The organism is Xanthomonas sp. F1 (genome assembly GCF_014199855.1).
In genome coordinates, this window is sequence record NZ_JACHOK010000001.1 from 1,033,033 (window position 1) to 1,141,707 (window position 108,675).

Sequence of the window (108,675 nt, forward strand, 5' to 3'; positions counted from 1 at the left end):
CCCACCGGGAGAAGGAAGAGCGTGGCCCCCTCTCCCGCCGGGAGAGGGGTTGGGGTGAGGGTCCGGGGCGCGCAGCGCCATGCAAGACCTCATGCGCAGTTGGCTAGCCAATCCCCGCCATCGCCCTTGAGAGATGCCTCCTTGGCGGCCGTACCCTCATCCGCCCCTGCGGGGCACCTTCTCCCGGCGGGAGAAGGAAGAGCGTGGCCCCTCTTCCACCGGGAAAGGGGTTGGGGTGAGGGCTGGCGGGCAGCAGGGCCTCTACCACTCGCGCGGGGCGATCAGCTCCTCGACGTCGGCGTCGGCGAAACCGTAGGCCTTGGCGATGTGCAGGAAGTCCACGCCGATGTTCTCGCGCGCGGAGGTCTCGATCTCGCTGTCGTGGGCCTCGAATTCCAGCGCCAGCTTGTTGAACTCCTCGGTGGCGGCGTGGGTCAGCCGGTACAGCGCCGGCAGATCCGCCGGTTCCTGCGCCTCGATCGCCTCGCACAACCGCAGCAGGATCTTCTGCCCCTTGCCGACCAGCGACGGGGGGAAGTAGTCGTCGTCCAGCATCTCCTGCAGGAACGGATAGTGGGCGGTCTGCTCGTTGCGGATGGTCGTGGTGGGCATGGTCCGGTGGTCTCCGCCCGCGGGGGGCGCGGGCATCGGCGCATAGCATCGCGTATCCGGGCGCCGCGGAAAACGCCCCGCCGGTGGCCCGGTTCAGGCCTCGCCTTCCGGCTCCAGCGCCTTCACCAGCACCGCTGCCTGGGTGCGGCTGTGGCATTCGAGCTTCTTCAGGATCGCGGTCACGTGAACCTTGACGGTGTTCTCGGCCAGGCCCAGTTCGTAGGCGATCTGTTTGTTGAGCAGGCCGTCGGCCAGGCACAGCAGCACCCGGAACTGCTGCGGGGTCAGTTGCGCCAGGCGCGCGGCCAGCTGCGCGTCGGCCTCCGAACGCGCCGCGGTCAGCGGCGGGAACCAGGTGCCGCCGTCGAGCACCGCGGCCACCGCGATGCCGATGGTCTCGGCGGGCGAGGACTTGGGAATGAAGCCGGCCGCGCCGAACTGCTGCGCGCGGCGGATCACCCGCGGGTGGTCGTTGGAGGAAATCACCACCACCGGCACGTCCGGGCGCTCGCCGCGTACGTGCAGCAGGGCCGAGAAACCGCGGGCGCCGGGCATGGCCAGGTCCAGCAGGATCAGGTCGGCATCGGCCTGGGCGGCCAGCGCGGCGTCCAGGGTGGCAGCGCTGGCCGCCTCCACCACCAGGGCGCGCGGCAAGGCCTGGCGCAGCGCGTGCAGCACGGCGGCGCGGAACAGCGGGTGGTCGTCGGCGACCAGGATCGTCGGGGCATCCATGGGCGTGAGGCAGCTGGCATGACGCCGCAACGCGGCATCGGGTGGGCGCGGACAGCGCAGGACATGCAGTGTACGTGTGGTGCGGATGGATGCCGAGCGTGCGCCCGCTCTGGCGGAGGGTGGCGCGCCAGCACAAGCCTGCCGGATCTTGTCGTCGGCGCGCGCCACGCGACACAGCCCTGCACGATCCGCACCAGACAATCGCCCAGCCCCCCACCCCACCCGCCACCACCCGCAGCAGGCACTGGCTGCCGCGCATTCAAGGCCAGCCCCACCATGGCCGATAACACGGCGTGACCGTCTCGCTCTCCAACCTGCTGGGCCGCCTGCCGCTGGCCGCGTCCTGCCTCACCCTGTGCCTGGCGCTGGCCCCGGCTGCGTCCGCGTCGGCGGCCGTGACCGTCAACGACGACGACCTCCCCAGCAGCCTGGAACACTTCGGCCTGGACGACGGTTTGTCGCAGCTGTCGATCAACGCCCTGCAGAGCGACGACCAGGGCTTCCTGTGGGTGGGCACGCAGGAAGGCCTGAACCGCTTCGATGGACACCTGTTCCGTACCTACCGGCGCGAACTCGGCAGCGATAGCCAACAGAGCCTGCTCAGCAGCAGCATCGACAGCATCGGCTTCGAGCCGCGCGGCACCCGCCTGTGGCTGGGCACCAACGATGCCGGCCTGGAAGTGATCGAACTGGCCACCTGGCAACACCACCGCCTCGACGCCAAGCAGGGGCTCTCGCACAACCGCGTCACCCAGATCCTGATCGATCCGCAGGGCGGCGCGTGGCTGGGCACCGAACGCGGCATGGACCGGGTCGAGTCCGACCTGCAACGGGCGCGGCTGCTGGGCGGCGATGCGCCGGTGGTGGGCCTGACCTGGATGCCGGACGGCAAACAGCCGGTAGCGCTGGACCGGCAATGCCGCCTGTGGCGGCTGGGCCGCGAGGCGCGCGAGGAGTTGCCGGCACCGCGTGGCATCGACGAATGCGTGGGCCTGCAATCCGGGCCGGAGGGGCTGTGGCTGGCCTCGGCGCGCGGCGGGCTGTTCCAGCTCGATGCGCGGGGCACGGTGCGGGCGCACTGGACGCCGGCGCAACTGCTCACCGGCGGCAGCGACCTCAGCGCGCTGATCCGGCTGCACGACGGCCGCGTGCTGGTCGGCACCACCAATGCCACGGTGACGCAACTGGACAGCGCGCGGCATGCGCCGCAGCGGTTGAGCTTCGACATACCGCCGAACAGCGCGATCATCCGTTTCTACCAGGCACCCGACGGCACCTGGTGGATCGGCACCTACACCGCCGGGCTGTACCGGGTACGGCCATTGTCGGCGGTGATCCGCAACGACGAAGAGCGCATCAGCGACATCCGCGACTGGCCCAGCAGCAGCGTGCGCAGCATCTGGCGCGACGGCGAGCGCATGCTGATCGGGACCGACCAGGGCCTGCTGCTGCGCGACGGCAGCCGCGCCGCCTCGCATCTGATACCGGGACTGGCCAGCCAGGCGATCCGCAGCATCGCCGCCGACCGCGACGGCTGGTGGCTGGGTACGCGCCAGGGGCTGTGGCGTCTGGACCGGGGCGGCGCGCTGCGGCGCCTGGGCGGCCTGGCCGACGAGCACATCAACGATCTGCTGCTGGAAGGCGACACGCTGTGGGTCGCCACCCGCCGCGGCCTGACCCGCGTGGTCGGCGGACGCGTGCACAACGATCCGCGCTGGGCGCCGCTGAACGGGCACACCCTGACCCGGATCTACCGCGGCAGCGACGACACCTTGTGGATCGGCTGCAACGATTGCGGCCTGTGGCGCATGCGCAGCGGCCGTCCCGCCGAACCGTACCGCCCGCGTGGCAGCACCTTGTACGCCTCGGTCTGGTCGCTGTACGAACGCGACGGCGTGCTGTGGGTGGGCACCTTCTCCGGCGGGCTGTACCGCATCGACCTCAAGCGCGACGTGGCACTGCGCTACAGCGACCGCGAAGGGCTCAGCAGCAACGTGATCTACACCATCCTGCCGGACCCGCAGGGGCGGCTCTGGCTGAGCACCAACAACGGCCTGAGCGTGCTCGATCCGCGCACCCGCATCGTGCAGAGCCTGGGCCGCCGCGACGGCCTGCAGAACCAGGAATACAACAGCGGCCGCGGCTACCGCGACGCGCACGGCCTGCTGTACTTCGGCGGCACCCAGGGCGTGGACGTGATCGACCCCACGCGCCTGCCGCTGCGCAGCCCGCAGGCGCGCGCGGTGCTCACCGACCTGCGCATCCTCAATGCCGGCGAGGACCGCAACGGCGGCCAGAACCAGGCCGAGAGCGACGTGGTCTATGCGCAGCGCATCGCCCTGGACCACCGCGACAACGTGTTCACCATCGGCATGACCGCGATCGACTTCGCTGCGCCGGGGACTGCACGCCTGCGCTATCGCGTCGACGGGCTGCAGAAGGGCTGGGTGTACCCGCAGACCGCGCACAGCGACTTCTCGGTCAGCCACCTGCCGCCGGATCGCTACACGCTGGTGGTGGAAGCGGCCGGCCGCGACGGCCAGTTCGGCGCCGCGCGACGGCTGCAGATCGAGGTGCTGCCGCCGCCCTGGCGGCATCCGCTGGCCTACGCCGCCTACGTGTTGCTGGGGCTGGCGCTGCTCGGTCTGGCATTGCATCGGGTTCGACGCACCGTCAACCGCGAACGCGACATGGTGGAGCTGCTGAACCTGACCGTGGCCGAGCGCACCCGCCAGCTCGAACGCGCCAATCAGCAACTTTTGCAGAGCAACGCGCGCTTGCAGGCGGCCACGCGGCTGGATCCGCTGACCCAGGTCGCCAACCGCCGCGAGCTGCAGGACTGGCTGGCCCGCGAATGCCCCGTCCTGCTGGCGGCGCTGGACGACGGCAGCAGCGCCGATGCGCTGTACTTCTTCATGATCGACGTGGACAACTTCAAGCGCATCAACGACGACTACGGCCACCAGGCCGGCGACGCCGCACTGGTGCACTGCGCCGATCGCCTGCGCGGGCTGTGCGGCGAGCGCGATTTGCTGGTGCGCTGGGGCGGCGAGGAGTTCCTGCTGGTCACGCGCCTGCCGCGCGAGGACGCCGCAAGTGCCTTGGCCGAACGCCTGCGCGCGGCGGTGGCCACGCAGCGCTTCGCCCTGGCCGAGCGCGACCTGACGCTGACCTGTTCGATCGGCTTCGCGCCCTGGCCGTTCGTCGCCGCATGGCCGGCGCTGGGCGACTGGGAACAAAGCGTGGGCCTGGCCGACCGCTGCCTCTACGCCGCCAAGGGCGCCGGCAAGGACGCCTGGGTCGGGCTGGCACCCGGCGCAGCACCGGACCGGCCGCGCCTGCACGCGCTGCTGGCCGGCGGCGCGCCGGAGGAACTGGGCGACAGCGTGCGCGTGCTGTGTTCGCCCGGGCGCCAGCCGCGCTTCGCGCGCTGAGCGCCGGCGCCCTAGGGCGTGTCACCCATTCCCGAGTATGCCGCGTTGGGTCTGGCAGGCGCGCTGCCGGCGTTGCGTGGCGCAGCGCCTGACTGGCCGTCAGGTCAAGCCGCGCGGCGCCGGTAGCGCGCCTGCCAGACCCAACCCGAAGGGCCGCGGTTGCGCGCGCCCGTGGTCGCGTCATCGCTCGGGCGTGGACGCACGTCCACGTCCTCGCTCTCCTTGCCACAGGCACGCGCAACCGCGGCGCGGCATGCTCGGGGAGGGGTGACACGACCTAGCTCAGCGCGGCGGCGCCTGCTGCATGCTGCTGCGCCAGGCGTCCAGGAACTGTCGCCGCTTCAGCGCATCCAGGTACACCAGCAGGCCGGGACCCAGCGCGATCGGGCGGAACGCCGCGGCCGCGGCCGGCCCACCCTGCACCGCCCTGCCCGGCTGCGACAGGATCGGCTGCAGCCGCGCCTCGCGCGACAGCACCTGTTGCCCGCGCGGCGACAGCAGGTAATCCAGGAAGCGGCGCGCCTCGGCCGCATGCGGGCTGTCGCGCGGGATCACCGCGGTGCGCAGCGCGACCAGGGTGTAATCCTCCGGCTGCACGATCGCCAGCGGCGCGCCGGCATCGATGCGCGCCTGCGCATACGAGCCCAGCACGTTGTAGGCCAGCAGCAGCTCGCCACGCGCGACCTTGTCCAACAGCACGCCGGTGCGCTCTTCCAGCACCACCTGGTTGTCGCCCATCGCCGCCAGCAGCGCGCCGGCCATGCTGCCGAGCTGACTGTCCTGGGTCGCGAACAGGTAGCCCACGCCGCTGCGTTCCACATCGTAGGTGCCGATGCGCCCGCGCAGCGGCATGCCCGGCGCGCGTAGCAGCTCCAGCAGCCGGCGGCGGGTGCGCGGCACCTGCGCGGCCGGCAGCCGCGCGGTGTTGTAGACGATCGCCACCGGCTCGTAGCTGATGCCGAACAGCTCGTGCCGCCATTGCGCCCAGGCCGGCAGCGCCTCGGTCTGCGGCGAGCGGTGGGCCAGCGCGTGGCCGTCGTTCACCAGCTTGGTCTGCAGGTCCATGCTGGCGCTGATCAGCAGATCGGCGCAGCGCGGGCCGGAGCCAGGATGCAGATAGCGTTGGTAGATGTCCCAGGCGATCGCGTCCTGGTACAGCACCTCGGTCTGCGGATGCAGGCGCTGGTAATCGCCGATCACCGCGGCGAACACCTCGATGTCGGTCGAGCCCTGGATGCACAGTTGCGCGGTGGCGGCGCCTTGTGCCGGGAAGCGACGCACGTCGCCGGGCGCGGCCAGCGCGCTGCCGGCGAGCAGCACGGTCAGCAGCAGCGGCAGACGGCGCAGCAGCATGGATAGGCTCATGGATGCAACCTCGGCAGATGCAGGCTGGCGATCAGGCCACCACCCACGCGGTTGGACAGATCGATGCGCCCGCCATGGGCTTCGACCACGCGCTTGACGATCGCCAGGCCCAGCCCGGCGCCGCCGGCGGCCGCGCCCTCGCCGCGCACGAAGCGCTCGAACACGCGCTCGGCCTCGGCCGCGGCGATGCCCGGGCCGTGGTCGGCCACGGTCACCACGCAATCGTGCGCGCTGCAGGTCAGCGCCACCTGCAGCGCGCCGTCGCCGCCGTACTTGCAGGCGTTGTCGATCAGGTTCTTGATCGCCTCGCGCAACAGCAGCGCATCGCCGCGCACCAGCGCCGGTTCGCTGGCGATGGCCAGTTGCACGCGCGGCCGCGGCGAAGCTTGCGGCACGGCCTCGTGCAGCGCCTGATGCAGCACTTCGGCCAGGTCGACGCTGGCGTAGCGCTGCAGGTTCGAACGATGGATCACGCTGGCGTCGCTGAGCAACTGGTTGAGCAGGCGGCTCATGTGCGTGGCGTTGCGCTCGATCGCCTCCAGGCTGCGGCGCATCTCGTGCGGATCGTCCTCGTCCAGCGCCAGTTGCGCCTGCGCGCGCAATGCCGCCAGCGGCGTGCGCATCTGGTGCGCGGCCTCGGCCATGAAGGCGCGCAAGGTCTCGTTGCTGCCGGCCAGGCGCGCCATGAAGCGGTTCAGCGCCGCCACCATCTGCTGCATCTCCTGCGGCGCGGTCGCGGCCACCGGCTTGAGCTCGGACGGTTCGCGCCGCGACAGTTCGCGCTCCAGCGTGCGCAGCGGCCGCAGCGCGCGCGACACGCCCAGCCACACCAGCGCCAGGGCCAGCAGCGACAACAGCGCGATGGCGACCAGTGCGTGCAGCACCACGTCCTGCGCCAGCGCCTCACGCGCGCGCCGGGTCTGCCCCACCTGCACCCACACCTGGTCCTGCGCCGCCGCCGAGGACACCCGCCGCGACACCACCGCAAAGCGCACCGGCTCGCCGCTGTAGATCGCGTCGAACAGGCGCGGCGGCGCGCTGGCGCGCGGCAGCGACGGCGCCGCCGGCAGGTCGTCGTAGCCAGTGATGGTGCGCCCGCGCGCGTCGAACACGCGGTAGAACACCCGGTCCTCCGGCGCCATCGCCAGCAGGTCCAGCGACGCATACGGCAGGTCCACCTGCCATTGGCCGCCGGCCAGCGCCACCGAATCGACGATGGACAGCGCCGAGGACACCAGCAGGTGGTCATAGGAGCGATTGGCGGCACGCTGGCCGTAGTCGCGCGCGACGAAGAACAGCGCCACCGCGCCGAGCAGCGACAGCGCGCCCAGGTAGCGCAGCAGCGTGCGCCGGATCGATGGCGCCGGCGGCGCGGCCTCAGCCATCGGCGTCCGCCGCCGGATCCGGCGGCGTCGCCGCCGCCTCCAGCTTGTAGCCGACGCCGCGCACGGTGACGATGCGCAGCGGCGCGTCGGCCAGTTTCTTGCGCAAGCGCCCGACGTACAGCTCGATCGCGTTCGGCCCGGCCTCGTCGTCGAAGCCGAACAGGCCGTTGCCGATCTCGTCCTTGCCCACCACTTGGCCGATCCGGCCGATCAGGATCTCCAGCAGGCGGTACTCGCGATTGGGCAACTCGATCGGCGTGCCGTCCAGGCTGACGCTGTGCGCGGCGTTGTCGAAGGCGAAACCGCCGAGCTGCACCACCTCGCTGGCCTGGCCGCGATTGCGCCGCAGCAACACCCGGCAGCGCGCCTCGAACTCGCGGAAATCGAACGGCTTGCCCAGGTAATCGTCTGCGCCCACGTCCAGCGCCTGCACGCGGTCCTCGATCCCGTCGCGCGCGGTCAGCATCAGCACCGGCGTGGTATCGCCGCGCTCGCGCAGGCCAGCCAGCACGCGCAACCCATCCAGCCCCGGCAGGCCGATGTCCAGCACCACCAGATCGAAACGCTGATAGCGCAACACCCCGGCCGCACTCAAGCCATCGCGCTGCCAATCCACCGCATGCCCGCTGCGGCGCATGCGCCGCACGATCGCATCGGCGAGATCGGCGTTGTCTTCTACCAGGAGCAGGCGCATGTGTCGGGATTCGGGAATGGGGATTGGGGATTCGCAAAAGCGGCCCCGCGCACGCCGGATGCTAACGCGCTTGTGGCAAAGCAGACAGACGCAGTGCGCTGTTGCCCATCCCGAATCCCCAATCCCCAATCCCGGCCCCACCGACAGGTCGATGACAGCTACGTCCGACTAGGCTGCGTCCATGCCGGTCCGCGGCCGTTGCGGGCGGACCGATCCAATCGCTGCGACACGCACCTGGGAGGGGACGTGGAACTGAAGACTCTGACATGGGGCAGCGCCTGCGCGCTGCTGTGCCTGGCCGGATCGGCGCGCGCCGCCGCGGATGAGGACGGCCCGGTGACCGCAGAATTCGGCGGACGCCTGCACTGGGATTTCGCCCACTTCGACAACGACCAGCGCGGCACGCCCAATCCCGACGATACCGAGATCCGCCGCCTGTGGCTGGACGTGTCCGGCAAGTTTTTCGGCTTCGGCTACAAGGTCGAGGGCGATTTCGCCGGGCTGCAGGACGATTTCAACGGCAAGGGCATCGAGGCCAAGGACGTGTACATCACCCGCACGTTCGGCGCCGGCATGCTGACCGTGGGCCAGTTCAAGCAGTACTTCACGCTCGACGACCGCACCGGCTCCAACTTCGGCCAGTTCCTGGAGCGCAGCGGCGCGGCCAGCACGCTGGCGCCGCTGTACCGCAAGGCGGTGTCGTGGCAGGCCGCGGGCACCGATACGACCTGGGCCGCCAGCGTCTACAGCCTGCAGAGCATCGACGTCTCCAACGTCCGTGGGCACGCGTTCGGCGGCCGAGGCACGTGGGCGCCGGGCGCGCGCGACGGCGACGTGCTGCACCTGGGCCTGTCGCTGGCGCACGAGCACTACGACCATCCCGGTGCCGGCGGCGCGCCGGCGCTGAGCATCCGTCCGCGCCCGGCCGGGCATCTGTCCGACGACAGCCGCGTCACCCTGGCACGCTTCGCCGACGGCCGCGACACCGACGTGGACAAGTGGTCGCTGGAGTACGCGCAGGTGCGCGGGCCGTTGTCGTGGCAGGGCGAGTTCAGCGGCGGTGCGTTCGACGACGGCGCGCAGCGCGCCGACGTGATGTCCGCCTACGGCTTCGTCAGTTGGTTCGCCACCGGCGAATCGCGCCGCTACGACCGCAAGACCGGGCGTTTCACCCGCATCAAGCAGGTCAATCACACGTACGGCGCGTTCGAACTGGCGCTGCGCTACGACCGCATGTGGGGCGAGCAGCACCGCGATGGGCAACCGGATCTGCTCGACGCCTCCACCGCCTCGTGGACGCTGGCCGGCAACTGGTACCTCAAGCCGAACCTGCGGCTGATGCTCAACCTGATCGACAGCCGCAATCGCGATCACCTGGCCGGGGTGACGCTGGACCACACGCGGGCGATTACGGGGCGGTTTCAGTATGACTTCTGAAAGCCGGGACCCGGGACCGGGGACCCGGAAAAGCGCGACTGCGCGATCTGAGGCTTTACCGACTTGCGTTCTCCGGGTCCCGGGTTCCCGGTCCCGGGTCCCGGCTTCTCCACCCTGCACCTTTTAGGAACCTCTCCCCATGCTGACCGCGCTCGGTTTCGGAATGGTCATTACCTTCATGTACCTGATCATGAGCAAGCGGCTGTCGCCGCTGGTCGCGCTGATCATCGTGCCGATCGTGTTCGCGCTGGCGGGTGGGTTCGGCACCGGCATCAACGAGATGATGCTCGAGGGGATCAAGAAGATCGCGCCCACCGGCGTCATGCTGATGTTCGCGATCCTGTACTTCGGGGTGATGATCGACGCCGGCCTGTTCGATCCGCTGGTGCGGCGCATCCTGCGCCTGGTCAAGGGCGACCCGATGAAGATCGTGGTCGGCACCGCGGTGCTGGCGCTGCTGATCTCGCTCGACGGCGACGGTTCCACCACCTACATGATCACCGTCTCGGCGATGCTGCCGCTGTACCGCCGCCTGGGCATGAACGCATTGAACATGACCTGCGTGACCATCCTCGCCGGCGGGGTGATGAACCTGACGCCGTGGGGCGGCCCGACCGCGCGCGCGGCCACCGCCCTGCACGTGGACCCGGCCGACGTGTTCGTGCCGCTGGTGCCGGCGATGGCGCTGGCGATCGCCGGCATCCTGGTGCTGGCCTGGTACCTGGGCATGAAGGAGCGGCGCCGGCTCGGCGTGGTGACGCTGCCCGGCGATGCCTGGATGGACGGCAGCGTCGCCGACGACGGCGAGGCGCTGCCCACCGTGGAAGACGCCGAGGACATCAAGCGGCCGCGGCTGCTGTGGGTGAACCTGGCGCTGACCCTGGCGCTGATGGCGGCGCTGGTGATCGGCGTGCTGCCGATGCCGGTGCTGTTCATGATCGGCTTCGCCCTGGCCCTGCTGATCAACTACCCGAACCTGGCCGAGCAGCGCCGCCGCCTGGTCAACCATGCCGGCAACGTGCTGTCGGTGGTGTCGCTGATCTTCGCCGCCGGCGTGTTCACCGGCATCCTCTCCAACACCGGCATGGTCGAGGCGATGTCGCGCAGTTTCCTGGCGGTGATCCCCGACGCCTGGGGCCCGTACCTGGCGGTGATCACTGCGCTGGCGAGCATGCCCTTCACCTTCTTCATGTCCAACGACGCCTTCTACTTCGGCGTGCTGCCGATCCTGTCAGAGGCCGCCAGCCACTACGGCATCACCCCGGTGGAAATGGCCCGCGCCTCGCTGGCCGGGCAGCCGGTACACCTGCTCAGCCCGCTGGTGCCGTCCACCTACCTGCTGGTCGGCCTGGCCAAGGTCGACTTCGCCGACCACCAGCGCTTCACCCTGAAGTGGGCGGTGTTGATTTCGCTGCTGCTGATGGCGGGCAGCCTGCTGTTCGCGCTGTATCCGTTGGCGCGATGAAGCCGGGACCCGGGACCCGGGACCCGGGACCCGGAAAAGCGTAACGCCACGATCTGAAGCTTTACCGACTTCCGTTCTCCGGGTCCCGGGTCCCGGGTCCCGGCTCCCCACCACCAAGGAACTCACACATGACCCTCCGCATCGCCTACGTCACCAGCGGCATGGGCAGCATCGGTACCGCGATCTGCCAGAAGTTGGCGCGCAACGGCCATACCGTGGTCGCCGGTTGCGGGCCGGACTCGCCGCGCAAGTCGGCGTGGCTGCGCGAGCAGCGCGAGCTCGGGTTCGACTTCATCGCCTCCGAAGGCAACGCCACCGACTGGGATTCCACCGTGGCCGCGTTCGCCAAGGTCAAGGCCGAGGTCGGCGAGATCGACGTGCTGGTCAACAACGCCGGCGGCAGCCGCGACATGCTGTTCCGGCAGATGGGCCGCGAGGATTGGCAGGCGGTGATCGCCAGCAATCTGCATGCGCTGTTCAACATCACCAAGCAGGTGGTGGACGGCATGACCACGCGCGGCTGGGGCCGCATCGTCAACATCGGCGCGGTCAGCGCGCAGAAGGGCCAGATCGGCCAGATCAACTACGCCACCGCCAAGGCGGCGATGCAGGGCTTCAGCCGCGCGCTGGCGCAGGAAGTGGCCTCGCGCGGGGTCACCGTCAACACCGTCTCGCCCGGCTACATCGCCAGCGCGGCGATCAGCGGCTTCCCGCCGGACGTGCTCGACCGCCTGGCCAGCTCGGTGCCGCTGCGGCGGCTCGGCAAGCCCGAGGAGGTGGCCGCGCTGTGCGCCTGGCTGGCTTCCGACGAGGCCGCCTACGTCACCGGCGCGGACTACGCGGTCAACGGCGGCCTGCACATGGCCTAGGGCACACCCTCGCCCTCCCACAGATGATGCGCCTCGGTTGCGCGTGCATACAGCGGGGAAGCACGAGGGCGGGACGTGCATCCAGGCCCGCGCAGTGACACGGCGACGCGTCCGCGCGCGCGCCCATTCTGATTGGATCTGGCCGGCACGCCGCGGCGTACGCGGGGAGGTACGGCGTACCCTGCTACTGTGGCAGCGATGCGGCCGCGGCACGCAAAGCGCCGCGACACCTGCCTGGCATACACTGCCGGTTCCGCTTCGTCCGTCGCGCCCGCTCCGCATGCCCGAAAAACCCGAACCCGGCGCGCCCGCCGCGCGCCTGCAGATGGCCGACATCGCGCGCATGGCCGGCGTCTCCGAATCCACGGTGTCGCGCGCGCTGGCCGACAATCCCGTGGTTGCCGAACGCACCCGCGCCTACATCAAGCAGCTCGCCCGCGATGCCGGCTACCGGGTCGATCCGGTGGCGCGCAGCCTGCGTTCGCGCCGCTCCAACATCGTCTGCGTGGCCGTGCCGCTGATGCACGCGCACGAACAGCCGCTGTCGGACCCGTTCATGATGACCATGCTGGCGCTGCTCGCCGACGCGCTGACCGCGCGCGGCTACAGCATGCTGCTGTCCAAGCTGGACCAGCACCAGGACCACTGGGTCGAGGACCTGGCGCACAACAGCCGCGCCGACGGCGTCATCATGCTCGGCCAGAGCCACGAGCACGCCTCGCTCGACGCCGCCGCACGCGGCGGCCTGCCGATGCTGGTGTGGGGCAGCCGCATCGACGGCCAGGCCTATGCCAGCGTCGGCAGCGACAACCTGCGCGGCGGCGAACTGGCCACTGCGCACCTGATCGAGCACGGCCGCCGGCGCATCGCCTTCCTCGGCGACGAACAGCTACCGGAAGTGGCGCCGCGCTTCGCCGGCTATCGGCGCATGCTCGAGACGCACGGCCTGGCGTTCGACCCGCGGCTGCACGCGCGCAGCCATTTCCTCAGCGAGGACGCCTACCGCCTGACTCGGGCGATGCTGAAGAAGACCGACCCGCCGGACGCGGTGTTCGCCGCCTCCGACGTGATCGCACTGGGCGCGATCCGCGCCCTGATCGAAGCCGGCCACCGCGTGCCGCAGGACATCGCCCTGGTCGGCTTCGACGACATCCCCCTGGCCGCCTACAGCCAGCCACCACTGACCACCGTGCGCCAGGACCTGGCGCACGCCGCCACCCTGCTGGTGGACGGCGTGCTGAACCTGATCGCCGGCGTGCCGGTGGACTCGGTGGAGCTGCCGGTGAGTCTGGTGGTGCGGGAATCTGCTTGAAGCCGGGACCCGGGACCGGGGACCCGGAAAAGCACGACACTCCGAACTGAGAACTTCCGTTCTCCAGACGCAGGAAAAGCCAAAGCACCGCGATCCGAAGCTTTACCGACTTCCGTTCTCCGGGTCCCCGGTCCCGGGCCCCGGGTCCCGGCTCCTCACCAACCCCATCGCCACCGCCGCCAACAGCATCAGCGCGCCGGCCAGGCGGATCACGTTGCGCGGGTCGCCCTGCAGCAGGCGGTCGTAGTACAGCGGCAAAGTCACGATCTGGATCAGCATCGGCAGCACGATGAACAGGTTGAACAGGCCCATGTACACGCCGGTGCGTTCGGGCGGGATGCTGTTGGCCAGCATCAGGTAGGGATTGCCCATCATGCTGGCCCAGGCCAGGCCGATACCGATCATCGGCAGCAGCAACAGCCAGCGGTCGTGGATCGACGGCAACACGCACATGCCGACGCCGGCGGCGACCAGGCAGGCGGCGTGCGTCGCCTTGGGGCCGAACTTACGCGCCACCGGCACCATCGCGAACGCGGCCAGGAAGGCGACGAAGTTGTAGAAGCCGCCGATCTGCCCGTTGACCAGGCCGGCCTCGCGGAAGCCGTGCGAATCGGCCACGGTTGTGCCGAACAGGGTGGTGGACAGCGACAGCACGATGTACTGCCAGTAGCAGAACATCGCATACCACTGGAACAGCATCACCGGCGCCATCTGCCGCATCGTCGGCGGCATCTGCCGCACGGCGTCGACGATCTCGCGCAGCGTCGCCAGCGGCCCGACCGCGGCGCTGCGCAAGCGTTGCAGCTGCGCCGGCGGCAGCACCGGCTCGCGCACGCTGCACGCGGTGAGCAGGATCGAGGCGGCGGAGAACCCCGCGCCGATCGCGAACGCGGCGATGGTGACGTAGGGAATGTGGTGGTCGTTGGCCGCGTCCTGGTTCATGCCCAGCCATACCAATAGCGGTGGGGTGACATAGGCCAGGGTCTGGCCGAGGCCGGTGAACGCGCTCTGGGTCAGGTAACCCAGGGGCCGCTGCGGCGGCGCCAGCACGTCGCTGACCAGCGCGCGGTACGGCTCCATCGCCACGTTGTTGGCCGCATCCAGCATCCACAGCAGCGCCACCGCCATCCACAGCGCCACGCTGAAGGGCATGGTCAGCAGGCACAGGCTGCAGACCAGCGCGCCCACCACCATGTACGGCATGCGCCGGCCCCAGCGGGTCACGGTGCGGTCGCTGAGCACGCCCACCACCGGTTGCAGCACCAGCCCGGTGATCGGGCCGGCGAGCCACAGATACGGCAGGTCTGCGTGGTCGGCGCCCAGGTAGTTGTAGATCGGGCTCATGTTGCTCTGCTGCAGCCCGAAGCTGTACTGCACGCCGAAGAAACCGGCGTTGAGCGCCAGCACGCGCGAGAGCGGAAGCAGGGGACGATCGGAGCGCATCAGCATCGGCATCGGCCTGGACGGAGCGGGCACACGGGAGGCGTGCCGTAGCGGCGGAGCGGAGTGTGGCCGCGCCTGCAATCGTTTGTAACGCTGCGTTGCACCATGCAGAATGCCTCGATTTCTCAACGTAAAGGTGAGCGCGAGCGCCACGGGCTGATTTGCTGCACTGCAAATTGCAATCGATTGTGGACAGCCTTATCTGTAGCCCGCCGCACCCACCGTCCGCGCCGCGCCCTGCCCACTCCGGCGGCGGCGCGCCGCCACCTACTGCACCACTCGCTTCGGGAGAGACAGCGATGCACCACCCTTCGATCCGCCTGCAGACCCTGGCCCTGGCCGTCGCCGCGGCGCTGGCCGCACCGGCTGCGCTCGCGCAGCAGGCCACGCCCGCCACTGCCGACGCCCCGGCGGCGCAGGGCGACGTGGTCAGCCTGGACTCGGTGTTCGTCACCGGTACCGCCACGCCCAAGAGCAAGCTCAAGTCCAGCGTGTCGGTGAGCACCGTCGGCGCCGAGGCGATCGAGCAGTCGGCGCCGCGCAGCACCGCCGAGATCTTCCGCAACATTCCCGGCATCCGTTCCGAATCCACCGGCGGCGAAGGCAACGCCAACATCGCCGTGCGCGGCCTGCCGGTCGCCTCCGGCGGCGCCAAGTTCCTGCAATTGCAGGAAGACGGCCTGCCGGTGCTGGAGTTCGGCGACATCGCCTTCGGCAACGCCGACATCTTCCTGCGCGCCGACTACAGCCTGGAGCGCATCGAAGCGATCCGCGGCGGCTCGGCCTCCACCTTCGCCAGCAACTCCCCCGGCGGCATCATCAACTTCATCAGCAAGACCGGCGAGACCGCCGGCGGCAGCGTCGGCCTCACCCGCGGCCTGGGCGGCTACGACAACACCCGCCTGGACTTCGACTACGGCGCACCGTTCGCCGAGCACTGGCAGTTCAACGTCGGCGGCTTCTACCGCCGCGGCGATGGCGTGCGCGATGCCGGCTACACCACCGACAAGGGCGGCCAGCTCAAGGCCAACCTGACCCGGCTGTTCGACAACGGCTACGTGCGCGTCTACGCCAAGTACCTCAACGACCGCGCCGCCGGCTACCTGCCGGTGCCGACCCGGGTCAGCGGCAGCGACGGGTCGCCGCATTTCGGCAGCATCGACGGCTTCGATCCCGGCACCGACACGCTGTACAGCCCGTACTTCCGCAGCAGCGCCACCCTCGACGGCGGCAACAAGCCTTCGCGGGTGGAACTGGGCGACGGCATGCATCCGCTGTCGCGCGCCTTCGGCGCCGAAGCGCAATTCGATATCGGCGGCGGCTGGACCCTGACCGACAAGTTCCGCATCGCCGACACCTCCGGCCGCTTCGTCTCGCCGTTCCCGGCGCAGGTGGCCGATGCAAGCGCGCTGGCGGCGAGCATCGGCGGCGCCGGCGCCAGCCTGCGCTACGTCGACGGCCCCAACGCCGGCCAGACCTACAGCGGCCTGGCGCTGCGCACGCATCTGTTCAACGTGCACCTCAACGATTTGGGCAACGCAGTCAACGACCTCAGCCTGGCGCGCGACTTCGCGGCCACCAGCGGCGGCACGCTCAACCTCAAGGCCGGCTGGTACACCTCGCGGCAGACCATCGACGTGGACTGGACCTGGAACTCCTACGTGCAGTCGCTGGCGCACCGCCCGCGGCTGCTGAACGTGGTCGACGCCGGCGGCGGCCTGCTGTCGCAGGACGGCCTGTACGCCTACGGCGTGCCGTACTGGGGCCTGGACGTCACCCGCCATTACGACGTGCGTTACGACATCAACGCGCCGTACCTGGCGCTGAGCTGGGAGCAGGGCCCGCTGAGCGTGGACGGCAGCCTGCGCTACGACATGGGCCGCGCCCGCGGCAACACCGCCGGCGGCCTGTTGGCCAGCAACGTCGATGTCGACGGCGACGGCGTGATCGAGGCGCCCGAGCGCAGCGTGGCGACCATCGACTACGCCAACCCCAAGCCCGTGCGCTACGACTGGAACTACCTGTCGTACTCGTTCGGCGGCAACTACATGCTCAGCGACGATCTGGCCGCGTTCGCGCGCTACAGCCGCGGCGCCCGCGCCAACGCCGACCGCCTGCTGTTCGGCGTGGTCCGCGCCGATGGCTCGGTGTCTTCCAACGAAGCGGTGAACTTCGTCAAGCAGCTCGAAGGCGGCCTGAAGTGGCGCAGCGGCGGGCTGAGCGTGTTCGCCACCGCCTTCGCCGCGCGTACCCAGGAGCAGAACTACGAAGCCACCACCCAGCGCTTCTTCGACCGCACCTACAAGGCGCACGGCCTGGAACTGGAAGCCGCATACCGCACCGGCGGCTTCAACCTCAACGGCGGCCTGACCTGGACCGACGCCACCATCGACAAGGACCAGATCACCCCGGCCAATGCCGGCAACACCCCGCGTCGGCAGGCGCGCTTCGTGTGGCAACTGACCCCCAGCTACCGCGGCGAGCGCTACACCGTGGGCCTCAACGCGATCGGCACCACCTCGGCCTACACCCAGGACAGCAACCAGCTGAAGATGCCCGGCTACACCCAGGTCAACCTGTTCGGCGATTACCGCATCACCGATGCGCTGACCGTCTCGCTCAACGTCAACAACCTGTTCAACACCTTCGGCCTGACCGAAGCCGAGGAGGCCTCGATCGCCGATGCGTCCTCCGGCGTGATCCGCGCGCGCTCGATTCCGGGCCGCACCTCCAGCATCAGCCTGCGCTACGACTTCTGACGAGGACCGCACATCCGCGCCCCGCTCTCCGGGGCGCGGCCAAGCCCCCCCATGACCGCACCCGCTCCTTCCGCACTGTCCGCGCTCGCCCACACCCTGTGGCAGGCGCATCTGCAACCGGACACCGCCGCCGCACTGCTGCCGCGCCTGCAGCGCCACGGCGAACGCCTGCTGGCCCCATTGCACACGCTGTACGGCGCGCATCCGGCGTTCGCGCAGTGGCTGCCGCAGTGGCTGACGCAACTGGCCGCCGCGGCCAATGCGCGGCCGCCGGCGCTGCGCCAGCTCGATGCCGAGCGCGCGCCCGACTGGTTCGCGACGCCGGCGATGCTCGGCTACAGCGCCTACGTCGACCGCTTCGCCGGCACGTTGCACGGCGTCGGCGAACGCGTGCCCTACCTTCAGGAACTGGGCGTGCGCTACCTGCACCTGCTGCCGTTCCTGCGTGCGCGCGACGGCGACAACGACGGCGGCTTCGCGGTCAGCGACTACGGCCAGGTCGAACCACGGCTCGGCGACACCGCCGACCTGGCGGCGCTGACCGCACGCCTGCGCGCGGCCGGGATCAGCCTATGCGCCGACTTCGTGCTCAACCACACCGCCGACGACCACCCCTGGGCGCTGGCGGCCAAGCGCGGCGATGCGGGGTATCTGGACTACTACCACCACTTCCGCGACCGCAGCACGCCGGATGCCTATGAACGTACCCTGGGCCAGGTGTTCCCGCACACCGCGCCCGGCAACTTCACCTGGGTGGAGGAGGCCGACGCCTGGCTGTGGACCACGTTCTATCCCTACCAGTGGGACCTGGACTGGAGCAATCCGGCGGTGTTCGGCGAGATGGCGCTGGCGCTGCTGCACCTGGCCAACATGGGCGTGGAGGTGTTCCGCCTGGATTCCACCGCCTACCTGTGGAAGCGCCCCGGCACCGACTGCATGAACCAGCCGGAGGCGCACACGATCCTGCAGGCGCTGCGCGCGCTCACCGACATCCTGGCGCCGGCGGTGCTGCTGAAGGCCGAGGCGATCGTGCCGATGGCGCAGTTGCCGCCCTACTTCGGCGAAGGCACCGCGCGCGGCCACGAATGCCACCTGGCCTACCACAGCACGCTGATGGCGGCCGGGTGGGTGGCGCTGGCCGAGCAGCGCGGCGACATCGTGCAGGCGGCGATCGCGCACACGCCGGCGCTGCCGCCGGCCTGCGGCTGGCTCAGCTACGTGCGCTGCCACGACGACATCGGCTGGAACGTGCTGCAGCGCGAAGCCGCCGGCGGCGATGGCGTCGCCCCGTTTGCGCTGGCACGCACCGCCCAGTTCTACGCCGGCCGTACGGCGGACAGCTACGCGCGTGGCGAAGCGTTCCAGAGCAGCGGCGATGGCGTGCACGGCAGCAACGGCATGAGCGCGGCACTCACCGGCATCGCCGCCGCGCTGGACGCGCACGACGCCGACGCGCTGGAACTGGGCGTGCGCCGCCTGCTGCTGCTGTACGCCGTGGCGCTGGCGATGCCGGGCATCCCACTGCTGTACATGGGCGACGAACTGGCCCTGGGCAACGACGAGGACTATCGCCAAGACCCACTACGCCGCCACGAAGGCCGCTGGCTGCATCGCCCGGTCATGGATTGGTCGCGCGCGGCGCAGTGCCACGACCGCGGCGCGCTTGCCGGCCAGGTCTACACCCGCCTGCGCCACCTGATCGCTGCGCGCGCGGCTACCGCCGCGCTGGCCGCCGACCAGCCGCTGCGCGCGGTGCCGCTGGGCGATCCGGCCCTGCTCGGCCTGGCGCGCGGCGATGCATTCGTGGCGGCCTACAACTTCAGTGCGCATCCGATGGCAGTGGATGTCACCGATGCACTTGGAGAAGGTGACTGGCAAGTCATCGCCGATGGCAGCAACGATCCGGCAACGCTGGTGCATTGGGATGGCATCCTGCCCGCGTATGGCCTGCGTTGGTGGCGGCGCGACTGAGCCGGAAACAGCAGTGGCGTCTATAAGCGCCGGTGCTGTACAGCTGCGCTTGCGAGTGCGTGCAGTCGGGACTGAAGTCCCTCCCACAGGCGCGCTCCCTGGCTGGCACGCAATGGCACATCTATGCCTCGTAGGAACGGCTTCAGCCGCGACCAGCGTCAATGGGAACGCCCGTCGCGGCTGAAGCCGCTCCTACGGATGACGGAGCAAGGGTGGCTCCAGTGCAGCGCGACAATGTCGGCTGTCAAAGCGAACTAGACCGCTTCGCCATCACCAGCAACCGAAACATCCACCAGACCATGATGGCAAGTCGCTCTTGCCATCATCGCGATCGGCGAGCCCTTACTTCCCGCGCAGCATTCCCAGCAACGCCTCTGCCGCCGCCTCGGACGAGGCCGGGTTCTGCCCGGTCACCAAGCGGCCATCCTCGACCACGTGCACGCCCCAGTCGGCGACCTTGCTGTACTGGCCACCCAGCCGCTGCAGTTCGTCCTCGACCAGGAACGGCACCACATCGGTCAGACCCACCGCGGCTTCCTCGCCGTTGGTGAACCCGGTGACGCGGCGGCCCTGCACCAGGGGTGTGCCATCGGCCGCGCTCACCCGGCGCAGCACGCCAGGCGCATGGCAGACGAAGCCGATCGGCTTGCCGGCGCGCGCGAACGCTTCGATCAGCGCGATGGAGTCGCGGTCCTCGGCCAGGTCCCACAGCGGGCCGTGGCCGCCCGGGTAGAACAGCGCGTCGTAGTCGTCCATGCGCACCGACGCCAGCGGCTGCGTGTTCGCCAAGTGCTGCTGCGCCGCCGGGTCGCCCTTGAAGCGGCGGGTGGCCTCGGTCTGCGCATCCGCCGCATCGCTCTTCGGATCCAGCGGCGGCTGGCCGCCCTTGGGCGAGGCCAGGATCAGTTCGGCACCGGCGTCCTGGAACGTGTAGTACGGCGCGGCGAATTCTTCCAGCCAGAAGCCGGTCTTTTTGCCGGTATCGCCCAGCCGGTCGTGCGACGTCAGTACCATCAGGATCTTCATGCGGGTCTCCTCGTGAGGGGAAGCGGCCAATGCGGGGGCAGGCCGGGCGCCGCAGTATCGGCAGCCGCACATTCGCGGCGGGTGAGCGGCGTGTGGCGCCGTTCAGTCCACCTGGTCCATGCGAATGCGGTTGGCGAACAGCGAGAACGCCAGCATCCCGGCCAGGCCGCTGGCGCGCGCCACCCAGGTCGGCAGCCAGCGCGGCGGCGCCAGCACGCCGGACTCGAACAGCGGCGCGAACGCGGCCACGTCCTCCAGCGCCATCTTGCCGGCGAACAGCCAGCGGCACAGCGGCAGGCGGTCGCGCTGCAGCGCCTGGCGGAAGAAGGTGTGCACCGACACCAGCCCGCGCAGGTACACGGTGTCCTTGGTGAAGGCAGCGCCGCCGGTGGTGGGGACGCCGCGGAACACGCGCTGCGCCGAGGAGAAGCTCTCTGCGGGAGACTGTCCGGCCGCGTCGAAGTAGCGGTACACCTCGATGAAGTCGGCACCGTCGCGGGCCAGCGCGATCGCTTCGATGCGCAGGCTGATCCGCTTCATCCGCTCGATGTCGATGCTGCCGGTGATCTGCTCGGCGAACGTCGCCAGGCCTTCCTGGGTGGCGGTGGTGCGCGGCGAGGACAGCGCCAGGCTCGGCAACTGCGCCTGCTGGCGGCCGTTGAGCGCGGTCAGCGAATGCACCAGCGCCTCATGGTGGAACAGTTGCGCGCGGTCGTAGTCGCTGAAGTGCGCACCGGAGCGCAAGCGGATGCGCTGCGCGCCGGCGGCGGCCTTGGCCAGCAGGTCCGGATCCAGTTCCACCGTGATCACCCGCGCGCCGAAGAATTCGTCCAGGTCGCGCTGCAGCAGCAGGCGCAAGGCGGTGGCCGAGACCGGCACCTGTTCCTCGGCCGAGAACAGCTCGCGGTCCAGCTCCTGGGCGATGCGGATGAAATGGCCGGCGGCCTCGCGGGTGGTGGGACCGTGGCCGGGCATCGGGTCGTCCGGCACCCCGAACAGCTGCGCCGAGTACGCGCCTACTGCCGGCGTGCCGAGCGCTTCCAGCAGGGCCGCGGCCAGATCCCAGCTGCGCACCGAAGCCTGCAGGTAGGCGCCGAGCGGATGCGCCGGATCGGCGGCCTGGGCGATCGCCGCCAGCTCGCGGCGGGTGTCAGTGAAATCCAGCGTGGGGTAGTGCACCTGCGGCAGCTGCGGCTGCCCGCGCGCCACGCTCTCCAGGAACGGCGCCTGCAACGCCACCGGCCAACTGGCCAGGGCCAGCAGGCGGATGCCGCGCACCGCCTTGACCAGCCGCGTATCGAGCGCAGCGTGATGGCGGATCTCGGCCGGCAGCGCGCGCTTGGCCACGGCCGGCGTCAGCGGCGCAGGGTGCGCGGTGGTGGGCGTTTGCCGCCGGGCTTGCCGCTGCGCCCGGCGGCCGCGTTCTGCGCCTGGCGCTGCGCGAGCTTGCCGGCGGCGCCGGCGACCTCGTCGCGCAGCTTCAGGTAATTGGCCAACCGCGCCTCCTCGATCTCGCCGCGCTCGATCGCCGCCTGCACCGCGCAGCCCGGTTCGGCTTGGTGCGCGCAGTCGTTGAAGCGGCATTGCGCGGCCAGCGCCTCGATGTCGGCGAAGCCGCCCTCGGCCAGGTCTTCCTCGCCGGTGGGCTTGAGCTCGCGCATGCCCGGCGTGTCGATCAGGCAGGCGCCGGACGGCAGCGGCAGCAGGGCGCGGTGGGTGGTGGTGTGGCGGCCGCGCGAATCGGTGGCGCGCACCGCCGCCGTGCGCATCTTCTGCACACCGAGCAAGGTGTTGGTGAGAGTCGACTTGCCGGCGCCGGAGGAGCCGACCAGCACCGCGGTCTGCCCCGGCCCCAGCCACGGCCGCAGCGCGTCGACACTGTCGGCCTGGCGGGCGTTGACCGTGAGCAGCGGGATCGACTGTGCCGCCAGTTCTTCCAGCACCGCCAGCGCGTCGGCGGCGTATTCGGTGAGGTCGGCCTTGGTCAGCACCACCACCGGCGCCGCACCGCCGCCGCCCACCAGCAGCAGATAGCGCTCGATCCGGCGCGGATTGAAGTCCGCATCCAGGCCGCAGACGATGAACACCGTATCGATGTTGGCCGCGATCACCTGCTGGTGGTAGTGCTCGCCGGCGGCGCCGCGCTTGATCGCGGTGCGCCGCGGCAGCAGCGCGACGATGCGCGTCTCCTCCAGCAATACCCAATCACCGACCGCGGCGCGTTCGTGGCTGGGGAAGCGCGGCCGCTGCCAGTCCGGCAGCGATTCGACCTTGAACCCGGTGTCCACCGCGTCGGCGACCACGTAGCCGGTGCGGTGCTGCTCCACCACCCGCGCCGGCCGCGCCTGCGGATGCGCGTCGAACAGCGCGCGCCAGGCCGGCTCCTCGGGCATTCCGGGCCAGGGCCAGCCGATGGGGCGCAACGCGTCGAAGTCGATCGGGGAGGAGGTCATGGGCGAATTCTAGAGGGTGTGCCGGGGCCAAAGGTGAGCGCAGGGCGGCCACTGGGACACGCGCAGGGCGGCACCTTGCGTGGCTACCCCGCCCCGCCGCGACGCGAGCGGCGCGCCGCAGGCGGCGTCCCGGGAGTCGCCAGCAGCGGCGCATGCCCCGCGCGACGCGTGTGTGGCCGCCACACGGGCCAGCCACCGTGCCACGCCCGTCGCAGCGCCGAGCGTGGGGGCCGGGCGCCGTAGACGACCCGCCACCACGGCGCCGCACCGCCCCGCCGCGGTGTCACATTTCCGCTACCATGCAGGTCCCACGCCCCACCGGCCAATGCGATGCCCACCCTGCCGATCAAGCCGCTCGCGATCCGCGAACGCCTGTCCGAAGTCCGCTACGAGATCCGCGGCGAACTGGCACGGCGAGCCCGCGAGTTGGAAGCGCAGGGGCGCAAGCTGATCAAGCTCAACATCGGCAATCCCGGCGCGTTCGGTTTCCGTGCCCCGGAACATCTGCAGCGCGCGATCGCCGACGACATGGGTCGCACCGATCCCTACACCCACCAGCAGGGCCTGCCGGAGGCGCGCGAAGCGATCGCCGCGGCCTACGCCCGGCGCCAGCACCCGGACGCGCACCCGGACCGCATCTTCGTCGGCAACGGGGTCAGCGAGCTGATCGACCTGTCGCTGCGCGCGCTGCTCAACCCGGGCGACGAAGTGCTGGTGCCCTCGCCGGACTACCCGCTGTGGTCGGCCGCCACCATCCTCAACGACGGCCGCCCGGTGTACTACCGCTGCGCGCCGGAGAATGGCTTCCAGCCGGACCCGGTGGAGATCGAGACGCTGGTGTCCTCGCGCACCCGCGCCATCGTGCTGATCAACCCGAACAACCCCAGCGGCGCCAGCTACTCGCGCGCGCTGCTGGAGAAGATCGTCGCCATCGCGGTCAAGCACAACCTGCTGCTGATGGTCGACGAGATCTACGACCAGGTGCTGTACGACGGCGCGGAATTCGTGTCGGTGGCGCCGCTGGCCGGCGCGCATCCGTGCATCAGCTTCGGCGGCCTGAGCAAGGTGCACCGCGCCTGCGGCTGGCGCGTGGGCTGGGCGCTGCTGTCCGGCGATACCGAGCGCGTCGGCGATTTCCGCAACGCCATGGACCTGCTCGGCGCACTGCGCCTGTGCGCCAACGTCCCCGGCCAGTTCGCGATCGACGCCGCGGTCAACGGCCCGGACACGATCTCGCCGCTGTGCGCCCCGGGTGGACGCCTGTACGAGACCCGCCGCGCGGTGCTCGAGGCCTGCGCCGCCAGCGAGCACCTGTCGCTGGTGCAGCCGGCCGGCGCGCTGTACGCGTTTCCGGCGGTGGTCGGCGCCGCGGCACGCGGGTTCGACGACCACGCCTTCGCCCTGGAACTGATGGAACAGGAAGGCGTGCTGGTGGTGCCCGGCTCCAGCTTCAACGTGCCCTACCGGCACCATTTCCGCGTCACCCTGCTGCCGGAGGCGGCGACGATGCGCGAGGTGTTCGCGCGCATCGACCGGGTGCTGGCGCGCCGCGCCGAGGATGCCACCAAGGTGGTGCCGCTGAAGCCGCGGGCGGCTGTGGGGCGGTGAGTGGGGAATGGGGAATGGGGAATGGCAAAGCGTGCGCCGTCCCTGCGCGCGCGCCCCGGTGATGGGGCTGCCATTGGTGCCGCGTAGATGAGCCAGGGGCGTTTCGCCGCGGTCCAGCACGCGCCGCTGCGCTATCTCGCGCTGGGCGATTCCTACACGATCGGCGAAGGCGTTGACGCCACCGGACGCTGGCCGATGCAACTGGCCGCGGCGCTGCGCCGCGACGGCATCGCGCTGGACGATCCGCAGATCGTCGCCACCACCGGCTGGACCACCGACGAACTGGATGCCGGCATCGACGCGGCGACCCCGCAGGGACCGTTCGACCTGGTGACGCTGCTGATCGGCGTCAACAACCAGTACCGCGGCTACCCGCTCGACGACTACCGCGCGCAGTTCGACGCGCTGCTGCAGCGCGCGATCGCCTTTGCCGACGCGCGGCCGCAGCGGGTGCTGGCGGTGTCGATCCCGGACTGGGGCGTGACGGCCTTCGCGCAGCCACCCGCGCACGATCCTGCGCACATCGCCGTGCAGATCGACGCCTTCAACGCCGCCGCACAGGCCTGCTGCGCCGCGCGCGCGGTGCGCTTCGTCGACATCACCGGCTGCAGCCGCGAGGGCGGTGGCACTCCGGCGATGCTGGCCGCCGATGGCCTGCATCCGTCGGCGGCGATGTATGCGCGCTGGACCGCGCTGCTGTTGCCGGCGGCCCGCGATGCGTTAGCCTAGCTGGCACACGACGCCCGCTGCCAAGGACCGACATTGCGCGACGCCAGCACCACCCAGCCCATGACCCGCCCGCAGGCCCTGGCCATCGCCCGCGCCTTCCTGCCCACGCATCCGCTGGGCAATCGCTACGACTACTACTACACGCGCACCAAGCTGCGTACCGACCCACTGTACCCCGGCGTGCTCGCCGCGCTGCGCGGCACCGACGCGCCGGTACTGGACCTGGGTTGCGGCCTGGGCCTGCTCGCGCACGCGCTGCGCGCCGACGGCCAGCGCCAGCGCTACCACGGCGTGGACATCGACGCGGCCAAGATCCGCCGCGCCGGCGCCATCGCCGCGCGCAACGGGCTGCAGGACACGCATTTCGCGGTGGTCGACCTGGGCCAGTCCTGGCCCGAGCACCACGGCAGCGTCGCGATCCTGGACGTGCTGCAGTACCTGGACCGCGACATGCAGTCCAACCTGATCCGCAGCGTGGCGCGCATGCTCACCCCCGGCGCCAAGCTGGTGATCCGCAGCGGTCTGGGCGATGCCAGCGGCCGCGGCCGCACCAGCCGCATCACCGACGTGCTCGCGCACCTGGCCGGCTGGATGCAGGAACTGCCCAAGGCCTATCCCACCCGCGACATCCTGCAGGCCCAGCTCGACGCCGCCGGCCTGCGCGCCAGCTTCGCGCCGCTGTACGGCAACACGCCGTTCAACAACTGGCTGATCGTGGCGGAGCCGCGTTGAGCCTGGCGCGATACCGCACACGCAGCGGCCGCTTCGGCTTCGCACACCCACACGCGGATTGCCGCGCATGACGGCACCCGCGCCACGGTCACGCTCCGGCCTTGGCATCGCCGCCCTGGCGACCAGCCTGATCAGTGCCTTCGTGCTGCTGGCGGCGCTATTGCTCAGCACCTTCTTCGTGCTCCCGACATTCGCCGCTGGCCCGCACGCGCCGATGTCGCTGCTGCTCGGCCTGCTCGCGCTACTCACCGCCATCGCCCAGGTCTGCGCCATCGCGCTGGGCATCGGCAACTGCCTGCAGCCTGGCCGCAGCAAGCATTACGGCATCCTCGGCCTGTTGTGCGCCCTGCTCACCCTCGGCGCGATGGCGGCGCTGATCGCTTACGGCATGGCCCAGCCGGGCTGATTTCTGCATCGGCGAACGGATCGGCACGCTGCATGATGCTGCGTGCGGAGCCATGCCGCCGCACCACGACGCACATCCGGCTCAGTCCGGCAGCACCGCCTGCAGCCCGCGCGCCTGCACGGCCTGCAACACGCCCTCCACGATCGCCGGGTTGTGCCCGTGCGCCGCGCCCTCGTGCAGCAGCACGATGGCGCCAGGCCGCAGGTCGCGGGCGATGCGCGCGACGGTGACGGCGGGATCGCAGCGCACGCCGTCGAAGCCGCGCGCGCTCCAGGCCACCCGGGTCAGGCCATGCCGGCGCAACGGTGCGGCGACGAAGGGGTTGGTCATACCCACCACCGAGCGGTACCAGCGCGGCGCGGTGCCGGCGATCGCGGCCAGCGTCTGCTGCGCCTGGCCGATCTCCTGGGCCATGCGCCGCGGCCCCAGCGCCCAGAACCAGGCCTGCGGGTGATGCTGGCTGTGGTTGCCGATGCCGTGGCCGCGGCGCAGGATCTCGCGCACCAGGTGCGGGCGTGCCGCGGCGCGGGCGCCGACCAGGAAGAAGGTGGCCTTGGCCTGGTGGCGGTCGAGCAGGTCCAGGATCGCCGCGGTATCGTCGGAGGGGCCGTCGTCGATGGTCAGCCACACCCGCGGCGCGTTGCCAGGCAGGCGGTCCAGCACCGGCGCGTACAGCCGCGCCCGCGGCAGGAACACCGGCAGCACCAGCACCGCGTGCGACAGCAGCAGCGCCGGCAGGCCGAATCGCCAACCGTAGGCCCACCACAGCGCCGCCACCAGCGCCTGCGAGGCCAGCGCCCAGGGCAGCCAGCGATACGGGTGGTGCGGGATGCGATGCAGCGTTTCCGGAACTGTCATGCCCCATGATGCCATGCGGCGTAGAATGACCGGTCCGACTCTGCGACGACTGCTGCCATGTCCCTCGACCCCGCCCTGCGCTCCCGTATCGAAACGCTGCTCAGCTCCAACCGCGTCGTGCTGTTCATGAAAGGCCAGCCGAGCATGCCGCAGTGCGGGTTCTCCGCCAAGGCGGTGGGCGCGCTGAACGAACTCGGCGTCGACTTCGCCCACGTCAACGTGCTGGCCGACCAGGACATCCGCGAGGGCATCAAGGTCTACGGCGACTGGCCGACCATCCCGCAGCTGTACGTGAACGGCGAGCTGATCGGCGGCAGCGACATCATCCTGCAGATGGCCGGCAGCGGCGAACTGAGCGAACTGCTCGGCGTGGCCGCGCCGGACCGCACCCCGCCGTCGATCACCATCACCGACGCCGCCGCCGAGATGCTGCGCGGCGCGTTGGCCGACACCCCGGGCGCGAGCCTGGCACTGGCGATCGACGCGCAGTTCCAGCCGAACTTCCAGTTGGCGCCGACCGATCCCAACGCCATCGCCGCCGAGTCCAACGGCCTGCGCGTGCAGTTCGACCTGGGCAGCGCGCGCCGCGCCGACGGCATCACCATCGACTGGGTGGACGACATCCGCGGCCGCGGCCTGGCCATCGACAATCCCAACGCGCCCAAGGCGGTGCAGGACCTCAGCCCGCGCGATGCCGACGACCGCGTGCGCGCCGGCGGCCTGATCCTGGTGGACGTGCGCCCGCCGGAAGAGCGCGCGGTGGCGGCGGTCAACGTGCCGTTCCGCACCCTCGACGGCGAGCAGCGCGCGCAGCTGGAAGCGCTGCCGAAGGACACCGCCCTGGCCTTCCTGTGCCACAGTGGCGGCCGCAGCGCGCAGGCGGCCGAGCACTTCCGTTCGCTCGGCTTCAGCAACGTGCACAACGTGGTCGGCGGCATCGACGCCTGGACCGACCAGGTCGACGGCAGCGTGCCGAAGTACTGAGTCACGCACCTTGTTTGCGTCCAGTGCGGACGCATCGAAAGGGCGATCGAAAGATCGCCCTTTTTTTCTGCCCGCGCGCCGCGTTCGCCACAACGTACAAACGCGCGAACGCGTAGGAGCGGCTTCAGCCGCGACCGTGCTTTACCGGTAAGGCGCCGTCGCGACTGAAGCCGCTCCTACCCTGGGCACACTCGCTTGGCGTCTTGCGCAAGTGCTGACGGCAGCACGGAAGTCCGGCACTCCTTGTGGGAGGACTTCAGTCCCGACTGCAACGAGATCCGATGCGCCCGATGGCTTCGCTCGTCGCGGCTGAAGCCGCTCCCACAAGAAGCGCACGCCTTGCCTCCTGCGAGAAGACTAGGATCGCGCCAGCAGCCTGGTGCCCCCTGTGGGAGGGACTTCAGTCCCGACTGCAGTGACATCCGATGCGCCAGTGGCTTCGTCCGCATGCAGTGGCGAACGCGCAGGTCCTGCTTCCCTCAACCAGCAAACCCACCCGCATCCAGGAACGCCTGCTCCTCCGCCGTGGTCGTGCGCCCCAGCGCCGCATTGCGGTGCGGAAAACGGCCGAAGCACTGGATCACGTCCTCGTGCACCACCGCCCACTGCAGCGACTCGGCGTCGCCGAGCGCGCTGAACAGTTCCACCGCCTGGCGCTGCCGCGCGGCGTCCTCGGCGTGCACGTACGGCAGGTAGAAGAACATCCGCAGTTCCGCGTCGGTCTCCTGGTCGAAGCCGGCCGCAAGGGCCCGGTCGGCGTAGCGGCAGGCCAGGCCGTCGGTGGCGAAGGCGTGCGCGCTGCCGCGGAACACGTTGCGCGGCACCTGGTCGAGCAACAGCAGCAACGCCAACGCGCCCTCGGCGTCGGCCAGCCAGTCGCCGCGTTCGCCGCGCGCGGCGGCATGGTGCGCCTCCAGCAGGTGCTGGCGCACATTGGCGTCGAAGGAGTCGTTGGCGGCGAACCAGCGCTCGCGGCCGGCGCTGCGCCAGAAGTCCACGACGGTGCGCGCAGGGGTGTCGGGCATCGCAGTTTCCATGGGCGGCAATCGGTCTGCATAGCAGGTCCGGCGTCGCGATCCGGTGCAGCCGGCGGCGCCCGTGCCGCACCCGCACTTGGCAAGCGCGCCGGCTCCGGCTAGCGTGCAGGCACGGCCGCAAGGGCCGCGTCCATCTTCCGGGGAAAATCCGATGCGTCATCTGCTGCTCGCCTGCCTGGGCGTGGCCTTGTGCGGCCCTGCCGCCGCTGCCTCGCGTTTCGTCGACGATCCTTATCCCAGCACCTACCGCGCGCTGGCGTCGGCGCCGGTGCTGATCGAACACGCCACCGTGCTCACCGGCACCGGCGAGCGCCTGGACGACGCCGACGTGCTGCTGCAGGACGGCCGCGTGCAGGCGGTCGGCCGCGCGCTGACCGCGCCGGCCAACGCCACCCGCATCGACGGCCACGGCAAATGGGTCACGCCCGGCATCATCGACGTGCACTCGCACCTGGGCGTGTATCCCAGCCCCGGCGTCAGCGCGCACAGCGACGGCAACGAGGCGACCGCACCGGTGACCCCGAACGTGTGGGCCGAGCATTCGATCTGGCCGCAGGACCCGGGCTTCGGCACCGCGCTGGCCGGCGGCGTCACCGCGCTGCAGGTGCTGCCCGGCTCGGCCAACCTGGTCGGCGGCCGCGGCGTCACCCTCAAGAACGTGCCGGCCACCACCTACCAGGCGATGAAGTTCCCCGGCGCGCCGTGGGGCCTGAAGATGGCCTGCGGCGAGAACCCCAAGCGGGTGTATGGCGAGAAGGGTGGCCCATCCACGCGCATGGGCAACGTCGCCGGCTACCGCGCCGCCTTCATCGACGCCAGCGAATACCTGCGCAAGAACGCGCCGAAGCAGAAGAGCCCGCCCAAGCGCCACTGGTGGAGCCGCGGTGCCGGCGACAACGACAGCAGCGGCGACAGCGGCGGCAAGCGCGACCTGAAGCTGGACACGCTGGCCGGCGCGATCAACGGCGACATCCGCGTGCACATCCACTGCTACCGCGCCGACGAAATGACCACCATGCTCGACCTGGCCAAGGAGTTCGGCTTCAAGATCGCCGCCTTCCACCATGGCGTGGAGGCCTACAAGATCGCCGACCGCCTGGCCCAGGAGAACGTCTGCGGCGCGCTGTGGGCCGACTGGTGGGGCTTCAAGATGGAAGCCTTCGATGGCATCCAGGAGAACATCGCCCTGGTCGATCGTCCCGCCAACGGCTGCGCGATCGTGCACTCCGACTCGGAGGAAGGCATCCAGCGGCTCAACCAGGAAGCGGCCAAGGCGATGGCCGCCGGCCGCCGCGCCGGCATGGACATCCCGCCCGAACGCGCGATCCGCTGGCTGACCAGCAATCCGGCCAAGGCGCTGGGCATCGACAAGCAGACCGGCTCGCTGGAACCCGGCAAGATGGGCGACCTGGTGCTGTGGAACGGCAACCCCTTCAGCTCCTACGCCCTGGCCGACAAGGTCTACATCGACGGCGCGCAGGTCTACGATCGCGCCGACCACCGCCTGCAACCCACCTCCGATTTCATGCTCGGCCAGGAGGCTGCCCGATGAGCCGCGCCATGCCCTCTCCCCATCGCCTGGCGCAGCGCCTGGCGCTGACCGCCTGCCTGCTGCTCGGCAGCGCGCCCGGCTTCGCCCAGGACGTGCTGATCCGCGGCGCCACCGTGCACACCGCCAGCGCCCGCGGCACCCTCGCCAATGCCGACGTGCTGGTCCAGGGCGGGGTGATCCGCGCGGTCGGCCCCGGCCTGAGCGCGCCGGCGGGCGTGGCCGTGGTCGAGGCCAAGGGCCGTCCGCTGACCCCGGCGCTGTTCGGCGGCATCACCGAGATCGGCATCGAGGAGGTGTCCGGCGAGGCCTCCACCGTCGACAGCACCCTGACCCTGCCGCACGACCAGCCGATGCGTCCGGAGTTCGACGTGACCCTGGCCTACAACCCCGCGTCGGTGCTGATCCCGGTCGCACGGGTGGAAGGCATCGGCTTCACCGCGCTGGGCGCCAACACCGGCGGCGCCTTCGTCGCCGGCCAGGGCGCGGTGATGCGCCTGGACGGCGGCGCCGACCCGATCGGCCCGCGCGCGCTGTATCTGCACCTGGGTAGCGATGCGCTGGAGCTGAGCGGCAAGTCGCGCGCGGCGCAGTGGATGCTGCTCGACCAGTTGGTGGCCGAAGCGCGCGGGCGCATGCCCGCCGATTCGCCGCATGCACTGCTGACTCCGGCCGGCCGCGCAGTGCTGGCGCGCTACCTCGCCGGCCAGGGCCGCATCGTGGTGACGGTGAACCGCGCGGCCGACATCCGCCAGCTGTTGCGCTGGGCGCAACGCGAGAAGGTGCGCATCGCCATCGCCGGCGGCGACGAGGCCTGGAAGCTGGCACCGGAACTGGCAAAGGCGCAGGTGCCCGTGTTCGTCAATGCGCTGGACGACCTGCCGGCCAGCTTCGACCAGATCGGCGCCACCCTGGAGAACGCCGCGCGCCTCGACGCGGCCGGCGTGGCGGTGAGCTTCACCCAGGGCGGCGACGGTGCGCACAACGCGCGCAAGCAGCGCCAGCTGGCCGGCAACGCGGTGGCCCACGGTCTGCCGTGGGACGCGGCCCTGGCCGGCCTGACCCGGGTGCCGGCCGAGGCCTTCGGCGTGGGCGATCGCCTGGGCAGCATCGCCCCGGGCAAGCTCGCCGACCTGGTGTTGTGGGAAGGCGATCCGCTGGACGTGGCGCATTACGCCGAGCAGGTCTGGCTGGGCGGCCGCGCCATCCCGATGCGCTCGCGGCAGACCGAGCTGCGCGACCGCTATATGCAGCAGAACGGCGCGCTGCCGAAGGCCTACAGCCACTAGCCTCGCCGACAACGCGGCGACGGCGGCCTGCAGACGCCGCCGTCCCGCTGGCGCCTTCGCCGTGCTCAGCCACCCGCGGCTGAGCGCCGCCCGACCGGCGCGCGCCGGCGACATCCGACACCGCGCCCACGCGCAGTAGGCTGTGCGCCTTCTTGCCCTTGCGCGCGCCGCCATGCCCCGCCTGCCCTGCCTGCTGTTGTGCCTGTTCGCGCTGACCAGCACAGCGCCCGCATGCGCCGACGCCGGCCGTTTCGGCGTCGCCAGGATCGGCGAGCGCTTCGTCGTCGACAGCGGCGCCGATCTGCAGTTCAGCGTGGACGCGCGCACGGGCGACGTGGTCTCCATGCGCTACCGCGGCATCGAATTGCAGAGCCCGGAGCCCAAGCACACGCAGATCGCCTCGGGCCTGGGCAGCGCCCACGTCGACGCGCGCACCGTCGGCGACACCATCGTGGTCTCGGCCAGCGCCGGCGACCTGGTGCAGTACTACATGGCGCGCAAGGGCCGCGACGCGCTCTACCTGGCCACCTATGCGCCGACCCTGCTACCAGTCGGCGAACTGCGCTTCATCGCCCGGCTCGACGCAGCGAAGCTGCCCGATGCCGAACGCGAGCCGGACTCCAACGTCGGCACCGCGATCGAGGGCAAGGACGTGTTCCTGCTGCCCGACGGTCGCACCAGCTCCAAGTTCTACTCGGCGCGGCGCGCGATCGACGACACCGTGCATGGCGTCCGCGGACCCGGCATCGCCGTGCGCATGTGGATGGGCGATCGCGAACACAGCGCCGGCGGGCCGTTCTTCAAGGACATCGCCACGCAGACGACCGCGCGCACCCACGAGCTGTACGACTACATGTTCTCCAACCATACCCAGACCGAGCCGTACCGCGGCGGCCTGCACGGCGTGTACACGCTGCAGTTCAGCCGCGGCGGCGCGGCGGCGCAGGTGCCGCCGGATCTGCGCTTCGTCGACGCCTCGCTGGGACTGCAGGGCTTCCTGGGCGCAGCGGAGCGCGGCGCGGTGGCCGGCCAGGTCTTCGGCATCGCCAGCGGACAGCCGGCGGTGGTCGCCCTGCGCAACGCGCAGGCGCAGTACTGGGCCACGGCCGACGCCGCCGGCCGCTTCCGCATCGCCGGCATCCGCCCCGGCGCGTACCGCATCGCGCTGTACCAGAACGAACTGGAGGTGGCCCACGACACCGTGCAGATCGCAGCCGCGGCCACCGCCCATGCCGACCTGCACGCGGTCCCGCTGCCCGGCCAGGTGATGTGGCAGATCGGCGATCCCGATGGCACGCCGGCGGGCTTCCGCAACGCCGCGCTGCTGGCGAGCGCGCATCCGTCCGACCGGCGCATGGCGCCATGGGGGCCGCTGACCTATCGCGTAGGCCAAGACCGTCTCGACGCGTTCCCGGCGGCGCAATGGCGCGGCGTCAACACGCCCACGCGCATCGCCTTCGTGCTCGCGCCGGACCAGGTCCACGCCTACCGCCTGCGGCTGTTCGTCACCCTGACCCAGGCTGGCGGCCGCCCGCAGCTGCGGGTGAACGAGCGCTGGAGCGCGCCGGTGCCGCCGCGCCCGGAGCAGCCGGACAGCCGCGGCATCACCCGCGGCACCTATCGCGGCAACAACACGGCATATCTGGCCGACATTCCCGCCAGCGCGCTGCAGGCCAGCCTCAACACGCTGGACATCGGGGTCGCGTCCGGCACGCCGGACAACGGCTTCCTCGGCCCCGGCCTGGTCTTCGACAGCGTGCAGTTGCTCGCGCCGCAAGCGGCGCCCTAAGAGCGGCTAACAAAACTACTGCGCAGCCGCCAGGCGGGCGCGGACGGTGCTCGGAATCCTCATGTACCACTCGTACACTGCGGTTCCTCCGCGCCGTCCACGCCCACCTGGCGACTGCTCGCGACGTTTTGTTAGCCACTCCAAGCATCTGAAAGCCAGTGCGACACCGACGCTGCGACGCTGCGCACCGGCCCGTCAGTTGGCGCCGATGTTGGCCTGGATCCAGGCCCAGCCGTTGCCGCGCACCACCTCGAAGCCGGCCTCGACCACGTGCAGGTACATCGCGTTGCTGAAGCGTCCGTCCTGCGCGCGGTGGGCGTGCAGCCAGCTCAGGAACGGCTTGATGTCGATGTTGAGAGTGCCGTTGCTCGGCAGGGTCGGCTGGCCGGCGGTGTTGTGCGGGATGAAGGTGTAGACGTAGTAGCCGGCGGCGCTGTTCATGCCTTCCCACAGATCGAAGGTGTAGCCGCCGGCGCTGATGACGTTGCTGGCGGTGAGCGTGCCGATCGGATACGAGTTGTGGCCGCCCCAGATCATCACTTCAGCCTGCGGAATCGCGCTGGAGGAGACCGTGCTGTCCCAGCGGAAGAACAGGTCGTAGGCGAAATCGCCTGCCAGGTTGCTGCCGCCGGACGAGTAGGCGAAGGTCGCCGGCAACGACCGCAGGGCCGAGACCTGCCGCGGGAAGGTGCGGTCGGAGGTCGGATTGAAGCCGTAGTGCGAGCCGCGCAGGATCGCCGGATAGCCGTACAGGCTGGCGTTGGGAAAATTGAAGGTCACGGTCATGCTCGGCGTGCTGCCGCTGTGGAAGGTGCCCTGGATGACGTTGTTGGGGTCGTTGAAGTTGTTCACCCAGGCGTACTGGTTGCCGTACACCTGGTAGGGACCGGCCAGCGCCAGCGGCGCCACGGCGAACAGGGCCATGGCGAACAGCGCACGCAGAGACCGCGTCCAACCGCGCGGCGACCTGGCGACGGTGGCGGGAAAGCGCGGCGAAGCGGCGGCGGAAGCGGAAGCATGCATGGCGTTCTCCTGAGCGTGCAGGGGCAGCGAAGCTGCTGCCGCGGCGGACGCTAGCAAGGCGTTCGTGCCGCGAGCTATGACAAGACGCGCGCCCGCCATGCGTCAGCGCAATAGCGGTACCGCAATCCAGGCCGCGGCCGCGCAGTTCTTCACAGATATCGTGAGCCGGCGAGATTTTCGCCACGGCATCGTCTACGCAGCGCGGTCGGCGCCACGCCCAGGCGGCATCCACATCCCGCACTGCACCATGCGCAACGAGTCGCAGTGGGCACGACGTCGCGATAAGCTGATGGGTCATTGCGGAGAAGCACGATGACGTTGCGCTGGTACTTCGATTTCATCTCGCCGTTTTCCTATCTGCACTGGCAGCAGGTGAAAACGCTTCCGGAGTTCGCCCGGATCCAGCCGGTGCCGATCGTGTTCGGCGCGGTGCTGGCGCAGCTGCAGGCGCGAGGGCCGGCCGAGGTGCCGCACAAGCGCGAATTCACCTATCGCTTCGTGCAGTGGCAGGCGCAACAGCAGGGCGTGCCGCTGCGCTTCCCGCCAGCGCACCCGTTCAACCCGCTGACCGCGCTGCGCCTGTGCATCGCCGCCGGCACCACGCCGCAGGCCATCGACGCGATCTTCGACTGGCTGTGGCGCGATGGCCACGCTGGCGACGACGCCGCGGCGCTGACGCCGGTCGGCCAGGCGCTGGGCATCGCCGACGTGGCCACGGCCACCGCCGAGGCCCAGGTCAAGGCGCAACTGCGTACCAACACCGAGCAGGCGCTGGCCGCCGGCGTGTTCGGCGTGCCGACCCTGCAGATCGACGACACCCTGCTGTGGGGCAACGACGCGCATCCGCTGATGCGCGCGGTACTGGCCGACCCGCAGCTGCTGCAGCGCGGCGAGATGGCGCGCCTGGTGACGCTGCCGGCCGCGGTGCAGCGGGGCGCCTGAGCGGCCACCATGTTCATCGCCATTTCCCCGTACTGGAGCTTCAGCGGATGCGTATCGGCATCGTCGTAGATTCCGCCTGCGATCTGCCGCAGGACTACATCGCCCAACACGACCTGGTGGTCCTGCCGATCAGCGTGCGCCTCGGCGGCACCGTGCTCGCCGATCGCCGCGACGAAGCAGCGACGCTGGAGTTCCTGCATGCGCAGGTCAGCGCGCACGGCGCCGAGGCCGAGACCGTGCCGTACAGCGTGGCGCAGATCCGCGAGCTGTTCCTGGGCCGGCTGGTCATCGACTACGACCATGTGTTCTGCCTGACCATCACCAAGACCCGCAGCCCGATCCACGCGCATGCGCAGCAGGCCGGCTTCGCCATCCTCAACGACTACAAGCCGATCCGCCAGGCCGCCGGCCACGCCTCGCCGTTCGCGCTGCGGGTGATCGACACCCAGAACCTGTTCGCCGCACAGGCGGTGGTGGCGGCCGAGGCGGTGCGCTTGCGCGCCAGCGATGCCGGTGTGCAGGCCATCCGCGAACGGCTGGAGACGCTGGCCGAGCACACCCATGGCTACATGATCGCGCGCGACCTGTACTACCTGCGCAGCCGCGCGCGCAGCAAGGGCGACCGCAGCGTCGGCCTGCTCAGCGCCGCGCTCGGCTCGGCCCTGGACATCAAGCCGGTGCTGCACTGCCACCGCGGCGAGACCGCACCGGTGGCCAAGCTCAAGGGCTTCGACCACGCCGTGCAGACGCTGTTCGGCCTGGCCGCCAAACGCGTGGCCGCCGGGCTGATGACGCCCACGCTGTGCCTGAGCTATGGCGGCGAGTTGGCGGAGCTGCGCGCCCTGCCCGGCTACGCGGCGCTGCGCCAGGCCTGCGACAGCCACGGCGTGGAGGTGCTGGAAAGCGTGATGAGCCTGACCGGCATGGTCAACGTCGGCAAGGGCGCGCTGGTGCTGGGCTTCGCTGGCGAGGCGCTGCGCTTCGGCTGATCGCCCGCTGGTCGCGTCGACGGCGGGTCATCGCCGGCTCTGCTAGGCTGCGCCGCTTCGTACCGCTCACACGAGATGCCCATGGCCGTCACCTACTCGATCAGCCTGCCCGATCCCGCCCGTGCCCGCGGCAGCCAGCCGTCGCTGAGCTTCACCGCGCACGGCGCCGACGCCTTCGCCGAACAACTGCAGGCCGCCCTGAGTGACCCTGCCTGGTTCGAGCGCTGGCGCGCGATGCAGCCGGAGCCGGACGAGGTGGATCCGGCCCTGGGCGTGACAGATCCGGCGGCGCGGGTGACCGGCCGCCAGGACGATCTGCGCATCGACCTGTCCGCCACCACCAGCATCCCCGGCGACATCCTCAAGCAGCGCCTGCGCCTGCTCGCCGGCAGCGGCTGGGAACTGCGCGACGTGCGCTGAGCCGAGCACCCCAGGCCACTGCACTGCGGTGGCCGACGCGCACACGCGGAGCCGCGCCGTACTAGGACGCGGCCACCGCGCGGCGCGGCCAGGACCAGCGCAGATTGACCGCCAGCGTGCCCAGCACGATCAACGCCAGGCCCAGCCACTGCACCGGCACCAGCCGGTGGCCGTACAACAGGTAGTCCAGCAGCAGCGTCACAAGTGGGTAGACGAAGGCGACCACCGCGATCGCCGCCACGTGCAGGTGTCGGTAGGCGCTGTAGAACAGCACATACACCACACCACTGTGGATCACCCCTAGGCCGACCAGCCAGAACCAATGCCGCCCGGGATGCAGCGCGGCGCTGCTGGAGAAGCCGGCCAGCATCGCCGCACCGACCCAGCACTGCACCGTCACCACCGCCAGCGGCCGCTCGCGGCTGATCCGCCGCGACATCAGCAACGACGCGCCGCACAGCAACGCGCCAAGCAGCGTCAATGCGATCCCGCCCAGATAGCCGCGGTCGGCGCTGGACCACAGCCGCAGCGGATCGGCCGAACAGGCCACGCCGACGAAGGCCAGCAGCGTCCAGCCCAGGTCGGAACGGCGGCTGCGCTCGCCCTGCAGCAACGCCGCCAGGATCAGCATGACGAACGGGAACACGTGGTAGACCATGGTCGCCACGCCGATCGACGAGCGCGCCATGCCGGCGAACAGCGCCACCCAGTTGAGCACCAGCAGCACGCCGCTGAACGCAGCGTCGCGCAGCAACGCGCGCTCGCGCCACAGGCCGCGCAGCTGTCCGCCGAGCAGGCCGCACACGGTCAGGAACAGCGCCCCGAACAGGCAGCGGTAGAACACCGCGGTCACCGGGTCCTGGCCGCTCTCGTGCACGAATACGCCGACCGAGCCGATCAACACCTCGGCCAGCAACAGCTGCCACAGCGCGCGCCGTGACGCGCCCGCAGGCGCGGCCTGCACAGCATTCATAGCGCGATGGTCCCGTGCAGGTACTGCACGGCCGCGCCGCGCACCTGCACGTGGTCCGGCAGCACCCGGCACTCCAGTTCGCCGCCGCGCGTCGAGGCCTGCAACGCGCGCAGGTCCGACTTGCCCAGGCGTTGCGCCCATAGCGGCGCCAGCGCGGCGTGGATCGAGCCGGTCACCGGATCCTCGACGCCGCCGTTGGCCGGCCAGAAATAGCGCGACACGAAATCATGCTCGCGGCCGGGCGCGGTGACCGCGACATCGCGCGGCGCCAGCGCCAGCATCCGTGCCAGGTCCGGCACCACCGCGCGCACCTGGGTTTCGTCCGCGTACACGGCGATGTAGGCCTGGTCGTTACGGTACGCCGCCTGCGGCGCGATCGACAGCGCCTGCGCGAGCGCCTGCGGCACGATCGCCAACGCCGTCGGCGCCTGGTTCGGAAAGTGCAGGACGAAGCGCCCGTCGGCCTCGCGATCCACCGCCAACTCGCCGACCGCCGCGGCGCGGAACCGCAAGGGCAGCGGTGCCAGGCCTTGGGCGGCGACGACGAAGGCGCTGGCCAGGGTGGCATGGCCACAGAACGCCACTTCGCGCAGCGGCGAGAACCAGCGGATCGCGAACGCGCCATCCGCCTCGCGCACGAAGAACGCGGTTTCCGACAGATTGTTCTCGCTGGCGATGGCCTGCATCAGCGCGTCCGGCAGCCATGCCTGCAGTGGCACCACCGCAGCCGGGTTGCCGCGGAACCGCACCGTGGTGAACGCATCGACGATGAACAGCGGCAGTTGCACGCGCGGCCTCGGGGATCGGGGAAGGACGCGGCCAGTGTGCGCCGGGGTGGGCGACCAGCACAGAGTCAGATACGCTGCAAATCGACCGATACAGATGAGGCCTGCGCATGCGCCTGTACGAAGCCCTGGCCAGCCAGTTGCGCGAGCAGATCGCGCAGGGCACGCTGCGCGCCGGCGAGCGCCTGCCGTCGATCCGGCAACTGGCCGCCGGCCATGGCATCAGCGCCGCCACCGCGGTGCAGGCCTGCCTGCAGTTGGAACGCGAAGGCCGGGTGCAGGCGCGGCCGCGTTCCGGCTACTTCGTGCGCGCGGCGACGACGCCGATGCCGACCGGCGCCGGCCCGTCGCGACGGCGCGCCCCGGGCGCGGTCGCCAATCCGGCGCTGCAAGGCGTGCTGGACATGCTCGCGCGCTCGGACCTGGTGCCGCTGCACACCGCCACGCCAGCGGCGGCGCTGCTGCCCGGCGCTCACCTGGCCAGCGCACTGGCACGCCAGCTGCGCCGCCAGCGCAGCGCCGCGCTCGACTACGCACCGCCGCAGGGCCACGCCGCACTGCGCCGGCAGATCGCGCAGCGCTACGCGCACTGCGCCACCGCCGTGGCCGCCGACGAAGTGGTGGTGACCGCCGGCGCGATGGAGGCGATCAGCCTGGCGCTGCGCACCCTCACCGCGCCCGGCGACGTGGTGCTGGTCGAGACCCCGACCTACCACGGCATCCTGCAGGCGGTGGCGGCGCTACGCCTGAAGGTGCTGGAAGTCCCGAACCGGTCGGGACTGGGCATCGACGCCGCGCGCCTGGACGCGCTGCTGCAGCGCACGCCGGCACGCGCCGCGGTGCTGGTGCCGAACTTCAATAATCCGCTCGGCAGCCTCACCCCCGACGCGGCCAAGCGCAGCCTGCTCGCCAGCTGCGCGCGCCACGGCACGGTGGTGATCGAGGACGACATCTACGGCGAACTCGACTGGTCGGGGCAACGTCCACGGCCGCTGCGCCATTTCGACACGCACGGCAACGTGATCACCTGCGGCGCCTTCTCCAAGGTGCTGGCGCCCGGCCTGCGCGTGGGCTGGCTGCTCGGCGGCGCCTGGACCGAGGCGCTGATGCGAGCCAAGTACTTCTCCACCATCGGCGGCGCCAGCCTGCCGCAACTGGCCCTGGCCGACTACCTGCAGCGGCACGACCTGGAACGCCACCTGCGCAAGCTGCGCCGCACCCTGGCCGACAACGGCCAGCGCCTGCGCGAGGCGGTGTTGCGGCACTGGCCGGCCGGCACCCGCATCGGCGACCCGGCCGGCGGCCTGTCGCTGTGGCTGCAACTGGCGGACTCTGGCAGCGGCCAGGCCTTGTTCGAGGCCGCCCTCGCCGAGGGCATCGGCACCTCGCCCGGGCATCTGTTCTCCAGCCGCGGCGACTACGCCGACCACCTGCGGCTGAGCTGCGGCCAGCCGTGGAGCGAGACGCTGGAACAGGCGATGCGACGGCTGGGCCACTTGGCCGCGCGGCTGCCGCGCTGAGCGCCGTCGTCCAACGCCACACCGCAGTGCCGATACGAAGTGCGCGCTACCAGCGTTTGCCTGCATCGCGCCTGCGCGGCGTCCTGCACCGCCTCCGGGCCAGGCGCTGCAGCAAGTCCAGATAAGCGCCGGCCGGTCGCGGCGATCGCCGGCGCAGTGCGAGACGACCGCAGTGGCCGCATCCGCCGCGACGGCGCAAACGCGATCGACGGCAGCCAGGAGCGGCTTGCGCTACGGCGTGGCCGCGCCGATCGCCAGCGCCACGCAGGCGCCGAACAGGGTGCAGGCGAGCATCGCCAGGGGGCCGAGCGGGCTGCGCCAGCGCTGCCAGGGAAGCAGCAAGGTGCGACGGCAGGACATGGCGCGGCTCCGGTCCAGTGACGTGGGGATGGCGAACACTGCGCAATCTAGCCAGCCCCCGTCTCAGCAGGCGCGAACGCGATCGCACAACCGCATGTCGGACGCTGCGGCGCCCCTGTTTGTTTACGAGACCGACCATGCGGCGGCCGTCGTGGTCACCGGCCTGTCATGTGCGCGGCCGGCAAGGGCGCGCGGCCTGCGTCGCTCGCCTGCAGGCGCCCCGCCATCGGGCAGCGCGGCCTGGGCGACCGCGCGGAGGGCATGCGACGCCACCGGCAGCGCATCCCCCGGCGCCCTGCCGCCCGGCGGTCCGCGGTGCGCGGACCGCCGGCGGATCGCGCGCTCAGTCCTGCAGCGCGCGCGCGTGGAAGGCGATGTGTTCGCCGATGAAGCTGCCGATGAAGTAGTAGCTGTGGTCGTAGCCGGGCTGCACGCGCAGGGTCAGCGGATAGCCGGCAGCCTCGGCAGCGGCCTGCAGCAACTGCGGACGCAACTGCTTCTCCAGGAACTCGTCGCCACCGCCCTGGTCGATCAGCAACGGCAGGCGCTCGCTGGCACTGCCGATCAGCGCGCTGGCGTCGTATGCCTGCCATTGCGCGCGGTCCTCGCCCAGATACGCGGCGAAGGCCTTCTCGCCCCACGGCACCTGGGTCGGCGCCACGATCGGCGAGAACGCCGACACGCTGCGATAGCGGCCGGGGTTCTTCAGCGCGATCACCAGGGCACCGTGGCCGCCCATCGAATGCCCGCTGATCGCGCGCCGGCCGTTGTGCGGGAACTGCGCCTCGATCAGCGCCGGCAGTTCCTGCACCACGTAGTCGTACATGCGGTAGTGCGCGGCCCACGGCGCCTGGGTGGCGTTGACGTAGAAGCCGGCGCCCTTGCCGAGGTCGTAGCCCTCGGCGTCGGCGACCTGCTCGCCGCGCGGGCTGGTGTCGGGCGCGACCAGGATCACCCCGTGCTCGGCCGCATAGCGCTGCGCGCCGGCCTTGGTGATGAAGTTCTGCTCGGTGCAGGTGAGGCCGCTGAGCCAGTACAGCACCGGCAGTTTGGCGTGCTCGGCCTGCGGCGGCAGGTACACGGCCACCTGCATGGCGCAGCCGAGCACGGCCGAATCGTAGCGATAGACGTCCTGCCAGCCGCCGCAGCAGGCGTGGTGTTCGATGCGTTCCATGGGGAGTTCCGAATTGTGGGCCTGCGGCCGCGAGCGGCCGCAGGCGGAGATGCCGCGACGCGTCGACCGGCGACGCGCGCGGCAGCGGGCTTCAGTGCAGCACGCCGTTCTTGCGCGCCACGTGGGTGGAGATCGCGTCCATCAGCGGCGGCGACAGGCAATCGTACGGTTCCAGCTGCAGTTCGCGCAGGCGATTGCGTATTCCATCCATCGCCTCCGGACGGGTGCCGCTCTCGATGATCGAGGACACGAACGCGGCGAAGCCCGGCGCCGACCAGCCCTGCTGCGGCGACAGTTCCGTATGCACGAAATCCAGGCCGTAGAACGGATGCTCGGTGTTCTCGATGCGGCCGTACATGTGCACGCCGCAGCCGGTGCAGGCGTGACGGCGGATCGTCGCGCTCTCGTCCACCACCTTGAGCTTCTCCTCGTGCGCGGTCACCTTCACCTTGTCGCGCGCCACCACCGCCACCACCGAGAAGGTCGCGCCCTTCGGCTTCCAGCACTTGGTACAGCCGCAGGCATGGTTGTGCGCGGTCTGCGCGCCCACGTCCACCACCACCTTGTCGCTGGCGCAGTGGCATTCCAGGGTACCGCCCTGGAACTGCTCCGCACCGGCACGCACGCCGGCATCCACCGACGGATGAATCGTCACAGTACTCATCTTGCCCCCTCCCGGGTTCGTTGCGTCGCTGCAATGCGCGGAAACGGCCGCGCGCCGGACTGACCTGCGGGTCAGAAGTGGATGACGGTGCGGATCGACTTGCCCTCGTGCATCAGGTGGAAGGCTTCGTTGATCTCGTCCAGCGGCAGGGTGTGGGTGATGAACGGATCGAGGTCGATCTCGCCGTGCATCGCCTGTTCCACCATGCCCGGCAACTGGGTGCGGCCCTTGACCCCGCCGAACGCGCTGCCGCGCCAGACCCGGCCGGTGACCAGCTGGAACGGACGCGTGCTGATTTCCTGGCCGGCGCCGGCCACGCCGATGATGACGCTCTCGCCCCAGCCCTTGTGGCAGCACTCCAGCGCCGAACGCATCACGTGCACGTTGCCGATGCACTCGAAACTGAAGTCCACGCCGCCGTCGGTCAGCTCGACGATGACCTCCTGGATCGGCTTGCTGTAATCCTTCGGGTTGATGCAGTCGGTGGCGCCCATGCTGCGCGCCAGCTCGAACTTGCCCGGATTGGTGTCGATGGCCAGGATGCGCCCGGCCTTGGCCTGCACCGCGCCCTGGATCACCGCCAGGCCGATGCCGCCCAGGCCGAACACCGCGACGCTGTCGCCTTCCTTCACCTTCGCCGTGTTGTGCACCGCGCCGATGCCGGTGGTGACGCCGCAGCCGAGCAGGCACACCTTCTCCAGCGGCGCCTCGGGGTTGACCACGGCCAGCGAGATCTCCGGCACCACCGTGTACTCGCTGAAGGTGCTGCAGCCCATGTAGTGGTAGATCGGCTGACCGTTGTAGGAGAAGCGCGTGGTGCCGTCGGGCATCAGGCCCTTGCCCTGGGTGGCGCGCACCGCCTGGCACAGGTTGGTCTTGCCGGACAGGCAGAACTTGCACTTGCGGCACTCGGCCGTGTACAGCGGGATCACGTGGTCGCCGACCTTGACGCTGGTCACGCCCTCGCCCACCGCCTCGACGATGCCGCCGCCCTCGTGGCCGAGCACCGCCGGGAAGATGCCTTCCGGGTCGTCGCCGGACAGCGTGAACGCGTCGGTATGGCACACGCCGGTGTGGGTGATGCGCACCAGCACTTCGCCCTGGCGCGGCGGTTCGACATCGATCTCCACGATCTGCAGCGGCTGGCCGGCTTCGAAGGCGACGGCGGCTCGGGATTTCATGCGATTTCTCCTGGCTGAGGAAAGGGGTGTGGGGTGGGGATCACTTGAGATAGGAGCGGACCAGCATGCCCATCTCGCGCACGCGCGCGGCGCGCTGCGCGTCGGAGCTGGCGGGCTGGCCGAATTCTTCGCGGACGTGGGCTTCCATCACCTCGGACATGAGGCCGTTGACCGCACCGCGGATGGCGGCGATCTGCTGCAGCACCGCCGCGCACTCGGCGCCGCCCTCCAGCGCGCGCTCCAGCGCCTCGGTCTGGCCGCGCAGGCGGCGGATGCGGGCAAGGACGCGCTTCTTCTCGTGCGGGGTATGCGGCATGCGGGATGGGCCCAGGAACTATACTGGGGGATAGTATGCCTGCGGCCGGCAAAAGGGAACGCCCGAGCCGCGCCGACGCTCCACCAGATCGCCCCCAGCGGCCGCCGGACACCGCACCAGCGCAGGTGCCGGCGCATGGCAACGCATGTCGGCACAGGACACGAACCGGCCATGTTCGCGCCGCCGGCGCTGCCTATGATGGCCAGGCGTTCAAGCGCGGGCCCCGGCTCCGGCGGCCACGTCCCTGGCCGCCCCCAGTTCCAGGCAGCCGCGGCCACGTCTAGACTGGGCGACTCCCGTGTGGCCGCCCCTCAAGATCGTGGACATGAAATCCTTCATTCTGGTCGTCGACGACGACCCGGATCTGCGCCGACTCATCAGCGAGTTCCTGAGCGAACACGGTTATCAGGTGGACACCGCCGAAACCGTGGCGGAGATGCGCCTGCGCATGGCCGAGCGCCAGCCGGACCTGGTGATCCTGGACGTGATGATGCCCGGCGAGGATGGCCTCAGCGCCGCCCGCCAGCTCGCCAGCGAGCGCGGCGCGCCGGCGGTGATCATGCTCAGCGCGCTGGGCAGCGACACCGACCGCATCATCGGCCTGGAAGTGGGCGCCGACGACTACCTGGCCAAGCCGTGCAACCCGCGCGAGCTGCTGGCGCGGGTGCGCGCCCTGCTGCGGCGCAGCCAGGCGGCGACGCTGCCACCGGAAGCCCGCGGCAACGTCTATGAGTTCGCCGGCTGGCGGCTGGACGTGATCCGCCGCGACCTGCGCGACCCCACCGGCATCTTCATCAACCTCTCCGACGGCGAGTTCGCGCTGCTGCGCACCTTCGTCGAGCACCCGCAGCGCGTGCTCAGCCGCGACCAGCTGCTCGACTACGCGCGCGGCCGCGACACCGAGGTCTACGACCGCGCCATCGACAGCCAGATCAGCCGCCTGCGCCGCAAGATCAACGAGCGCGTACAGACCGAACTGATCCGCACCGTGCGCAACGAGGGCTACATGCTGCTGCCGAGCGTCGCCCGCCTGTGAGCGCACCCACGCGCGCCCGCCGCGGCGTGCCGATCTTCGCCCGCGCCTTCCTGCTGCTAGTGGTGGCACTGCTCGTCGCGCAGCTGATCGGCATCGCCCTGGTGCTGCGCACGCCGGTCTACGAGATGCCGGTGCATCCGCCGGAGGTGATCGCCCTGCTCAGCACGCGCATGCCGGCCGGCACCCAGACCCTCAAGGTGCAGGACACGGCACATGCGCCGCTGCCGGCGCGCGACCAGGTGCGCGACCGCAATGTGGAACGGCTGATGGCGCACTGGCTGGAAGTGGCGCCGGACCAGGTGCGCTTCTACCGCAACAGCGACGGCCGCCTGGAACGTCTGCGCCTGCGCCTGGGCGAACGCCCACCGCCGCCGCCGCGTGCGCTCGCCACCGACGACGACCTCCCTGCACCCGCCGGGGTGGCGCCCCCAGCCACCGCACAGCAACCGCCCCCGCTGGAGCCGCCACCGGCGCCCGGCGAAGCGCCGCGCAATGGCACCTTCGGCGCGACCATGCGCGCAGTGGGTTGGCGCGAACGCGGCTTCGCCCCGGCGGTGCCGCTGCTGGACGGCTTCACCGCGGCACTGCGCCAACCCGATGGGCACTGGCGCAGCGTGATGTCGCCACCGCGTCGGTTCTCCAACGAGTTCAAGACCCAGGTGGTCATGCTGTTCCTGGTCGGCATGCTGGCGATGCTGCCGCTGGCCTGGTGGTTCTCGCGGGCGCTGTCGGCGCCGATCCGGCGCTTCGCGGAGGCGGCCGACCAGCTCGGCCGCAATCCCGACGCGCAGCCATTGCGCCGCAGCGGCCCCAGCGAGATCGTGCAGGCGGCCGATTCGTTCAACGCGATGCAGGCGCGCCTGAACCGGCTGATCAACGAGCGCACGCACATGGTCGCGGCGATCGCCCACGACCTGCGCACGCCGCTGGCGCGGCTGGCGTTCCGCCTGGAGACCCTACAGCCGCCGCTGCGCGAGAAGACCATGGCCGACATCGACGAGATGAAGGCGATGATCTCCGCGGCGCTGGACTTCATCCACAACGACAGCCGCCGCGGCACCCGCTCGCCGCTGGATTTCCGCCTGCTGGTGGAAAGCGTGGTCGACGACGCCAGCGACACCGGCGCCGACGTGGTGCTACTGCTCGGCGACGCCATCACCCTCGACGGCGATCCGCTGTCGCTGCGGCGCATGGTGATGAACCTGGTGGAGAACGCGCTGAAGTACGGCAAGCGCGCGCGCCTGCAGCTGCGCCGCGAGGCCGGCGAGTGCGTGCTGTGGATCGACGACGACGGCCCCGGCATCGATCCCGCGCAGCGCGAGAAGCTGTTCCTGCCGTTCTTCCGCGGCGAGAACTCGCGCAACCGCGACACCGGCGGCATCGGCCTGGGCCTGTCGGTGGCGCACAGCATCGTGCTGGCGCACGGCGGCCAGATCGCCCTGGACAACCGTGCCGAGGGCGGCCTGCGGGTCAGCGTGCGGCTGCCGTGCCAGGCGGTAGGCGGCTGAGCCAGGCACGCCACCGTACCGCCGCCTGCCGATCGGCTCAGCGCTGGTTCGGCTCGACCACCACCGCCGTGCCGTAGCACAACACCTCGGTCAGGCCGGCCATCAGCTCGGTGGCGTCGTAGCGCACCGCGACGATGGCATTGCCGCCCATCTGCCGCGCATGCTGCAGCATGTCCCGGTAGGTCTCCAGGCGCGCCTGCTCGCACAGTTGGGTGTAGATGGTGATATTGCCGCCGAAGATGGTTTGCAGCCCGCCCAGGAAATTGCCGACGATAGAGCGCGAGCGCACGGTGATGCCGCGCACGATGCCCAGATTGCGCACGATGCGGTAGCCGGGAAGCTCCAGCGCGGTGGTCACCATCGCATCGTTGAGTGGCGAGGCCGCCGTCGCGCGTGGCGGCGAGGAATTGTACGGATCGGTCATCGGTGTCCCCTGGTGGCGTGGTCCGTGGCTCCGCGGACCGCAGACCCGGCGCGTACGCACCGAGGCCGGCAGTGTTAGCACCGCAGGAAGAACGACGCAATCGCCAGCACCAGGCCGCCGATCCACAGCAACAGCATCGTCAGCACGCCGGCCAGAACGACCGCCACGCGCCGCCACCGGCGCAACCCGCGCGAGCGCCGCACCACGTGCACGCACAGCCAGCCGCCCAGCAGCACGCCGCTGGCGATCACGGCCCATCCGAGCAGATCGATAAGCGGATCCTTGGGACCGAACTCAGCGGGGCATTGGCTCGTCGCATGTGCGGATGCCATGCAGCCGAGCAACACGCTCAGAACGCTGGCCCTGCCGCCGCGATGGCGCCCAAAGACACTGCCCACCGTCATGCAGGCGCAGACGCGGTGCGAACGCTACGAAGCGAGCGCAATGCGGAGGAACTCGACTCGCGACGGCGCGTCGTGGAACGCGAAAAAATGCAGTTCATGGTATTGGTGGCATACCGATGCCGGCATCCGTCGAGGAGGGGCGACGAAACTCGGCAGCCACAGATCGCGAAAGCAAGCGCGCGATGATCCAGCCATGCAGGACGACGAAGGCCGCAGCAAAGACCACGCCGATCGCCGACATGGCCCACAGCATCGGCTGCATGTCCGGCGCGCCTTGCATCTGCGCAACGGCGAGCTGCTTCTGCATGAACGCGATCATCTGCACCTGCACGACCGCGCCGCCCAGATTCCATGCGATCACCAGCGCCATGGCCGCGATGAAGCACCACCGCGCCCAACTCAGCCGCCGCAGAAGCCCGATCGAACTCGCCAGGGTCCACATTGAAAACAGCGCAGTCCCAAGAAACAACCAACTAAAGTGGGAAAAGATGAAGGCAATCGTGGGCGGCATCCCTGGCGGAAGCCTCCGCACCGCATCGGCGAACTCCATGTGATCGAACATGGCGAACACAACGAAGACCTGCATGATGCCGACCACCGTGCCGAAACCGGAGAGTGCGATGAAGATCCAGGCCAGGATGGTGACAAAATTGGACCGCGGTGGTACCTGATGCATACGTCCCCCTGAAGACGAGTCGACAATAGTGACGCCTGGCCGCCCACTGCGCCATCACCTGCAGCCGCATCCGATTGCCGAATCCGACGAACTGCATACATCCGTCGGTCGCCGAATTCGCTAGCGGGGTTGCGTTGTGCGCACACGGCGCCACCCGCCGCACTGCGATATCGCCTCAACTCCGCTGCGCAATGGCCGCCGCATGACGCGCCAACAACAGCGGCAGTGCGGTCTTCCGCCAGAACACCAGGCTGACGTACCCCGAGGACATGCCGCCATGGCTGAGGCGCAGCACAAAGACCGACTCGACAGACGCGTCGTCCAGCGCCGTGCCGACCAGGCGCACGAAGCTGTCGGCGAGCAGCGCCTCGCACTGCGCCGCCGTCGCCGGCAGCGGCACGCCGGCGAGGGTCGACGCCATCTCCTGCCACAGATACGGATCGCCACGGCCGCCCCATCTGCTCGGCTCGTCCTGGAACAGGCCCGCCATGTCCCCGATCGCGGTCATCGCCCTGCTCGCCTACGGACGTGCGGCGCGACGCTCAGTACGCGAATTCGCGGAACACGCGGTCGATGTCGCCCTGCCACGCGCCGTGGTACAGCGCCAGCTTGCGCTCGGCCGCGGTCTCGCCGGCGTGCAGGATCTCCACCAGCGGTTCGAGGAAGCGCGATTCGTCCTGGCCATCGCGGTTCAGACGCGCGCGGCGGCGCAGGCCGGACAGGGCAATCTTCACCGCCTCGGCGGCAAGGTCCTGCACGGTGCCGTTGCGGAACGGCAGCTGCAGCGCCTGCTTCGGCACGCCGTCGCGCAGCGCGTGACGTTCGACCAGGCTGAAATCCTTGACCAGGTCCCAGGCCGCATCCAGTGCGGCATCGTCATACAGCAGGCCGACCCAGAACGCCGACAGCGCGCACAACCGGCCCCACGGACCAGCGTCGGCGCCGCGCATTTCCAGGTACTTCTTCAAGCGCACTTCCGGGAACGCGGTGGTCATGTGGTCGGACCAGTCGCGCAGCGTCGGCAACGCACCCGGTAAGGCCGGCAACTTGCCCTGCATGAAATCGCGGAAGCTCTGCCCGCTGGCGTCCACGTAGGTGCCATCGCGGTAGGAGAAGTACATCGGCACGTCGAGCAGGTAGTCGACGTAGCGCTCGTAGCCGAAACCGTCCTCGAACACGAAGTCGAGCATGCCGGTGCGATCGGCGTCGGTGTCGGTCCAGATGTGCGAGCGGTAGCTGAGGTAGCCGTTGGGCTTGCCCTCGGCGAATGGCGAGTCGGCGAACAGCGCGGTGGCGATCGGCTGCAGCGCCAGCGACACGCGGAACTTGCGCACCATGTCCGCTTCGCTGGCGTAGTCCAGGTTGACCTGCACGGTGCAGGTGCGGGTCATCATGTCCAGGCCGAGCGCACCGACCTTGGGCATGTAGTTCTTCATGATCTGGTAGCGGCCCTTGGGCATCCACGGCATCTCGTCGCGGCGCCACTTCGGCTGGAAGCCCATGCCCAGGAAGCCCAGGCCCAGTTCGTCGGCGACCTGCTTGACCTCGTTGAGGTGGCTGCCCACTTCAACGCAGGTGTCGTGGATGGTCGGCAGCGGTGCGCCGGACAGCTCCAGCTGACCGGCCGGCTCCAGCGTCACCGAGGCGCCGTCGCGCAGCAGGGCGATGGTGTGCCCGGCTTCGCGCACCGGCTCCCAGCCGAAGCGGGTCAGGCCGAGCAACAGCGCCTCGATGCCACGCTCGCCCTCGAAGGTCGGCGGCCGCAAGTCGTCCAGGCGGAAGCCAAACTTCTCGTGCTCGGTGCCGATGCGCCACTGCGCCTCGGGCTTCTCTCCGGAGGCGAGCACCTGGACCAGTTCGGCGCGGTCGGTGATCGGCGTCTCGGCAACGTGGCTGGGGCTCGACAAGGGCAGGACTCGCACGGCGGGTGAGGCGATGTGGGGACCATCCCCCGCCATCGCAAGGCCCGCACTATAGCGTGACGAGGGCGAGGCCCGTATCGCTACCAGCGGCACTGCAGCATTCCACGGTCGCGCCGCTGGCGGCGTCGAGAGTGAGACGCAGCAAGCGTTCGCGGCGCCGTCTCGGCTAGGCTGCGGTCTCCTTCCCGCTCCGCCGCAGGCTGCGCCATGCGCCCGACCCACTCCGAACGCCATCGCACCGACCGCGCCGGCTGGCTGCGCGCGGCTGTGCTTGGCGCCAACGACGGCATCCTGTCCGTGGCCGGCCTGGTGGTCGGCGTCGCCAGCAGCGGCGCGTCGGCGGCCACGGTGCTGACCAGCGGCATCGCCGGCCTGGTCGCCGGCGCGATGTCGATGGCCGCGGGCGAATACGTGTCGGTGCAATCGCAGGCCGACATCGAACGCGCAGACCTGGCGCTGGAGCGCCGCGAACTGCACGAGGATCCGCAGAGCGAGCTGGACGAACTCACCGCGATCTATCGCCAGCGCGGGCTCGAACCGGCCCTCGCCCGCCAGGTGGCCGAGCAGTTGACCGCGCACGATGCGCTGGGCGCGCACGCACGCGACGAACTCGGCATCACCGAGAGCCTGCGCGCGCGTCCGCTGCAGGCGTCGGCCGCGTCGGCGGCGGCGTTCTGCACCGGCGCGGCGCTGCCGATCATGGCCGCGTGGCTGGCGCCGGACGGCCGGCAACTGTGGGTGACCGGCGCGGCGACCCTGATCGGCCTGTCGCTGACCGGCGCACTGGCTGCGCGCGCCGGCGGCGCCTCGGGCCTGCGCGGCGCGGTGCGGGTGGTGTTCTGGGGCGCGGCGGCGATGCTCGCAAGCGGCGCGATCGGGCATGTGTTCGGCGTGCATGTCTGAGCGGACGCGTACCGCGCTGCGATAGCATCACCGGCCATGGCCGACACGACCTCTCCCGACGCCCTGCTGCTGGCGCGCCTGGCCAGCCTGGCCGACTGCACCCAGGCCGACGGCTACGCCTGCATCACCGCGCGCCGCGAACACGGCGCGCGCTCGGTGGAGATCCCGCAGCCGCACCTGGCGATCCTGCTGCAGGGACGCAAACAGGTGCGCACCGCGACACAGACGCTGACGTTCGTGCCGGGCGACCTGTTCCTGGTGACGCGGCGCTGCCGCATCGATGTGGTCAACATCCCGGATCCGCACAGCGGCCTGTACCTGAGCGTGCTGGTGCCGCTGTGCGAGGAAGCACTGAGCGCCGCGCGCGTGCTGTGGAACGAACCGCTGCCTGCCGCGGGCACGGAGCTGGCGCACCTGCGCGCCGAGGAATTCGGCAGCACCCTGCTGCAATGGCGGCAGGCGCTGCAGGACGGCCACTACACCGAAGCGCGGCTGGCGCTGGCGACCCTGGTGCTGGCGCTGTGCCGGCGCGGCCATGGCGGCCTGCTGCTGCCGCCGGCGCCGAGCGTGGCCGCGCAGGTGCGCGACCTGATCGCTGCGCAGCCGCAACGCGACTGGCGTTCGCGCGATATCGAAGACAGCCTGGGTCTCAGCGGCGCGACCCTGCGCCGGCACCTGGCCAGCGAACGCACCTCGTTGCGCGAAGTGCTCACCGATGCGCGCCTGGCGCATGCGATGCAGCTGCTGTACACCACGCGCTGGCCGTTGAAGACGGTCGCTGCGCATGCCGGCTACCGATCGGTACGCAGCTTCAGCCAGCGCTTCCAGCAACGCTACGGCCTGGATCCAGCCAGCATCGGCAACTGAGCCACGTCGGCGTTGAGCGCCGCGCGCAGCGGAATGAGCGAATCGCGCAGCGGTGCAGGCGCAGCATGCCAGTACCGCGGCGCCCGCCGCTCTGCCAGGAAGTCCCATGTCCGTGTTCCCGTTGCGTGCGCTGCGCGTGCTGGTTCTGAGCGCCAGCGCGGCGCTGACGCTGCCTTCTCCCGCGCGTGCAACCGCGCCGGAGGCTGCCGCTGTGCAAGTGCCCGGCGTCTATCGCCAGGCGATCGGCCGCTTGCGCGTCACCGCCCTGTTCGATGGCACCGTGGCGCTGCCGCGCGCGGAACTGGCGAATATTCCGCCGGAGGCGATCGCGCGCCTGCTCGACCATCGCTACGTACCGGAAAGCGACAAGGGCCTGCAGACCGCGGTGAACGCCTATCTGATCCAGGACGGCACGCACCTGACCCTGGTCGACACCGGCACCGCGACCTGTTTCGGCCCCGGGCTCGGCCAGGTGCTGGCCAACCTGCGCGCGGCCGGGTATGCGCCCGAGCAGGTCGACGACGTGCTGCTCACCCACGCCCATCCCGATCACCTGTGCGGCTTGCTGGACGCACAGGGCCAGCCCGCCTATCCAAAGGCGACGGTGTGGCTGAGCGCCGCCGACGCGGCGTACTGGCTGGACCCGGCCAGCGAGGCCGGCGCGCCACGGGCGCTGCGCTTCGCCTTCCCGCTGGCGCGTGCGGCAGTGGCGCCGTACCAGGCCGCGCAGCGGCTGCGCCGTTTCCGCCTCGGCGACAAGCTGCCCGGCGGTGCGGTCGCGCTGGATACCCACGGGCACACGCCCGGGCACGTGTCGTACCGCTTCGATGGCGGCACTGGGCAGCACCTGTTGGTGTGGGGCGATCTGGTGCACTACCACGCGGTGCAGTTCGCACAGCCGCAGGCGGCGTTCGAGGCCGACAGCGACCGCGATGCAGCGATCGCCGCACGCAAACGGACCATGGCCCAGGCCGCCGACCACGGCTGGTGGGTGGCCGGTGCGCACCTGCCGTTCCCGGGGCTGGGCCACGTGCGTCGCGCGGGCGAGGCGTTCGCCTGGGTGCCGGCGGAGTTCACGCCGTTGCCGGCTGCGCCTTGAGGCTGGTTTTCTCCGTTTGGAAGAAAGCACGGCTGCTAGCCCCTCTCCCCGTGGGAGAGGGGTTGGGGTGAGGGTACGTCGCGAAGCGTCTCGCGGAGTTCGGGCACACGAGGCTGCGCCCGTACCCTCATCCGGCCCTTCGGGCCACCTTCCCCCAAAAAGGGGCCATGGTCCCGATGGGAGAAGGAACGGCTGCTAGCCCCTCTCCCACTGGGAGAGGGGTTGGGGTGAGGGTCCAGCGCCGCCGCGCTCACTCCGCGGCGGTCGGCTCCGTCTCCAGGCCCAGCCAGCGACCGATGATCCCGCGCGCTTCGTCCACGCCCTGGCGGCTCTCGCCGGAGAAGGTCTGTACGCTGACCGTGTCGCCGAACGCGCTGGCCAGCTCCTTGCGTACCTGCTGCAGCGCCTGCGCCTGCTGGCCGCGGCCGAGCTTGTCGGCCTTGGTCAGCAGCGCATGCGCCGGCAGGCCGCGCTGCACCGCGTAACCGAGCATCTGCCGGTCGTAGTCCTTGAGCGGATGGCGGATGTCCATCACCACCACCAGCCCGCGCAGGGCCTCGCGGGTGCGGAAATACGTATCGATGAACTTCTGCCAGTGCGCCTGCAGTTCCAGCGGCACCTTGGCGTAGCCGTAGCCGGGCAGGTCCACCAGGCAGCGCTCGGGCTGGACCTGGAAGAACACCAGTTGCTGGGTGCGGCCGGGCGTCTTGGAGACGCGGGCCAGGGCGTTCTGCCGGGTCAGCGCGTTCAGCGCGCTGGACTTGCCGGCGTTGGAGCGGCCGGCGAAGGCCACTTCCCAACCGCCGTCTTCGGGCAATTGACGGGCGTTGTGGGCGGACAGCAGATAGTGGGCACGTTCGAGGATCAGCGACATCCCGCTAGGATCGCACGTCCGCGGCCCCGGGCGGGCTTCGTTGACCGCCGGGCCGCGGCATGCCGATAATCGCGCGAGTGCGGTCGCCGTCCGGCAGCCGCGGGGTCGGGTCATACGGAGCTTCAGCAATGCGCCACGCTCGCGTTCTTGCCTTTACCGGTCTAGCGGTTTCCGTCGCCGCCGCGGTCGCGTTCGCGCAGACCTCGGTGGTTCCCATTCCCGACCACGCCCCTGTGCGCACCACGCCGCTGGAGGGCGACATCGGCAAGGCCGCCTGGGGCGACCCCAAGGCCGGCCAGGCCAAGGCCGCGGCCTGCGCCGCCTGCCATGGCCCGGACGGCAACCCCGCCATCGCCATGTATCCGCGCATCGCCGGCCAGGTGGAGCGCTACAGCGCGCGGCAGATGGCGCTGATCGCCCACGGCGAGCGCACCAGCGGCGCGGTCGCGGCGATGGTGCCGTTCGTGCAGCCGCTGAGCGCGCAGGACATGCGCGACATCGGTGCCTACTTCGCCACGCAGAAGGCCGGCGCCGGCATCGCCGACGACGCGGTGATCGCCGACGGTCCGTACGCCGGCATGAAGTTCTACGAGGTCGGCCAGCAGCTGTACCGCGGCGGCGACGCGAGCCGCGGCATCCCCGCCTGCATGGCCTGCCACGGCCCCGCCGGCGCCGGCAACCCGGGGCCGGCCTATCCGCATCTGGGCGGCCAGCACGCCGATTACGTGGCGCGGCGCCTGCAGGAATACCAGGCCGGCACCACCCAGGAGCGCGACCCGACGATGTTCAAGATCATGGCGCAGGTGGCCAAGCCGCTGACCGACCAGGAGATCAAGGCGCTGGGCAGCTATCTGCAGGGCCTGCACGACCGCGCCGACGACGCGGCCGCCGCGCAGGTGACGCCGGCCGCGGCAACACCGCCGCAGCCGGCACCCGCACAACAATCCTGACCGTGCGCCGCTGCGGCGGCGCCGGCCCGTTTCCCCCTCGCGCCGGTCCGACGACCGGCGTTCGTTTTTGCCATCGGAGATCGCATGAACCGTCTGCCCCGCCTGCTGTTGTGCCTGCTCGCCCTGCTGCCGTTGAGCGCCTGCGCGCAACCCAAGTCCGCCACCGCGGTGGAAGGGGAGGACTACACGCTGATCGCCAATCCCAAGCCGTTCGCGCCGCTGGCCGGCAAGATCGAGGTGGTGGAAGTGTTCGGCTACACCTGCCCGCATTGCGCGCACTTCGAGCCGTTGCTGGAGGAATGGGCCGGCAAGCAGGCCAAGGACGTGCGCCTGACCCTGGTACCGGCGGCGTTCGGCGGCTACTGGGACAATTTCGCCAGTGCCTTCTATGCCGCGCAGCAGCTGGGCGTGCAGAGCCGCAGCCACCGCGCCATGTTCGAGGCCATCCACGACAAGCGCAGCGTGCCGGTGCAGAACGTGGCGCCGGAGGAACTGGCCACGTTCTACGCCGGCTTCGGGGTCAAGCCGCAGGCCTTCATCGCCGCCTACCAGAGCCCGCAGGTCGCCGCGCAGGTGAAGGCCGCACGCGATTTCGCCGTGCGCGCCGACATCGCCGGCACCCCGGCGCTGATCGTCAACGGCAAGTACCTGGTCAAGGGCAAGAACTTCGAGGACATGCTGCGCATCGCCGACGCACTGATCGCCCGCGAGCGCGCCGGCAAGTGATCGGCGCACGGCGCTTCATCCGCGCCATGGCATCATGACGGGGTGGCCGGACCGCGCTCGCGGCGCGTCCGGCATTTGTCCCCCATCCTGCTGGAGATGTCGCCGATGAAGACCCGCTTCGCCCTGACCCTGATGGCTCTGCTGCCGATCCTGGTGGCATGCAAGGCCCAGGACGGCACTGCCGACGCCGTCGCCCCTGCGTCCGGCACCGCCGCGACCCCAGCTGCCGCGCCTGCCGCCGGCAACGATGGCGCTGCCGCGCCCGCCGAGGCGCCGGCCACGCCCGCGGCCACCACCGCCGATGCCGCCGCGCAGCCCGCCGCCGAAGGCGACAGCGCCGCCCCTGCCAAGCCGGTCGCGGCCAAGACCCCGAACGGGCCGGAGCCAGTCGCCGGCACCGACTATGTCGACATCGCAGGCGGCCAGCCGTTCCAGCCGACCAATGGCAAGATCGAGGTGGCGGAGATCTTCGGCTACGTCTGCCCCGCCTGTGCGCGCTTCCAGCCGCTGATCGGCCCGTGGAAGGCCGGCCTGCCGTCCGACGTGCGCTTCGTCTACGTGCCGGCGATGTTCGGCGGCACCTGGGACGACTACGCCCGCGCGTTCTACGCCGCCGAGGCGCTGGGCGTGCAGGAGAAGACCCACGAGGCGCTGTACAAGGCGATCCACGTCGACGAGACCCTGAAGGGCGAGCGCGGCCGCGACTCGGTGCAGGACATCGCCAACTTCTACGCCAAGTACGGCGTGGACCCGAAGCAGTTCGCCGACACCATGGGCAGCTTCGCGGTGGCCACCAAGACCAACCGCGCCAAGCAGTTCGCCACCCGCAGCGGCATCACCGGTACGCCGTCGCTGATCATCAACGGCAAGTATCTGGTCAAGGGCAAGAGCTACGACGACATGCTGCGCGTGGCCGATCACCTGATCGCGCGCGAGCGCGCGGCGATGGCCAAGTAAGCCCCGACCGCCGGGCCGCACCGCCGTGACCGCTCCCGCCACCCGCACCCTGCGCGTGCTCACCGCCAACATCCAGGCCGGTTCCAGCACGCGCCGCTACAGCGACTACGTGACCCGCAGCTGGTCGCATGCGCTGCCGGCCGGGCGCAAGCGCAGCAGCCTGGATGCGATCGCGCAGCTGGCCAGCGACCACGACATCGTCGGCCTGCAGGAGGCCGACCCCGGCAGCCTGCGCTCGGGCTTCACCAACCAGACCCACTACCTGGCCGAGCGCGCCGGCTTCAACTACTGGAGCCACCAGCCGAACCGGCGCGTGGGCGGTGTGGCCTCCAGCGCCAACGGCCTGCTCAGCCGGCTGGAGCCGGTGGAAGTGCAGGACCACGCCCTGCCCGGCCGCCTCGGCGGGCGCGGCGTGCTGCTGGCCAAGTTCGGCAACGGCGCCGAAGGCCTGGCGGTGGCGGTGGCGCATTTGTCGCTGGGCGCCAACTCACGCGCAGCGCAACTGGCCTTCATCGCCGAGCTGCTGTCCGATCATCCCAACGTGGTGCTGATGGGCGACTTCAACTGCGTCGCCGACCGCCCGGAAATGCAGTTCCTCTACCAGCGCACCCGGCTGCAACCGCCGGGCTGCGTGGTCCCGACCTTCCCGAGCTGGCGCCCGCAGCGCGCCATCGACCACATCCTGGTCAGCGACGGCCTGCGCTGCAACGAACAGCGCGCGGTGCCTGCCGCCTTCTCCGACCACCTCGCCGTGGCCACCGAGATCGAAGTGCCGCAGCATTTGTTGCGCTGAGACGGTGGCCGCAGCTTGTCGTGCACGCCCGTAGCGGCTTCATGCAACGCTGCTAACGCGTTCTTGCCCTAGCTCCGCGGGAATGTCGTGGCGCGTGTAGGAGCGGCTTCAGCCGCGACGCGCATTTCCGGGAATGCCCGTCGCGGCTGAAGCCGCTCCTACGACATCACCTTGTCTACTCCCTTCATTGCATCGGCAACACCCTGCGAGAGCGCACGCGCGCTCCCGCAAGGTGCCATCGCGTGGGTGGCGACTAGAACTTCAGATCCGCACGCACGTACAGATAACGTCCACCGGGGATGCCATAGGTGGAGGCGTCGTAGCCGTTGAGCGAGCACGACAGGCAGATCGGCGGATCCTTGTCGAAGACATTGTTGACGCCGCCGCTGAGGGTCAGGCCCTTGAGCCAGTCGAAGCGGTAGCCGACCTGCAGGTCGTGGTAGGTGATCGCGTCCAGCGTATTGGTACCGGCGACCGGATTGCTGCACACCGGGAACGCCACCGCGTCGCCGCACTGCTCGGTCAGCTCGGAGATGTGCCGCAGCGTCCACGACGCATTCCAGCGGCCGCGCGACCAGTCCAGGCTCAGGTTGCTGGTCCACTCGGGAATGGAGCTGTCCACCACTTCCACGCCCGGCCGCTGCGGCTGCACCTGGCCGGCCGCGCCGGTGGCGACGTAGCGGGTGACGAAGGTGTTCTGCCAGGCGATCTTGAAGCGGCCGGCGGCGGTCTCCGGCGAGTTCCAGAACAGGTCCACGTCCCAGCCGTCGGTCTTGATCGAACCGAGGTTGGTCAGCCGGTTGTTGAAGCCGTTGATGCCACCGGTGGAGGCGCGGGTGATGCCGTCGCAGTAGGTGGGCGACAGCGTGTCCACGCACAGGTCGAGCTGGGTCTGCGCGTTGATCGCCTGGATCGCGCCATCGATGTCGTGGCGGTAGAAGGTCACTTCCACGTCGAAGCGGTCCGACCACGGCACGTTGCTGGCGAACCACGGGCTCCACACGAAGCCGGCGCTGAAGCTGCGCGCCTTCTCCGGCTCCAGCGCGCGGTTGCCGCCGGTGGTCACCGAGATCTGCGAGTTGGCCTGCTGGTAGCCGGCTGGCACGCCGAGCGTGGCGCAGTTGCTGACGCTGCCGCGCGGCGCGGTGCCGCCCAGGCCGATCGAGCACGGGTCGGACAGGGTCAGGTCGGCGCGCGCTGCCGAGCCGTACAGTTCGCCGATGCTGGGCGCGCGGAAGCCTTCGGCATAGCTGGCGCGCAGCACGAAGTCCGGCGCCACCTGCCAGCGCAGGCCGTACTTCGGGGTGAACTTGCCGCCGAAAGTGGAGTAGTCCGAATAACGCCCGGCCAGGCTCAGGTCCAGTTTGTCGCCCAACGGCGAGTCGGCGAAGATCGGCACGCTCAGTTCGAGGTAGGCCTCCTTGACGTCGTAGCTGCCCTGCGTCGGCAGCGACGGCACGCCGTTGTAGTGGCCGATCACGGTCAGCGGATCCGGGCGGTAGAAGCCCTCGTACTTGCGGTATTCCACGCCGGTGGCGAAGGACACCGCGCCGGCCGGCAGCCGGAACAGGTCGCTGCTGAGGTTGGCGGTGAACTGGGTCAACTCGTTCTGGCTGCGATCGTGCACCACCGGCTGGATCCAGCGCAGCATGTCCGGGGTGATGCTGCCGGCGCCGCCGAAGATGTTCAGCGGCACGCAGCCGGCCACCGCCGCGCACGCCGCCGGATCGCCCAGCGCCAGGTTGATGTTGTAGATGTTGTAGCTGCCGTAGTTGGTCTGCTCGGCCTTGTTCTTGCTGTAGGCGCCGTTGACGTCCCAGAACCAGGTGCGGTCGGCGCCCTCGAAGCTGCCGATGAAACCGGTGCCCACGTACTGGGTGTCCACACGCTGCTCGAACACGCGCGCGCCGCCTTCCACCGGGCGGCGCCCGATCATGATCAGGTTGCTGCCCGAATCCAGTGCGAAGCCGAACGGGTTGTACGGATTGGCGGCGGAGATGACGATGTTGTCGGCCAGCGGATTGCCGGTGCCGGCGTCGGGCCCGAGGAAGATCGGCTCCGGCGCGGCCTGGTTGGTCGATTCGCGGCGGTTGCCGAGCAGCTTCAGGTACCACTGCACGTCGTCGTTGAAGAAGAAACGGAATTGGCCGAACACGCCCTTGCGCTCGGACGGCGTCAGCAGCAGGTTGGACGCGGCGAAGTTGTAGCGGTCGGCGGTGGTGAAGCAGTGGTAGTCGTCGCTGCGGGTGCAGCCGCCGGTGCCGTCGTAGCGCGGCGTGCCCACGCCACTGTTGGGGGTCAGGTTCTGCTCGGCGCCGGTGTTGGGGTCGACGAAGATGAAGCGCCCGTCCGGCGTGGCCGAGCTGCCGAAGCTCAGGCCGGTGCCGGGAATCGGGTAGAGCGACTGCGCGCGGTCGCGCGCGTAGATCGGATCCTGCTTGGTGTAGCTGGCGCCGAGGAACAGGCTGGTGCGCTCGGTGCTGTGGCCCCAGGCCAGGTCCACACCCTTGCTGGCGCCGTCGCCCTTGTCGTACTCGCCGTAGTTCAGCGTGACCTGGGCGCCTTCGAAGTTGCGCCGGGTGATGATATTGACCACGCCGGCGATCGCGTCCGAACCGTATAGCGACGAGGCGCCGTCCTCCAGCACTTCGACGCGTTCGACGATGGCCAGCGGGATGGTGTTGAGGTCGGTAGCCGCGCCCACGCCCGAGGCCGAGGACTCGTTGACCCAGCGCATGCCATCGACCAGCACCAGCACCCGCTTGGCGCCCAGATGGCGCAGATCCACCTGTGCCGAGCCGGCGCCGACGCCGCTGCCGTCGGGCGGGAAGCCGAAATTGCCGGAGGAATTGAACTTGGCGTTCAAGGCCGAGCCGGAGGCGGTGAGTTCCTGCAGCACATCGCCGATGGAGGTCAGGCCGGTACGTTCGATGTCGGCGCGGCTCAGGGTCTGCACCGGCACCTGGCCCTCGACTTCGGCGCGGCGGATGCGGGTGCCGGTGACCTGGACGCTGTCCAGGGTGGTGGCCGTGCCGGGCGCGGCCGGGGGCGTCTGTTGCTGGGCGCCGGCGATGGCGGGGACGCCGCCGAGCAGGGCCAGGGATACCGCGAAGACCAAAGGATGGCGGTGCAGGAAATTCATCCGTCTCTCTCTCCAGAAAGGATGTGGGTCGGCCGCTGCGACCCCCTGCACCGCGACGGCGTGGAATTCTTTGTAAACAAATCGTAAACGTGCTGCAAGCGTCCGGCGGGCAAAGCGCGGGCCATGGATGCGACTGGTCGATCTGGTAGACACGAGAGTCGCGAGACGCCGTCAAACCGCGACGTGCCGAAGCCCCTCTCCCACCGGGAGAGGGGTTGGGGTGAGGGTGAGGAGCGAAGCGTCTCGCAGCACCTGGCTGCACTGGCTGTCGTCATCCACAGCGGCACCCGCACCCTCATCCGCCCCTGCGGGGCACCTTCTCCCAATGGGAGAAGGGAGAAGCCGAGCCCCTCTCCCCTCGGGAGAGAGGTTGGGGTGAGGGTACGGCGCGAAGCGCCTCGCAATACCTGGCTGCACTGGCTGTCGTTGCCCACAGCGGCACTCGCACCCTCATCCGCTCCTGGGGAGCACCTTCCCCCAAGAAGGGGGCCATGGTCCCAATGGGAGAAGGGAAAAGCCGAGCCCCTCTCCCACCGAGAGAGGGGTTGGGGTGAGGGTGCGGCGCGCAGCGTCCCGTAGCGTTCAGCGCAAGAAGCTGCACCTACATCCTCATCCGTCCATGTGGGGTGCACCGGATGTCGGCCCGGCGCGCGGCATCAAGCTTCAACTGCTGCAGGGGTATTTCACCAACACGAGGGCCGTGCGGCCGCTGCATCCAGCACACTCGCCGGCCCCACCCGGACGACGCGCCCGCCCTCTTCCCGACCACACCGGCGGAAGCGACGAAAGCGCCGCCATCGCCAGTTGAAACGGCGATTCATCGGCGTTCGGTATAGTCCCGCGCATGATCCTGCGCACGTCTCTCCTGCTGTTCGCCGCCGCGTTGTGCGGCCCCGTTTCCGCCCTCGCCCAGTCCCTGGATGCCCAGCGCCCGGCGATCCGCTCGGCGATCGACGATGCCGAGCAAGGCCGCTTCGATCCGGTCCGCGCCGCCGCGTTCAAGCAGCATCCGCTGTACGGCTGGCTGGAGTACGCCAACCTGCGCCGCACTATCGACAAGGTGTCCGACGCACAGGCGCAGGACTTCCTCAAGCGCTATGCCGGGCAGCCGGTGGCCGAGAGCTTCCGTGCGCTGTGGCTGCCGGCGCTGGCGCGGCGCGAGGACTGGCCGGCGCTGCTGGCGAACTGGAAACCCACCGAGAACCTCGGCCTGCGCTGCGCCCAGCTCAATGCGCGCCAGGCCACCGGCCGCGCCGACGCGCAGTGGGTGGACGAAGCGCAGGCGCTGTGGCGCAACGCCGGCAAGTCGCTGCCCGACGCCTGCGATCCGGTGTTCGCGGTGCTGCAGGCGCGCGGCGGCATGACCGATGCGCTGCGCTGGGCGCGCGTAGAAGCGGCCGCGGACGCACAGCAACCGGCAGTGATGCGCGCCGCCGCGCGCGGCCTGCCCGCGGCCGACCTAGCCCTGGCCAACGACTACGCCGCGTTCCTGGACGCAGCGCATGCGCGTGCGCTGAGCTGGCCCAAGACCGAGCGCAGCCGCAAGGTGGCGGTGGACGGACTGGAGAAGCTGGCCAAGGCCGACCCGGACGCGGCCGAGCGGCAACTGCCGCAGTTCGCCCAGGCGCTGCAGTTCAGCGAGGCGCAGCGCGGTGCGGTGCTGTACCAGATCGCGCTGTGGACGGTGGCCTCGTACGGCCCGGATTCGGCGCGCCGGCTCAACGCCGTGCCCGAGTCCGCCTACGACGAACGCCTGCACGAGTGGCGCGCGCGCGAGGCGATGGCGCGCGGCGACTGGCCGGCGGCACTGGCCGCGATCCGCAAGATGCCGCCGGCACAGCGCAGCGATTCGCGCTGGCAGTACTTCGAGGCACGCCTGGCGGAGAAGACCGGCAACGCCAGCGAGGCACAGCGGCTGTACCGCGCGGCGGCCAGCTCCGCCACCTTCCACGGCTTCCTGGCCGCCGACCGGCTCAAGCAGCCGTATGCGCTGTGCCCGTGGGAGCCGAACGACAGTGCACAGGCGCAAGCGGCGGTGGCGCGCGATCCGGCGCTGGTCCGCGCACTGGAGCTGTTCAAGATCGACCGCGCCGGCTGGGCGGTGGCCGAGTGGAACGATGCGCTGAGCCGCTTCGACGACACCCAGCGGCGCCTGGCGGTGGAAGTGGCCAGCAACAACGGCTGGTTCGACCGCGCGGTGTTCGGCCTCGGCAAGCGCCCGGAGGAGCAGCGCCTGTACACGCTGCGCTTCCCGCTGCACCACGCCGAGACCATCCGCCGCGAAGCCGGCAAGAACGCGATCGACCCGGCCTGGGTCGCCGCCGAGATCCGCGCCGAGAGCGTGTTCAATCCGAACGCACGCTCGCCGGCCAATGCGATGGGCCTGATGCAGGTGGTGCCGGCCACTGGCGCCAGCGTCGCCCGCAACCTCGGCCTGGCAGGCTACGGCGGCGCCGCCAGCCTGTACGACCCGGACACCAACATCGCCATCGGCACCGCCTACCTGCGCCAGTTGCTCAACACCTACGGCCTGCCCTACCTGACCATCGCCGCCTACAACGCCGGCCCCGGCCCGGCGGCGCGCTGGCAGAGCCAGCGCCCGGGCCACGACGCCGACTTCTGGATCGAGACCGTCAGCTACAAGGAAACCCGCGAGTACGTGGCGCGCATCCTGGCCTTCAGCGTGATCTACGACTGGCGCCTCAACGGCGACGCCCTGCCGGTCACCGAGCGCATGCTCGGCAAGCTGGATGCGCCGCGAAAGAAGTTTGTGTGTGAGGCGGGGAGTCGGGATTAGGGATTGGGGATTGGTAAAAGCGCACGCGTCCGTATGCAGTTAGCATTCCTGAAATAGGCCAGGGCGGCATCCGTTCGCGAGATAGCGCCCTTCCAATCCCGAATCGCCACTCCCGAATCCCAGCCCATGCACATCTACCTCGTCGGCGGCGCCGTCCGCGACGCCTTGCTCGGACAGCCGCCCGGCGACCGCGACTGGGTGGTGGTCGGCGCCACCCCACAGCAGATGCTGGAGCGGGGCTACAAACAGGTCGGCCGTGATTTCCCGGTATTCCTGCATCCGCGCAGCGGCGAGGAATACGCCCTGGCGCGCACCGAGCGCAAGGCCGGACGTGGCTACCACGGCTTCGTGGTGCAGGCCGATCCATCGGTAACGCTGGAAGAGGATCTGCAGCGGCGCGACTTCAGCATCAACGCCATCGCCCGCGACCAGGCCGACGGGCGCCTGGTCGATCCCTACGGCGGCGTGCGCGATCTCGAACAGCGCGTGCTGCGCCATGTCGGCCCGGCCTTCGCCGAAGATCCGCTGCGCGTGCTGCGTGCGGCGCGGTTCATGGCGCGACTGGCGCCGCTGGGGTTCGTCGTCGCGCCCGAGACCATGGACCTGATGCGCGCGATGGCCGCCGGTGGCGAACTGGAGACGCTGGTGCCCGAACGCGTGTGGCAGGAACTGCGGCGCAGCCTGGCCTCGACGCAGCCGTCGGCGTTCCTGCGCACGCTGCGCGAGGCCGAGGCACTGCGCTGGGTGCTGCCGGAGCTGGATGCGCTGTACGGGGTGCCGCAGCGCGCCGAGTACCACCCCGAGATCGACACCGGCCGTCACCAGGAACTGGTCAGTGACATGGCCGCGCGGCTGGCGCCGGGCGATGCGCTGATCGGCTTCGCCGCGCTGACCCACGACCTGGGCAAGGCGCTGACGCCGCCGGAGGAATGGCCGCGCCACCTGATGCACGAGCAACGCGGCCTGGCGCCGCTGCGTGCGCTGTGCGAACGCCTGAAGTTGCCGCAGGAGCATCGGCAACTGGCCGAGATCGCCTGCCGCGAACATCTGAACGTGCATCGCCTGGCCGAGTTGCGCGACCGCACCGTGCACGAACTGCTGCAGCGCTGCGACGGCTTCCGCAAGCCCGAGCGCATCGCGCAGCTGGCGCGTGTATGCGAGGCCGACAAGCGTGGCCGCCTCGGCAGCGAGGACGCCGATTATCCGCAGGGCCGCATGTTGCAGCACCTGCATACGGCGGCCCTGGCGGTCAACGCCCGCGACCTGGCCGCGCAGGGCCTGAGCGGCCCGCAGATCGGCGAAGCACTGGCCAAGGCGCGGATCGTCGCGATCGCCGCGGCGCGGCGGGACCTACCGGCTGACGCGCGCTGATCGCTGCAAGGTAGGGCTTGCACCTGCACGATGCTCGAGCGGCTGCAGAGGCGTCCCAATGACGCGCTTTCGCTGCGCCTGAGGCGGACACGCCGTGGTGCTGCAGGAGCGGCTTCAGCCGCGACCGGGTTTTACCGAAAACACCCGTCGCGGCCGAAGCCGTTCCCACAATCGCTTGCCGCAGTGGAAGCGCCCTTGCGCCGCGCCCCGCGGGCCATCACCGCCATCGCATCCGACACCGCGCATCCACACGATCAGCATCCGCTGAAATGCGCGGCGGCGGTGGCATTGCCGTCACGATCGTCGTCCGTCCAGCAAGACCGTTACGGCACCTGGATCGCTTCCCCGCTGGCCACGACCACCGTGGCGATCTGCGATGCGGCGTCGCGGCTGTCCACGTCGGCCAGCGTTCCCAGCAGCGTGCTGTTTTCCTGCATCTCCAGGGCATCCCGGTAGCGCGCGTTGGCCACGTCGGCCAGTTGCACCCCGAGCTCGCTGACGCGCAGCGCCGCCACGTCCACCACACCGTCGAGCAGTTGCGCGCCCTGCAATGCGATGCGTGCAGCGCGCGCGTTAGCGACATCGCCAAGCTCGACGACGCCGGCGAATCCGTCCAGCGTACCCGCCGCATCGATCACCTCATCCATCAATTCGCCATGCACGATCGACACACGCTGGCCCGATGCCGTCAGCGCACCGCCGGCATTCGCGCTGCGGCGCACATGCAGTTCGGCGCTGGCATCGTGCGCATCGACCAGGTCCAGCAGTTCATCGACGAGTTCGCCTTCGACGATGTCCAGCGCCTCGACCCGGGCATTGCCGGCATCGGCCATGTCCAGGCGCAGCTGCGCACGCGCGAACGTGCCCTGCAGGTCGACCGCCTCGTCGATCAGTTCACCATGCGCAATGGCCAAGGCATCGCCGGTGACGTTGCCGCTGTCCGCGAATGCGACGTCGAGCGTGCCGCCGTCGAAGGAGGCGGCATCGATCGCCTCGTCGATCAGCTCGCCCTCCTCGATCCGCGCCACCAGCGCGTGCAGGTTGCCGGCGTCCTCGAAGCGCACCGCCAAGGTCGCGTCCTGCACTGCACCGACGTCGATGGCTTCGTCGATCAATTCCCCGTCCACGATCCGCGCATCGTCCGCGACGGCATTGCCGCTGCGCAGCAGCGTCACCGCGACATCGGACGCGAGCAGATCGGCGGCATCCAGCGGCTCGTCGATCAACCCACCATCGCGAATGTGCAGTGTGCTCTCGACGCTGGCGTTGCCGGTATCGGCCAGGCGCAGATCGATCGCTGCGTTCTCCACGTGCGCGGCATCGACCAGTTCGTCGACCAGCACCGCGTCCTGGATGTCCAGCGCGCGCGCATCGACATTGGCGGTGTTGGCGAGCGCGATCGCGATCTGCCCACCCAGCCACGGCCCGGCTTGCAGCGCCTCGTCCAGCAACTGGCCGGCGAACAGGCGGACGTCGGCCGCCGCCACAGTGGCCACATCGTCCGTCTGCACAGCGACGCGGCTGCCACGCAGTGGATGCGCGATCAGCGCGCCCTGCAGGCGGCCGCCGCCGATCGTCAGCCTGCCCTGGCCACCGCGCACTCGATCGCTACGCTCCACGCCGACCTCGAGGCAGACACCATCGGCGGCCGCGACCGCGGCATCGTCTGGCGCGATCAGTCGTTCGCTCAGGCTGCCGCCGCCCAGGTGCAGATGGCTCTGCGCGGTCTGCAGGCTGACGTTGGCCGAGTCGCGCAGGCGCAGGTCGATGCGTGCGCCGTCCGCGATGGGGCCGTCGACCAGCGTACCGATCAAGGCCGCCTGCACCGGACCCGCCGGCGCGTACAGCGTGCCGTCGGCGGCAAGCGTGTCCTCGCCCAGGGTCAGGCGCCCGGCCAACGCCACGTTGGCGCTGTCCTGCACCAGGATCGCCAGCGTGGCGTCCGCACCAACGCGGTGGACCAGGGTCGGCAGCAACGACGGCTGCGCCAGCCACTGCGCATCCTGCACGGCCTGGTTGGCCTGTCCGCAGATCGCGATGACCAGGGTCTGCCTCGCTGGCACATCCAGCGGCGTGGCGAACGCATAGGGCTGCCAGGGGCCGCCGTTGCGGGCGATGAAGCGCCCGACCGCGGTCGGGCCCGCGCAGGCCACCGGCAATGCCGGCCGCCGGCACACGGCCGGTGCCGTCCCCGCCCAGCCAGGCCAGGCGGTGGCCCACAGCAGCAGGACCGCCCCTGCACGCAGGCTGCCAGCGCCGAGCAGCTTCTGCGTGTGCACCAGCGGCCGCTCAGTCGCACGACGCGGCGCATTGCCGCCGCCATTCCGCTGCGTGCGGCACGCCACGACGACGCGTGACATTCCGGCGAACCACCCTTCATCGCTGCCGCAAGAACGCGGCACCGTCCGTACGATGCGCATGATGATCTCCCCCTGTGGCGATCATCCGCGATCCTAATGCATGCGGGTGACAACACCGCGTGCGGAGAGACAGAAGACTTTTAATCTTCTGCTCAACGGGCATGACCCGCGGGAATGGCGCAGCGGCTCGGCACAGCGTTGCCGGCATTTCCTCTCAGACCAACTACGCTGGCAAATGACTAACGTGGATACGCAGACCCACGCGCTGCCCACTCGTCGTGCGAGCGCGCCTCAGTCCTCTGCGACAAAAAATTCGAAGAAGTCGCGCTTGTCCTCGGCGAAGGCACTGACCAGCCTGCCCTCGGGAATGCGTTTGGCGCCGAGGCCACCGACGCAGATGCCGAGGCGGCGAAACAGCGCATAACGCGGCCCGATCGCATGATCCGGATCGTGCGCCATCAGCCGCGCCAGCGCGTCCTGGGCGTAGATGTCGATGCCTTCGACCATCGGCGTCACGTGCCGATTGAGGGTCACGTAGCGCAGCGCCTTGCGTTCGTAGACCAGTTCGCAACCTTCGCGCGTCTCGGTCACGATCTTCTGGATGTTGTCGATCACCGTGGTGAACGGCGCGCCGTGCGCCTTGGCGATCTGGGCCTGGCTGTGGCCGAAACGGAATCCGCGCACCGCGGCATAGGGTTGAATCTCGTAGATCACCGAACGTTCCTTGTGGAGGCGGGGCGGATCCGGCGCCTGCGCGCAGCGGGGCGCCGCATCGCCCATGCGCGCGCCAGGCCACAGCAGAACAGACCATGGCCGGCCACACAACGCCCCGTGCAGGGCACCGCCGGGCGGTGCCCGCGACCGCTTACTCCATCGCGCCGGCGATCCAGGTATGACGGACCTGCAATGCGTCGTCCAGCAACACCAGGTCGGCCTGGTAGCCGGGCGCGATGTGGCCGTAGCGGTGGTCCAGGCCCACGCACTGCGCCGGGTACAGCGAGGCCATGCGCGCGGCCTCTTCCAGCGGCAGATCCAGCCACTGCACGCTGTTGCGCACCGCGCTGGCCATGTCCAGCGCCGAGCCGGCCAGGGCGCCGGCGGCATTGCGCACGACGCCGTCGATGGCGGTGATGGTTTCGCCATACAAGTCGAACGCGGGGCTGTCGGCGCCGACCATCGGCATCGCGTCGGTAACCAGGAACACGGTGCCGCGCGGCTTGGCCGCCAGCGCCACGCGCAGGCTGGCCGGATGCACGTGCACGCCGTCGACGATCACCCCGCACCAGGCGTTGCGGTCTTCCAGCGCCGCGCCGACCACGCCGGGATCGCGCCCCTGCAACGGGGTCATGGCATTGTACAGATGGGTGAAGCCGCAGATGCCGGCGTCCAGCCCGGCGCGGGTCTCTTCATAGCTGGCGGCGGTGTGGCCGGCGAACACGCGCGCGCCGGCCGCGGCCAGGGTGCGGATGCTGGCCGCCGGCACGCGTTCCGGCGCCAGGGTGATCAGGGTGACGCCGTTGTCCAGCGAGGTGGCCAGGGCCAGTTCCTCGGCGTCGGGCACGCGGAACTTGTCGGCGTTGTGGGTACCCTTGCGCGCCGGCGCCAGGTACGGCCCTTCCAGGTGGATGCCGAGCACGCCCGGCACGCCGTCGGCGATGGCCTGGCGGGTCGCGGCGATCGCCGCGCGCATCACCTCCAGGTCGTCGCTGATCAGCGTCGGCAGGTAGCCGGTGGTGCCGTAGCGGCGATGACCCTGGCCGATGCGGCGCAGCGCCTCGACGTCGGTGCGGTTGTTGAACAGCACGCCGCCGCCGCCGTTGACCTGCAGGTCGATGAAGCCCGGCAGCAGGCTGCCGCCGCCCAGGTCGTGCTGCACCGGCGCTGCCGCCACGCGCGGGTCGGCGTCGTCGAGCAGGGCGAGGATGCGCCCGCCCTCCAGCAGCACGCTGACGCCGTCGAGAAACCCGTCCTCGCCGAGCACGCGCGCGTTGCGCAGCGCCACCGTGGTCATCAGACGGTCTCCGTCACTTTGTTCAGATGCGGCGGCAGGTCCGGGTTGTAGCCGCGGCGCAGCGCCAGCGCGTTGATCGCGCGGTAGAAACTCTGGATCGCCAGCAACGGCGCACAGGCAGGATGCGGCGCGGCGACCAGCGGCAGGTCGCCGCCGGCGCTGGCCAGCCACACCTGCGCGCCGCGGCCGCGGAACTCCTCGGCCAGGCGCCTGGTGCCCTCGCCGGCTTCGTCCGGCTGGTCGAACGCCAGCACCGGGAAGCCCGGGCCGACCAGGGCCATCGGTCCGTGCTTCACTTCCGCCGAGCTGTAGGCCTCGGCGTGCAGGCCGCAGGTTTCCTTGAACTTCAGTGCCGCTTCCTGCGCCGCCGCCAGGCCCAGGCCACGGTCGAGCACGAACAGGTTGTGGGCCTCGACCAGGCCGTCGGTGAGCGAGCGCCAGTCGGCCTGCCAGGCCGCGCGCAGCGCCTGCGGCAGTTCCTGCAGCGCGCCCAGCAGCGCCGGGTCGTTCTTCCAGTGCGCGCCGAGCTGCAGGATCGCCGCCAGCGAGGCCAGATAGCTCTTGGTCGCGGCCACGCTCTTCTCCGGGCCGGCGCCGAGCGGGATCACCGTGTCGGCCAGGTGCGCCAGCGGCGAATCCTCCACGTTGACAAGGGCCACCACGCGCGCGCCGGCGTCCTTGGCCGCCTGCGCGTTGCGCAGCAGGTCCGGGCTCTTGCCCGATTGCGAGATCACCAGATACAGCGCCCCGCGCAACTGCAGCGGCGCCTCGTACACCGAACCCACCGACGGCGAGGCCGAGGCGGTGACCACGCCGAGCTGGGTCTCGAACAGGTACTTGGCATAGGTGGCGGCGTGGTCGGAACTGCCACGCGCGCAGGTCACCACGAACGGCGGCGGATCGGCGCGCAGCGACGCGGCGAGTGCGGCCACCGTGGCGTGGTTGCGTTCGAACTGGGCGGCGACGACCGCGGCGGATTCCGCGGCCTCGCGGAACATCAGGGTTTCGGTTTCGGAGGGCAGCGCCATGGGCAGGGTCATGTGGGGTCGGAGGAGGAGGAGGAACGGCGGGAATGCGGCTGCATGGGCGCGGTCGAGCCGCGCACCACCAGTTGCGGCACGAAGCCCTGGTTGTGCACCGGCGCCGGATGGTCTTCGTAGGCATCGCTGCGCAGCTGGCTGATCAGCAACCGCGCGGCGTGGCGGGCGATGTCCTCGGTGGCCTGCTTGGCGGTGGTCAGCGGCGGCCACGACTGGCGCGAGAACGGGCTGTCCTCGAAGCCGGCGATGGACAGGTCGTAGGGCACGTTCATGCCCGCCGACTTGGCCGCGGCCAGCACGCCAGCGGCGATCTCGTCGTTGGAGCCGAAGATCGCGGTCGGCGGTTCGCGCAGGGCCAGCAAGCGCCGCGCGCCACGGAAGCCGTCGTCGAAAGTGTAGTCGCCGGGGATCACCAGGTGCTTGTCCAGGGTGATGCCGTAGTCCTTCAGCGCCGCCTCGTAGCCGGCATAGCGCTCGCCGCTGGAGCGGTGCGAGGTGCCGCCCCACAGGAAGCCGATGCGCTGGTGGCCGAGCTGGATCAGGTGCTCGGTGATCTCGTAGGCGGCATCACGGTCGTCGACGTAGACGCACGGCCCGTCCTGCGGATCCTCGGTGGCGGCGATGATGCGCACGGTCTTGATTCCGCGCGCGGCCAGCGCCGCGACCAGGTCGGCGCGCTCGGACATCGGCGCGGTCAGCACCAGCCCGGCCAGGCGCGAGCGCTGGGTCCACTCGGCCAGTTCCTCGGCCAGCATCGGCGCGGTGGAATCGCAGGGATGGATCTGCAGGCCGAAGCCGGTCTCGCGGCAGGCGGCGAGCACGCCGTTCTGCACACCGATGATGTGGTACGGGTTGGGGTTGTCGTACACCAGCCCGATCACGAACGGGATGCCGCTGCGCAGGTTGCGCGCCGAAGGATCCGGCTCGTAGTCCAGTTCGGCGATGGCATGCAGCACGCGCGAGCGCGTGGCCTGCATCACCGACGGTTCGTTGTTGATGACCCGCGAGACGGTCTTCAGCGACACCCGCGCCCGTTCGGCGACGTCTTTGATGGTGGGTCTGCGCATTGGATAGGTTTGCCGAGTTGGAGAGAAGGGCGTCAGCTCACCGCGCGCCCTGGCCGACGCGGTGACCGCGCAGCGCGAAGAACAAGATGTACAGGTAGCAGGCGATCATCAAGCCGGCGAAGACCAGCTGGAAATCGAAGAACTCCTTCAGATGGGCGAACAGTTGCGGAACCGCGGCGCCGCCCACGATACCCATGATCAACAACGCCGCGCCCTTCTCGGTGAACTTGCCAAGCCCCTTGATGGCCAGGGGGAAGATGGCCGGCCACATGATGGCGTTGGCGAATCCGAGCGCCGCGACGAATGCCACCGAGACATAGCCGCCGGTCAACATCGCACACAGCGAAAAGACGATGCCAAGGCATGCCGAAATGGACAGGTACTTTTCCTGGGAGATGTACTTCGGGATCAACACCAGGCCGACCAGATAACCCGCCAGCATGCAGGCCAGCGTGCCGATGGTGAAATACTTTGCATAGTCGAGCGAGAGACCGAGGCTATTGCCATAGATGCCGATCGCATCGCCGGCCATCACCTCGGCGCCGACGTACACGAAGATGCACAGCGCGCCCAGCCACACGTGCGGAAACGCAAAGATGCTGTCGCGGCTGCGCTCGTCGGAGGCCGACGCGTTCGCCTTCTCGGCGCTGATCTCGGGCAAGGGCGAAAACAGGATGGCCACGGACAGCACGGCCAGGACGCCGGCGATCGCCATGTAGGGGCCGTGGATGCGGCCAGCGAACTCCTGCAACAGCAGCTCCTTCTGCGCCGGCAGCACCTGTTCGATCTGGGTCGAAAAATCCTCCATGCCGTGCAGGACCACTTTCGCCAGTCCATAGGTGGCCAGCGCTCCGGCCACCTTGTTGCAGATGCCCATCAGCGCAATACGACGCGCCGCGCCGTCGATCGGCCCGAGAATGCTGATGTACGGATTGACCGCGGTCTGCAGCAAGGCCAAACCGCCGCCGATGATGAAGATGCCGCTCACCGCGCCCACGTAGGAACGGGCATTGGTGAACTGGCCGAAGATCGCAGCGCCGATCGCCATGATCAGCAGGCTCAGCGCCAGGCCTTTTTTCATCCCGGTCAGCTTCAGGATGAACGACGAAGGCAATGCCAGGCAGAAGTAGGAAATATAGAACGCGCTCGGGATGAGGAACGCGAACGTGTCGCTGACATTGAAGGCGACCTTGGCGAACAGGATCAACGGCCCGTTGATCCAGGTGAAGAACCCCATGATGAAGAACAACAGGCCGACGATGGCGATGGAGGCGTAGGGACTGGCGGGCCGTGCGGTGGTCATGGGCGGGCGTGCTCCGGGAGGGCGCGGGGATCGGCGATCAGCGTCGCAGCTCGGCGACGAAGTCGTAGTAGTCGTTGTGGCAATAGGTGTCGGTCAGTTCGATCGCGCTGCCGTCGCGGGTGTAGCCGACCCGCACCACGTGCAGGATCGCCTCGCCTTCCTTCATGCCCAGGTGGCCGGCCAGCCGCGCCGGCAGGTTGATGGCGCGGAAGTACTGCAGCGCCCGCACCACCGGGGTGCCGCGCTCGTCCAGATAGGTGTAGAGCGAATCGGCGATGGCGTGCGGATCGGGCACCACGTGCTGCGGCAGCACCGCCTTCTCGTAGGCCATCACCCGGCCGTCGGCGCTGCGCAGTCGAGTCAGCGCCGCGACCACAGTGTCCGGCGACAGGCCAAGGCGCAGGATCTCCTCGCCGTGCGCCGGGCGCGTGCGCCGCTCCAGCCAGCGCGTGCCCGGCTCCAGCCCCTTCATGCGCAGGGTCTCGCTGAAGCTGGCCAGGCCGCTGAGCTGGTGCTGGATGTGCGAGGTGACGAAGGTGCCGGCGCCCTGCCGGCGCGACACCAGGCCTTGTTCGACCAAGGCGTCCACGGCCTGACGCAGGGTCACCCGCGACACCTGCAGGTACTCGCACAGCTGCCGTTCGGCCGGCAGTGCCTCGCCCGGCTTCCACTGCCCGCCCTTGATCGCCTCCACCAGCTTGCTGGCCAGTTGCAGGTACAGCGGCGTGGGCGCGTCCGGGTCCACGGCCAGCGCATGCAGGCGCGGATCGGCCTGCGGCTTGGGCTTGGTCATGGCGCGCTCTCCAGTCCGCATGGATTCATTATGTCCAATATAGTACCAATCACAGGGTCGTGCACGTTGCTCCACAGCACGCCGGGCAGGCCGGGATCGACAGCATCGCCCGACCACGGCACGAGCGCAGCGGCGCGTCACCATGGGATTCGCCGCGGCGAGCCCGCCCCGCTCCCTGCCCTCCGGAACGTCCTGCGCACTGCGGGCAGCGATTCCCGCCTGCACTGGCGCCCATGCCCAAGCGCCGTCACGGCCGACACTGCTGACTCGTGTGCCGGGGCCGGTCATTCGGCAAGCTTGGGTGCAGCGCCGCAAACCGCATCGTTGTCACCACCGGCGCGAATTTGTCTACAAGGCACAAGACCAATCGCGGTGATGCCTGGCAGAGGTCTGAACCACCGCCCCGGCGATCGCCCGGATCGCAGGAAATCCCGGGAAATCGGCCCAAGTCATCGACGTGAAAGCCGGGACGCGACGCGACACGTCGCGGGGCGATGCCGGGCACGACGCCGCGGTTTTGCCACGCGACCGGGCCTCCCGGCGCCGACCTCGCGTTGACATCGTTGTCACCGGACCGTAAAGGTTCTGCACGCTTCGCAACGAATTCGGCACAAACACGGCGTCCGCGGACCCAGGGGATCGGCACCGGTCCGCGCCGCCAGGCAGCACGCAACTCCGTCCCGCACCGTCGGCTACGCCGACGGCGCCCATCCATGAATGATGAGGAGAGACATCATGCGCCACCGCCCGTCCGTCCTGTCGGCCGCCATTGCCGCCAGCGTCCTCGCCTTCGCCGCGCAGGCGCAGCAGGCCGACTCCGCCGCCACCGACCTGGATGCGGTCCAGGTGGTGGGCATCCGCGCCAGCCTGGAGAAGTCGCTGGACACCAAGCGCAACAACGTCACCGTGTCCGAGGCGATCACCGCCGAGGACATCGGCAAGTTTCCCAGCACCAACGTCGCCGAGGCGTTCGCGCAGATCCCCGGCGTCACCATCGACCGCCGCTTCGGCCAGGGCGAGCGGGTCAGCATCGACGGCACCGATCCCAGCCTCAACCTGTCGTTCCTGGACGGCCACCCGGTGGCGCAGGCGATCTGGCTGTACGGCGAGCAGCCCAACCGCGGCTTCGACTACACCCTGCTGTCGCCGCAGATCCTGGGCCGCGCGGAGATCGTCAAATCCACCGAGGCGCGGCTGACCGAAGGCAGCCTCGGCGGCACCGTGCTGATGCACAGCCGCCAGCCGCTGGACCTGAAGGCCAACGAGATCGCCGGCTCGGTGGGCTACAGCTACAGCCAGCAGGCCAGCAAGGGCAAGCCCAACGCCTCGCTGCTGTACAGCTGGAAGAATCCGCAGGAGACCTTCGGTATCGCGGTGTCCGCGCAGCACTACGAGGAACGCGTCGACCGCCAGGGCCTGGAGGTGTTCGGCTACGCCAAGGCCGGTACCTTCGCCAATGCCAGCGGCGTGCCCGCCGATGCCGACGTGCCCAACTCGATCAACGCCGCCTGGTTCCAGCAGGACCGCAAGCGCGACAGCGCAGTGCTCAACCTGCAGCTCAAGCCCAGCGACGCGCTGGAGTTCAACCTCAGCGGCCTGTACATCAAGGAAGACTTCGACAACTACAACCAGTCGATGTACAGCTTCCTGACCTGGAATCCGGGCACCGTCGCCGCGGTCGACACGCTGGGCGACGTGCGCAACGGCGTGGTCAACAGCGGCCATTCCAGCGCCAACGCCAGCACCGGCGGCGGCACGGTGATCTACGACAACAACGTGCGCCAGTCGCAGGTGACCACCAAGGGCCTGGATCTGCGCGGCGCCTACCGCGGCGAACGCTGGACCCTGCGCGGTCAGCTCGGCCAGAGCAAGTCCGACAACGACCACCTGGCGCAGTACTTCATCGAGCCGTTCTACAACGGCGGCTTCCGCTGGGATCTGGACCGCGGCATCCGCTTCGACGATCCGGCGGCCGCGCGCAATCCGGCCAACTGGGGCTCGGCCGGCGGCTGGATCGGCAACAACGGCGTGTTCTCCACCCAGAGCAAGGACCGCTACGGCCAGCTCGATCTGGACCTGCAGTTCGACGGCGTGTTCAACCAATTGCTGGTCGGCGTGCGCCAGGGCAAGCACGACGAGGACTTCGCGCTCAACGTGTACGGCGGCGTCACCCCGGGCACGCTGGCCGACATCGGCACCATCGGCCTGACCGACATCCGCGGGTTCTATCCCGACCACGGACAGCACGTGCAGGCCGGGCGCGGCAACGTGATCGACTGGATCCGCAACAGCCCGGTCGACTATGCCAATCCGGACCCGTCCAGCTACCTCAACAACACCTGGGCGCTGCAGCAGACCAACAACGCCGCCTACGTGCAACTGAACTTCTCCAACGCCGGCCTGCGCGGCAACCTGGGTCTGCGCTACGTCGATTCCAAGACCGAAGGCAGCGGCTTCGTCTACAGCGGCACGCCGACCCTGCAGGACCTGGACAGCAAGTGGCAGACCCGCACGAAGACCGAGCACTTCCTGCTGCCATCACTGAACCTGGCCTACGACACCGAAAACGACTGGGTGTTCCGCTTCGGCGCCGGCAAGGTGATCGCCTGGGCGCCGTACAACCAGATGGTCAACAACACCTTCCTCAACGACACCACGCTGACCGGCAGCGGCGGCAACGCCGAGCTCTCGCCCTACGAATCGTGGAACTTCAATCTCTCGGCCGAGTACTACTTCGCGCCGCAGGCGATGGTGGCGTGGTCCATCTTCTACAAGAAGATCGACAACTACATCGACACCTCGGCCACCATTGAGCGCCAGTACAACGCGATCCGCGACACCTCCCCGCAGACCTGGGCGCAGATGCTCGGCAGCAACGGCTGCACCGCGGATGGCTATTGCGACTACAGCATCCAGCGCCCGCGCAATGCCGGCGACGGCAAGGTCAAGGGCTTCACCCTCGCCTACCATCAGCCGTTCGGCGACAGCGGCTTCGGCCTGTCCGCCAACTACACCTACGCCAGCGGCGAGAACAACAGCGGCAACCCGCTGCCCTACCAGTCGCGCAACAGCGTCGCCTTCAGCCCGTACTACGAGAAGGGACCGTGGAACGCGCGGATCAGCCTGAACTGGCGCGACAGCTACCTGGCCGGCGGCTATGTCGCCGGTGCCGCGCCGGCCAGCGTCGACGACTACACCGACCTCGGCGCAAGCGTTGGCTACGCGATCAATGCGCAGTGGTCGCTGCAGATCGATGCGCAGAACCTGCTGGACGAGGAATACCTGCAGTACCTGGGCGACAAGGACCACCCGGCCGGGCGCTACCACAACGGCCGCCGCTACATGGCGACGGTGCACTTCAAGTTCTGAGTGCGTGGTGCCTGCGCCGTGGAGTCATCTCCGCAGCGCAGGCGCGCGCGTGAAGGCATCGACAGTGCCGGCGCGCCAACCGCCGGCACATGCACGAACGCGCCTCACTTCGGGAACTGCACGTGCCCGTCGGCGAAGTACACGCCCTTGTCGCCCTGGCTGGGCAACGCGCCGAGGGTGTCGGTGACCACCTGGCCTCGAATGTCGGTGAGCCGAATCTCCAGCAGCTGCGCGCCCATCTGCTCGCCGACGAAATGGTTGTACGCGGTCTTGGGCAGGCTCACCCAGTCGCCGTTCTTCTTGTATTCGAACTTCACCACCGGATAGCGGTGGTTGCGCACCTGGATCGCCGCCCAGTATTGCGAGCTGCCCTCCTTGATCCGGTACACCACGCTGCCGGTGACCGGCGCGGCCACTACCTGCCAGCGGATCGGGATGCGCCCGGCACTGGTGTCGCCGATCGCGGCGAAGGCGTTGGGCGACAGATCCAGCCCGCAGTCGGCGCCGTCCGGATACAGGTCGGTGACGTACACGGTGACTGTGCCGCGCGGCCCCTGCACCTGCAGGTAGGCGCCGGCCAGCGCCGCCTGGATTCCGCCGTAATTGAGCTGCGTCGGATTCAACGCGGTGATCGTCGCGTTCGGGTCGATGGGATCCAGCAGCAGCGCGCCACCGGAATAGCCGGAGCTGGTGTAGGTGGCGGTGCCGCTGCAGACATCGCTCCAGGCGGCGCTGGCGGGTGCGGCGCTGGCAGCCAGGCACAGCGCGGCGAGCAGGCCGGCGCCGCGCGCGGCACGGGAGGAGTGGCGTGCTTGCATGCGTGTTCTCCTGCACAGGCGCGCAGAATCGCCGCGCGGCGACCGGGCAACTTGCCCCGGCGCCGGCACTCTAGGACGCGGTGCGCCCGCCGCGCCTTGCGCGCGGCCGGGAATTCCACAACTTGGCCGACGCCGTAGACCGCGCGGTCACGTCGGTCAGCGGTGGCTGCCGCGCTCCAGCCGCCACAGCAGATCGCGCCACGGCGTGGCCGCAGTGGCCATGCCGGTCGCCACGCCCAAGGCATCGGCCAGCGCATCCAGTGGGTCGGCCGCGCGCGTGGCGGTCCAGGCGCCTTGCGCGAATTCGATGCCCACGCCCAGCGCCAGCAGGCCCAGCGCGGCCCATGTCCAGGCACGTGGACCGGCATAGACCTGCACCGCGGCGGCGGCCAGCAGCAGGTAGGCGATGAAGTGCTCGGCCTTGTCGCTGTCGGGCAGGTCCGACAGCTGCGGCGGGTGCGGCATCATGCACACGTAGATCAGCACCGCGATGCCCAGCCACCACAGCCCCAGCCACAGCCAAGGCCAACGGAAGGCGCGCACTGCCCGCATCACAGCCGCCAGGTCAGGTCGCCGGACAGGAACGCCGGCGCCAGCGACACGTCGCGCTCGAAGCCCATCACCTGGAAGCGCTCGCCCATCTCGCTGGGCAGGGTCAGTTGCTTCACCTGCTGGCGCAGACGCAGCCGCGCGGCTTCGTCGCCGCGCGCCTCGGCCTCGGCCAGCAGCGCGTCCAGGCCGTTACCGAGCAGGAAGCTGGCCTGGTTGCAGTAGCCGGCCAGGTCGAAGCCCGCCCCGGTGCCGGCCTCGGCCAGCGCAGTGAAATCCACCGACGCGGTCAGGTCCTGCAGGCCCGGCCAGCGATACGGATCGGCATGCGTGCGGTGCCGGTAGAACGCGCGCAAGGTGCCGTCGTCGCGCTCGGGCAGATAGAACTCGCGGCGCGGATAGCCGTAGTCCACGAACAGCATCGCACCACTGCGCAGGCCGCCGGCCACCGCCTGGATCCAGTACGGCAACTGCGGCAGCAGCTCGGAGCGGTAGCCATCGGCGAAGGGCGCCTGCAGATAGCGCTCGATGTGCCGCACCGCGGCTGCCAGCAGCGGATCGGCCGGCTGTTCGCCGCGGCGGAAACGGCCCTCGCCGTCCAGGGTCACGGTCTCTTCGAACACCTCGCCGTCGCGCAGCGCGAAGCGCGGCGTCGGCAAGGCGTCGATCACCTCGTTGGCGAACAGCACGCCGTTCCAGTCGTCGTCGAACGGCCGGTCCAGCCACTCCACCAGGTCGAACACCGGCGGGATCAACGTGCGCGCCAAGCGCTTGCGCTGGCGTTCGCGCAGATCGGCGCTGGGTTCGAGGATCGCGTAGCGCTCCGGCAGCGCATCCAGCGCCAGCAGACGCTTGAGCATGACCTCGGCGAAGGCGCCGCTGCCGCCGCCTACCTCCAGCATGCGCGCCTGCGGCCCCAGTTGTTGCAAGACCGGCGCCAGCGCATTGGACACGGTGGCGGCGAACAGCGGCCCCAGTTCCGGCGCGGTGACGAAATCGCCCTCTTCGCCGAACTTGCTGCTGCCGGCGCTGTAGTAGCCCAGGCCGGGCGCGTACAGCGCCAGCTCCATGAAGCGCGAAAACGGAATGGCCCCGCCGGCGGCGGCGATCTCGGCGCGCACGTGCGCGGCCAGGCGCTCGCTGTGGGCCAATGCGGTGGCATCGGGCAAAGGAAGGTCGGTGGGCATGCGGTGCGCGATTGCGTGGACAATGCACAGCATAGCCGAGCATGGAACCCGTACATGACCCAGACCAAAGTCGCCCTGATCACCGGCAGCGCGCGGCGCATCGGCGCCGGCATCGCCCGGCGCCTGCACGCCGCCGGCTACGACGTCGCCTTGCATGCGCACACCTCGCAGGCCGAGTTGCACGCGCTGGCGCAGGAACTGGACGCCGTGCGCGCCGGCAGCACGCTGACCCTGCACGCCGACCTGCGCGACACCGCGCAGTTACCCGAGCTGGTGGCGCAGTGCGTGACGCGCTTCGGCCGACTCGATGCGCTGGTCAACAACGCCTCCAACTTCTATCCCACGCCGCTGCACGAGGCCACGCTGGCGCAGTGGGACGACCTGTTCGCGGTCAACGCACGCGCGCCGCTGTTCCTGGCGCAGGCCGCGGCCACACAACTGCGCCTGCACGGCGGCGCGATCGTCAACATCACCGACGTGCACGCGGAGACGCCACTGCGCGCGCACCCGCTGTACAGCGCGGCCAAGGCCGCCCTGGCGATGCTGACCCGCTCTCTCGCACTGGAACTGGCACCGCAGGTGCGGGTCAACGCCATCGCTCCTGGTGCGATCCTGTGGCCCGACGCCGGCAAGGACGCCGCCGCGCAGCAGGCCCTGCTGGCACGCACCCCGTTGGCGCGCACCGGCCAGGTCGAGGAGATCGCCGAGGCCGTGCGCTGGCTGCTCGACGATGCCGGCTTCGTCACCGGGCAGACCCTGCGGGTGGATGGGGGACGCGGGCTGACGTGAGGCCGGGATTGGGGATTGGGGATTGGCGGTGAAGCAGGGATTCGGGATGTGGGATTCGGGATTCGCTTCAGGCAGCAGCGCATCGGGTAAGCGCAGCGACGTTCAGCAGGCGCTATCAGACCGCTGCAATCCGCTTTTGCGAATCCCCAATCCCAAATCCCCAATCCCCGCTACTCAACCAACTCCACCACCTCGAACGCCTTGCCATGCTCCGCATGCGCCTGCCACAGCGCGTCCAGGCGCTGGCCGCTGACCGGGTCGACGAAATCGGCGGCGATGTCGGCCAGCGGCTTGAGCACGAAGGCGTGGCGCAGCTCGGGGCGCGGGATGCGCAGGTGGCCGGGGCCTTCGACGATGCGGTCGCCGTAGAACACCACGTCGATGTCCAGGGTGCGGTCGCTGAACCGTGGGCCGCTGCGGTCGCGGCCGTGCGCGTCCTCCAGCGCATGCAGCCAGACATCCAGCGGCGCCAGCTCCCAATCGGTCTGCAGCGCCACCGCGTTGTTCAGGAACGCCGGCCCGTCGAACCCCACCGCGGCGGTGCGATAGGTCGGCGACACGGCGATCGCACCGAACTCCCGGCGCAGCGCCGCGATCGCCGCGGCCAGGTGATGATGCGGGCGCAGATTGCTGCCCAGGCTCAGAAGCACGGTGGTCATGCGCTATTCGCGCATGCCGCGGCCGCGAGCGTCAACGGCTAGCCAAGCGCGAGCCGCCCCGCATAGAATCCGAACGCACCCGGTTTCGGCATCGCCATGACTTATTGCGTCGGCATCGAAGTGGACGAAGGCCTGGTCTTCGCCGCTGACACGCGTACCAACGCCTCGCTGGACGACGTCCGCGTGCACCGCAAGCTGCACGTGTTCGAGTATCCGGGCCAGGCGGTGTTCGCACTGATGTCGGCCGGCAACCTGGCGACCACGCAGTTGACCCTCTCGCGCCTGCAACGCGACGCCGACGATCCCGATGCGCCACGCAGCCTGCGCACCTTCCGGCATCTGTTCGAGGTCGCCGAGTACGTCGGCGAAGTGCTGGCGTCCAGCCAGATCAAGCTCTCCGAGCAATCGCAGCACAGCGGCATCAACGTGCAGTCGACGCTGATCCTGGGCGGGCAGATCGCCGGCGAACGGCCCGGCCTGTACATGATCTATCCGCTCGGCAACGCCATCGCCACCTCGCCGGAGACGCCCTACCTGCAGATCGGCGAATCCAAGTACGGCAAGCCGATCCTGGACCGCATCATCCGCTCGGAGATGCAACTGGAAGACGCCGCGCGTACCGCGCTGGTCTCGCTGGACTCGACGATCCGCTCCAACCTGTCGGTGGGCATGCCGATCGACGTGGCGCTGATCCGCCGCAACGACTTGCGCGTCACCGAGCGCATGCGCCTGGAAGCCGACACCCCGCTGTACGCCGAGATCCACGACACCTGGTCGCGCAAGCTGGAAAACGCCGTGCGCACCCTGCCGCGCTTCCCCTGGGAACCGGCCCTGGCCGCCGACCACGACACCGAATCGCGCGACGCCCTGCCGCCCCTGCCCCCGCGCCGCGCCCCGGCCCGCCGCGACCCGGAAGACCAGTCGGCGCAGCAGTGAAAGGCCGGGAGTGGGGAATCGGGATTGGGGAATCGTAAAAGCGGAGCGCGCCGCCTCCGTTCCGATGTACGGAGTATGCCGGCGCTCATGTCATTTCAGCTTGCATGCGCGGCTGCCGCCTTCGGCCCGCGGTCCCCAACGTCTGAGCCATGAATAGGGACTGAGAAAATCGGGACTCAAGTCCCGACATCCTGGCAGTTGCGCTAGAAGCCCGACGGCCACCGAGGCGACGGCCGCTTGCTGTTGCCTTTCCTATTGCCGATTTCTCAGCAACAGCGGGCCGCAGGTGCTGTTGCCTTTCCCATTCCCCATTCCCGCATCCCCGTTCCCAGCTCTTCAGCCGCTCTCGAGGGCATGCGCCACAGCCCGGAACACCCGCTGCATCTCCAGCGGCTTGCGCAGGACGTGCACGGCGATGTCGGCCGGGAAGTGGTCGCGTTCCAGGGTGGTGCCGGTGTCCTCGAGCACGATCGCCGGGCCCTGGTAGCCCAGGTCCTGCAGGGCAAGCAACAGGCGCACCGCCGACAGCAGGATGATGTCGCTGTCCACGATCACCAGGTCCGGCAGGCCGTGCTCCTCGACGTCGCGCAGCGCGGCGGCGCCGTCGGACGCCAACTGCGGAAGGTAGCCCTGGCTGGACAGCGCGTTGCCGAGCAGCGACAGCCGCGTGGCCTCGCCGTCGACCAGCAACACGCGCTGGCCCTTGCCCATCGGCAGCGACAGCTCCGGCTCGGCCGATGGCGCCGGCGCGCGCAGCGGCATCAGCAGCTCGAAACAGGTGCCGTCGCCCGGCGTGCTGTCCACGCCGATGTGACCACCGTAGCTCTCGACGATGCGTTTGCACGAGATCAGGCCCAGGCCGGTGCCGTCGTGCTTGGTGGTGAAGAACGGGCTGAACAGCCGCGCCTGGGTCGCCGCGTCCATGCCGATGCCGCTGTCGCGGACCAGGATGCGCACCTGCTCGCTGCCGTCGGCGCCGATCGCCGGGGTCGCCGAGAAGCTCAGCTGGCCGCCATCGGGCATCGCCTGGATGGCGTTGAGGCCGAGGTTGAGCAGGCACTGCTGCAGCTCGGTGTAGTTGGCCTCGATCGACAGCCCCGGATCGGCCACCTCCACCTTCAGCGACACCCGCTCCGGCAGGCTGCTCTTGAGCAGCATCTGCACGGCCTGGAACAACTCGGCCAGGCGCACCCGCTCGCTGGGCGTGCGCGAGCCGCGCACGAACGACAGCATCGACTCGGCCATCTCGTGGCCGCGCCGGCCGCACTCGGCGATGACGTCGGCCAGGTGCCGCAGTTGCGGATCGTCGCTGCGGCCGACGATCAGTTCCGGCACGATCAGCAGCGGCTGCAGGATGTTGCGCAGGTCGTGGCTGAGGCCGGCGGCGAGCAGGGCCAGACTCTCCAGCCGCTGCGCACGCATCAGCTCGCGCTCCACTCGCTGCCGCTCACGCTCGGTGCGGGCCTCGCGGATCGCGCGCGCCACCGCCGACGGCAGGCGCGTCGGGTTGTGCTTGATGATGTAGTCGTTGGCGCCGTCGCGCAGCGCCTCGACCGCCGTCTCCTCGCCGATGGTGCCGGAGACGAAGATGAACGGCACCGCGTTGCCGTCCTCGCGCACCACCCGCAGCGCCTCATGCCCGGAGAAACCGGGCATGCTCAGGTCCGACAGCACGATGTCCGGAGCGAACTCGCCGAGCGCCTCGCGCAGCCCAGGCTCGCTTTCCACGCGACGGAACGCCGCTTCCAGGCCGGCGTCCAGCAACTGATCGGACAGCAGCTCGGCATCCTCCGGCGAATCCTCGACCATGAGGATCCGGATCGGGCCAAGCCTGGGGCCGGTGGTGGGCATACGCGCTTACTCTTTGTCCGGCGCCTGGTTGATCAGCGCCCAGAAGGTACCCAGGGTCTTCACCGCGGTGAAGAACTGGTCCACGTCCACCGGCTTGACCACATACGCGTTCACGCCCAGGTCCCAGCTGCGGGCCAAGTCGCTTTCCTCGCGCGAGGACGACAGGATCACCACCGGCAGGCGCTTGAGCGACTCCTCGCTGCGCACCAGCTTGAGCACTTCCAGGCCGTCCAGGCGCGGCATCTTGATGTCCAGCAGCAGCACCGCCGGCAGGCCTTCCTCGCGGTTGGCGTAGGCGCCGCGGCGCAGCAGATAGTCCATCGCCTCGACACCGTCCTCGACGTGCACGATGGGATTGGCCAGACGCGCGTCGCGCAACGCATCCACCGCCATTTCGGCATCGGCGGGACTGTCTTCGGCAAGCAGGATGGTGCGGATGGCGGTCATGCGATGAACTCGGTAGTGGGCGCTTCGGGCGCCGGAGGCAGGACGAAATGGAAGGTGGCGCCCTGGTCGGGGGCGGACTCGGCCCAGATATGGCCGCCATGGCGGGTCAGCACGCGGCGCACGCTGGCCAGGCCGATGCCGGTGCCGGAATACTCGCTGGCCTTGTGCAGGCGCTGGAACACGCCGAACAGCTTGGCCGCGTAGGTCATGTCGAAGCCGGCGCCATTATCGCGCACGCTGAAGTGATGGCTGCCGTCCGGCTGCACCTGGTAGCCGATCTCGATCTGCGCGATCTCGCGCTTGGCGCTGTACTTGACCGCGTTGCCGAGCAGGTTCAGCCACAGCTGCCGCATCATGTTCTCGTCGGCGACCAGGATCGGCAGCGGCGCGATGGTCCACTCGATGCGGTGGCCGCTGTCGCCGTGGTCGGACTGGTAGTTGGCGTCGAGCACCGAGCGCGTCTCCGCTACCAGCGACTGCATGTCCACCGCCTGCAGGCGCAGCGCGCTGCGGCCCAGCCGCGAGTACACCAGCAGGTCGTCGATCAGCGAGGCCATGCGCCGCGCCGAGGTGCCGATCACCTCCAGATAATGCCGGCTCTTCTCGTCGGCGCCGTCGCCGAGGTGCCGGGCCAGCTTGTCGGCGAAGCCGGCGACGTGGCGCAGCGGCGCGCGCAGGTCGTGCGAGACCGAGTAACTGAACGCCTCCAGTTCGCGATTGACCTCCGACACCTGCTCGACCTTGCCCTCCAGTTGCCGGTTCAGCTCCTGGATGCGCTGCTGCGCGGTTTTCTGCAAGGTGATGTCGCTGACCGTCATCAAGACCACTTCGTCCTCGCTGTCCGGCAGCGGCATGCGCCGCGCATTCAGCAGCATGGTCCTTGGTACGCCGTCCGCGCCGAGTTGTTCGTGCTCGAAATCCCACAATTCGCGTCCGCGCAGCAACACGTCGGCCAGCCGCTGGACGATGACCGGGTCCTGCCACACGCCGTCGCCGACGTCGACCAGCATCCGCGGCGGATCGGCCAGGTCCATGCCGTACAACTCGGCGAAGGCGGTGTTGTGCATCAGCATGCGCTGCCCGCGATCGAGCAGCACGATCGGCTCGCGCACGGTCTGCAGCACCGCCGCGGCGCGGCCGTTGGCACGCAACATGTCGCGCTCGGCGTCCAGGCGCCGGCCGATCTGCCGCTGCAGCAGCCAGATCACCAGGCCCAGCAGCAGCAACTGCACGCAGAGGGTGGTCCAGCTCGCCACCGAGGCCAGGGTGCGCCGCTGCTCGGCGTCGGCGGTACGCTCGCTCAGCAGTTCGTCCTCGCGCCGCTGCAGTTCGGCGATCAGGCCACGCACCGGATTGTCGGCGGTCATGTCCTGGATCAGCGCGCGGATGCGTTCGGGATCGCGCGCCTGGGCGATGCGTTCGGCCAGCAGGGCACGCCGTTCCAGCGTGCTCTGCAGCCGGCCGATGCGGATCTGCTGGTCGGCATTGTCGCGGGTCAGGTCGGCCAGGTGGGCGATGGTCGGCTGCAACGACGCACGCGCCTCCTTGAAACGCGCGGTCAGGATCGGCGACTGCACGCCGTGCGACATCGCCATCGCCGCCGACTCCATGTCGCGCATGTCCGCCTCCATCCCGTTCAGGGTGGCGGTCACCTCCTGGCTGTGGCCGACCCAATCGGCCGCACGCAGCGTCCCTGCATTCATCTGCCGCAGCAGCAGCGACGGCAGGATGACGATCAGGACGACGGCCAGGGCCAGCAGCGGCAGGCGCCAGCGGTCCCAAGCATCGTGTTTGACGATGATCTGCATAGCTGGTGCGTTAGGAGAAGGAACGGCTGCGGTCGTCGCGGGCGCGCATTGTCGCGCATCTTCCGCGGCAGCAGATAAACTGTTCAGCGAGAACGCGCAATCCCCATCGCGCCAGCGGTGTGGACACTATCCCAGCCTGCACGCACGACGGAACCGGCGGCAGGTCGCCGCCGCAGCGCAGCCCGCGAGCGCCGCTCAGGGCTGGCGCACCGGTGTGGGGACGGAACCTTGGCTGCCGATCAGGGCCGATGCCGGCATGCCGGCACGGACCAGCAGGAAATCGGCATGGCTGCGCAGGCGCCGGCGCTCGGACTGGCTCAGGCCCTGGTCCAGTTCCTGGATCAGCGCGGCGAACGCGGGCCAGAAACCGGCATCGTCGTGGAAGGTGGTCAACAGCATGCTCAACTGCGCTTCGAGCCGGCGCACCGCGGGCAGCAGCGGCGACGGCTGCGTATCACGGCCGGACAGCGCGGCGCCCAGCGCTTCGGCAGCTGCAGCCGCATGCCCCGCGGCCGGGTGGGGTTGGGTGTCCAACATCGCGCGCGATCCGTTGACGAACATGACTGGATGATGTCTGAGCGGGTGTCAAAGCGACGCGAAATGCGATGGACGTCGCGATTTTTCCGGATCCCCAAAAAAAACGCACCCCGCAGGGTGCGTGCCGCAGACCGCTGTCGCGGGCAGGGGCGCCTCGTCGCATCCCCCACCCGCGGCCGCGCAGCACTTACTTCTTGGCGGCGGCGCTGACCGTCAGGTCGGCCGCATCCACCTTCTTGACCCCCTTGATCTTCTTGGCAACCGCCACGGCCTTGTCCTTCTCCGCCTTGGTCGCGACCGTGCCGGACAGCTTGACCGTGCCGTTGACGGTATCGACCTTGATTTCGGTGCCCGACACGTTCTTGGTGGCCAGCAGATCGGCCTTCACCTTGGTGGTGATCCAGGTGTCGGTGACCGGCTCGTTGGAATCGTGGCGGCTTGCGTCATGGGCCGTCGTGTCGTGCTGCATGGTGTCCTGCTGGCCCATGGTGCCGTGGTCCTTGGCACCGGTTGCCTGGCCAGCTGCGAACGCCTGGCCCGCGCCGAACGCGAAACCGGCCACCAGGGTGGCGCCAAGCAGGGTGCGTGCATTGATCGTTTTCATCGTGTCTTCCTCCGCTGAAGGTGCGCGCAGTCTCCACCACGCCGTTGTACAGGCGACGTGACCGAACAATCGCCGCTGCGTGAATACGCCGCCGGCGTCCTTGCGCCGCGCGATACTGGAATCCCACCGCTTCCGCCTGCATCCATGTCCGACTTCAATCTCGCCCTGCTCGGCTTCGGCTACGTCGGCCGTACCTTCCATGCGCCGCTGATCGCGCACACGCCCGGCCTGCGCCTGCATACCGTGGTCTCGCGCCAGGCCGAGGCCGTGAACGCGGCCTGGCCACAGGCACGCGTGGTCGCCGATGCGGCGCAGGCCTTCGCCGATCCACAGATCGATGCGGTGGTGATCGCCACGCCCAACCAGACCCACGCGCCGCTGGCGCTGGCCGCCCTGGCGCAGGGCAAGCACGTGCTGGTGGACAAGCCGTTCACCCTGGACGTGGCCGAGGCGGAGCAGGTGCTCGCGCAGGCGCAACGTGTCGGCCGCATCGTCAGCGTGTTCCAGAACCGTCGTTGGGACGGCGACTTCCTCGGCGTGCGCGCCTTGCTCGAAGCCGGCACGCTGGGCGAGATCGCCGAGTTCCATTCGCACTTCGATCGTCATCGTCCGCAAGTGGGCGACCGCTGGCGCGAGCACGCGCTGCCTGGCTCGGGGCTGTGGTTCGACCTGGGGCCGCATCTGCTCGACCAGGCGCTGCAACTGTTCGGGCCGCCGCAGGCGCTGCAGGCCGACCTGGCACTGCAGCGGCCGGGTGCGCAGGCGGTGGACTACGTGCATGCGGTGCTGCGCTATCCGCGGCTACGGGTGGTGCTGCATGCCGGTTCGCTGGTCGCCGCCAACGGCCTGCGCTTCGCGGTCCACGGCACCGGCGGCAGCTATCTCAAGCATGGACTGGATACGCAGGAAGCGCAGTTGCGCGCCGGCGTCGTGCCGGGTGCGCCGGACTGGGGCGCCGATCCCCTGCCCGGCCAGTTGCGCCTGGTCGGCGCCGACGGCACCCACGCCGTGCAGCCCCTGCCGGCACACCGCGGCGATTACCGCGACTGCTACGCGGCCTTTCGCGAGGCGCTGGCCGGGCGTGGGCCTGCGCCGGTGGATGCGGCGCAGGCGCTGGCGGTGATGCGCCTGCTGGAGGCGGGCGTGCGCAGCGCCGCCTCCGGGTGCAGCGTGACGCTGGACTGAGCGACACGTCAGGCCGGATGCGTGCCGCCCGGCGCGGGCGCGTCGCCGCCCTCGTGCTTGATCGCATGGCCGCCGAACTGGTTGCGCATCGCCGCCAGCAACTTGTCGGCGAACGAATCGTCGTCGCGCGAGCGCAGCCGCTCCAGCAACGAGAGGGTGATCACCGGCGCCGGCACGTCCAGGTCGATCGCCTCGGCCACGGTCCAGCGACCTTCGCCGGAGTCCTGGACGAACGGCGCGATCCCGGCCAGGGTCGGGTTGGCGCCCAACGCATCCGCACACAGGTCCAGCAGCCACGAACGCACCACGCTGCCCTGGCGCCAGACCTCGGCCACCTGGTGCAGGTCCAGCGCGAACTCCTGCTTGCGCCCCATCAGCGCGAAGCCCTCGGCATAGGCCTGCATCATCCCGTACTCGATGCCGTTGTGGACCATCTTGGTGAAGTGGCCGGCGCCGCTGGGGCCGACGTGCCCCCAGCCGGCATCGGTCGCCGGCGCCAGCGTCGCGAACACGTCGTGCAGGCGCCGCACCGCGGCGGTGTCGCCGCCGATCATCAGGCTGTAACCCTCGCGCAATCCCCACACGCCGCCGCTGGTGCCGCAATCGACATAGGCGATGCCATGCGCGGCGAGTTCGCCGGCACGGCGCATCGAATCCTTGTAGTAGGAATTGCCGCCGTCGATCACCACGTCGCCCTTGTCCAGCAGCGGCAGCAACGCGGCCAGGGTGTCGTCGACGACCTTGCCGGCGGGCACCATCAGCCACACCGCGCGCGGCGCCGGCAGCGCCGCGATCAACGCGGCCATGCTGTCGACCGCTTCCACCCCGCGCTGCTGCGCCGAGCTGCGTGCGGCCTCGCCCAGGTCGAAACCGACCACGCGATGCCCGCCGCGCACCAGCCGCTCGGCCATGTTGGCGCCCATCCGGCCCAAGCCTACAAGTCCAAGTTCCATGCGTCGTTCCCGGTTCGAAAAAGGAGGATTAGGGTCTCACGAAGCAGTCGCGCCGACGTGACGCGCAGCTAAGGCGCCGGTGCGGTGGCTTGCGCCGGCGGTGGCGCCTGCGCGCACGCGCGCAGCTGCAGGTCGCGCCAGCGCTGGTACAGCGTGGTGTGCAGATTCTGCAGGGTCAGCTCGATCGCGAACGGCGTGCGTGGATTGCGATCCAGCAAACGCACCACGTGGTAGCCGATCGGCTTGACGCCCTTGGGATGCACGTAGACCTGAAAGCCACGGTAGAACGGATCGTCGAGCAGGGCATCCAGTTGCGCGAGCACCGTCTGTTGCGCCGGGTCCAGGCGTGCGTGCAGCGCCGGGTCGCGCTCGTACAGCAGCCGCTCGAAGCGCTCGCGCCCCGAGCCGCGCAGCGCCTTTGCCAGTTCCCAGATGCGCCGGTTCTGGCCGTCGTAGTACGCGAAGCCGCCGTGGGCGCGCAGCGCCGCCGCGGCCTCGGCGCTGACCGCGGCGACCACGAAGTTTTCCGCCTGGTTGTTGATGTCGTCCAGGTAGCGGCGCTCGAACACGTGCACGATGTAGCCGGGCACACCGAGGAAGGCCGCACGGCCGCGCTGCGCGGTCCTGGCCGCCTTGCCGTCGGCGAAGAACTCGCCGGCGTGCGCGCCGAGCAGGATGCTGTCGGTGTCGTGCAGGGTCAGGAAGGTGCCGATCGACAGCTCGTCGGCGCTGAACGCACGATCGAACGCGGCATCGCCATACAGTTCGCGCTGGGTGGCCAATTGCGCGATCTGCCGGCCGACGCCGCATTCCGAGCGCACGTGGCCGCTGTAGAACGCCTCGATCGCCTGCGCGTTGCCGCCTGCCGGGCGATAGCCGCGGCCGAAGCTGCGGAAGCGTTCCCAACCCTGCGCCTGCGCACCGCGCAGGCCGAAGCCGATCCAGCCCAGTTGCAGCGCCGAGAAGCGATAGCCGGGATTGTCCTGCAGCCGCGCGACCGCGCGCGTGGTGGCCGCCCCCAGTTGCAGGAAGTAGCCGCACTGCGTCGCCGGCGCGTCCAGCAAGGCGCGCAGCGCCTGCTGCCGTTGCGCGTCGTTCCAGGTCGCGGGCAAGGCCGCCTGCAGATCGCCGTGCGCCTGCGCCTCGGCCAGCGAACCGCGCTCGCAGGGCGCGCCGGCCGCGATCTGCGGTTGCGCGTCGGCGGTGCTACCGATGCGCCAGCCCAACCGCTCCAGCAGCGCGGCCAGGCAGGCCGCGCTGGCCTGGTCGGCCGGCGCCGGGGCGGCCGTGGCCGCGGCACTGGCGAGCAGCGTGGCCAACAGCAGGCCAATGCCGCGGCGCAGACGCGGCATGCGAGCGAACCGCGGTGGTCGGATCATGGAACGGGCATCGCGAACAGGAGCTTCCCTTGGCGGCGCGGCGGCGCCTGCGTAGCGTGCCGTGTGGCCCGTGCAGGGATCGCGAAACCACCCCGCCGCACCGACGGCACCGGCATTCACTCTTCCGCCATGCCCGGCGCACCTACACTGCGGCTCCCTTGGCGCAAGCGACCCCCTGCATGCACGTCCTCGTTACCGGAGGCACCGGATTCATCGGCCGCGCACTCTGTCCGGCCCTGCTCGCCGCCGGGCACCGGGTCAGCGTGCTCACCCGCGACACCGTACGCGCGGCGCGCCTGTTGCCGGCGGTGCAGGTGCTGGACGACCTGCAACGCGCCGCACCGGCCGACGCGGTGATCAACCTCGCCGGCGAGCCACTGGGCGAGGGCCGCTGGAGCGCCACTCGCAAGCGCCGCTTCCGCACCTCACGCATCGGCACCACCCGCGCTCTGATCGACTGGATGAGCAAGCTCGACGCCGCGCAGCGTCCGGGCTGCCTGATCTCCGGCTCGGCGATCGGCTACTACGGCGACCGCGGCGACGAGGTCCTGGATGAAGACAGCACGCCCGGCGACGACTTTTCCGCGCAGCTGTGCCGCGACTGGGAAGCCGAGGCGCTGCGCGCGCAAGAACTGGGCGTGCGCACCAGCCTGGTCCGCACCGGCGTGGTGCTGGGCCGCGACGGCGGCGCACTGGCGCGCATGCTGCTGCCGTTCCGTTTCGGCATGGGCGGGCGCATGGGCGATGGCCGCCAGTGGATGAGCTGGATCCATCGCGACGATCAGGTCGGGCTGCTGCTGTGGCTGCTGCAGCAAGGCGGCGACGGCGCCTACGATGCCACCGCGCCGGCGCCGGTGACCAATGCCGCATTCGCGCAGCACCTCGCCGCGACCCTGCATCGCCCTGCGCTGCTACCGATGCCGGCGGCGGCACTGCGCCTGGCCTTCGGCGAGATGGCCGACCTGTTGCTGGGCAGCCAGCGCGTGCTGCCGGCACGTGCGCAACGCGAGGGATATGTCTTCCGCTATCCGGAACTGGACGCGGCGCTGCGCGACCTGCTCACCGATTGAGCCCGCCGCAGGCCGAACCGCGCAACGTCACGACCAGCGCACAAAAGAAAACGCCCCGGCGGAGGCCTCCGCCGGGGCGTGCTGCATCAGGTCGCCAGGTCGGCACCAGGCGCCGATCGGCACGCTGCGGTCGCGCGACTCAATAGCGCTTGCAGACGGTTTCGACCACGCGATTGCCATTGGCCTGCTGACGCTGGCCCTGGATGTAGCGGCCGGTAGCACCGCCGGCGACCGCGCCGCCGACCGTGGCCAGCTTGCGGCCATCGCCCTTGCCGATCTGGTTGCCGAGCAGGCCGCCGATCGCCGCACCGGCCAGGGTGCCGCCGATGCGGTCGGGGTCGGTGCTGTTCTTGCGCACCGCGACCTTCTTGCAGTGCACACGGGTGCCGTCGCTGAAGCGGCGGCCATTGTCCTCGGGACCGTAGTGGCGCTGCGCCTCGGCCAGCGGCGCGGCGGCCGTGGCGATGGCGAGTACGGAAAGACACAAGGCGGACTTGAGAGTGTTCATGCTGATTGCTCCTGGGTGGCGGAGCCGATGCACAAGCACCGCGCTCTCGACGGGCGCCACCTTCTCACCGGATTCGCGAATGGTTCGTGAAGCGAAATCGGCCGCATTCAGCTTGCGTAGCAGCGCCTGAATCAGTCGGCGCCACCGGGCTCGCCACTCGGCGGCGCGGTCGTGACTGGCGGCTGCGCCGCAGTGGCGGCCGCGGGTGCCGGCGGCGGCGTGGGCGCTGCGGCGGGCGGCGGAGTCGGTACCGTCGACGCTGCAGGTACAGGAGCGGGCGCTGCCGGTGCCGGTGCAGTCACGGCCGCCGGCGGATGCGCAGGCGGCTCCGGTGCCGGCTTGCTCTTGGGCAGGTACTCGCTCATCAGCTGGAAGAAGCGCTTGTAGAAATCGCCGTCCTGCACCGTGCTGCTGGCGACCCGCACCATCGAGTCGTCGCTGCTGCCGATCGGTAGCGACACCGAGCCGAGCACGCCGACGCCGACGCTGGCCGAGGTCGGGCTCTTCTTCAGCGCATAGCGGTCCTGCAGCGCACTGACGAACACCCAGGATTCGTCCTGCCCGTGCGCCACGCAGGACACGCGCAATTCCAGTTGCTCGTGCAACTCGTCGCTGGGCTGGAAGTTCTTGGTGCCTTCCACCGCATCGGCGGTGGCCTTGGAGACCACGTAGCCCTGGCTCAGCAGCGCGCGGCGCGCGGATTCGCAGGCCTGCGCCGGCTGCACCGGGTAGTTGCGCGAATAGGTGTTGTCGGAATTGAAGGTCTCCTTCACCAGGCCGTCCTGCTTGCGGGCGAAGCAGCCGCTCAGGCCGATCGCGATCAGCGCGAGCGCGGGAATGGCGAGAACCTTGGAGGGAGCGGACATAGGCCGTTGACCGGAGAGAGGGAACCGCGGCAAAGGATAGCCGCAAGCGCGTCGGCACGGCCTTGACGCCGCGGCGGCCGCTCATCCCGCGGTTAGCGAGGTGCGCGGCCCGGCCGCCGCCGGGTCAAGCGGCGGCGGGTTCCAGCGCTAGGTCCACGCGCAGCAGGCCACCGTCGCGGGCGCGGCGTTCGGCGCGCAGGTAATGATGGGCGTCGAGCAGTTCCAGGGTCGGCGGCGCCGCCAGCGGCTCCCCCCACAGGCTCAGCAGGAAGCCACGCGCGCGCAGCCAGTCAAGCAGCCGCAGCAGCCCGTGCAGGTCGCGCGGCAGCAGCAGGTCGACATCGCCGGGCAGGCGCGATGCCGCCGCCGGATCGGCCAGCCAGCGCGGATAGCTGCCGTGCAACGCGAAGGCGAACCCGTCGGCGCGCAGGGCCGCCAGCAGTTGCGCCGTGTCCGCCAGGTCGATGGGCTGGCGCCGGTGCTGGAAGATCAGCGCGTACTCGTGGCTGCGGTCGTTGCGGGTGTCGCCGGGCGCCAGTGGCTGCGCGGTCTCGCGCGAGTAGCACAGCACGCGTTCGGGACAGGGCGCGAACAGGCTGCCGAGGATCCGCGCCAGATCCCAGGCCTGCGGCACCGTGGTCTCGCCGAGCTGCACGTTCTCCACCATCGCGATGCAGAAGCCGTCCTCGCGCAGGACGCGGCGCACGCCATGGAACACCGCGCGCAGGCCGTGCAGGTAGGTGGCGTAGTCGGCACTGGCGTAGAGCTGGCTGGGCCCCGCCGCGACCGGCCAGGCGCAGCCGAAATACGGCACGTTGGTCAGGCACAGGTCCACCGGCACGGCCGGCGCGCACTGCGACAAGCCGCCGACCAGGACCTCGGCGTGCAGACCGAGCCGCTGCAGCCGTTCGCGCGCCAATACCGCGCGCGCCGCGTCGATCTCCAGGCCGATGCCGTGGCGGCCTTCCAGTTCGGCCGCGAGCAAGGTGCTGCCAAAGCCGCAAAACGGATCCAGCACGCGCGCGCCTGGCGCGCTGAAGTGGCGCACGAACGGACGCATCTGCCCGACCCAGCCGCAGTCGCGCGCGCCCAGCGGATCGCGCTGGCGCAGATCCTCCGGCAGGCGATGTTCCGGCGGATCCGGCGACGGCGTCCACCAGCTGCGGCTATCCATGCGGCGCCCGCCACAGCAGATCGCGGTCCGGCTGCCAGCCGGCGCACAGCCGGCCGTCGGCGAAGAACACCAGCTTGTAGATGTCGCCGCTGTCGTGGCGCGCCTGCATCGCCCCGTAGTCGGAGGTCTCGAACACCACCTCCATGCCATCGGCAGTAACCAGGCGCAGGTTCCAGAAGTAGTAGCCCTCGGTGATCTGCAGCGGCTGCAGCGCGCGCCACCACGGCGCGGCCATGCAGGCGCCGAGCACCTGCTCCACCGCGACCCGCGCCTGCGCCAGGTAGCGCGCGGTGCCGCCGTCGCGGTAGCCGTCGCCGAGCCGCGAGAACTCGCGGAAGATCACCGTGCGCGCCCCGCAGGCGCGCGCCCAGTCCAGATAGGCGGCGACGCCGTCGGCATCGGCGATGCCGCCGTGCTGCAGGATGCATACCAGGCGCAGCGGCAGCGCCGCGGCGATGCGTTGCGCGGTGGCAACGAAGACGTCCGCATCGGCGATCGCCTCGTCGGGGCGGAAACGCATGATCGCGTCGTTGTGCGCCTGCTGCGGATGGTGCCGCGACAGTTCGATCCACGACAGGCCGAAGCGCTGCAACGCCTGCAGCAACACCTCGCCGCGGCCGCGGGCGAAACCGGCGCCGTTGCTGTACAGCACCCGCTGTTCGACCAGCAGGCCCTCGCGCTCGGCCGCGCCCAGCGTGTGCAGGAGCTCCACGAACCAGTCTTCGTCGTCGGTCATCTCCAGCCCCGACAGCGAATGCGATAGCGGCAGCCCGCGCAGTTGCGCCAGCGCCTGGCGCAACTGCACGAAGTAGTCCGGCGGCGGCCGCAGGCTGGCTGCGGCGGTGCCGCCGGCCTGCGGCCGCAGGGTCTCCGAGCAGAAGCGGCAGCGCGCCGAGCACGGCCGTATCGACGCGTAGGGGGTGAAGGTCACCGGCTGCGCGACGCGGTAGTCGCGCGCGCCGATGCGCTGCTGTCGCCAGCGCGATGCATCCGCTTCGGCCGGCACCCGCCATTCCAGATGCGGGGTGCTGGCGCGCAGGGCGGCGAACAGCGGCGAGCCGCCGCTCAACGGCGGCGCGCTCGGCAAGGACGCGTGCATGGGCGCCTCCTACAGGCGCGCGGCGTTCGCGCGCTCGCGCACCTCGGCGAAGGTCCAGTCGTGCAGCAGGCGACCGTTCTCCCACACGGTCACCATCGCATCGTCGTAGCCGGCCGGGCCGGCGACCGCCTCGGCCGAGACCGCATCGACCGCCACCGGTTCGGTGCGATAGCTGCCGTACTCGCGGTGCCGCAGCAGGCGCATGCGCCCGCGCTTGCTGAGCTTGCCCTTGTCGGTGACCGGATCCTTGTAGACGTCGATCCAGCGGCCGTCGACGCGCGCGGCCGAGCACTTCAACGCGAACTTCTGCGTATCGCGATCAAGACGCTGCAGCAAGGCACCGCCCATGCCGAAGGCCAGGTTGTCGGTGGCGTAGCCGGCACTGGTGATGCGCTCCAGGATCGCGCGGATGCTGGTCGGGTTGACCCCGTCGCCCTGGATCACGCGCACGTGGTTGAGCACCTTGTAGCCCTTGCCGTTGACGCTGTGGCCGAAGGCCTCGTCGAGCAGCTCCAGGCACTGGTGCACCACCGCCACCGGATCGCCGGAGTCCGGGCGGATCACCACGGTGGCGCCGGAGGCGATCACCTCGTCGCGCAGCGTGGTGCCCCAATGCTCGCGAATCGCGTGGAAGATGTCGTAGCTGTCCGACACCACCGCGACCACGCCGCCGGGCTTGCCGAACTGCTTGAGCATGTTGCGGTATGCATCGACCTCGCGTTCGCGGCCCCAACTGGTGATGGTGCTGTGCTCGGCGGCGGGGATCGAATAACCCGCCATCGGCTCGTGGTAGTGCGCGCGCGCCAGCAACAGCCCGGATACGGTGTCGGTGCCGAGGAAATTGACCAGATGCGACGCGCCGCCGATCGCCGCCGACTCCAGGCTGGACACGCCGCGCGCGCCGAAGTCGTGCAGCTTGAACGGCAGCTGCCCGTCCGGATCGTCGCTGGTGCGCTCCAGGAACTGGCGCAGGGTCTGCTTGGCGTGCCAGCTCACCGTGGCCACCGTCACCGGGTACCAGATGCGCAGCAGCAACGTCTCCAGGTACGACGGCACCCAATAGGCCTGCGCATCGGTGGATTCGATGGTCATCAGCGCGTTGTGCGTCGGCACCACGCTGCCCTCGGGCACGGCGCGGATGCGGATCGGCAACTGGCCGCCGAGGCGGTCGACGATGTCGCGCCAGCCGGCTTCGTTGAACGGCTCGCCGTGCGCGGCGAACAGGTCGCGCGCCTCGTCGATGTCGGCATGGGTGACGGGGCGGCCCAGCGCCTCCTTGAGGATCGACTGCAGGCCGAAGAACACGGTGCGGTCGTAGACGCCGCCGCGCGATTCCACGTAGAAGAACGTGGCGTCGGTACCGGGCGGGTATTGCAGCCAGTGGCTGGCCTTGTAGCTATCGGTGTTGAGCAGCAGGTTGTTCAGGCATTGCATGACGGAAGCTCCTTCGCGTCTGGGAAAGCCGGCGGTCTGTCCGCCGGCCGGGAGGCCGCGTCAACCGCGGCCGAGGAAGAATTCGAGCAGGTGCAGATGGTCTTCGAACAGTTTCGGGCCCATGCCCAGCACTTCGCTGACCGGCACCCAGCGCGCCTTGTCGGCGTCGTCGCCGCCGCGCACCTCGGGCAGTTCGCCGAACACGAACTCGAAGTGGAAGGCGTGGGTGATGGTGCGCCCGCGCAGGCTGCGCTCGGGGTGGTCGAACACGTGGCGGTTCTTCAGCGAGCCCTTGAGCACCGGCACCGGGATCTTCAGCCGGGTCTCCTCGCGCAGTTCGCGCAGGCAGGCGTCGAGGATGCTCTCGTGCTGGCCGACGAAACCACCCGGCAGCGCCCACAGGCCCTTGCCCGGCGCCGCGCGGCGGCGCACCAGCAGCACGTGGCCGGAGTGCACCACCACCGCGTCGGCGGTGACGAAGGTGGGCGGATACGGCGCTTCCTTCCAGGCGGCACGGTATTGCTCGATGAACTGATACTCGGCGAGCAGCTCGGCATACGACGGCGAGTTCTTGCGGAATGCCTCGAGCATGTCGAACACCGGCGTCGGCACGTTGCCGCGCAGCATCAGCAGCGCGCCGTGGAAATCGATGCTGCCGGCCTCGAACAGGTAACGGCGCAGTTCGGTCGCCGACAGCGTCTCGGTGTGCTGCACGTCGACCAGCGGCCACTGCGGGAACTCGCGCAGGTAATAGCTGCTGGCGTCCTTGTCCATGCCGATCAGGCCGATCCGCGCCTCGGCGCTGCCGCCGTCGCTGCGCACCGCTTCGGCCACCGTCGCCTGCACCGCGGCGATCCATTGGCTTTCGTTGTACAGGTGGTCGCGCAACGGACGCAGGATCAGTCGCTCCCCAGCGCCTTCCAGCGCGGCCTGGATCATCACGCTGCGCTCGGCAACGGTCCACGGATTGCGGATGGTACGGGGGGTCTCGGCCGAGCCGATCAGGAAGATGAGTTTCTGTCCACGCGCCAGGGCGTGGCGGGCAACGGCGGCGTGGCCGTTGTGGAAGGGCTCGAAGCGCCCGATGAACACGAGATAGTCGAACTCCATGAGCATCCCTCACGGTTGGGTGGATCGCCGCGGGTCTGTCCCTTGGCGTGAGCGAAATGCTACGCCGATGCCGCAACGCGTCAAGTGACGCACCGCGCAGATTCATCGGCCGTCCAGACAGTGCTTGCGGACGCCGCACCGGCCGCGCTGCAGTGCAGCGCGCGTCGCCACGACGATCGCGCTAGCCTCGTGCGCGCCGCGGCCACGGGGACGGTCCGGCACGTCCTGCCGGCCGCTGCTCAGGCCCGCACGGCGCCCTCCTTCCCCACCCCCACATCACCGCGAGAATCGCATGAACCGATCGAGCAAGCGCGTGTCCGCCTGGCTGGTGTTGTTGCTCGCCTGCCTATGTGCGCCGGCCATGGCGCAGACTTTCGCCAAGGGTGCCGATGTCAGTTGGATCGACCAGCAGGAAAGCAGCGGCAAGGTGTTCCGCAACGCTTCCGGCGCCACCACCGATTTCTTCGCGCTGCTCAAGGGCACCGGGGTCAATGCGGTGCGGCTGCGCGTGTGGGTCAATCCGCAGGGCGGCTGGAACGACGGCGCCGACACGCTGAACATGGCCAAGCGGGCCAAGGCGCAGGGCATGCGCATCATGATCGACTTCCACTACAGCGACAGCTGGGCCGATCCCGGCAAGCAGACCAAGCCGGCGGCCTGGAACGGCCACGACTTCGCCACGCTGGTGAAGGACGTCTATTCGCATACCAGCGGCATCCTGTCCTATCTCAAGTCCAACGGCATCGACGTGAGCTGGGTGCAGGTGGGCAACGAGATCAACAGCGGCATGCTGTGGCCGGACGGCAAGACGCCCAACTTCGGCAATCTCGCGCAACTGATCAACAGCGGCTACAACGCCAGCAAGTCGGTCTATCCCGGCGCCAAGGTGATCGTGCACCTGGCCAACGGCCACGACAACGCGACCTTCCGCTGGTTCTTCGACAGCCTCAAGTCGGCCGGCGGCAAGTGGGACGTGGTGGGCATGTCGCACTACCCGTCCAGCAATGCCTGGCAGAGCGCCAACACGCAGATCGCCAGCAACATGCAGGACATGGTGGCGCGCTACGGCTCGGACGTGATCGTCAGCGAGGTCGGCATGGACTGGCAGCAGGCCGCCACGACCCGCGCGATGCTGTCCGATCTGCTGAGCAAGACCCGTGCGCTCGGCAGCCGCGGCCTGGGCGTGTTCTATTGGGAACCCGACGCCTATCCGGGCTGGCAGGGCTACACGATGGGCGCGGTGAACAACAACGGGCAACTCACCCAGGCGCTGTCGGCGTTCAACTGATCGCCGCGCGGCAGGCGCGCCACGCGGTGGTCATCGACACCACCGCCGTGCCACCATCGCGTGCTCCGTTCCTGCCGAGATCTGCCATGTCGCTGTCGCTGTCGTCCGCGCGCAAGCTCGCGCTTCCTCTGCTGCTGGTGCTGGGCGTGTGCATGGCCCCAGCGCAGGCACACAAGCCGGCGTCGCCTGCCGCGCCGGCCCCGCTCAAGGTGATGAGCTTCAACGTGCGCGTACCGGTCGACACCGACGGCGACAAGCGCTGGGACGTGCGCCGCAGCGCGATGGCCGCACTGATCCGCACGCAGCATCCGGACGTGTTCGGCACCCAGGAGCTGGTCAAGCGCCAGGCCGACTACCTGGCCGCGCAGTTGCCGGAGTACCGCTGGTTCGGCCCTAGCCGCGACGGCAAGGACGACGGCGAACGCATGGGCGTGTTCTACGACAGCCGCACGCTGAAGCTGATGGAGTCGGGCCACTTCTGGCTGTCGGACACGCCGGAGGTGATGGGCAGCATCAGCTGGGGCCATCCGCTGCCGCGCATGGTCAACTGGGGGCTGTTCGAGCGCATCGGCGATGGCCGCCGCTTCTACCTGTTCGACACCCACCTGCCCTATCGCGACGAGGACGAAGCGGCGCGCGCCAAGGGCGCGGCGCTGATCGTGTCGCGGCTGCAGGCACTGCCGGCGGACGTGCCGGTGGTGCTGACCGGCGACTTCAACACGGTGCCGGACTCGCCGACCTACCGCACCCTCACCGCCAGCCTGGTCGACGCACGCACGCAGGTGGCGCAGCCGCAGGGTCCGGAAGCGACCTTCCACGATTTCACCGGCCACCCGGACCGGCGCATCGACTGGATCCTCTCGCGCGGTCTCAAAGCCACCGACTACGCCACGCTCGACGCACGGCCGCAGGGACACTGGCCGTCGGACCACTTCCCGGTGATCGCCACGTTCGCCTGGCCACAGTGAGGCGCGTGGGCCTGCAGCATGGACCGCAGGCCCACGAACGGAAACGCCCCCTTCCGTTTGTTCGGGTTCAGTCGCGACGAGGCGCCGGCGGCAACGCCTGTCGCGGCTGAAGCCGCTCCTACGAGGCGGCGACGCAGCCGGCCCCGCCGGAAAGCTTGCGGCTCCGGCAGCAGTCGGGACTGAAGTCCCTCCCACATGGCAATGCAGGATGCCGTAGGAGCGGCTTCAGCCGCGACGGGCTTTACAGCAAGCCTGTTTTGGCCAAAGCCGTTCGCACAAGGCAACGCCGCGACCCACCGCACCGCGGCAATGTATGTCATCGAAGGCGTCCACACGCGCCGGCCTGTCAGCGCTCACGTTGACGGTGCGCTCTCGTCGGCCTGTGCACACAGCCAGTCCAACACCTGCTGCACCGGCGGCGACGGGGCCGGCGTCGGCCGCCACACGATCGAAAGCTGGCGCAGCGCCCACGGCTCCTGCAGCGGTACCGCGACCAGTTGCGCACGCACGCTGACTCGCTCCAGCGCAGCCTGCGGCAGGATCGCCACGCCAGCGCCGCGCGCCAGCATCCGGCACAGCGGTTCGATGCCGTGCACCTGCGCGCGGAGGCGCAACTGCCCGCCTGCACGCGCCGCCTGCGTGCGCAGGTGTTGCTGCAGGGCACTGTCCTCGGCCAGGCCGAGGAACTGCGCTTCCCAGACCTGCGCGAACCGCAACTGCGGCGCCTGCGCCAGCGGATGCGTGGCGGCGGCCACCAGCACCAGTCGGTCATGCCGGAACGGGTGTGCCTGCAGGCCCTGCAGATCGGCATGGTCGGCGATCACCGCCAGGTCGGCGCGTTGCTCGCGCAACGCATCGGCCGCGGCGACACTGCCCTGCTCGCGCAGCGCCAGATCGATGCGCGGATGCGCGACCAGGAACTCGGCCAGCAGCTCCGGCAGCCATTCCGACAGCGCCGCGGTATTGGCCAGCAGGCGCACGCTGGTCGGGTGGCCGCCGGCGTAGTCGCCCAGTTCGCTGCGCATCGCCTCGGCCTGGCGCAGCAACTGCCGCGCGTGCCGCAGCAGCGCGGTGCCGGCCGCGGTGAGGCCGACGCCGCGCGGGCCGCGCTCGAACAACGCGACGCCGAGCTGCGTCTCCAGCGCGCGGATGCGTGCGCTGGCGGCGGCCAGCGACAATGCTGCGCGGTCGGCACCGGCGGTGATGCTGCCCGCCTCGGCCACCGCCAGGAACAGCCGCAGATCGGTGAAATCCAGATGCATCGGCGCTCCCGCCTTCGTCGTTGCCGAAGTCTGCCTGAAGCATTCGCGCATTGTCCGGCTGCCGCGGCGCGTCGATGCTGGACGCCATGGACACCCTCGCACCGCATCTGCTGCCGATCGCCCTGGTCTTCCTGCTGGCCGGCGGCGTCAAGGGCGTGGCCGGCATGGGCCTGCCGACGGTGGCGATGGGCCTGCTCGGACTATGGCTGACGCCGACCGAGGCCGCGGCGCTGCTGGCGCTGCCATCGCTGCTGACCAACCTGCAGCAGGCCTGGGGAGCGAACACTGGCGCGTTGCTGCGACAGCTATGGCCGCTGCTGGTGTGCATCGTCGCCGGCACTTGGCTCAGCGCCGGCGTCCTCGCTGGTGCCGACCCGCGGCTGGCGCGCGCCGGCCTGGGCGCGTTGCTGGCGCTGTACGCCGTGCTCGGCCTGAGCCGGTGGCAGGCACGCCTGTCGCCATTGCAGGCGCGCTGGGCAGGGCCGCCGGTGGGCCTGGCGACCGGTCTGCTGACCGGCGCCACCGGGGTGTTCGTGTTGCCGGTCCTTCCCTACCTGGTGGCGCTGGACCTGCCGCGGGACACACTGATGCGCGCGCTGGGCTGTTGCTTCGCCGCGGCCACCCTGGCGCTGGCTGCCGCACTGGTCGCGCACGGCGCCTTCCCGACGCAGGCGCTGGGTCCCTCGCTGCTGGCGCTGCTGCCCACCGCGCTCGGCATGTGGCTGGGTGCGCGGCTGCGCCAGCGTATTTCCGCCAGCGCGTTCCGCCGCGTGTTCTTCCTGACCCTGCTCGGCCTGGGACTGCATCAGCTGTGGCAGGCGCTGGGCTGATGATGTGATCCCGCCACAACCGCTCAGCCGTAGGAGCGGCTTCAGCCGCGACCGGGCATCCCCGAGAAGGCCCGGTCGCGGCTGAAGGGCAGCTCCAACAACGAAGAAGGCCATTTGTGGGAGCGGCTTCGGTCGCGATGGGCGTCACCGGGAATGCCGGTCGCGGCTGACGCCGCTCCTACAGTCGCAATGACACACCATGCCGAGCTGCGGCAACGCGGCGTTACTGGAGGTGTCCTGAAGCCGCCCCTACGACGACACGCATCAAGCGCGCGGCAGACCAAACGCCACGCCCGCGGTTCTCACCAATCAGCAGAACTGCAGGCCTGTCCCTCAGCCCCCTGCAAGCATCGACGCGACGGACGATCGACGGGCGCACGGCGATGGCGCACGAATGTCCTGCAAGACCCGAACCCGCAATGAAAAAACGCGCCATCGCGGGGCGATGGCGCGTTCGTGTTCGCGCGACGGTGGAGCGCAGGCTCAGTCGGCCCAGCGCCCCGGGCCGGTGGATTGCGGCAGTACCTGCACTGACAGCGGACGGTCCTTCTCCAGCAGGTTGACCGCGTCGCTCAGGATCGAGGCCGATTCGCGCAGCAGCGGGTCCGGGCGTTTGTCGACCAGCTTCTCGCGCGCGGCGTCCTTGACGATGTCGCGCTCGTTACCGGTCAGGCCGTCGTCGCTGCTGTCGTCGGCCAGCGGATCCAGCGGCAGGCCGAGCTGCTTGCGGATCTCCTGGCGCTGCTTGCGCTGCGCGTCCTGCTTCTCGCGCTCGGCGCGGCGCTCGGCCTCGTTGAGCACCACGTACTTCTTCGCCGCCTCGGTGCGGAACTGGCGCACGTCCTCCTCCCACCACTGGAATTCCTTGTCGTTGGCGATGCGCGTGGTGTGCAGCGCGTCCAGCTTGGGCAGCAGCGGCGCGAAATTGCCGTATTGGGTGTGCGGCACCGCGGCGATGCGGCTCCACGGCAGCGCGTTGTCGTAGGTGCTTTCGCCGAACTCAGTGGCATCGACGCTGGCCGGGAAGGCGATGTCCGGCACCACGCCCTTGTGCTGGGTGCTGCTGCCGCTGACGCGGAAGAACTGGGCGATGGTCAGCTTGACCTGGCCGAAGCGGTCGGTCTCGTTGGCCGGCCAGCGGTCCAGGTCGACGATGTTCTGCACGGTGCCCTTGCCGAAGCTGGTTTCGCCGATGATCAGGCCGCGGCCGTAATCCTGGATGGCGCCGGCGAAGATCTCCGACGCCGAGGCCGAGCCGCGGTTGATCAGCACCGCCAGCGGGCCGTCCCAGGCCACGGCCGGGTTCTGGTCGCTGTTGACGGTGACGCGGCCGCCGGATTCGCGCACCTGCACCACCGGGCCCTGCTCGATGAACAAGCCGGTCAGCTCGATCGCTTCGTCCAGCGAACCGCCACCGTTGTTGCGCAGGTCCAGCACCACGCCGTCGACCTTGTCGGTCTTGAACCCGGCCAGCAGCTTGGCCACGTCGCGGGTCGCCGAGGCGTAGTCCTTGGCGTTGCGGCGGCGGCCTTCGAAGTCCTGATAGAACGCCGGCAGCTTGATCACGCCGATGCGCCGCGCCGGCTCGCCGTCCTTCGCCGGCAGCTCGATGGTCTCGCCCTTGGCGGCCTGTTCGGCCAGGCGCACCTTCTGCCGGGTCAGCAGCACCTGGCGGTGCTTGCCGTCCACGCCGGCTTCGGCCGGGATGTACTCCAGGCGCACCTGGGTGTCCTTGTCGCCGCGGATCTTGGCGACCACGTCGTCGATGCGCCAGCCGATCACGTCCTCGACCGGACCGCTCTTGCCCTGGCCGACGCCGACGATGCGGTCGCCCGGCTTGAGCGTGCCGTCCAGCGCGGCCGGGCCGCCCGGGATCACCTCGCGGATCACCACCAGGTCGTCCTGCTTCTGCAGCTGCGCGCCGATGCCTTCCAGCGACAGCGACATCTGCTGGTTGAAGTTCTCGGCGGTGCGCGGGGTGAAGTAGTCGGTGTGCGGGTCGACCGTATTCGTGTAGGCGTTCATGAAGAACTGGAACACGTCCTCGCTCTTCAGCTCCTTCACCGAGTCGTCGAGGTTGGCGTAGCGCTTATCGAGCGTCTTGCGGATGTCCTCCGGCTTCTTGCCGGCGAGCTTGAGCCGCAGCCAGTCGTTCATCACCGACTTGCGCCACAGCGCATCCAGTTCCTGGTCGTCCTTGGCCCACGGCGCGTTCTTGCGGTCGTACTCGAACTTCTCGTCGCCGTCGAAGCTGAAGTCCTGCTTGAGCAGCTTGCGCGCGTAGGCGATGCGCTCGTCCACCCGCTGCCGGTACACGGCGAAGATCTGGAACGCCGGTTCCAGCTGGCCGGAGGAAATGTTGGCACCGAGGTTGTTCTGGAAGGCGGCGAACTTGTCGATGTCGGCCTGGGTGAAGAACTGCTTGCTGCCGTCCAGCGTCTCCAGATACTTCTTGAAGACCTCCTTGGAGGTCGCCTCGTCGAGGGCGCGCGGCCGATAGGCGTAGCGGCTGTCGGAGAGCAGGCCGTACACCAGCTTGGCGGTGGTGGCCTGGTCGGCGGTGGCAGCGGCCGGCAGGGCCGGCGCATCGGTACGCGCGAACAGCGCCAGCGGTGCGGTCAGCGCAAACGCCAGCAGGAAGGCGGAAGCTTTGAATTTCATCTGGGGACTCTCGGCACCAGGCCGTCAGGGGGGCAGCACATCGCATGAGACAACACGACAGTGACGCAAGTTGCAGGCCGTGTCACCTGTTCATGAAGCAGACTAGCGGCCGGCCTGCGCAGAAGTGTGAACGCTGCCGATGCGAGCCGTGCGGACGGTCGTCCTGCGGCGACGAACGCGCGCGCCGTCGCCGCGGCAAGGCGCGCTGTGAGCAGATGCGGCTCAGGCGGCGACGCCGGCGCCAGCGGCCTGGCGATCGGCATGGTAGGACGAACGCACCATCGGGCCGGAGGCGACATGGCTGAAGCCCAGCGCGTTGCCGTACTCCTCCAGCGCCTTGTATTCGTCGGGCGTCCAGTAGCGCATCACCGGGTGGTGGTGCGCGGTCGGCTGCAGGTACTGGCCGATGGTGACCATGTCCACGTCGTGCGCGCGCAGGTCGCGCAGGGTCGCCTGCACCTGCTCCAGGGTTTCGCCGAGGCCGAGCATGATGCCGGACTTGGTGGCGATGGCCGGGTGCTGCGCCTTGAACTTCTTCAGCAGGGTCAGCGACCACTGGTAGTCGGCGCCGGGACGCACGTTGGGATACAGGTCCGGCACGGTCTCGATGTTGTGGTTGAACACGTCCGGCGGATTGGTCGCCAGGATCTCCAGCGCGCGGTCCATGCGGCCCTTGCCGCGGAAGTCCGGGGTCAGGATCTCGATGCGGGTGGCCGGCGCGGCAACGCGGATCGCGCCGATGCAGTCGGCGAAATGCTGGGCGCCGCCGTCGCGCAGGTCGTCGCGGTCGACGCTGGTCACCACCACGTACTTCAGGCCCATGTCGGCCACCGTCTGCGCCAGGCTGGCCGGCTCGCCGGCATCCGGCGGCTTGGGCCGGCCGTGGGCGACATCGCAGAACGAGCAACGCCGGGTGCAGACCTCGCCCAGGATCATGAAGGTGGCGGTGCCGTGGCCGAAGCACTCGTGGATGTTCGGGCAGCTGGCCTCTTCGCAGACGGTGACCAGGCGGTTCTCGCGCAGCTTGGCCTTGAGGGTCTGCACCGCATTGCCGGAGGGAATGCGCACGCGGATCCACGAGGGTTTGCGCAGCACCGGCGCGTCGGCGAACTGCACCGGCGAGCGCGCGATCTTGTCGCCGCCCAACTGCTTGACGCCGGTCTGCAGCGGCGCGGAGGCGCTGTCGCCGGAAAGGACCTGCAAGGGAATGGAGCGTGCGCTGGGCTGGGTCATGGCGTGGTCGGCGGGCAGGCGGTCAGGCCGCGTGCGTGAGCGAGAGGTCGGGCAAGGCGTCGAGCGGCTGCAGGGTCAGCCCGAACTGGCGCGCCAGTTGGGCCAGCAGGACCGGAGTGACCGCCTGCATGCCGGAGGGACCGCCCAAGTCTAGCACCGCGGTCACCTGCAGGCCCTGGTAGCCGCAGGGATTGATCCGGTGGAACGGCTCCAGGTCCATCGCCACGTTGAACGACAGGCCGTGGAAGGTGCAGCCGCGGCGCACGCGAATGCCGAGCGCGGCAACCTTGGCGCCGCCGACGTAGACGCCTGGCGCACCGTCGCGGCGCCGGCCGAGGATGTTCCATTCGTCGAGGGTGTCGATGATCGCCTGCTCGATCCGGCACACGTAGTCGCGTACGCCGATGTGCAGCCGGCGCAGGTCCAGCAGCGGATACACCACCAACTGGCCAGGGCCGTGGTAGGTGACCTGGCCGCCACGATCGACCTGCAGCACCGGGATATCGCCGGGCGCCAGCACGTGTTCCGGTTTGCCGGCCTGGCCGAGGGTGAATACCGGATCGTGCTCGACGACCCACAGCTCGTCGGGCGTGGCCTCGTCGCGCGCGTCGGTGAAGCGCTGCATTGCCCGCCACACCGGTTCGTAGGGCTGGCGGCCCAGCTGGCGGACGCGGCACGGCGGCAGCGTGAGTGCCGGCGCCACTGGCGCGTCCGCGGCTACAGCGTCCACTTCACTTCCGGGTGCTCGCGCAGCGCCTGGTGCGCAGCGTCGTACTGGGCGCGGTCCACCGCACGGAAGGCGATGCGCACCGACACGTACTTGCCGTTGGACGAATGCTTCCAACTGATGCGCTCGTCCATCACCTCCACGCCGGCAGCGGCGAGCAGGCGCGGCAGTTCGGCCTCCAGGCCAGTGTTGGCGGTGCCCATCGCGCTGAGTTCGAACACGCCGGGGAACTGGAAACCGTGATCGGGGTTGTCGGAAGTGATGTCCATGCCCGCATTATCGGGCCGGCGCCGGGCAAACCCAAGGCCGGGCCCGGGGCATGCATCGGCTCGGGGCCTCGAAGCTGCGCAGGCCGGGAATCGGCCAGCTTGCCCGAGTCGGCGTAGCGCGGCAGGTCTCCAGGCGCATTGGCCCTCCCGCTGCGCAAGTCGCGCCACGGTCTTCACATGCAAGCGGGCAAATGGGACGGACAAACCCAAACGGACGAATTTGTCCGCTGCGGTGCATTTGCCTATCCTTCACCACACGGGCTGCGTTCATGGTCCGGGGTGTTCGCCCGCATCGGTTGCCTGCAGGCGCGCTTCGTCGCTCAATCCCTTCCGACCAGAGACGCCGTTCATGCCGCCATCGCGCCCGCTCCTCCCCGTTGCCCTGGCCCTCGCCCTCGTCTCAGCGCCGGCAGCGGCCACCGAACAGTGCCCTCGCGACACGCTCGATGCCACACCGCCGACGGTGAACTTCCGCGTCGACAACGACCTGTTCGGCGGCGCCGGCCAGGACCAGGGCTATACCAATGGCTTCGGCCTGATCCTGGTCTCGCCGAACCTGCGCGACTACACCGACGACCCCTGCCTGCCGCGGCTGGCTAGAGCAGTGAACCGCGGCTTGGCCTGGCTGCAGCCGAACAGCGACTTCACCCAGCGCAACATGACTTTCGCGATCGGGCAGGCGCTGTTCACCCCCACCGACAAGACCCGCCGCGACCTGATCAAGGACGACCGCCCCTACGCCGGCCTGTTGCTGATGAACATCGGCTACAACGCGCGCAACGACGACCGCCTGCGCACCACGCAACTCACCCTGGGCCTGATCGGCCCCTCGGCGCAGGGCAAGCAGGTGCAGGATGCGGTGCATGAACTGCTCGGCGACGCCAAGTTCCAGGGCTGGGACAACCAGTTGCACGACGAACCGGTGTTCCGCGTGCTGCACGAACGCATGCGCCGCTGGTCCGGCGACGGCAGCCGCGACGGCTGGGGCTGGGACGCGATTAGCCACTGGGGCGGCGCGCTGGGCACGCTGGATACCCACGCCAATGCCGGCATGGAACTGCGCCTGGGCTGGAGGCTGCCGGACGATTTCGGCAGTTCACCGCTGCGCCCCGCCGGCGAGAACGTCGCCCCGCCGGCCAGCAGCATCGGGAGCGGTTGGTCGGCGCATCTGTTCGTGACCAGCGACGGCCGCTGGGTGCTGCGCGACATCACCCTGGACGGCAACACCTTCCGCGACAGCCACAGCGTGAAGAAGCGCCCCTTCGTCGGCAATGCCGGCATCGGCCTGGAAGTGGCGCGCGGCAAGTGGAAATTCGCCCTGACCCGCTATTGGAGCACCCGCGAGTTCGACCTGCAGCAGCAGACGCCGGTGTTCGGGAGCTTCACGATCAGCTATCGGCTTTGAGGCCGGGACTCGGCACAGGAGCAAGCTGTCTCGAGCGATCGCCACCAAGCGATCTGCTGAAGAAGCTAGATGTCTCTTGTGGGAGGGGCTTCAGCCCCGACGGGCTTTCCCAGTAAAGCCCGTCGGGGCTGAAGCCCCTCCCACAGTGCAATCGCAGGACGTCCCGAACCCCGACGCTGTAGATACCGTCTTACCCCCTAGCAGGCAAGGGCCCTTTTCGGGTCGAACGCGGTGCCCGATTTGAGGACGCCGTAGGCGAGGTGCAGGAGCTTGCGCATGGCAGCACACACGATCTGTTTGCCGGCTTTGCCGCGTTCGCTCAGCCGTTGTTTCAGCGCTCGGATGACCGGGTTGTGGGTCATGGCGACCAGGGCCGGCATGAACAGGCCGGC

92 protein-coding genes, 1 other RNA gene and 4 pseudogenes are annotated in these 108,675 nt (G+C 69.8%); 41 read left to right on the forward strand and 56 right to left on the reverse strand.

All coding sequences use genetic code 11. From position 1 onward, the window contains the following. Positions 1-261 precede the first annotated feature (261 nt). Positions 262-612, reverse strand: coding sequence for a DUF5713 family protein (locus GGR71_RS04235; RefSeq protein WP_048490879.1), 351 nt, complete (start codon positions 610-612; stop codon positions 262-264). Positions 613-705: 93 nt separating this feature from the next. Beyond that, positions 706-1,344, reverse strand: a complete 639-nt coding sequence (locus tag GGR71_RS04240) for a LuxR C-terminal-related transcriptional regulator (protein ID WP_048490880.1) — start codon at positions 1,342-1,344, stop codon at positions 706-708. A 293-nt stretch (positions 1,345-1,637) separates the two neighbouring features. On the opposite strand from GGR71_RS04240, the gene GGR71_RS04245 reads away from it, so the two are divergent. Beyond that, complete coding sequence (locus GGR71_RS04245) at positions 1,638-4,778, forward strand: diguanylate cyclase domain-containing protein (protein ID WP_160961795.1); 3,141 nt, start codon at positions 1,638-1,640, stop codon at positions 4,776-4,778. A gap of 282 nt (positions 4,779-5,060) precedes the next feature. On the opposite strand, the gene GGR71_RS04250 is transcribed toward GGR71_RS04245, so the two are convergent. The 3 genes from GGR71_RS04250 to GGR71_RS04260 are packed head-to-tail and all read right to left on the reverse strand — an operon-like array spanning position 5,061 to position 8,222. Further along, positions 5,061-6,143 (reverse strand): ABC transporter substrate-binding protein, encoded by a 1,083-nt coding sequence (locus tag GGR71_RS04250; RefSeq protein WP_456362578.1) that lies wholly within the window; start codon positions 6,141-6,143, stop codon positions 5,061-5,063. Further along, positions 6,140-7,528: a sensor histidine kinase gene (locus tag GGR71_RS04255; RefSeq protein ID WP_160961793.1), complete on the reverse strand. Its 1,389-nt coding sequence runs from the start codon at positions 7,526-7,528 to the stop codon at positions 6,140-6,142. The genes GGR71_RS04250 and GGR71_RS04255 overlap by 4 nt, the downstream gene beginning before the upstream one ends. Then, complete coding sequence (locus GGR71_RS04260) at positions 7,521-8,222, reverse strand: response regulator transcription factor (protein WP_160961790.1); 702 nt, start codon at positions 8,220-8,222, stop codon at positions 7,521-7,523. Before GGR71_RS04260 ends, GGR71_RS04255 begins: the two co-directional genes overlap by 8 nt. A 246-nt stretch (positions 8,223-8,468) precedes the next feature. Between GGR71_RS04260 and GGR71_RS04265 the strand changes: the two genes are divergently transcribed. The 4 genes from GGR71_RS04265 to GGR71_RS04280 all read left to right on the forward strand — a co-directional run bounded on the left by GGR71_RS04265 (position 8,469) and on the right by GGR71_RS04280 (position 13,305). Then, positions 8,469-9,659: a porin gene (locus GGR71_RS04265; RefSeq protein WP_160961787.1), complete on the forward strand. Its 1,191-nt coding sequence runs from the start codon at positions 8,469-8,471 to the stop codon at positions 9,657-9,659. Positions 9,660-9,798: 139 nt separating this feature from the next. Continuing rightward, positions 9,799-11,124: a CitMHS family transporter gene (locus GGR71_RS04270; protein ID WP_160961785.1), complete on the forward strand. Its 1,326-nt coding sequence runs from the start codon at positions 9,799-9,801 to the stop codon at positions 11,122-11,124. A 128-nt stretch (positions 11,125-11,252) separates the two neighbouring features. Further along, positions 11,253-11,993, forward strand: coding sequence for an acetoacetyl-CoA reductase (phbB, locus tag GGR71_RS04275; RefSeq protein WP_160961783.1), 741 nt, complete (start codon positions 11,253-11,255; stop codon positions 11,991-11,993). Between the two features lie 280 nt (positions 11,994-12,273). Beyond that, positions 12,274-13,305: a LacI family DNA-binding transcriptional regulator gene (locus GGR71_RS04280; RefSeq protein ID WP_160961781.1), complete on the forward strand. Its 1,032-nt coding sequence runs from the start codon at positions 12,274-12,276 to the stop codon at positions 13,303-13,305. Between the two features lie 102 nt (positions 13,306-13,407). Here the strand turns inward: GGR71_RS04280 and GGR71_RS04285 are convergent, their stop codons facing one another. Continuing rightward, complete coding sequence (locus GGR71_RS04285; RefSeq protein ID WP_160961806.1) at positions 13,408-14,748, reverse strand: MFS transporter; 1,341 nt, start codon at positions 14,746-14,748, stop codon at positions 13,408-13,410. Between the two features lie 299 nt (positions 14,749-15,047). On the opposite strand from GGR71_RS04285, the gene GGR71_RS04290 reads away from it, so the two are divergent. Next, a complete protein-coding gene (locus GGR71_RS04290; protein WP_184451639.1) occupies positions 15,048-17,507 on the forward strand; it encodes a TonB-dependent receptor domain-containing protein in 2,460 nt (819 codons plus the stop codon). Between the two features lie 51 nt (positions 17,508-17,558). Then, positions 17,559-19,478, forward strand: coding sequence for an alpha-amylase family glycosyl hydrolase (locus tag GGR71_RS04295; protein WP_184451641.1), 1,920 nt, complete (start codon positions 17,559-17,561; stop codon positions 19,476-19,478). Positions 19,479-19,820: 342 nt separating this feature from the next. Here the strand turns inward: GGR71_RS04295 and GGR71_RS04300 are convergent, their stop codons facing one another. From GGR71_RS04300 to rsgA, 3 genes are all read right to left on the reverse strand, one after another. Then, positions 19,821-20,504 (reverse strand): type 1 glutamine amidotransferase domain-containing protein, encoded by a 684-nt coding sequence (locus tag GGR71_RS04300; RefSeq protein ID WP_160961776.1) that lies wholly within the window; start codon positions 20,502-20,504, stop codon positions 19,821-19,823. A gap of 102 nt (positions 20,505-20,606) precedes the next feature. Continuing rightward, positions 20,607-21,851, reverse strand: coding sequence for a flavohemoglobin expression-modulating QEGLA motif protein (locus GGR71_RS04305; RefSeq protein ID WP_160961774.1), 1,245 nt, complete (start codon positions 21,849-21,851; stop codon positions 20,607-20,609). Positions 21,852-21,859: 8 nt separating this feature from the next. Next, the gene (rsgA, locus tag GGR71_RS04310) at positions 21,860-22,957 is read right to left on the reverse strand and encodes a ribosome small subunit-dependent GTPase A (protein ID WP_160961771.1); all 1,098 of its coding nucleotides are present in this window, start codon (positions 22,955-22,957) and stop codon (positions 21,860-21,862) included. 330 nt (positions 22,958-23,287) lie between these two features. On the opposite strand from rsgA, the gene GGR71_RS04315 reads away from it, so the two are divergent. From GGR71_RS04315 to GGR71_RS04330, 4 genes are all read left to right on the forward strand, one after another. Next, positions 23,288-24,565, forward strand: a complete 1,278-nt coding sequence (locus GGR71_RS04315; RefSeq protein ID WP_160961768.1) for a pyridoxal phosphate-dependent aminotransferase — start codon at positions 23,288-23,290, stop codon at positions 24,563-24,565. A gap of 87 nt (positions 24,566-24,652) precedes the next feature. Next, a complete protein-coding gene (locus tag GGR71_RS04320) occupies positions 24,653-25,294 on the forward strand; it encodes an SGNH/GDSL hydrolase family protein (protein ID WP_160961766.1) in 642 nt (213 codons plus the stop codon). A 60-nt stretch (positions 25,295-25,354) separates the two neighbouring features. Further along, complete coding sequence (locus GGR71_RS04325; RefSeq protein ID WP_160961802.1) at positions 25,355-26,026, forward strand: methyltransferase domain-containing protein; 672 nt, start codon at positions 25,355-25,357, stop codon at positions 26,024-26,026. A 67-nt stretch (positions 26,027-26,093) separates the two neighbouring features. Then, positions 26,094-26,432, forward strand: coding sequence for a hypothetical protein (locus GGR71_RS04330; RefSeq protein ID WP_160961763.1), 339 nt, complete (start codon positions 26,094-26,096; stop codon positions 26,430-26,432). Between the two features lie 81 nt (positions 26,433-26,513). Here GGR71_RS04330 and GGR71_RS04335 read toward each other — a convergent pair whose 3' ends face one another. After that, entirely contained in the window at positions 26,514-27,305 is a 792-nt protein-coding gene (locus GGR71_RS04335; protein ID WP_184451643.1) for a polysaccharide deacetylase family protein, read from the reverse strand. Positions 27,306-27,347: 42 nt separating this feature from the next. Between GGR71_RS04335 and grxD the strand changes: the two genes are divergently transcribed. After that, positions 27,348-28,274, forward strand: coding sequence for a Grx4 family monothiol glutaredoxin (grxD, locus tag GGR71_RS04340; protein ID WP_160961759.1), 927 nt, complete (start codon positions 27,348-27,350; stop codon positions 28,272-28,274). A 479-nt stretch (positions 28,275-28,753) separates the two neighbouring features. On the opposite strand, the gene GGR71_RS04345 is transcribed toward grxD, so the two are convergent. Next, a complete protein-coding gene (locus GGR71_RS04345) occupies positions 28,754-29,299 on the reverse strand; it encodes a DUF924 family protein (RefSeq protein WP_160961757.1) in 546 nt (181 codons plus the stop codon). 163 nt (positions 29,300-29,462) lie between these two features. On the opposite strand from GGR71_RS04345, the gene GGR71_RS04350 reads away from it, so the two are divergent. From GGR71_RS04350 to GGR71_RS04365, 4 genes are all read left to right on the forward strand, one after another. Further along, complete coding sequence (locus tag GGR71_RS04350; RefSeq protein WP_160961755.1) at positions 29,463-30,863, forward strand: amidohydrolase; 1,401 nt, start codon at positions 29,463-29,465, stop codon at positions 30,861-30,863. Then, complete coding sequence (locus GGR71_RS04355; protein WP_160961753.1) at positions 30,860-32,149, forward strand: amidohydrolase family protein; 1,290 nt, start codon at positions 30,860-30,862, stop codon at positions 32,147-32,149. Before GGR71_RS04350 ends, GGR71_RS04355 begins: the two co-directional genes overlap by 4 nt. 172 nt (positions 32,150-32,321) lie before the next feature. Further along, entirely contained in the window at positions 32,322-33,938 is a 1,617-nt protein-coding gene (locus GGR71_RS04360) for a rhamnogalacturonan lyase B N-terminal domain-containing protein (protein ID WP_160961750.1), read from the forward strand. A gap of 61 nt (positions 33,939-33,999) precedes the next feature. Further along, a non-coding RNA gene (locus tag GGR71_RS04365) (sX9 sRNA) lies at positions 34,000-34,075 on the forward strand. 58 nt (positions 34,076-34,133) lie between these two features. Here GGR71_RS04365 and GGR71_RS04370 read toward each other — a convergent pair. Beyond that, positions 34,134-34,961: a GH12 family glycosyl hydrolase domain-containing protein gene (locus tag GGR71_RS04370; protein WP_160961748.1), complete on the reverse strand. Its 828-nt coding sequence runs from the start codon at positions 34,959-34,961 to the stop codon at positions 34,134-34,136. A gap of 312 nt (positions 34,962-35,273) precedes the next feature. On the opposite strand from GGR71_RS04370, the gene GGR71_RS04375 reads away from it, so the two are divergent. The 3 genes from GGR71_RS04375 to GGR71_RS04385 all read left to right on the forward strand — a co-directional run bounded on the left by GGR71_RS04375 (position 35,274) and on the right by GGR71_RS04385 (position 37,312). Next, on the forward strand, positions 35,274-35,903 hold the full coding sequence (locus GGR71_RS04375) for a 2-hydroxychromene-2-carboxylate isomerase (RefSeq protein ID WP_160961746.1): 630 nt from the start codon (positions 35,274-35,276) through the stop codon (positions 35,901-35,903). A gap of 47 nt (positions 35,904-35,950) precedes the next feature. After that, complete coding sequence (locus GGR71_RS04380; protein ID WP_160961744.1) at positions 35,951-36,892, forward strand: DegV family protein; 942 nt, start codon at positions 35,951-35,953, stop codon at positions 36,890-36,892. An 81-nt stretch (positions 36,893-36,973) separates the two neighbouring features. Next, a complete protein-coding gene (locus GGR71_RS04385) occupies positions 36,974-37,312 on the forward strand; it encodes a hypothetical protein (protein WP_048490905.1) in 339 nt (112 codons plus the stop codon). 61 nt (positions 37,313-37,373) lie between these two features. Here the strand turns inward: GGR71_RS04385 and GGR71_RS04390 are convergent, their stop codons facing one another. Together GGR71_RS04390 and GGR71_RS04395 are read right to left on the reverse strand one after the other, a co-directional pair. Then, on the reverse strand, positions 37,374-38,285 hold the full coding sequence (locus GGR71_RS04390; protein WP_160961742.1) for a DMT family transporter: 912 nt from the start codon (positions 38,283-38,285) through the stop codon (positions 37,374-37,376). Next, positions 38,282-39,073, reverse strand: a complete 792-nt coding sequence (locus GGR71_RS04395) for a PhzF family phenazine biosynthesis isomerase (RefSeq protein WP_160961740.1) — start codon at positions 39,071-39,073, stop codon at positions 38,282-38,284. The genes GGR71_RS04390 and GGR71_RS04395 overlap by 4 nt, the downstream gene beginning before the upstream one ends. Positions 39,074-39,180: 107 nt before the next feature. Between GGR71_RS04395 and GGR71_RS04400 the strand changes: the two genes are divergently transcribed. Continuing rightward, on the forward strand, positions 39,181-40,590 hold the full coding sequence (locus tag GGR71_RS04400; protein ID WP_160961738.1) for an aminotransferase-like domain-containing protein: 1,410 nt from the start codon (positions 39,181-39,183) through the stop codon (positions 40,588-40,590). A gap of 231 nt (positions 40,591-40,821) precedes the next feature. Here GGR71_RS04400 and GGR71_RS20980 read toward each other — a convergent pair whose 3' ends face one another. The 5 genes from GGR71_RS20980 to GGR71_RS04420 form a co-directional block, all read right to left on the reverse strand. After that, entirely contained in the window at positions 40,822-40,950 is a 129-nt protein-coding gene (locus tag GGR71_RS20980) for a hypothetical protein (RefSeq protein WP_255347936.1), read from the reverse strand. A 343-nt stretch (positions 40,951-41,293) separates the two neighbouring features. Continuing rightward, the gene (gene fghA, locus GGR71_RS04405; RefSeq protein ID WP_160961736.1) at positions 41,294-42,124 is read right to left on the reverse strand and encodes an S-formylglutathione hydrolase; all 831 of its coding nucleotides are present in this window, start codon (positions 42,122-42,124) and stop codon (positions 41,294-41,296) included. Positions 42,125-42,215: 91 nt separating this feature from the next. Next, the gene (gfa, locus tag GGR71_RS04410) at positions 42,216-42,788 is read right to left on the reverse strand and encodes an S-(hydroxymethyl)glutathione synthase (RefSeq protein ID WP_048490913.1); all 573 of its coding nucleotides are present in this window, start codon (positions 42,786-42,788) and stop codon (positions 42,216-42,218) included. A gap of 71 nt (positions 42,789-42,859) precedes the next feature. Further along, complete coding sequence (locus GGR71_RS04415; RefSeq protein ID WP_048490914.1) at positions 42,860-43,969, reverse strand: S-(hydroxymethyl)glutathione dehydrogenase/class III alcohol dehydrogenase; 1,110 nt, start codon at positions 43,967-43,969, stop codon at positions 42,860-42,862. A 40-nt stretch (positions 43,970-44,009) separates the two neighbouring features. Continuing rightward, a complete protein-coding gene (locus GGR71_RS04420) occupies positions 44,010-44,285 on the reverse strand; it encodes a metal/formaldehyde-sensitive transcriptional repressor (RefSeq protein WP_048490915.1) in 276 nt (91 codons plus the stop codon). A gap of 325 nt (positions 44,286-44,610) precedes the next feature. Between GGR71_RS04420 and GGR71_RS04425 the strand changes: the two genes are divergently transcribed. From GGR71_RS04425 to GGR71_RS04430, 3 genes and pseudogenes are all read left to right on the forward strand, one after another. Further along, complete coding sequence (locus tag GGR71_RS04425; protein ID WP_228136022.1) at positions 44,611-45,321, forward strand: response regulator; 711 nt, start codon at positions 44,611-44,613, stop codon at positions 45,319-45,321. Then, positions 45,318-45,645, forward strand: a pseudogene (locus GGR71_RS20985) (two-component sensor histidine kinase); the annotation flags it as partial. The gene GGR71_RS04425 and the pseudogene GGR71_RS20985, both read left to right, overlap by 4 nt. 224 nt (positions 45,646-45,869) lie before the next feature. Continuing rightward, positions 45,870-46,829: pseudogene (locus GGR71_RS04430) on the forward strand (ATP-binding protein); the annotation flags it as partial. A gap of 37 nt (positions 46,830-46,866) precedes the next feature. Here the strand turns inward: GGR71_RS04430 and GGR71_RS04435 are convergent. The 5 genes from GGR71_RS04435 to GGR71_RS04455 form a co-directional block, all read right to left on the reverse strand. Then, positions 46,867-47,253, reverse strand: coding sequence for a YbjQ family protein (locus GGR71_RS04435; protein ID WP_160961731.1), 387 nt, complete (start codon positions 47,251-47,253; stop codon positions 46,867-46,869). A gap of 74 nt (positions 47,254-47,327) precedes the next feature. Further along, entirely contained in the window at positions 47,328-47,657 is a 330-nt protein-coding gene (locus GGR71_RS04440; RefSeq protein WP_237474426.1) for a hypothetical protein, read from the reverse strand. A 94-nt stretch (positions 47,658-47,751) separates the two neighbouring features. After that, the gene (locus GGR71_RS04445; protein ID WP_160961728.1) at positions 47,752-48,333 is read right to left on the reverse strand and encodes a hypothetical protein; all 582 of its coding nucleotides are present in this window, start codon (positions 48,331-48,333) and stop codon (positions 47,752-47,754) included. Positions 48,334-48,508: 175 nt separating this feature from the next. After that, positions 48,509-48,841, reverse strand: a complete 333-nt coding sequence (locus GGR71_RS04450; RefSeq protein ID WP_160961726.1) for a hypothetical protein — start codon at positions 48,839-48,841, stop codon at positions 48,509-48,511. Between the two features lie 34 nt (positions 48,842-48,875). Beyond that, positions 48,876-50,240: a glutamate--cysteine ligase gene (locus GGR71_RS04455; RefSeq protein ID WP_160961723.1), complete on the reverse strand. Its 1,365-nt coding sequence runs from the start codon at positions 50,238-50,240 to the stop codon at positions 48,876-48,878. A 222-nt stretch (positions 50,241-50,462) separates the two neighbouring features. On the opposite strand from GGR71_RS04455, the gene GGR71_RS04460 reads away from it, so the two are divergent. The 3 genes from GGR71_RS04460 (at position 50,463) to GGR71_RS04470 (ending at position 53,124) form a co-directional block, all read left to right on the forward strand. Then, positions 50,463-51,158, forward strand: a complete 696-nt coding sequence (locus GGR71_RS04460; protein ID WP_160961721.1) for a VIT1/CCC1 transporter family protein — start codon at positions 50,463-50,465, stop codon at positions 51,156-51,158. A gap of 36 nt (positions 51,159-51,194) precedes the next feature. Beyond that, positions 51,195-52,025, forward strand: a complete 831-nt coding sequence (locus tag GGR71_RS04465) for a helix-turn-helix transcriptional regulator (protein ID WP_160961719.1) — start codon at positions 51,195-51,197, stop codon at positions 52,023-52,025. Positions 52,026-52,131: 106 nt separating this feature from the next. Continuing rightward, complete coding sequence (locus GGR71_RS04470; RefSeq protein ID WP_160961716.1) at positions 52,132-53,124, forward strand: MBL fold metallo-hydrolase; 993 nt, start codon at positions 52,132-52,134, stop codon at positions 53,122-53,124. Positions 53,125-53,374: 250 nt separating this feature from the next. Here GGR71_RS04470 and yihA read toward each other — a convergent pair whose 3' ends face one another. After that, entirely contained in the window at positions 53,375-53,998 is a 624-nt protein-coding gene (yihA, locus tag GGR71_RS04475; protein WP_048490925.1) for a ribosome biogenesis GTP-binding protein YihA/YsxC, read from the reverse strand. Positions 53,999-54,126: 128 nt separating this feature from the next. Here yihA and GGR71_RS04480 point away from each other — a divergent pair, with 128 nt between their 5' ends. The 4 genes from GGR71_RS04480 to GGR71_RS04495 all read left to right on the forward strand — a co-directional run bounded on the left by GGR71_RS04480 (position 54,127) and on the right by GGR71_RS04495 (position 57,424). Next, positions 54,127-54,948 carry a c-type cytochrome gene (locus tag GGR71_RS04480; protein WP_160961713.1) on the forward strand — a complete coding sequence of 274 codons (822 nt, stop codon included), beginning with the start codon at positions 54,127-54,129 and terminating at the stop codon, positions 54,946-54,948. 84 nt (positions 54,949-55,032) lie between these two features. Beyond that, positions 55,033-55,674 carry a thiol:disulfide interchange protein DsbA/DsbL gene (locus GGR71_RS04485; RefSeq protein ID WP_160961711.1) on the forward strand — a complete coding sequence of 214 codons (642 nt, stop codon included), beginning with the start codon at positions 55,033-55,035 and terminating at the stop codon, positions 55,672-55,674. 105 nt (positions 55,675-55,779) lie between these two features. Next, positions 55,780-56,631 (forward strand): thiol:disulfide interchange protein DsbA/DsbL, encoded by an 852-nt coding sequence (locus GGR71_RS04490; protein WP_160961708.1) that lies wholly within the window; start codon positions 55,780-55,782, stop codon positions 56,629-56,631. A 25-nt stretch (positions 56,632-56,656) separates the two neighbouring features. Then, positions 56,657-57,424: an endonuclease/exonuclease/phosphatase family protein gene (locus tag GGR71_RS04495; RefSeq protein WP_160961706.1), complete on the forward strand. Its 768-nt coding sequence runs from the start codon at positions 56,657-56,659 to the stop codon at positions 57,422-57,424. A 253-nt stretch (positions 57,425-57,677) separates the two neighbouring features. Here the strand turns inward: GGR71_RS04495 and GGR71_RS04500 are convergent, their stop codons facing one another. Further along, positions 57,678-60,566 carry a TonB-dependent receptor gene (locus GGR71_RS04500; RefSeq protein ID WP_160961704.1) on the reverse strand — a complete coding sequence of 963 codons (2,889 nt, stop codon included), beginning with the start codon at positions 60,564-60,566 and terminating at the stop codon, positions 57,678-57,680. 844 nt (positions 60,567-61,410) lie between these two features. Between GGR71_RS04500 and GGR71_RS04505 the strand changes: the two genes are divergently transcribed. After that, the gene (locus tag GGR71_RS04505; RefSeq protein ID WP_184451645.1) at positions 61,411-63,363 is read left to right on the forward strand and encodes a transglycosylase SLT domain-containing protein; all 1,953 of its coding nucleotides are present in this window, start codon (positions 61,411-61,413) and stop codon (positions 63,361-63,363) included. A gap of 126 nt (positions 63,364-63,489) precedes the next feature. Continuing rightward, a complete protein-coding gene (locus GGR71_RS04510) occupies positions 63,490-64,734 on the forward strand; it encodes a multifunctional CCA addition/repair protein (protein WP_160961699.1) in 1,245 nt (414 codons plus the stop codon). Between the two features lie 323 nt (positions 64,735-65,057). Here GGR71_RS04510 and GGR71_RS04515 read toward each other — a convergent pair whose 3' ends face one another. The 7 genes from GGR71_RS04515 to GGR71_RS04545 form a co-directional block, all read right to left on the reverse strand. Next, a complete protein-coding gene (locus GGR71_RS04515; RefSeq protein ID WP_160961697.1) occupies positions 65,058-67,013 on the reverse strand; it encodes a hypothetical protein in 1,956 nt (651 codons plus the stop codon). Between the two features lie 372 nt (positions 67,014-67,385). Next, on the reverse strand, positions 67,386-67,874 hold the full coding sequence (locus GGR71_RS04520; RefSeq protein WP_048490932.1) for a hypothetical protein: 489 nt from the start codon (positions 67,872-67,874) through the stop codon (positions 67,386-67,388). An 85-nt stretch (positions 67,875-67,959) separates the two neighbouring features. Next, positions 67,960-69,105, reverse strand: a complete 1,146-nt coding sequence (gene nagA / locus GGR71_RS04525) for an N-acetylglucosamine-6-phosphate deacetylase (RefSeq protein ID WP_160961694.1) — start codon at positions 69,103-69,105, stop codon at positions 67,960-67,962. Beyond that, positions 69,105-70,133, reverse strand: a complete 1,029-nt coding sequence (locus GGR71_RS04530) for an SIS domain-containing protein (protein ID WP_048490949.1) — start codon at positions 70,131-70,133, stop codon at positions 69,105-69,107. Before GGR71_RS04530 ends, nagA begins: the two co-directional genes overlap by 1 nt. Before the next feature lie 8 nt (positions 70,134-70,141). Beyond that, entirely contained in the window at positions 70,142-71,212 is a 1,071-nt protein-coding gene (locus tag GGR71_RS04535; protein ID WP_160961692.1) for a LacI family DNA-binding transcriptional regulator, read from the reverse strand. A gap of 37 nt (positions 71,213-71,249) precedes the next feature. Further along, positions 71,250-72,515 (reverse strand): sugar MFS transporter, encoded by a 1,266-nt coding sequence (locus GGR71_RS04540; protein ID WP_048490935.1) that lies wholly within the window; start codon positions 72,513-72,515, stop codon positions 71,250-71,252. Positions 72,516-72,552: 37 nt separating this feature from the next. Beyond that, on the reverse strand, positions 72,553-73,308 hold the full coding sequence (locus GGR71_RS04545; RefSeq protein WP_019796176.1) for a GntR family transcriptional regulator: 756 nt from the start codon (positions 73,306-73,308) through the stop codon (positions 72,553-72,555). 735 nt (positions 73,309-74,043) lie between these two features. Here GGR71_RS04545 and GGR71_RS04550 point away from each other — a divergent pair. After that, complete coding sequence (locus tag GGR71_RS04550) at positions 74,044-76,677, forward strand: TonB-dependent receptor (protein WP_160961690.1); 2,634 nt, start codon at positions 74,044-74,046, stop codon at positions 76,675-76,677. Positions 76,678-76,781: 104 nt separating this feature from the next. Here the strand turns inward: GGR71_RS04550 and GGR71_RS04555 are convergent. From GGR71_RS04555 to GGR71_RS04565, 3 genes and pseudogenes are all read right to left on the reverse strand, one after another. Further along, positions 76,782-77,384: pseudogene (locus GGR71_RS04555) on the reverse strand (expansin EXLX1 family cellulose-binding protein); the annotation flags it as partial. Positions 77,385-77,651: 267 nt separating this feature from the next. Continuing rightward, on the reverse strand, positions 77,652-78,047 hold the full coding sequence (locus GGR71_RS04560; protein ID WP_160961686.1) for a VanZ family protein: 396 nt from the start codon (positions 78,045-78,047) through the stop codon (positions 77,652-77,654). Continuing rightward, positions 78,047-79,231 carry a class I SAM-dependent methyltransferase gene (locus GGR71_RS04565; protein WP_160961684.1) on the reverse strand — a complete coding sequence of 395 codons (1,185 nt, stop codon included), beginning with the start codon at positions 79,229-79,231 and terminating at the stop codon, positions 78,047-78,049. Before GGR71_RS04565 ends, GGR71_RS04560 begins: the two co-directional genes overlap by 1 nt. A gap of 54 nt (positions 79,232-79,285) precedes the next feature. On the opposite strand from GGR71_RS04565, the gene GGR71_RS04570 reads away from it, so the two are divergent. Next, positions 79,286-80,020 carry a pteridine reductase gene (locus GGR71_RS04570; RefSeq protein WP_160961682.1) on the forward strand — a complete coding sequence of 245 codons (735 nt, stop codon included), beginning with the start codon at positions 79,286-79,288 and terminating at the stop codon, positions 80,018-80,020. A 170-nt stretch (positions 80,021-80,190) separates the two neighbouring features. Here the strand turns inward: GGR71_RS04570 and folK are convergent, their stop codons facing one another. After that, on the reverse strand, positions 80,191-80,679 hold the full coding sequence (gene folK / locus GGR71_RS04575; RefSeq protein ID WP_160961679.1) for a 2-amino-4-hydroxy-6-hydroxymethyldihydropteridine diphosphokinase: 489 nt from the start codon (positions 80,677-80,679) through the stop codon (positions 80,191-80,193). A 96-nt stretch (positions 80,680-80,775) separates the two neighbouring features. Here folK and GGR71_RS04580 point away from each other — a divergent pair, with 96 nt between their 5' ends. Beyond that, entirely contained in the window at positions 80,776-81,615 is an 840-nt protein-coding gene (locus tag GGR71_RS04580; RefSeq protein WP_160961677.1) for a 20S proteasome subunit A/B, read from the forward strand. A gap of 336 nt (positions 81,616-81,951) precedes the next feature. Here the strand turns inward: GGR71_RS04580 and GGR71_RS04585 are convergent, their stop codons facing one another. From GGR71_RS04585 to GGR71_RS04605, 5 genes are all read right to left on the reverse strand, one after another. Further along, a complete protein-coding gene (locus GGR71_RS04585; RefSeq protein ID WP_160961674.1) occupies positions 81,952-83,466 on the reverse strand; it encodes an ATP-binding response regulator in 1,515 nt (504 codons plus the stop codon). A gap of 6 nt (positions 83,467-83,472) precedes the next feature. After that, entirely contained in the window at positions 83,473-83,913 is a 441-nt protein-coding gene (locus GGR71_RS04590) for a response regulator (protein ID WP_048492399.1), read from the reverse strand. Further along, positions 83,910-85,721: a sensor histidine kinase gene (locus GGR71_RS04595; RefSeq protein ID WP_160961671.1), complete on the reverse strand. Its 1,812-nt coding sequence runs from the start codon at positions 85,719-85,721 to the stop codon at positions 83,910-83,912. Before GGR71_RS04595 ends, GGR71_RS04590 begins: the two co-directional genes overlap by 4 nt. A gap of 195 nt (positions 85,722-85,916) precedes the next feature. Then, the gene (locus GGR71_RS04600; RefSeq protein ID WP_228136099.1) at positions 85,917-86,258 is read right to left on the reverse strand and encodes a hypothetical protein; all 342 of its coding nucleotides are present in this window, start codon (positions 86,256-86,258) and stop codon (positions 85,917-85,919) included. Between the two features lie 187 nt (positions 86,259-86,445). After that, on the reverse strand, positions 86,446-86,862 hold the full coding sequence (locus tag GGR71_RS04605) for a BON domain-containing protein (protein ID WP_160961668.1): 417 nt from the start codon (positions 86,860-86,862) through the stop codon (positions 86,446-86,448). A 144-nt stretch (positions 86,863-87,006) separates the two neighbouring features. On the opposite strand from GGR71_RS04605, the gene GGR71_RS04610 reads away from it, so the two are divergent. Beyond that, entirely contained in the window at positions 87,007-88,047 is a 1,041-nt protein-coding gene (locus tag GGR71_RS04610) for an oxidoreductase (RefSeq protein WP_160961666.1), read from the forward strand. Positions 88,048-88,055: 8 nt separating this feature from the next. Here GGR71_RS04610 and gnd read toward each other — a convergent pair whose 3' ends face one another. Both gnd and GGR71_RS04620 read right to left on the reverse strand, forming a co-directional pair. Then, on the reverse strand, positions 88,056-89,000 hold the full coding sequence (gene gnd, locus GGR71_RS04615; protein ID WP_160961663.1) for a phosphogluconate dehydrogenase (NAD(+)-dependent, decarboxylating): 945 nt from the start codon (positions 88,998-89,000) through the stop codon (positions 88,056-88,058). Positions 89,001-89,068: 68 nt separating this feature from the next. Next, positions 89,069-90,379 (reverse strand): hypothetical protein, encoded by a 1,311-nt coding sequence (locus tag GGR71_RS04620; RefSeq protein ID WP_456362579.1) that lies wholly within the window; start codon positions 90,377-90,379, stop codon positions 89,069-89,071. A 179-nt stretch (positions 90,380-90,558) separates the two neighbouring features. Between GGR71_RS04620 and GGR71_RS04625 the strand changes: the two genes are divergently transcribed. Further along, positions 90,559-91,449: a TIGR01777 family oxidoreductase gene (locus tag GGR71_RS04625; protein ID WP_160961661.1), complete on the forward strand. Its 891-nt coding sequence runs from the start codon at positions 90,559-90,561 to the stop codon at positions 91,447-91,449. 139 nt (positions 91,450-91,588) lie between these two features. On the opposite strand, the gene GGR71_RS04630 is transcribed toward GGR71_RS04625, so the two are convergent. The 6 genes from GGR71_RS04630 to GGR71_RS04655 all read right to left on the reverse strand — a co-directional run bounded on the left by GGR71_RS04630 (position 91,589) and on the right by GGR71_RS04655 (position 97,646). After that, positions 91,589-91,957 carry a glycine zipper 2TM domain-containing protein gene (locus GGR71_RS04630; protein WP_048492391.1) on the reverse strand — a complete coding sequence of 123 codons (369 nt, stop codon included), beginning with the start codon at positions 91,955-91,957 and terminating at the stop codon, positions 91,589-91,591. A 131-nt stretch (positions 91,958-92,088) separates the two neighbouring features. Further along, the gene (locus GGR71_RS04635) at positions 92,089-92,823 is read right to left on the reverse strand and encodes a DUF2242 domain-containing protein (protein ID WP_160961658.1); all 735 of its coding nucleotides are present in this window, start codon (positions 92,821-92,823) and stop codon (positions 92,089-92,091) included. Positions 92,824-92,947: 124 nt separating this feature from the next. Then, the gene (locus tag GGR71_RS04640; protein WP_160961655.1) at positions 92,948-93,997 is read right to left on the reverse strand and encodes a TRM11 family SAM-dependent methyltransferase; all 1,050 of its coding nucleotides are present in this window, start codon (positions 93,995-93,997) and stop codon (positions 92,948-92,950) included. Continuing rightward, complete coding sequence (locus GGR71_RS04645) at positions 93,990-95,096, reverse strand: radical SAM family protein (RefSeq protein ID WP_160961653.1); 1,107 nt, start codon at positions 95,094-95,096, stop codon at positions 93,990-93,992. The genes GGR71_RS04640 and GGR71_RS04645 overlap by 8 nt, the downstream gene beginning before the upstream one ends. A gap of 9 nt (positions 95,097-95,105) precedes the next feature. Then, complete coding sequence (locus GGR71_RS04650; RefSeq protein WP_160961650.1) at positions 95,106-96,530, reverse strand: nicotinate phosphoribosyltransferase; 1,425 nt, start codon at positions 96,528-96,530, stop codon at positions 95,106-95,108. Positions 96,531-96,590: 60 nt separating this feature from the next. After that, positions 96,591-97,646 carry a bifunctional nicotinamide-nucleotide adenylyltransferase/Nudix hydroxylase gene (locus GGR71_RS04655; RefSeq protein ID WP_048492386.1) on the reverse strand — a complete coding sequence of 352 codons (1,056 nt, stop codon included), beginning with the start codon at positions 97,644-97,646 and terminating at the stop codon, positions 96,591-96,593. 286 nt (positions 97,647-97,932) lie between these two features. On the opposite strand from GGR71_RS04655, the gene GGR71_RS04660 reads away from it, so the two are divergent. Together GGR71_RS04660 and GGR71_RS04665 are read left to right on the forward strand one after the other, a co-directional pair. After that, positions 97,933-98,928, forward strand: coding sequence for a glycosyl hydrolase 53 family protein (locus GGR71_RS04660; RefSeq protein ID WP_160961647.1), 996 nt, complete (start codon positions 97,933-97,935; stop codon positions 98,926-98,928). 71 nt (positions 98,929-98,999) lie between these two features. Next, positions 99,000-99,896 carry an endonuclease/exonuclease/phosphatase family protein gene (locus GGR71_RS04665; protein ID WP_456362585.1) on the forward strand — a complete coding sequence of 299 codons (897 nt, stop codon included), beginning with the start codon at positions 99,000-99,002 and terminating at the stop codon, positions 99,894-99,896. A 353-nt stretch (positions 99,897-100,249) separates the two neighbouring features. On the opposite strand, the gene GGR71_RS04670 is transcribed toward GGR71_RS04665, so the two are convergent. Beyond that, positions 100,250-101,158 carry a LysR family transcriptional regulator gene (locus GGR71_RS04670; RefSeq protein WP_160961642.1) on the reverse strand — a complete coding sequence of 303 codons (909 nt, stop codon included), beginning with the start codon at positions 101,156-101,158 and terminating at the stop codon, positions 100,250-100,252. Between the two features lie 86 nt (positions 101,159-101,244). Between GGR71_RS04670 and GGR71_RS04675 the strand changes: the two genes are divergently transcribed. Next, positions 101,245-101,988, forward strand: a complete 744-nt coding sequence (locus GGR71_RS04675) for a sulfite exporter TauE/SafE family protein (protein ID WP_160961640.1) — start codon at positions 101,245-101,247, stop codon at positions 101,986-101,988. A 483-nt stretch (positions 101,989-102,471) separates the two neighbouring features. Here GGR71_RS04675 and GGR71_RS04680 read toward each other — a convergent pair whose 3' ends face one another. The 4 genes from GGR71_RS04680 to GGR71_RS04695 form a co-directional block, all read right to left on the reverse strand. Beyond that, positions 102,472-104,649, reverse strand: a complete 2,178-nt coding sequence (locus GGR71_RS04680) for a carboxy terminal-processing peptidase (RefSeq protein WP_160961637.1) — start codon at positions 104,647-104,649, stop codon at positions 102,472-102,474. Between the two features lie 222 nt (positions 104,650-104,871). After that, complete coding sequence (lipA, locus tag GGR71_RS04685; protein WP_160961635.1) at positions 104,872-105,882, reverse strand: lipoyl synthase; 1,011 nt, start codon at positions 105,880-105,882, stop codon at positions 104,872-104,874. Between the two features lie 22 nt (positions 105,883-105,904). Beyond that, positions 105,905-106,612: a lipoyl(octanoyl) transferase LipB gene (lipB, locus tag GGR71_RS04690; RefSeq protein WP_160961632.1), complete on the reverse strand. Its 708-nt coding sequence runs from the start codon at positions 106,610-106,612 to the stop codon at positions 105,905-105,907. Further along, positions 106,600-106,878, reverse strand: a complete 279-nt coding sequence (locus tag GGR71_RS04695) for a YbeD family protein (protein WP_152243635.1) — start codon at positions 106,876-106,878, stop codon at positions 106,600-106,602. Before GGR71_RS04695 ends, lipB begins: the two co-directional genes overlap by 13 nt. Before the next feature lie 349 nt (positions 106,879-107,227). On the opposite strand from GGR71_RS04695, the gene GGR71_RS04700 reads away from it, so the two are divergent. Continuing rightward, positions 107,228-108,283: a lipid A deacylase LpxR family protein gene (locus GGR71_RS04700; RefSeq protein ID WP_160961630.1), complete on the forward strand. Its 1,056-nt coding sequence runs from the start codon at positions 107,228-107,230 to the stop codon at positions 108,281-108,283. A gap of 197 nt (positions 108,284-108,480) precedes the next feature. Here the strand turns inward: GGR71_RS04700 and GGR71_RS04705 are convergent. Continuing rightward, positions 108,481-108,675 (reverse strand): annotated as a pseudogene (locus tag GGR71_RS04705) (IS110 family transposase); the annotation flags it as partial.

Bases quoted from the DNA above. Each gene is read 5' to 3' on its own strand.
- lipA (WP_160961635.1), bottom strand. From the start codon at position 105,882: ATGACCCAGCCCAGCGCACGCTCCATTCCCTTGCAGGTCCTTTCCGGC.
- GGR71_RS04385 (WP_048490905.1), top strand. From the start codon at position 36,974: ATGGCCGTCACCTACTCGATCAGCCTGCCCGATCCCGCCCGTGCCCGC.
- GGR71_RS04255 (WP_160961793.1), bottom strand. From the start codon at position 7,528: ATGGCTGAGGCCGCGCCGCCGGCGCCATCGATCCGGCGCACGCTGCTG.
- GGR71_RS04535 (WP_160961692.1), bottom strand. From the start codon at position 71,212: ATGCGCAGACCCACCATCAAAGACGTCGCCGAACGGGCGCGGGTGTCG.
- GGR71_RS04355 (WP_160961753.1), top strand. From the start codon at position 30,860: ATGAGCCGCGCCATGCCCTCTCCCCATCGCCTGGCGCAGCGCCTGGCG.
- nagA (WP_160961694.1), bottom strand. From the start codon at position 69,105: ATGACCACGGTGGCGCTGCGCAACGCGCGCGTGCTCGGCGAGGACGGG.
- GGR71_RS04350 (WP_160961755.1), top strand. From the start codon at position 29,463: ATGCGTCATCTGCTGCTCGCCTGCCTGGGCGTGGCCTTGTGCGGCCCT.
- GGR71_RS04480 (WP_160961713.1), top strand. From the start codon at position 54,127: ATGCGCCACGCTCGCGTTCTTGCCTTTACCGGTCTAGCGGTTTCCGTC.
- phbB (WP_160961783.1), top strand. From the start codon at position 11,253: ATGACCCTCCGCATCGCCTACGTCACCAGCGGCATGGGCAGCATCGGT.
- GGR71_RS04425 (WP_228136022.1), top strand. From the start codon at position 44,611: ATGAAATCCTTCATTCTGGTCGTCGACGACGACCCGGATCTGCGCCGA.
- GGR71_RS04590 (WP_048492399.1), bottom strand. From the start codon at position 83,913: ATGACCGCCATCCGCACCATCCTGCTTGCCGAAGACAGTCCCGCCGAT.
- GGR71_RS04640 (WP_160961655.1), bottom strand. From the start codon at position 93,997: ATGGATAGCCGCAGCTGGTGGACGCCGTCGCCGGATCCGCCGGAACAT.
- GGR71_RS04570 (WP_160961682.1), top strand. From the start codon at position 79,286: ATGACCCAGACCAAAGTCGCCCTGATCACCGGCAGCGCGCGGCGCATC.
- GGR71_RS04420 (WP_048490915.1), bottom strand. From the start codon at position 44,285: ATGCCGCATACCCCGCACGAGAAGAAGCGCGTCCTTGCCCGCATCCGC.
- GGR71_RS04400 (WP_160961738.1), top strand. From the start codon at position 39,181: ATGCGCCTGTACGAAGCCCTGGCCAGCCAGTTGCGCGAGCAGATCGCG.
- GGR71_RS04235 (WP_048490879.1), bottom strand. From the start codon at position 612: ATGCCCACCACGACCATCCGCAACGAGCAGACCGCCCACTATCCGTTC.
- GGR71_RS04285 (WP_160961806.1), bottom strand. From the start codon at position 14,748: ATGCGCTCCGATCGTCCCCTGCTTCCGCTCTCGCGCGTGCTGGCGCTC.
- GGR71_RS04240 (WP_048490880.1), bottom strand. From the start codon at position 1,344: ATGGATGCCCCGACGATCCTGGTCGCCGACGACCACCCGCTGTTCCGC.
- GGR71_RS04530 (WP_048490949.1), bottom strand. From the start codon at position 70,133: ATGGCGCTGCCCTCCGAAACCGAAACCCTGATGTTCCGCGAGGCCGCG.
- GGR71_RS04470 (WP_160961716.1), top strand. From the start codon at position 52,132: ATGTCCGTGTTCCCGTTGCGTGCGCTGCGCGTGCTGGTTCTGAGCGCC.
- GGR71_RS04435 (WP_160961731.1), bottom strand. From the start codon at position 47,253: ATGACCGATCCGTACAATTCCTCGCCGCCACGCGCGACGGCGGCCTCG.
- fghA (WP_160961736.1), bottom strand. From the start codon at position 42,124: ATGGAACGCATCGAACACCACGCCTGCTGCGGCGGCTGGCAGGACGTC.
- GGR71_RS04565 (WP_160961684.1), bottom strand. From the start codon at position 79,231: ATGCCCACCGACCTTCCTTTGCCCGATGCCACCGCATTGGCCCACAGC.
- GGR71_RS04485 (WP_160961711.1), top strand. From the start codon at position 55,033: ATGAACCGTCTGCCCCGCCTGCTGTTGTGCCTGCTCGCCCTGCTGCCG.
- GGR71_RS04335 (WP_184451643.1), bottom strand. From the start codon at position 27,305: ATGGCATCATGGGGCATGACAGTTCCGGAAACGCTGCATCGCATCCCG.
- grxD (WP_160961759.1), top strand. From the start codon at position 27,348: ATGTCCCTCGACCCCGCCCTGCGCTCCCGTATCGAAACGCTGCTCAGC.
- GGR71_RS04625 (WP_160961661.1), top strand. From the start codon at position 90,559: ATGCACGTCCTCGTTACCGGAGGCACCGGATTCATCGGCCGCGCACTC.
- GGR71_RS04540 (WP_048490935.1), bottom strand. From the start codon at position 72,515: ATGACCACCGCACGGCCCGCCAGTCCCTACGCCTCCATCGCCATCGTC.
- GGR71_RS04315 (WP_160961768.1), top strand. From the start codon at position 23,288: ATGCCCACCCTGCCGATCAAGCCGCTCGCGATCCGCGAACGCCTGTCC.
- gfa (WP_048490913.1), bottom strand. From the start codon at position 42,788: ATGAGTACTGTGACGATTCATCCGTCGGTGGATGCCGGCGTGCGTGCC.
- GGR71_RS04375 (WP_160961746.1), top strand. From the start codon at position 35,274: ATGACGTTGCGCTGGTACTTCGATTTCATCTCGCCGTTTTCCTATCTG.
- GGR71_RS04250 (WP_456362578.1), bottom strand. From the start codon at position 6,143: ATGAGCCTATCCATGCTGCTGCGCCGTCTGCCGCTGCTGCTGACCGTG.
- GGR71_RS04635 (WP_160961658.1), bottom strand. From the start codon at position 92,823: ATGTCCGCTCCCTCCAAGGTTCTCGCCATTCCCGCGCTCGCGCTGATC.
- GGR71_RS04415 (WP_048490914.1), bottom strand. From the start codon at position 43,969: ATGAAATCCCGAGCCGCCGTCGCCTTCGAAGCCGGCCAGCCGCTGCAG.
- GGR71_RS20980 (WP_255347936.1), bottom strand. From the start codon at position 40,950: ATGTCCTGCCGTCGCACCTTGCTGCTTCCCTGGCAGCGCTGGCGCAGC.
- GGR71_RS04520 (WP_048490932.1), bottom strand. From the start codon at position 67,874: ATGGGCGATGCGGCGCCCCGCTGCGCGCAGGCGCCGGATCCGCCCCGC.
- GGR71_RS04620 (WP_456362579.1), bottom strand. From the start codon at position 90,379: ATGATCCGACCACCGCGGTTCGCTCGCATGCCGCGTCTGCGCCGCGGC.
- GGR71_RS04320 (WP_160961766.1), top strand. From the start codon at position 24,653: ATGAGCCAGGGGCGTTTCGCCGCGGTCCAGCACGCGCCGCTGCGCTAT.
- GGR71_RS04550 (WP_160961690.1), top strand. From the start codon at position 74,044: ATGCGCCACCGCCCGTCCGTCCTGTCGGCCGCCATTGCCGCCAGCGTC.
- GGR71_RS04380 (WP_160961744.1), top strand. From the start codon at position 35,951: ATGCGTATCGGCATCGTCGTAGATTCCGCCTGCGATCTGCCGCAGGAC.
- GGR71_RS04580 (WP_160961677.1), top strand. From the start codon at position 80,776: ATGACTTATTGCGTCGGCATCGAAGTGGACGAAGGCCTGGTCTTCGCC.
- GGR71_RS04660 (WP_160961647.1), top strand. From the start codon at position 97,933: ATGAACCGATCGAGCAAGCGCGTGTCCGCCTGGCTGGTGTTGTTGCTC.
- GGR71_RS04465 (WP_160961719.1), top strand. From the start codon at position 51,195: ATGGCCGACACGACCTCTCCCGACGCCCTGCTGCTGGCGCGCCTGGCC.
- GGR71_RS04450 (WP_160961726.1), bottom strand. From the start codon at position 48,841: ATGACCGCGATCGGGGACATGGCGGGCCTGTTCCAGGACGAGCCGAGC.
- GGR71_RS04490 (WP_160961708.1), top strand. From the start codon at position 55,780: ATGAAGACCCGCTTCGCCCTGACCCTGATGGCTCTGCTGCCGATCCTG.
- GGR71_RS04260 (WP_160961790.1), bottom strand. From the start codon at position 8,222: ATGCGCCTGCTCCTGGTAGAAGACAACGCCGATCTCGCCGATGCGATC.
- GGR71_RS04445 (WP_160961728.1), bottom strand. From the start codon at position 48,333: ATGCATCAGGTACCACCGCGGTCCAATTTTGTCACCATCCTGGCCTGG.
- GGR71_RS04630 (WP_048492391.1), bottom strand. From the start codon at position 91,957: ATGAACACTCTCAAGTCCGCCTTGTGTCTTTCCGTACTCGCCATCGCC.
- GGR71_RS04360 (WP_160961750.1), top strand. From the start codon at position 32,322: ATGCCCCGCCTGCCCTGCCTGCTGTTGTGCCTGTTCGCGCTGACCAGC.
- rsgA (WP_160961771.1), bottom strand. From the start codon at position 22,957: ATGACCTCCTCCCCGATCGACTTCGACGCGTTGCGCCCCATCGGCTGG.
- GGR71_RS04695 (WP_152243635.1), bottom strand. From the start codon at position 106,878: ATGGACATCACTTCCGACAACCCCGATCACGGTTTCCAGTTCCCCGGC.
- GGR71_RS04325 (WP_160961802.1), top strand. From the start codon at position 25,355: ATGACCCGCCCGCAGGCCCTGGCCATCGCCCGCGCCTTCCTGCCCACG.
- gnd (WP_160961663.1), bottom strand. From the start codon at position 89,000: ATGGAACTTGGACTTGTAGGCTTGGGCCGGATGGGCGCCAACATGGCC.
- GGR71_RS04370 (WP_160961748.1), bottom strand. From the start codon at position 34,961: ATGCATGCTTCCGCTTCCGCCGCCGCTTCGCCGCGCTTTCCCGCCACC.
- GGR71_RS04700 (WP_160961630.1), top strand. From the start codon at position 107,228: ATGCCGCCATCGCGCCCGCTCCTCCCCGTTGCCCTGGCCCTCGCCCTC.
- GGR71_RS04280 (WP_160961781.1), top strand. From the start codon at position 12,274: ATGCCCGAAAAACCCGAACCCGGCGCGCCCGCCGCGCGCCTGCAGATG.
- GGR71_RS04300 (WP_160961776.1), bottom strand. From the start codon at position 20,504: ATGAAGATCCTGATGGTACTGACGTCGCACGACCGGCTGGGCGATACC.
- GGR71_RS04330 (WP_160961763.1), top strand. From the start codon at position 26,094: ATGACGGCACCCGCGCCACGGTCACGCTCCGGCCTTGGCATCGCCGCC.
- GGR71_RS04600 (WP_228136099.1), bottom strand. From the start codon at position 86,258: ATGTTGGACACCCAACCCCACCCGGCCGCGGGGCATGCGGCTGCAGCT.
- GGR71_RS04500 (WP_160961704.1), bottom strand. From the start codon at position 60,566: ATGAATTTCCTGCACCGCCATCCTTTGGTCTTCGCGGTATCCCTGGCC.
- GGR71_RS04645 (WP_160961653.1), bottom strand. From the start codon at position 95,096: ATGCACGCGTCCTTGCCGAGCGCGCCGCCGTTGAGCGGCGGCTCGCCG.
- GGR71_RS04270 (WP_160961785.1), top strand. From the start codon at position 9,799: ATGCTGACCGCGCTCGGTTTCGGAATGGTCATTACCTTCATGTACCTG.
- GGR71_RS04605 (WP_160961668.1), bottom strand. From the start codon at position 86,862: ATGAAAACGATCAATGCACGCACCCTGCTTGGCGCCACCCTGGTGGCC.
- GGR71_RS04585 (WP_160961674.1), bottom strand. From the start codon at position 83,466: ATGCCCACCACCGGCCCCAGGCTTGGCCCGATCCGGATCCTCATGGTC.
- GGR71_RS04560 (WP_160961686.1), bottom strand. From the start codon at position 78,047: ATGCGGGCAGTGCGCGCCTTCCGTTGGCCTTGGCTGTGGCTGGGGCTG.
- GGR71_RS04345 (WP_160961757.1), bottom strand. From the start codon at position 29,299: ATGCCCGACACCCCTGCGCGCACCGTCGTGGACTTCTGGCGCAGCGCC.
- GGR71_RS04680 (WP_160961637.1), bottom strand. From the start codon at position 104,649: ATGAAATTCAAAGCTTCCGCCTTCCTGCTGGCGTTTGCGCTGACCGCA.
- GGR71_RS04390 (WP_160961742.1), bottom strand. From the start codon at position 38,285: ATGAATGCTGTGCAGGCCGCGCCTGCGGGCGCGTCACGGCGCGCGCTG.
- GGR71_RS04295 (WP_184451641.1), top strand. From the start codon at position 17,559: ATGACCGCACCCGCTCCTTCCGCACTGTCCGCGCTCGCCCACACCCTG.
- GGR71_RS04505 (WP_184451645.1), top strand. From the start codon at position 61,411: ATGATCCTGCGCACGTCTCTCCTGCTGTTCGCCGCCGCGTTGTGCGGC.
- GGR71_RS04595 (WP_160961671.1), bottom strand. From the start codon at position 85,721: ATGCAGATCATCGTCAAACACGATGCTTGGGACCGCTGGCGCCTGCCG.
- GGR71_RS04290 (WP_184451639.1), top strand. From the start codon at position 15,048: ATGCACCACCCTTCGATCCGCCTGCAGACCCTGGCCCTGGCCGTCGCC.
- GGR71_RS04670 (WP_160961642.1), bottom strand. From the start codon at position 101,158: ATGCATCTGGATTTCACCGATCTGCGGCTGTTCCTGGCGGTGGCCGAG.
- GGR71_RS04650 (WP_160961650.1), bottom strand. From the start codon at position 96,530: ATGCAATGCCTGAACAACCTGCTGCTCAACACCGATAGCTACAAGGCC.
- GGR71_RS04675 (WP_160961640.1), top strand. From the start codon at position 101,245: ATGGACACCCTCGCACCGCATCTGCTGCCGATCGCCCTGGTCTTCCTG.
- GGR71_RS04460 (WP_160961721.1), top strand. From the start codon at position 50,463: ATGCGCCCGACCCACTCCGAACGCCATCGCACCGACCGCGCCGGCTGG.
- GGR71_RS04655 (WP_048492386.1), bottom strand. From the start codon at position 97,646: ATGCTCATGGAGTTCGACTATCTCGTGTTCATCGGGCGCTTCGAGCCC.
- folK (WP_160961679.1), bottom strand. From the start codon at position 80,679: ATGACCACCGTGCTTCTGAGCCTGGGCAGCAATCTGCGCCCGCATCAT.
- GGR71_RS04510 (WP_160961699.1), top strand. From the start codon at position 63,490: ATGCACATCTACCTCGTCGGCGGCGCCGTCCGCGACGCCTTGCTCGGA.
- GGR71_RS04545 (WP_019796176.1), bottom strand. From the start codon at position 73,308: ATGACCAAGCCCAAGCCGCAGGCCGATCCGCGCCTGCATGCGCTGGCC.
- yihA (WP_048490925.1), bottom strand. From the start codon at position 53,998: ATGTCGCTGATCCTCGAACGTGCCCACTATCTGCTGTCCGCCCACAAC.
- GGR71_RS04440 (WP_237474426.1), bottom strand. From the start codon at position 47,657: ATGACGGTGGGCAGTGTCTTTGGGCGCCATCGCGGCGGCAGGGCCAGC.
- GGR71_RS04610 (WP_160961666.1), top strand. From the start codon at position 87,007: ATGTCCGACTTCAATCTCGCCCTGCTCGGCTTCGGCTACGTCGGCCGT.